Source organism: Haemophilus parainfluenzae, assembly GCF_036288925.1.
Lineage (GTDB): Bacteria > Pseudomonadota > Gammaproteobacteria > Enterobacterales > Pasteurellaceae > Haemophilus_D.
Genome location: NZ_CP127167.1, coordinates 57,672 through 173,014 on the forward strand (window position 1 = coordinate 57,672; position 115,343 = coordinate 173,014).

Annotated in this window: 108 protein-coding genes, 1 other RNA gene, 4 pseudogenes and 1 riboswitch (2 of these 114 cut by a window edge); of the genes and pseudogenes, 57 read left to right on the plus strand and 56 right to left on the minus strand. The window is 39.5% G+C overall.

Annotated features, from left to right (window positions below; all coding sequences use genetic code 11):
- On the minus strand, positions 1-1,313 hold the 5' portion of the coding sequence (locus QQS40_RS00290; protein WP_128786976.1) for an ABC transporter ATP-binding protein/permease. The gene continues 478 nt to the left of window position 1, outside the view; only the first 1,313 of its 1,791 coding nucleotides appear in the window; its start codon is at positions 1,311-1,313; its stop codon lies off the left edge, out of view.
- Between the two features lie 165 nt (positions 1,314-1,478).
- On the opposite strand from QQS40_RS00290, the gene QQS40_RS00295 reads away from it, so the two are divergent.
- The 10 genes from QQS40_RS00295 to lipA all read left to right on the plus strand — a co-directional run bounded on the left by QQS40_RS00295 (position 1,479) and on the right by lipA (position 11,338).
- Positions 1,479-3,131, plus strand: coding sequence for a putative transporter (locus tag QQS40_RS00295; RefSeq protein ID WP_329505463.1), 1,653 nt, complete (start codon positions 1,479-1,481; stop codon positions 3,129-3,131).
- A 150-nt stretch (positions 3,132-3,281) separates the two neighbouring features.
- Entirely contained in the window at positions 3,282-3,590 is a 309-nt protein-coding gene (rsfS, locus tag QQS40_RS00300) for a ribosome silencing factor (RefSeq protein ID WP_329505465.1), read from the plus strand.
- A gap of 39 nt (positions 3,591-3,629) precedes the next feature.
- Positions 3,630-4,097 (plus strand): 23S rRNA (pseudouridine(1915)-N(3))-methyltransferase RlmH, encoded by a 468-nt coding sequence (rlmH, locus tag QQS40_RS00305; protein WP_329505467.1) that lies wholly within the window; start codon positions 3,630-3,632, stop codon positions 4,095-4,097.
- A 15-nt stretch (positions 4,098-4,112) separates the two neighbouring features.
- Positions 4,113-6,071 carry a penicillin-binding protein 2 gene (gene mrdA, locus QQS40_RS00310; RefSeq protein ID WP_329505469.1) on the plus strand — a complete coding sequence of 653 codons (1,959 nt, stop codon included), beginning with the start codon at positions 4,113-4,115 and terminating at the stop codon, positions 6,069-6,071.
- A gap of 17 nt (positions 6,072-6,088) precedes the next feature.
- Positions 6,089-7,204 carry a rod shape-determining protein RodA gene (rodA, locus tag QQS40_RS00315; RefSeq protein ID WP_329505471.1) on the plus strand — a complete coding sequence of 372 codons (1,116 nt, stop codon included), beginning with the start codon at positions 6,089-6,091 and terminating at the stop codon, positions 7,202-7,204.
- A 53-nt stretch (positions 7,205-7,257) separates the two neighbouring features.
- On the plus strand, positions 7,258-7,971 hold the full coding sequence (locus QQS40_RS00320; RefSeq protein ID WP_526036874.1) for a septal ring lytic transglycosylase RlpA family protein: 714 nt from the start codon (positions 7,258-7,260) through the stop codon (positions 7,969-7,971).
- 130 nt (positions 7,972-8,101) lie between these two features.
- Positions 8,102-9,289, plus strand: coding sequence for a serine hydrolase (locus tag QQS40_RS00325; RefSeq protein ID WP_329505473.1), 1,188 nt, complete (start codon positions 8,102-8,104; stop codon positions 9,287-9,289).
- Positions 9,290-9,391: 102 nt separating this feature from the next.
- Complete coding sequence (ybeD, locus tag QQS40_RS00330; RefSeq protein WP_329505475.1) at positions 9,392-9,670, plus strand: DUF493 family protein YbeD; 279 nt, start codon at positions 9,392-9,394, stop codon at positions 9,668-9,670.
- 1 nt (position 9,671) lies between these two features.
- Positions 9,672-10,313 (plus strand): lipoyl(octanoyl) transferase LipB, encoded by a 642-nt coding sequence (gene lipB, locus QQS40_RS00335; protein WP_128786969.1) that lies wholly within the window; start codon positions 9,672-9,674, stop codon positions 10,311-10,313.
- Between the two features lie 62 nt (positions 10,314-10,375).
- Positions 10,376-11,338, plus strand: coding sequence for a lipoyl synthase (gene lipA / locus QQS40_RS00340; RefSeq protein WP_128786968.1), 963 nt, complete (start codon positions 10,376-10,378; stop codon positions 11,336-11,338).
- 74 nt (positions 11,339-11,412) lie between these two features.
- Here lipA and QQS40_RS00345 read toward each other — a convergent pair whose 3' ends face one another.
- The 4 genes from QQS40_RS00345 to galE all read right to left on the minus strand — a co-directional run bounded on the left by QQS40_RS00345 (position 11,413) and on the right by galE (position 16,635).
- Positions 11,413-13,437: a hypothetical protein gene (locus QQS40_RS00345; protein WP_329505478.1), complete on the minus strand. Its 2,025-nt coding sequence runs from the start codon at positions 13,435-13,437 to the stop codon at positions 11,413-11,415.
- An 84-nt stretch (positions 13,438-13,521) separates the two neighbouring features.
- Positions 13,522-14,166, minus strand: a complete 645-nt coding sequence (adk, locus tag QQS40_RS00350; RefSeq protein ID WP_115180442.1) for an adenylate kinase — start codon at positions 14,164-14,166, stop codon at positions 13,522-13,524.
- Between the two features lie 98 nt (positions 14,167-14,264).
- Positions 14,265-15,539: an MFS transporter gene (locus QQS40_RS00355; protein ID WP_329505482.1), complete on the minus strand. Its 1,275-nt coding sequence runs from the start codon at positions 15,537-15,539 to the stop codon at positions 14,265-14,267.
- Between the two features lie 79 nt (positions 15,540-15,618).
- On the minus strand, positions 15,619-16,635 hold the full coding sequence (gene galE, locus QQS40_RS00360) for a UDP-glucose 4-epimerase GalE (protein ID WP_005700019.1): 1,017 nt from the start codon (positions 16,633-16,635) through the stop codon (positions 15,619-15,621).
- A gap of 204 nt (positions 16,636-16,839) precedes the next feature.
- Between galE and QQS40_RS00365 the strand changes: the two genes are divergently transcribed.
- Positions 16,840-20,073, plus strand: a complete 3,234-nt coding sequence (locus QQS40_RS00365; protein ID WP_128786965.1) for a S8 family serine peptidase — start codon at positions 16,840-16,842, stop codon at positions 20,071-20,073.
- A gap of 50 nt (positions 20,074-20,123) precedes the next feature.
- Here the strand turns inward: QQS40_RS00365 and fghA are convergent, their stop codons facing one another.
- The gene (gene fghA / locus QQS40_RS00370; RefSeq protein WP_289901450.1) at positions 20,124-20,951 is read right to left on the minus strand and encodes an S-formylglutathione hydrolase; all 828 of its coding nucleotides are present in this window, start codon (positions 20,949-20,951) and stop codon (positions 20,124-20,126) included.
- Between the two features lie 8 nt (positions 20,952-20,959).
- Positions 20,960-22,096, minus strand: a complete 1,137-nt coding sequence (locus tag QQS40_RS00375) for an S-(hydroxymethyl)glutathione dehydrogenase/class III alcohol dehydrogenase (RefSeq protein WP_458472617.1) — start codon at positions 22,094-22,096, stop codon at positions 20,960-20,962.
- Between the two features lie 121 nt (positions 22,097-22,217).
- On the opposite strand from QQS40_RS00375, the gene QQS40_RS00380 reads away from it, so the two are divergent.
- A complete protein-coding gene (locus tag QQS40_RS00380; RefSeq protein WP_007526955.1) occupies positions 22,218-22,625 on the plus strand; it encodes a MerR family transcriptional regulator in 408 nt (135 codons plus the stop codon).
- 112 nt (positions 22,626-22,737) lie between these two features.
- On the opposite strand, the gene QQS40_RS00385 is transcribed toward QQS40_RS00380, so the two are convergent.
- Positions 22,738-23,268, minus strand: coding sequence for an inorganic diphosphatase (locus tag QQS40_RS00385; RefSeq protein ID WP_289901451.1), 531 nt, complete (start codon positions 23,266-23,268; stop codon positions 22,738-22,740).
- Between the two features lie 207 nt (positions 23,269-23,475).
- On the opposite strand from QQS40_RS00385, the pseudogene QQS40_RS00390 reads away from it, so the two are divergent.
- The 9 genes and pseudogenes from QQS40_RS00390 to secF all read left to right on the plus strand — a co-directional run bounded on the left by QQS40_RS00390 (position 23,476) and on the right by secF (position 32,957).
- A pseudogene (locus QQS40_RS00390) lies at positions 23,476-24,792 on the plus strand (NCS2 family permease).
- A gap of 179 nt (positions 24,793-24,971) precedes the next feature.
- The gene (trhP, locus tag QQS40_RS00395) at positions 24,972-26,351 is read left to right on the plus strand and encodes a prephenate-dependent tRNA uridine(34) hydroxylase TrhP (RefSeq protein WP_128786962.1); all 1,380 of its coding nucleotides are present in this window, start codon (positions 24,972-24,974) and stop codon (positions 26,349-26,351) included.
- A 193-nt stretch (positions 26,352-26,544) separates the two neighbouring features.
- Positions 26,545-27,636, plus strand: coding sequence for a tRNA preQ1(34) S-adenosylmethionine ribosyltransferase-isomerase QueA (gene queA, locus QQS40_RS00400; RefSeq protein WP_289901453.1), 1,092 nt, complete (start codon positions 26,545-26,547; stop codon positions 27,634-27,636).
- Positions 27,637-27,748: 112 nt separating this feature from the next.
- Complete coding sequence (tgt, locus tag QQS40_RS00405; protein WP_297567350.1) at positions 27,749-28,897, plus strand: tRNA guanosine(34) transglycosylase Tgt; 1,149 nt, start codon at positions 27,749-27,751, stop codon at positions 28,895-28,897.
- 64 nt (positions 28,898-28,961) lie between these two features.
- Positions 28,962-29,474: a hemerythrin domain-containing protein gene (locus QQS40_RS00410; RefSeq protein ID WP_289901455.1), complete on the plus strand. Its 513-nt coding sequence runs from the start codon at positions 28,962-28,964 to the stop codon at positions 29,472-29,474.
- 3 nt (positions 29,475-29,477) lie between these two features.
- Positions 29,478-29,705: a sulfurtransferase TusA family protein gene (locus QQS40_RS00415; RefSeq protein ID WP_289901456.1), complete on the plus strand. Its 228-nt coding sequence runs from the start codon at positions 29,478-29,480 to the stop codon at positions 29,703-29,705.
- 102 nt (positions 29,706-29,807) lie between these two features.
- Complete coding sequence (gene yajC, locus QQS40_RS00420; RefSeq protein ID WP_049357671.1) at positions 29,808-30,098, plus strand: preprotein translocase subunit YajC; 291 nt, start codon at positions 29,808-29,810, stop codon at positions 30,096-30,098.
- Between the two features lie 23 nt (positions 30,099-30,121).
- Complete coding sequence (secD, locus tag QQS40_RS00425; protein ID WP_289901457.1) at positions 30,122-31,972, plus strand: protein translocase subunit SecD; 1,851 nt, start codon at positions 30,122-30,124, stop codon at positions 31,970-31,972.
- Positions 31,973-31,982: 10 nt separating this feature from the next.
- Positions 31,983-32,957: a protein translocase subunit SecF gene (secF, locus tag QQS40_RS00430; protein WP_289901458.1), complete on the plus strand. Its 975-nt coding sequence runs from the start codon at positions 31,983-31,985 to the stop codon at positions 32,955-32,957.
- Positions 32,958-33,038: 81 nt separating this feature from the next.
- Here the strand turns inward: secF and QQS40_RS00435 are convergent, their stop codons facing one another.
- The 7 genes from QQS40_RS00435 to bamD all read right to left on the minus strand — a co-directional run bounded on the left by QQS40_RS00435 (position 33,039) and on the right by bamD (position 39,508).
- A complete protein-coding gene (locus QQS40_RS00435; RefSeq protein WP_289901459.1) occupies positions 33,039-34,079 on the minus strand; it encodes an AI-2E family transporter in 1,041 nt (346 codons plus the stop codon).
- Positions 34,079-34,417, minus strand: a complete 339-nt coding sequence (gene glnB, locus QQS40_RS00440; RefSeq protein WP_289901460.1) for a nitrogen regulatory protein P-II — start codon at positions 34,415-34,417, stop codon at positions 34,079-34,081. Before glnB ends, QQS40_RS00435 begins: the two co-directional genes overlap by 1 nt.
- A gap of 1 nt (position 34,418) precedes the next feature.
- On the minus strand, positions 34,419-35,012 hold the full coding sequence (gene mog, locus QQS40_RS00445) for a molybdopterin adenylyltransferase (RefSeq protein WP_049362318.1): 594 nt from the start codon (positions 35,010-35,012) through the stop codon (positions 34,419-34,421).
- A gap of 112 nt (positions 35,013-35,124) precedes the next feature.
- Positions 35,125-37,695, minus strand: coding sequence for an ATP-dependent chaperone ClpB (gene clpB, locus QQS40_RS00450; RefSeq protein ID WP_289901461.1), 2,571 nt, complete (start codon positions 37,693-37,695; stop codon positions 35,125-35,127).
- Between the two features lie 135 nt (positions 37,696-37,830).
- Positions 37,831-38,403, minus strand: coding sequence for a 5-formyltetrahydrofolate cyclo-ligase (locus QQS40_RS00455; RefSeq protein ID WP_128786951.1), 573 nt, complete (start codon positions 38,401-38,403; stop codon positions 37,831-37,833).
- A gap of 26 nt (positions 38,404-38,429) precedes the next feature.
- A non-coding RNA gene (ssrS, locus tag QQS40_RS00460) (6S RNA) lies at positions 38,430-38,627 on the minus strand.
- 92 nt (positions 38,628-38,719) lie between these two features.
- Positions 38,720-39,508, minus strand: a complete 789-nt coding sequence (gene bamD / locus QQS40_RS00465; RefSeq protein ID WP_297567330.1) for an outer membrane protein assembly factor BamD — start codon at positions 39,506-39,508, stop codon at positions 38,720-38,722.
- Positions 39,509-39,616: 108 nt separating this feature from the next.
- Here bamD and rluD point away from each other — a divergent pair, with 108 nt between their 5' ends.
- Both rluD and pgeF read left to right on the plus strand, forming a co-directional pair.
- Positions 39,617-40,591, plus strand: coding sequence for a 23S rRNA pseudouridine(1911/1915/1917) synthase RluD (rluD, locus tag QQS40_RS00470; protein ID WP_289901463.1), 975 nt, complete (start codon positions 39,617-39,619; stop codon positions 40,589-40,591).
- A 1-nt stretch (position 40,592) separates the two neighbouring features.
- The gene (gene pgeF / locus QQS40_RS00475) at positions 40,593-41,330 is read left to right on the plus strand and encodes a peptidoglycan editing factor PgeF (protein WP_289901464.1); all 738 of its coding nucleotides are present in this window, start codon (positions 40,593-40,595) and stop codon (positions 41,328-41,330) included.
- 48 nt (positions 41,331-41,378) lie between these two features.
- Here pgeF and ruvX read toward each other — a convergent pair whose 3' ends face one another.
- The 6 genes from ruvX to fadR all read right to left on the minus strand — a co-directional run bounded on the left by ruvX (position 41,379) and on the right by fadR (position 45,126).
- Positions 41,379-41,798 (minus strand): Holliday junction resolvase RuvX, encoded by a 420-nt coding sequence (gene ruvX, locus QQS40_RS00480; RefSeq protein ID WP_014064097.1) that lies wholly within the window; start codon positions 41,796-41,798, stop codon positions 41,379-41,381.
- Complete coding sequence (locus QQS40_RS00485) at positions 41,798-42,358, minus strand: YqgE/AlgH family protein (RefSeq protein ID WP_049357655.1); 561 nt, start codon at positions 42,356-42,358, stop codon at positions 41,798-41,800. Before QQS40_RS00485 ends, ruvX begins: the two co-directional genes overlap by 1 nt.
- Positions 42,358-43,092: a 16S rRNA (uracil(1498)-N(3))-methyltransferase gene (rsmE, locus tag QQS40_RS00490; protein WP_049357654.1), complete on the minus strand. Its 735-nt coding sequence runs from the start codon at positions 43,090-43,092 to the stop codon at positions 42,358-42,360. The genes QQS40_RS00485 and rsmE overlap by 1 nt, the downstream gene beginning before the upstream one ends.
- 67 nt (positions 43,093-43,159) lie before the next feature.
- Positions 43,160-43,981, minus strand: coding sequence for an IS3 family transposase (locus tag QQS40_RS00495; protein WP_128787665.1), 822 nt, complete (start codon positions 43,979-43,981; stop codon positions 43,160-43,162).
- A complete protein-coding gene (locus tag QQS40_RS00500) occupies positions 43,966-44,319 on the minus strand; it encodes a helix-turn-helix domain-containing protein (protein WP_128787400.1) in 354 nt (117 codons plus the stop codon). The genes QQS40_RS00495 and QQS40_RS00500 overlap by 16 nt, the downstream gene beginning before the upstream one ends.
- 78 nt (positions 44,320-44,397) lie before the next feature.
- Positions 44,398-45,126: a fatty acid metabolism transcriptional regulator FadR gene (gene fadR, locus QQS40_RS00505; RefSeq protein WP_289901465.1), complete on the minus strand. Its 729-nt coding sequence runs from the start codon at positions 45,124-45,126 to the stop codon at positions 44,398-44,400.
- 123 nt (positions 45,127-45,249) lie between these two features.
- Here fadR and nhaB point away from each other — a divergent pair, with 123 nt between their 5' ends.
- The gene (gene nhaB, locus QQS40_RS00510; RefSeq protein ID WP_289901466.1) at positions 45,250-46,788 is read left to right on the plus strand and encodes a Na(+)/H(+) antiporter NhaB; all 1,539 of its coding nucleotides are present in this window, start codon (positions 45,250-45,252) and stop codon (positions 46,786-46,788) included.
- 19 nt (positions 46,789-46,807) lie between these two features.
- Complete coding sequence (dsbB, locus tag QQS40_RS00515; RefSeq protein WP_329505495.1) at positions 46,808-47,341, plus strand: disulfide bond formation protein DsbB; 534 nt, start codon at positions 46,808-46,810, stop codon at positions 47,339-47,341.
- Between the two features lie 76 nt (positions 47,342-47,417).
- On the opposite strand, the gene QQS40_RS00520 is transcribed toward dsbB, so the two are convergent.
- The 6 genes from QQS40_RS00520 to QQS40_RS00545 form a co-directional block, all read right to left on the minus strand.
- Positions 47,418-47,693, minus strand: coding sequence for a DUF1294 domain-containing protein (locus QQS40_RS00520; protein ID WP_049357648.1), 276 nt, complete (start codon positions 47,691-47,693; stop codon positions 47,418-47,420).
- Positions 47,693-48,955 carry a serine hydroxymethyltransferase gene (gene glyA, locus QQS40_RS00525; RefSeq protein WP_329505497.1) on the minus strand — a complete coding sequence of 421 codons (1,263 nt, stop codon included), beginning with the start codon at positions 48,953-48,955 and terminating at the stop codon, positions 47,693-47,695. Before glyA ends, QQS40_RS00520 begins: the two co-directional genes overlap by 1 nt.
- Before the next feature lie 125 nt (positions 48,956-49,080).
- The gene (purD, locus tag QQS40_RS00530; RefSeq protein ID WP_329505499.1) at positions 49,081-50,370 is read right to left on the minus strand and encodes a phosphoribosylamine--glycine ligase; all 1,290 of its coding nucleotides are present in this window, start codon (positions 50,368-50,370) and stop codon (positions 49,081-49,083) included.
- 184 nt (positions 50,371-50,554) lie between these two features.
- The gene (gene purH, locus QQS40_RS00535) at positions 50,555-52,153 is read right to left on the minus strand and encodes a bifunctional phosphoribosylaminoimidazolecarboxamide formyltransferase/IMP cyclohydrolase (protein ID WP_329505501.1); all 1,599 of its coding nucleotides are present in this window, start codon (positions 52,151-52,153) and stop codon (positions 50,555-50,557) included.
- Positions 52,154-52,331: 178 nt separating this feature from the next.
- On the minus strand, positions 52,332-52,730 hold the full coding sequence (locus QQS40_RS00540) for a DoxX family protein (RefSeq protein WP_329505503.1): 399 nt from the start codon (positions 52,728-52,730) through the stop codon (positions 52,332-52,334).
- 117 nt (positions 52,731-52,847) lie between these two features.
- Positions 52,848-54,614, minus strand: coding sequence for a protein-disulfide reductase DsbD (locus QQS40_RS00545; protein ID WP_289901512.1), 1,767 nt, complete (start codon positions 54,612-54,614; stop codon positions 52,848-52,850).
- Between the two features lie 180 nt (positions 54,615-54,794).
- Here QQS40_RS00545 and arcA point away from each other — a divergent pair, with 180 nt between their 5' ends.
- The 4 genes from arcA (at position 54,795) to ykgO (ending at position 56,677) form a co-directional block, all read left to right on the plus strand.
- Positions 54,795-55,508 (plus strand): two-component system response regulator ArcA, encoded by a 714-nt coding sequence (gene arcA / locus QQS40_RS00550; RefSeq protein ID WP_049357638.1) that lies wholly within the window; start codon positions 54,795-54,797, stop codon positions 55,506-55,508.
- Between the two features lie 112 nt (positions 55,509-55,620).
- Positions 55,621-56,103: an SsrA-binding protein SmpB gene (gene smpB / locus QQS40_RS00555; protein WP_289901470.1), complete on the plus strand. Its 483-nt coding sequence runs from the start codon at positions 55,621-55,623 to the stop codon at positions 56,101-56,103.
- Positions 56,104-56,263: 160 nt separating this feature from the next.
- Positions 56,264-56,530: a type B 50S ribosomal protein L31 gene (locus QQS40_RS00560; protein ID WP_014064115.1), complete on the plus strand. Its 267-nt coding sequence runs from the start codon at positions 56,264-56,266 to the stop codon at positions 56,528-56,530.
- Positions 56,531-56,539: 9 nt separating this feature from the next.
- Positions 56,540-56,677, plus strand: a complete 138-nt coding sequence (ykgO, locus tag QQS40_RS00565; RefSeq protein WP_005695435.1) for a type B 50S ribosomal protein L36 — start codon at positions 56,540-56,542, stop codon at positions 56,675-56,677.
- 51 nt (positions 56,678-56,728) lie between these two features.
- Here the strand turns inward: ykgO and QQS40_RS00570 are convergent, their stop codons facing one another.
- The 6 genes from QQS40_RS00570 to rplU all read right to left on the minus strand — a co-directional run bounded on the left by QQS40_RS00570 (position 56,729) and on the right by rplU (position 60,867).
- The gene (locus tag QQS40_RS00570; protein WP_329506692.1) at positions 56,729-57,550 is read right to left on the minus strand and encodes an IS3 family transposase; all 822 of its coding nucleotides are present in this window, start codon (positions 57,548-57,550) and stop codon (positions 56,729-56,731) included.
- Positions 57,535-57,888: a helix-turn-helix domain-containing protein gene (locus QQS40_RS00575; protein WP_128787400.1), complete on the minus strand. Its 354-nt coding sequence runs from the start codon at positions 57,886-57,888 to the stop codon at positions 57,535-57,537. The genes QQS40_RS00570 and QQS40_RS00575 overlap by 16 nt, the downstream gene beginning before the upstream one ends.
- An 85-nt stretch (positions 57,889-57,973) precedes the next feature.
- On the minus strand, positions 57,974-59,146 hold the full coding sequence (cgtA, locus tag QQS40_RS00580) for an Obg family GTPase CgtA (RefSeq protein ID WP_289901471.1): 1,173 nt from the start codon (positions 59,144-59,146) through the stop codon (positions 57,974-57,976).
- Positions 59,147-59,173: 27 nt separating this feature from the next.
- Positions 59,174-60,091: a DMT family transporter gene (locus QQS40_RS00585; protein WP_289901472.1), complete on the minus strand. Its 918-nt coding sequence runs from the start codon at positions 60,089-60,091 to the stop codon at positions 59,174-59,176.
- A gap of 186 nt (positions 60,092-60,277) precedes the next feature.
- A complete protein-coding gene (rpmA, locus tag QQS40_RS00590; protein ID WP_005539872.1) occupies positions 60,278-60,535 on the minus strand; it encodes a 50S ribosomal protein L27 in 258 nt (85 codons plus the stop codon).
- 20 nt (positions 60,536-60,555) lie between these two features.
- Entirely contained in the window at positions 60,556-60,867 is a 312-nt protein-coding gene (gene rplU, locus QQS40_RS00595) for a 50S ribosomal protein L21 (protein WP_005695431.1), read from the minus strand.
- 230 nt (positions 60,868-61,097) lie between these two features.
- Between rplU and ispB the strand changes: the two genes are divergently transcribed.
- A complete protein-coding gene (ispB, locus tag QQS40_RS00600) occupies positions 61,098-62,087 on the plus strand; it encodes an octaprenyl diphosphate synthase (protein WP_128787987.1) in 990 nt (329 codons plus the stop codon).
- A gap of 1 nt (position 62,088) precedes the next feature.
- Entirely contained in the window at positions 62,089-62,829 is a 741-nt protein-coding gene (locus tag QQS40_RS00605) for an epoxyqueuosine reductase QueH (RefSeq protein ID WP_329505508.1), read from the plus strand.
- Between the two features lie 47 nt (positions 62,830-62,876).
- On the opposite strand, the gene QQS40_RS00610 is transcribed toward QQS40_RS00605, so the two are convergent.
- A complete protein-coding gene (locus tag QQS40_RS00610; RefSeq protein WP_289901476.1) occupies positions 62,877-63,182 on the minus strand; it encodes a cell division protein ZapA in 306 nt (101 codons plus the stop codon).
- A gap of 160 nt (positions 63,183-63,342) precedes the next feature.
- On the opposite strand from QQS40_RS00610, the gene polA reads away from it, so the two are divergent.
- From polA to QQS40_RS00625, 3 genes are read left to right on the plus strand one after another with little or no spacing between them, the layout of a single operon-like run.
- Positions 63,343-66,141, plus strand: a complete 2,799-nt coding sequence (polA, locus tag QQS40_RS00615) for a DNA polymerase I (protein ID WP_329505510.1) — start codon at positions 63,343-63,345, stop codon at positions 66,139-66,141.
- An 11-nt stretch (positions 66,142-66,152) separates the two neighbouring features.
- The gene (locus QQS40_RS00620; protein ID WP_329505512.1) at positions 66,153-66,467 is read left to right on the plus strand and encodes a cupin domain-containing protein; all 315 of its coding nucleotides are present in this window, start codon (positions 66,153-66,155) and stop codon (positions 66,465-66,467) included.
- Positions 66,468-66,484: 17 nt separating this feature from the next.
- A complete protein-coding gene (locus QQS40_RS00625; protein WP_329505514.1) occupies positions 66,485-67,789 on the plus strand; it encodes an L-cysteine desulfidase family protein in 1,305 nt (434 codons plus the stop codon).
- 150 nt (positions 67,790-67,939) lie between these two features.
- Here QQS40_RS00625 and QQS40_RS00630 read toward each other — a convergent pair whose 3' ends face one another.
- Genes QQS40_RS00630 through QQS40_RS00645 form a run of 4 tightly spaced genes read right to left on the minus strand, consistent with a single transcriptional unit; the run spans position 67,940 to position 76,903 of the window.
- Complete coding sequence (locus QQS40_RS00630; RefSeq protein WP_329505516.1) at positions 67,940-71,089, minus strand: type III restriction-modification system endonuclease; 3,150 nt, start codon at positions 71,087-71,089, stop codon at positions 67,940-67,942.
- Between the two features lie 11 nt (positions 71,090-71,100).
- Positions 71,101-72,993, minus strand: a complete 1,893-nt coding sequence (locus QQS40_RS00635) for a site-specific DNA-methyltransferase (RefSeq protein ID WP_329505518.1) — start codon at positions 72,991-72,993, stop codon at positions 71,101-71,103.
- Positions 72,981-73,655, minus strand: a complete 675-nt coding sequence (locus tag QQS40_RS00640; RefSeq protein ID WP_329505520.1) for a DUF4391 domain-containing protein — start codon at positions 73,653-73,655, stop codon at positions 72,981-72,983. Before QQS40_RS00640 ends, QQS40_RS00635 begins: the two co-directional genes overlap by 13 nt.
- Positions 73,652-76,903, minus strand: coding sequence for a helicase-related protein (locus QQS40_RS00645; RefSeq protein WP_329505522.1), 3,252 nt, complete (start codon positions 76,901-76,903; stop codon positions 73,652-73,654). Before QQS40_RS00645 ends, QQS40_RS00640 begins: the two co-directional genes overlap by 4 nt.
- A 305-nt stretch (positions 76,904-77,208) precedes the next feature.
- On the opposite strand from QQS40_RS00645, the gene QQS40_RS00650 reads away from it, so the two are divergent.
- From QQS40_RS00650 to QQS40_RS11260, 10 genes and pseudogenes are all read left to right on the plus strand, one after another.
- Positions 77,209-78,252 (plus strand): YeeE/YedE thiosulfate transporter family protein, encoded by a 1,044-nt coding sequence (locus QQS40_RS00650; RefSeq protein ID WP_329505524.1) that lies wholly within the window; start codon positions 77,209-77,211, stop codon positions 78,250-78,252.
- Positions 78,253-78,261: 9 nt separating this feature from the next.
- Positions 78,262-78,483, plus strand: coding sequence for a sulfurtransferase TusA family protein (locus QQS40_RS00655; protein ID WP_005631077.1), 222 nt, complete (start codon positions 78,262-78,264; stop codon positions 78,481-78,483).
- 238 nt (positions 78,484-78,721) lie between these two features.
- Entirely contained in the window at positions 78,722-79,198 is a 477-nt protein-coding gene (locus tag QQS40_RS00660; RefSeq protein ID WP_049355847.1) for a hypothetical protein, read from the plus strand.
- Between the two features lie 405 nt (positions 79,199-79,603).
- Positions 79,604-80,866, plus strand: a complete 1,263-nt coding sequence (locus tag QQS40_RS00665) for a TolC family protein (protein ID WP_049355849.1) — start codon at positions 79,604-79,606, stop codon at positions 80,864-80,866.
- A gap of 28 nt (positions 80,867-80,894) precedes the next feature.
- Positions 80,895-83,105: a type I secretion system permease/ATPase gene (locus QQS40_RS00670; RefSeq protein ID WP_128786935.1), complete on the plus strand. Its 2,211-nt coding sequence runs from the start codon at positions 80,895-80,897 to the stop codon at positions 83,103-83,105.
- 1 nt (position 83,106) lies between these two features.
- Complete coding sequence (locus tag QQS40_RS00675; protein WP_128786934.1) at positions 83,107-84,339, plus strand: HlyD family type I secretion periplasmic adaptor subunit; 1,233 nt, start codon at positions 83,107-83,109, stop codon at positions 84,337-84,339.
- Between the two features lie 260 nt (positions 84,340-84,599).
- On the plus strand, positions 84,600-84,761 hold the full coding sequence (locus tag QQS40_RS00680; RefSeq protein ID WP_216364015.1) for a hypothetical protein: 162 nt from the start codon (positions 84,600-84,602) through the stop codon (positions 84,759-84,761).
- Between the two features lie 44 nt (positions 84,762-84,805).
- Positions 84,806-85,051, plus strand: coding sequence for an IS3 family transposase (locus QQS40_RS00685; protein WP_329505531.1), 246 nt, complete (start codon positions 84,806-84,808; stop codon positions 85,049-85,051).
- A 41-nt stretch (positions 85,052-85,092) separates the two neighbouring features.
- Positions 85,093-85,173 (plus strand): annotated as a pseudogene (locus QQS40_RS11255) (hypothetical protein); the annotation flags it as partial.
- A gap of 75 nt (positions 85,174-85,248) precedes the next feature.
- Positions 85,249-85,425 (plus strand): annotated as a pseudogene (locus QQS40_RS11260) (IS3 family transposase); the annotation flags it as partial.
- A gap of 74 nt (positions 85,426-85,499) precedes the next feature.
- Here QQS40_RS11260 and nanQ read toward each other — a convergent pair.
- Entirely contained in the window at positions 85,500-85,967 is a 468-nt protein-coding gene (nanQ, locus tag QQS40_RS00695) for an N-acetylneuraminate anomerase (RefSeq protein WP_128786930.1), read from the minus strand.
- Positions 85,968-86,209: 242 nt separating this feature from the next.
- Here nanQ and pnp point away from each other — a divergent pair, with 242 nt between their 5' ends.
- The 5 genes from pnp to QQS40_RS00720 all read left to right on the plus strand — a co-directional run bounded on the left by pnp (position 86,210) and on the right by QQS40_RS00720 (position 92,969).
- On the plus strand, positions 86,210-88,348 hold the full coding sequence (gene pnp / locus QQS40_RS00700; RefSeq protein WP_128786929.1) for a polyribonucleotide nucleotidyltransferase: 2,139 nt from the start codon (positions 86,210-86,212) through the stop codon (positions 88,346-88,348).
- A gap of 64 nt (positions 88,349-88,412) precedes the next feature.
- Positions 88,413-89,354: a protease adaptor lipoprotein NlpI gene (gene nlpI / locus QQS40_RS00705; RefSeq protein WP_128786928.1), complete on the plus strand. Its 942-nt coding sequence runs from the start codon at positions 88,413-88,415 to the stop codon at positions 89,352-89,354.
- A 74-nt stretch (positions 89,355-89,428) separates the two neighbouring features.
- Positions 89,429-91,279 (plus strand): DEAD/DEAH box helicase, encoded by a 1,851-nt coding sequence (locus tag QQS40_RS00710; protein WP_329506694.1) that lies wholly within the window; start codon positions 89,429-89,431, stop codon positions 91,277-91,279.
- A gap of 95 nt (positions 91,280-91,374) precedes the next feature.
- Positions 91,375-92,769, plus strand: coding sequence for a membrane-bound lytic murein transglycosylase MltF (gene mltF / locus QQS40_RS00715; RefSeq protein WP_329505535.1), 1,395 nt, complete (start codon positions 91,375-91,377; stop codon positions 92,767-92,769).
- A gap of 56 nt (positions 92,770-92,825) precedes the next feature.
- Positions 92,826-92,969 (plus strand): hypothetical protein, encoded by a 144-nt coding sequence (locus tag QQS40_RS00720; RefSeq protein ID WP_289901496.1) that lies wholly within the window; start codon positions 92,826-92,828, stop codon positions 92,967-92,969.
- A gap of 58 nt (positions 92,970-93,027) precedes the next feature.
- On the opposite strand, the gene QQS40_RS00725 is transcribed toward QQS40_RS00720, so the two are convergent.
- Together QQS40_RS00725 and QQS40_RS00730 are read right to left on the minus strand one after the other, a co-directional pair.
- Positions 93,028-93,693 carry a transferrin-binding protein-like solute binding protein gene (locus QQS40_RS00725; protein WP_289901497.1) on the minus strand — a complete coding sequence of 222 codons (666 nt, stop codon included), beginning with the start codon at positions 93,691-93,693 and terminating at the stop codon, positions 93,028-93,030.
- 67 nt (positions 93,694-93,760) lie between these two features.
- Positions 93,761-94,921: a TonB-dependent receptor plug domain-containing protein gene (locus QQS40_RS00730; protein ID WP_420485555.1), complete on the minus strand. Its 1,161-nt coding sequence runs from the start codon at positions 94,919-94,921 to the stop codon at positions 93,761-93,763.
- A 156-nt stretch (positions 94,922-95,077) separates the two neighbouring features.
- Here QQS40_RS00730 and QQS40_RS00735 point away from each other — a divergent pair, with 156 nt between their 5' ends.
- Together QQS40_RS00735 and QQS40_RS00740 are read left to right on the plus strand one after the other, a co-directional pair.
- Complete coding sequence (locus QQS40_RS00735) at positions 95,078-95,455, plus strand: hypothetical protein (RefSeq protein ID WP_289901498.1); 378 nt, start codon at positions 95,078-95,080, stop codon at positions 95,453-95,455.
- An 8-nt stretch (positions 95,456-95,463) separates the two neighbouring features.
- Positions 95,464-96,636, plus strand: a complete 1,173-nt coding sequence (locus tag QQS40_RS00740) for a TonB-dependent receptor domain-containing protein (RefSeq protein WP_289901514.1) — start codon at positions 95,464-95,466, stop codon at positions 96,634-96,636.
- 64 nt (positions 96,637-96,700) lie between these two features.
- Here QQS40_RS00740 and hpf read toward each other — a convergent pair whose 3' ends face one another.
- From hpf to QQS40_RS00760, 4 genes are all read right to left on the minus strand, one after another.
- Positions 96,701-97,024: a ribosome hibernation-promoting factor, HPF/YfiA family gene (gene hpf / locus QQS40_RS00745; protein WP_289901499.1), complete on the minus strand. Its 324-nt coding sequence runs from the start codon at positions 97,022-97,024 to the stop codon at positions 96,701-96,703.
- A gap of 241 nt (positions 97,025-97,265) precedes the next feature.
- Complete coding sequence (locus QQS40_RS00750) at positions 97,266-98,636, minus strand: alanine/glycine:cation symporter family protein (protein ID WP_289901500.1); 1,371 nt, start codon at positions 98,634-98,636, stop codon at positions 97,266-97,268.
- 88 nt (positions 98,637-98,724) lie between these two features.
- Positions 98,725-98,846, minus strand: a riboswitch (glycine riboswitch).
- Between the two features lie 303 nt (positions 98,847-99,149).
- Positions 99,150-101,147 carry a transketolase gene (gene tkt / locus QQS40_RS00755; protein ID WP_289901501.1) on the minus strand — a complete coding sequence of 666 codons (1,998 nt, stop codon included), beginning with the start codon at positions 101,145-101,147 and terminating at the stop codon, positions 99,150-99,152.
- An 85-nt stretch (positions 101,148-101,232) separates the two neighbouring features.
- Positions 101,233-101,910 carry a YtjB family periplasmic protein gene (locus QQS40_RS00760; protein WP_075875828.1) on the minus strand — a complete coding sequence of 226 codons (678 nt, stop codon included), beginning with the start codon at positions 101,908-101,910 and terminating at the stop codon, positions 101,233-101,235.
- A 68-nt stretch (positions 101,911-101,978) separates the two neighbouring features.
- Here QQS40_RS00760 and serB point away from each other — a divergent pair, with 68 nt between their 5' ends.
- The 3 genes from serB to QQS40_RS00775 are packed head-to-tail and all read left to right on the plus strand — an operon-like array spanning position 101,979 to position 103,916.
- Entirely contained in the window at positions 101,979-102,923 is a 945-nt protein-coding gene (serB, locus tag QQS40_RS00765; RefSeq protein ID WP_289901502.1) for a phosphoserine phosphatase, read from the plus strand.
- A gap of 20 nt (positions 102,924-102,943) precedes the next feature.
- Positions 102,944-103,435 (plus strand): YajQ family cyclic di-GMP-binding protein, encoded by a 492-nt coding sequence (locus QQS40_RS00770; RefSeq protein ID WP_005695407.1) that lies wholly within the window; start codon positions 102,944-102,946, stop codon positions 103,433-103,435.
- A 4-nt stretch (positions 103,436-103,439) separates the two neighbouring features.
- A complete protein-coding gene (locus QQS40_RS00775) occupies positions 103,440-103,916 on the plus strand; it encodes a hypothetical protein (protein ID WP_297569698.1) in 477 nt (158 codons plus the stop codon).
- A gap of 38 nt (positions 103,917-103,954) precedes the next feature.
- Here the strand turns inward: QQS40_RS00775 and QQS40_RS00780 are convergent, their stop codons facing one another.
- Positions 103,955-105,235 (minus strand): type II toxin-antitoxin system HipA family toxin, encoded by a 1,281-nt coding sequence (locus tag QQS40_RS00780; protein WP_289901504.1) that lies wholly within the window; start codon positions 105,233-105,235, stop codon positions 103,955-103,957.
- On the minus strand, positions 105,235-105,513 hold the full coding sequence (gene relB, locus QQS40_RS00785; RefSeq protein WP_049355840.1) for a type II toxin-antitoxin system RelB family anti-toxin: 279 nt from the start codon (positions 105,511-105,513) through the stop codon (positions 105,235-105,237). The genes QQS40_RS00780 and relB overlap by 1 nt, the downstream gene beginning before the upstream one ends.
- Positions 105,514-105,762: 249 nt before the next feature.
- On the opposite strand from relB, the pseudogene QQS40_RS00790 reads away from it, so the two are divergent.
- Positions 105,763-105,876, plus strand: a pseudogene (locus tag QQS40_RS00790) (transposase); the annotation flags it as partial.
- A gap of 125 nt (positions 105,877-106,001) precedes the next feature.
- Positions 106,002-106,511: an IS3 family transposase gene (locus QQS40_RS00795; RefSeq protein ID WP_420485556.1), complete on the plus strand. Its 510-nt coding sequence runs from the start codon at positions 106,002-106,004 to the stop codon at positions 106,509-106,511.
- 48 nt (positions 106,512-106,559) lie between these two features.
- Here the strand turns inward: QQS40_RS00795 and argH are convergent, their stop codons facing one another.
- Positions 106,560-107,933 carry an argininosuccinate lyase gene (gene argH, locus QQS40_RS00800; protein ID WP_049355842.1) on the minus strand — a complete coding sequence of 458 codons (1,374 nt, stop codon included), beginning with the start codon at positions 107,931-107,933 and terminating at the stop codon, positions 106,560-106,562.
- Positions 107,934-108,163: 230 nt separating this feature from the next.
- Between argH and rho the strand changes: the two genes are divergently transcribed.
- A complete protein-coding gene (gene rho / locus QQS40_RS00805; protein ID WP_005695393.1) occupies positions 108,164-109,426 on the plus strand; it encodes a transcription termination factor Rho in 1,263 nt (420 codons plus the stop codon).
- Positions 109,427-109,486: 60 nt separating this feature from the next.
- Here the strand turns inward: rho and rplS are convergent, their stop codons facing one another.
- From rplS to tatB, 8 genes are all read right to left on the minus strand, one after another.
- Positions 109,487-109,837 (minus strand): 50S ribosomal protein L19, encoded by a 351-nt coding sequence (gene rplS / locus QQS40_RS00810; protein WP_049358025.1) that lies wholly within the window; start codon positions 109,835-109,837, stop codon positions 109,487-109,489.
- A gap of 36 nt (positions 109,838-109,873) precedes the next feature.
- Positions 109,874-110,614 (minus strand): tRNA (guanosine(37)-N1)-methyltransferase TrmD, encoded by a 741-nt coding sequence (gene trmD, locus QQS40_RS00815; protein ID WP_126469572.1) that lies wholly within the window; start codon positions 110,612-110,614, stop codon positions 109,874-109,876.
- Between the two features lie 37 nt (positions 110,615-110,651).
- A complete protein-coding gene (rimM, locus tag QQS40_RS00820) occupies positions 110,652-111,179 on the minus strand; it encodes a ribosome maturation factor RimM (RefSeq protein ID WP_126469574.1) in 528 nt (175 codons plus the stop codon).
- Between the two features lie 43 nt (positions 111,180-111,222).
- Complete coding sequence (gene rpsP / locus QQS40_RS00825; RefSeq protein WP_049374354.1) at positions 111,223-111,468, minus strand: 30S ribosomal protein S16; 246 nt, start codon at positions 111,466-111,468, stop codon at positions 111,223-111,225.
- Between the two features lie 226 nt (positions 111,469-111,694).
- Positions 111,695-113,044 carry an NADP-specific glutamate dehydrogenase gene (gene gdhA, locus QQS40_RS00830; RefSeq protein WP_289902522.1) on the minus strand — a complete coding sequence of 450 codons (1,350 nt, stop codon included), beginning with the start codon at positions 113,042-113,044 and terminating at the stop codon, positions 111,695-111,697.
- Between the two features lie 227 nt (positions 113,045-113,271).
- Positions 113,272-114,294, minus strand: coding sequence for a porphobilinogen synthase (gene hemB / locus QQS40_RS00835; protein WP_289902521.1), 1,023 nt, complete (start codon positions 114,292-114,294; stop codon positions 113,272-113,274).
- A gap of 56 nt (positions 114,295-114,350) precedes the next feature.
- Positions 114,351-115,145 carry a twin-arginine translocase subunit TatC gene (gene tatC, locus QQS40_RS00840; protein WP_297570100.1) on the minus strand — a complete coding sequence of 265 codons (795 nt, stop codon included), beginning with the start codon at positions 115,143-115,145 and terminating at the stop codon, positions 114,351-114,353.
- A 9-nt stretch (positions 115,146-115,154) separates the two neighbouring features.
- A protein-coding gene (gene tatB / locus QQS40_RS00845) for a Sec-independent protein translocase protein TatB (protein WP_289902519.1) crosses the window boundary here: on the minus strand, positions 115,155-115,343 show its 3' end. It continues 363 nt past the right edge of the window; only the last 189 of its 552 coding nucleotides appear in the window; its start codon lies off the right edge, out of view; the stop codon is at positions 115,155-115,157.

Sequence of the window (115,343 nt, forward strand, 5' to 3'; positions counted from 1 at the left end):
GCCACCGTTCTCAACAACGTGGTTTTACCCACGCCCGAATTACCTTGAATTAATACCGTTGAACCTTGTGGCAGTGTCAAATTTAAATTTTCAATTAAGGTTTTTCCAAATGGATTACTAATGGTTAAATTCTTAAAGATCACATCAGTTTCATGTTGGTGTAAATTCGACGTAGATTGACGATTCGCCATATCAATCGCATAATTAAAGCCCGTTAAACGATCTAATGTGGCTTTGTATCCGGCAAAACCATCATAAGAATTACGGAAGAACGAAAGATTTGAATGCAACTTGCCAAATACTTGTAGCGTTTGCATAAGATCGCCAAGTTTAATTTGCTTCCCGAAATAACGTCCCACTTGGATGAGCAAAGGGAACACAACCGAAACTTGGCTAACCACTAGGTTAAAACCAGAGAATTTTAAGGTTCGATAAACAATATCCCACATGTTATTGATCACCGAACCGAATTGTTTATAAAGTTGGCTACTCTCGACTTTCTCACCCGCATAAAATGCCACACTTTCTGCATATTCTTTGATACGAATTAAAGAATAACGATAGTTAGCGTTTAAGCGTTCATTGATGAAATTCAACATAATTAACGGTCGACCTAAACGGAATGCAATCGCAGTAGTGATAATCACATAAGCAAACACCAAAAACACCATCATGCGTGGAATTTCAGTACCAAATACCATCATTGGTCCCGCTAATCCCCACAATAAGATCGTGTAAGAAATCATCGAGGTAACAGCATCAATCACACCAGTGCTTAAGGAAAGCGAGGTTCTCACATAAGATTGCACATCTTGTTGAATACGTTGATCAGGGTTATCTAAGTTAGCGGAAACATACTGGGTTTTATAGTACGCTCGCTTATCCATCCATTTATCCACCAACTGACTATTCAACCATTCAATCCAATTAATAGAAAAACGTTGTTCTAAATAATAACTAAGCAATGCCGTCATGACAGAGCTTGTCGCAATCACACAGAACAGCACCATTTGATCCCAAAATACCGATTCATTAAATTCCTGTAAGGAGGTGTACATATTGTTATACCACTCGGAATGGACCAAGCTAATACGCACACTGACCAATGTCATCGCCACAATTAACAAGAAAAATAGCAAAGGTTTAATACTTCGACGAGGTGAAAGATACCCACCCGCAAATTGCCAAAATTGTTTACCCCAGTGGGTAAAACGGACTAATAAGAAAATACCAAAGCTAAACACAACAGCCGTCATCGCTAGTGTTTTTACTATCCATAAAAGCGAATTAATGGCCTCTTGAGCGTAATCCATAATCAACCTATAAAATCAAAAAAGTGCGGTCATTTTAGGCGGTGTTTATTTTTACGCAAGAAAAAATGTGATGGAAATAACATTTTTTGACTTTGTTACAAGCGGGTAGGAAATCAAATTGTTATAATCCAAAATAGTTAAATCTTAATAAATTTAGAGGTAAATATGAGTGAAACGGCAATAACCATCGGTTTACTCGCCCTCGTAGCCATAATAGGTCTATGGATTGGGCACTTCAAAGTTAAGGGGGTCGGCCTAGGTATTGGCGGCGTATTATTTGGCGGTATTTTAGTGGCGCATTTTACAACACAATATGATATTAAGTTAGATAGCCACACATTACATTTTGTACAAGAATTCGGCTTAATTCTATTTGTTTATACGATTGGCATTCAAGTAGGCCCTGGCTTTTTTGCTTCTTTAAGGAAATCAGGATTAGCCTTAAATGGTCTAGGGATCTTAATCGTTGTACTCGGCGCATTAGTCACCATTCTAATTTATAAACTTGCCGATATTCCACTTGACGTGGTACTGGGTATTTACTCTGGTGCAGTCACCAATACGCCATCTCTCGGTGCAGGTCAACAAATCCTTTCTGAATTAGGTATGACGCAAACCACATCTACCATGGGGATGGCCTATGCAATGGCCTATCCTTTTGGAATTTGTGGTATTTTGCTTTCTATGTGGCTGATTCGTCTTTTCTTTAAAATTAAAGTGGATGAAGAAGCAGCAAATTTTGAAAAAGAAAGTGGTCACGATAAAGAAGCGCTTAAAAGCATGTCTCTGAAAGTCACCAATACTAATCTCAATGGTATCCATTTGATTGAGATCCCTAGTTTTGACGATGAAGATGTCGTTTGTTCTCGCTTAAAACGAGGTGAATTAGTCATTGTGCCAAAAGCGGATACCGATGTTCAACTTGGTGACATTTTGCATTTAGTTGGCAATCCTGAAGGCTTAAAAAAAATGCATCTTATTATTGGGGAGGAAGTCGATATCCCGGTAGCCAGCTTGAGTGGAGAGATTCGTTCTGAACGCGTTGTGGTTACCAATGAAAAAGTATTAGGTAAACAAATTCGCCATCTCGGCATCCATCAAAAATATGGTGTGGTGATTTCACGTTTAAATCGTGCGGGTGTAGAGTTGGTTCCGACTGCCCATACAGCCCTTCAATTCGGCGACGTATTACACATGGTGGGTAAAACCGACATTCTCAACCAAGCCATTTCAGTGATTGGGAACGCGAAACAGAAACTGTTACAAGTACAAATGTTACCCGTATTTATTGGGATTGGTTTAGGAGTGTTACTCGGCTCTATTCCTTTCTATATTCCAGGCTTTCCTGTGGCATTAAAATTAGGGCTAGCGGGAGGACCATTAGTTGTCGCATTAATTCTTGCTCGAATTGGCTCTATCGGTAAACTCTATTGGTTTATGCCACCAAGTGCAAACTTGGCATTGCGCGAAATTGGTATAGTGCTCTTTCTCGCTGTAGTCGGCTTAAAATCTGGCGGTAGTTTTGTGGATACACTCACCAATGGTTCAGGCCTTGAATGGATGGGATATGGTATTTTCATCACACTTATTCCATTAATGATTGTAGGTGTTATTGCTCGTTTATATGCCAAATTAAATTACCTTTCACTTTGTGGTTTATTGGCGGGTTCGATGACAGATCCTCCAGCGCTCGCTTTCGCCAACGAACTTAAAGAGGGAAATGGTGCAGCAGCACTCTCCTATGCGACAGTTTATCCTCTCACTATGTTCTTAAGGATCGTTTCACCACAATTGTTAGCGATTCTTTTATGGGTTTGATATTCTTCTGACTTGGGGCAGAATAACTGCTCCAATATTTATACTAAGTGCTATTTCAAACATAAAACAATTCAAATAAATCGCCCCTAAGTCTACCCCTTTCTCTCATTCAATGATAGAATTCCTCGCTTTACTTCAATAGGAAAAGAAATGTCATTAGTTGAATTTGTAATTGATAAACTCGATGATTTGAAAGGCATGGAAATCGTGCATTTTGATGTAAAAGGCAAATCATCGATTACTGAAAATATGATTATTTGTACCGGCACATCTAGCCGTCAAGTCTCTGCTATGGCCGATAACCTTATTGCGGAATGTAAAAAAGCCGGTTACGAAACCTTTGGTGAAGAAGGGCGCAATACGGCTGATTGGATCGTGGTCGATCTCGGTCAAACTATCGTACATATTATGCAACGTGATGCGCGTGAGATGTATCAGTTAGAAAAACTTTGGGCATAAAGTGCGGTCAATTTTGATTGTGTTTTGAAAGGGAAAAGGATGAAAATCACATTAATCGCTGTGGGCACAAAAATGCCAGCTTGGGTGATAACTGGATTCGAAGAATACCAACGTCGTTTTCCTAAAGATATGCCTTTTGAACTCATTGAAATTCCAGCAGGCAAGCGTGGAAAAAATGCGGATATTAAACGCATCTTAGAACAAGAAGGTAAAGCGATGCTTGCCGCTTGCGGAAAAGGCAAAGTGGTGACATTAGATATTCCAGGCAAACCTTGGACAACGCCACAACTTGCTGAACAATTAGAGAGTTGGAAAAACGATGGTCGTGATGTGTGCTTGCTTATTGGCGGACCTGAAGGCTTATCTTCTGAATGCAAAGCTGCGGCAGAACAAAGCTGGTCACTTTCTCCGCTCACCATGCCACATCCACTAGTGCGTGTTGTGGTGGCTGAAAGCTTATACCGCGCTTGGTCGCTAACCACAAATCATCCTTATCACAGAGAATAACGTGTTACATTACCGATGAATTTAAAGAAATTCTTTGCTGCCCCAAGCCATGATACCATCCGTGATAAAAAAGCCGAACGGAATTTATTTGCACGTCGCACATTGGTTGCATTCGTTGGTATTTTAGCGCTAAGCAGTGTGTTATTTGCCAACATTTACCATCTTCAGGTGATAAGTTACGAAACATATCAAACTCGCTCTAACGGCAATCGCATTAAATTACTTCCATTGCCGCCTACTCGCGGATTAATTTATGATCGTTATGGTGAACTACTAGCGGAAAATCTCACCTTTTTCGGCTTATATATCGTGCCAGAAAAAACGGAGAATTTAGACCGCACTTTTGAAGAGTTGCGCTATGTTGTAGGGCTCACAGACGAAGACATTGATCATTTCAAAAAAGAGCGCCGCCGCGGTACTCGCTATACACCTATTTTACTCAAACAAAACTTAACAGAAGAACAAATTGCTCGTTTTGCTGTGAATCAATATAAATATCCAAGCCTTGATATTCGTCCTTATTTCAAACGAAATTACCTGTACGGCGAAGCGATGACTCATATTTTAGGCTATGTTGGACGCATCAATGACCGAGATGTTGAACGCCTGAAAAAAGAAGAAAAATTCGCCAATTACTCAGGCTCGACAGATATGGGAAAACTGGGTATTGAACGTTATTACGAAGAGCAACTCCATGGCTCGACGGGTTTTGAAGAGGTTGAAATTAATAACCGTGGCAAAGTTATTCGTAAATTGCGAGAACAACCAGCTACTGCGGGTAAAAGTATTCATCTGACTATCGATTTAGCTCTACAACGCTATATTATGACATTACTGTCAGGGCAAAAAGGCGCGGTTGTCGTACTGGATCCTAAAGATAACAGTGTACTCGCGATGGTTTCTACACCAAGTTACGACAATAATTTATTTGTAGATGGCATATCCTCTAACGATTACAAGCGTTTATTAGATGACCCAGCTCGCCCACTTTACAGTCGTGCAACGCAAGGCGTTTACCCCCCAGCCTCCACAGTAAAACCATTTGTTGCTGTTGCTGCACTCACAGAAGGCGTAATCACAACCAATACCACTATCTTTGATCCAGGTTATTGGACATTACCCAATTCAACAAAACGTTTTCGAGATTGGAAAAAATCAGGACACGGTTATACCGACTTAAATAAAGCGATTACTGAATCATCAGATACTTTCTTCTATCAAACCGCCTTTAACTTAGGTATTGATCGTTTTTCTATGTGGATGAAACGTTTTGGTTTTGGTATGCCGACAGGTATTGAAATCCAAGAAGAAGCCTCAGCCAACATGCCGAGTAAAGAATGGAAACAAAAACGCTATAAAAAACCTTGGGTGCAGGGCGATACAATCTCAGTGGGGATTGGGCAAGGTTACTGGACGGCTACGCCATTACAAGTGGCAAAAGCAACCTCTATTGTGGTCAATAACGGCAAAATTCATACACCACATTTAATGAAATCCGTTGAAGGCGCCACCATTGAGCCCTATCAAGATCCACTTTTATATGAAGATATTACCGATCCGAAACAAGCTTATTGGGATGCGGCTAAGCGTGGTATGTTCAATATGGTGAATTCAGGTGCAGGGACGGGGCGAAAAGCCTTTATCGGCACCAACTACCATGTAGCCGGAAAATCTGGTACGGCACAGGTTTTCAGTTTAAAAGAAAACCAAAAATATAATGCTGCAGGGTTAAAAAAGGAATTGCATGACCATGCTTGGTTCACCGCTTATGCACCCTACGAAGATCCAAAATTGGTTGTTACGATTATTTTAGAAAATGCCGGTGGCGGCTCAAGTAATGCAGCGCCAATTGTGCGTCAAATTATGGATTTCTACTTGAATAAACGCTTGCCACAAATTGAACGTCAAGAAAATGCTGAAAAAGAGAAAAAGACGACCCAAACTAATTTAGATGCGCTAGCACTAGACCCCTAACCAAGTGAGAATGAATAATGGAAGAAAAAGTACCTTTATGCTTGCGATTATGGCAACGTTTACATATTGATTTCTTATTATTTATTGGGCTCGTTGCTATTACGGCTTACGGTATGCTTGTGCTTTATAGTGCATCAGGTGCCAGCGAAGTGATGTTTCAAAATCGCATTATTCAAGTCATATTAGGCTTTACTGTCATGATCATTATGGCACAGCTGCCCCCAGAATTTTATCAACGTCTGGCACCTTATTTATATTTGATGGGTTTTATTATGCTAATTTTGGTTGATGCTATCGGGACCACAAGTAAAGGCGCTCAACGTTGGTTAGATCTCGGATTTATTCGCTTTCAGCCTTCTGAAATTGTAAAGCTCGCAGTACCATTAATGGTTGCCGTCTATTTAGGTAACCGTCCATTACCCCCTAAAATGAGCGAGACTTTCATCGCTATCGCAATAATTATCATACCTACCTTACTTGTAGCCATTCAACCGGACCTAGGTACATCAATTCTCATTAGTGCATCAGGCTTATTCGTGGTGTTTTTAGCCGGGATGAGTTGGTGGCTTATTATTTCTGCTATACTTGGTTTAGCAGCCTTTATTCCTATCATGTGGATGTATTTAATGCATGACTACCAACGTATGCGTGTATTGACTTTACTTGATCCAGAAAAAGATCCGCTTGGAGCAGGTTACCACATTTTGCAATCTAAAATTGCCATCGGTTCAGGCGGTATATCTGGAAAGGGATGGATGCAAGGAACACAATCCCAATTAGAATTTTTGCCTGAACCGCACACTGATTTTATTTTTGCCGTAATGAGTGAAGAGCATGGAATGATTGGTTTCCTTATTTTGATGGCAATTTATTTATTTATTATTATCCGTGGATTAATGATTGCAGTTAATGCAGAAACTTCTTTCGGGCGTATTCTTGCTGGAGCAACCACACTGATTTTCTTTGTTTATATCTTTGTAAATATTGGCATGGTAAGCGGCATTTTACCTGTTGTAGGAGTGCCTTTACCACTCTTTAGCTACGGCGGAACTTCATATGTCGCTATCATGGCAAGCTTCGGTTTGGTGATGTCTATCCATACGCACAAACCTCGTTTTATGAAAGGGAACTAATTTCTCTTTTAGCTTTCTTATAAAGAATACAGATAATATTGAAAGTAATAAGTATGACATTTAAAAACTTCTTAAAAACGACCGCTCTTTTCACTATGATCATTAGCTCAAGCCTCTCAGCTTTTGCCGATACTAAAAAAATGTATGGTATCCAAGGCGATTCATTATCAATTGCCACAACCATTCAAACACCCCAAAGCTACCAAGTGAATGGTAAAACCTACACCACACAAGGTGATGAAGCAAAATCTTACTCCAAAGAAGGAATGGCAAGTTACTATCATCATAAATTTAATGGACAGAAAACAGCGAATGGTGAACACTATGATTCGACACGTTATACTGCTGCCCATAAAACCTTACCATTAAATTCATATGCAGTTGTCACAAACTTGCATAACAATCGTAAAGTGATTGTACGAATTAATGATCGTGGTCCGTTTAGTGAGAAACGTATCATTGACTTATCTCATTCGGCTGCGAAAGAATTAGGTCTTATTGCTCGTGGTACAGGGCAAGTAAGAATTGAAGCATTACATGTGAATCATAAAGGTCAAATTTCAGGTGTTGGGGCAAAAACACTTGCTAAACATGCGAAAACAAAAGAAGCAATTCGTCGCTTGGTATCAAATAAACATAAAAAGGAAAAAAAATCACAACTCAAACATCACAAAGAATGTAAAAATTGTCTTAAAACTAAAACGACTTATTCTATCGCACAAAAAACAAGCAAAAAACACGAACATAAAGCTCGTATTAAACGATAAGGTTTATTTTATTATATTCACTGAGCAAGCTATAACGCTTAGCAATTAAGCACAAAATGATAAAAACACCTAATAAATTATCATTCATCATTTATACTTAGAAACCGAATAGACTATTAAAGGAAAAACTATGTTAAAACAATCTACTAAATTGAAAAAACTCTCCCTACTTACTGCATTCATGGCAACTTCAACATTTGCAACAGCTGAAGATATTCAATACGGTATTGCTATACCCGAAATAAATGCCCAAACCTATATTTTAATGGATTATAATTCTGGAGCCATATTATCATCACTGAATCCAGATCAACGTCAATATCCAGCCTCATTAACCAAAATGATGACTAGCTATGTGATTGGCGAAGCTTTAAAGCAAGGTAAAATTCATAATGAAGATATGGTCACTATTGGCGAAAGTGCTTGGGGTAGAAACTTCCCTGATTCTTCAAAAATGTTCTTAAATTTAAATCAACAAGTATCCGTCGGTGATTTAAACAAAGGAATTATCATTGTTTCAGGTAATGATGCTTGTGTAGCGGTGGCAGAACATATTTCTGGTACCGTTGCGAACTTCGTTGATACCATGAATAAATATGTGCAACAATTTGGCTTAAAAAATACCCATTTCACTACACCACACGGTTTAGATGATCCAAACCAATATTCAACTGCTCGTGATATGGCGATTATTGGTGCACATATTATCCGCGATTTACCTGAAGAATATAAAATCTATTCAGAAAAAGAATTTACTTTCAATAAAATTAAACAGCCTAACCGTAATGGTTTATTATGGGATAAAAGTCTTAATGTAGATGGCATGAAAACGGGCCACACAAGCCAAGCTGGTTATAATCTCGTTGCCTCTGCAACAAACGCAAGCAATATGCGTTTGATTTCTGTTGTCATGGGCGTGCCAACCTATAAAGGTCGTGAAGTGGAAAGTAAAAAACTCTTACAATGGGGTTTTGCTAACTTTGAAACCTTAAAAACCTACAAGGCCAATGAAGAAATTTCAACACAATCGGTTTACTACGGTGATAAAGGTGAGGTAAAAGTTGGTGTATTACAAGATGGATTTATTACCGTACCCAAAGGCAAACAAGCTGACTTAAAAGCACGTTACGAATTAGATAATAAATACTTACAAGCTCCTTTAGCAAAAGGCCAAGTGGTGGGTAAAATCGTTTATCAATTAGATGGTAAAGATGTCGCAACCGTCAGTCTTCAAGCATTAGAAGATGTGCAAGAAGGCAGCTTCTTAGGAAAAGGTTGGGACTGGTTGGTACTAACGGTTAAAGGATTATTCGACTAAACACCTTGAAAATTAACCGTACTTCCCCATTTATATTTCATCAACAAATTCATAAGGTGTGTAACCGATTATCACACCTTATCTTTAAATTAAGGAAGCAAAATGGCAAACGAAAATGATTATGAAAAACTGAAAGAATTAATGGAATTCCCCGCAGCCATGACATTTAAAGTGGCTGGCGTTAACCGTGAAAATTTGGCGCAAGACTTAATCGCCGTGGTACAAAAATACTTACCGGGTGATTATATTCCAAAAGAAAAACGCAGCAGTAAGGGCACTTATAATTCTGTTTCAATTGATATTGTGGCACAAAACTTTGAGCAAGTAGAAACGCTTTACAAAGAGCTTGCTAAAGTTGAAGGTGTAAAAATGGTTATCTAAGATGAACAAAACAGATTTAATTGTCCGTCAATTAGGATTGCAAGATTATCAAGAAATCTGGCATAAAATGCAGGAATTCACCGATAATCGAAATACAGAAACGACTGATGAAATTTGGTTAGTTGAGCATCATTCTGTTTTCACTCAAGGCCAAGCTGGCAAACCCGAACACTTATTACAACGTAGTAATATTCCTGTTGTTCAATCTGATCGCGGCGGTCAAATTACTTATCATGGTCCAGGCCAGCAGGTGATGTATGTGCTCATTGATATTAAACGTCATGAACATTTAAATGTCCGTCAATTAGTGACCGCACTTGAACAGTCTGTCGTGAAAACCCTTGCAGACTATGGTATTAATGGTTATCCCAAACCTGATGCACCAGGCGTATATATTGACGGCAAAAAAATCTGTTCATTAGGTTTACGTATCCGTAAAGGCTGCTCTTTCCACGGACTAGCATTTAATATCAATATGGATCTTAGTCCCTTTCATTACATTAATCCTTGTGGTTATGCAGGACTTGAAATGTGTCAGCTTGCTGACTTTATTGATAAAGAAGAAGCTACTCTTGGGAACGTCTCCCCAAAATTAATTAAACACTTTGCCGAACTTTTAGGCTATAATATTACAAATTTATAACATTCACTTTTATAACTCATCTAAAAATGCCTGAATCAGGCATTTTTCTTTAGGAAAGAACAATGTCAACGCCTTTTAAAATGGAACGTGGTGTGAAATACCGCGATGCTGCCAAAACATCAATTATCCCTGTTAAAAATATCGATCCTAACCAAGAATTATTGAAAAAGCCGGAATGGATGAAAATCAAATTACCGTCTAGCTCATTAAAGATCGAAACGATTAAAAACGGGATGCGTCGTCATGGTCTACATTCTGTATGTGAAGAAGCGTCTTGTCCAAATTTACACGAGTGCTTTAACCATGGCACAGCAACCTTTATGATTCTAGGCGCAATTTGTACTCGCCGCTGCCCTTTCTGTGATGTCGCTCATGGTAAACCTTTACCACCCGATCCTGATGAACCACGTAAATTAGCTGAAACCATCCAAGATATGCAGTTGAAATACGTGGTGATTACCTCTGTTGACCGCGATGATTTACCTGATCGTGGTGCAGGTCATTTTGCTGAATGTGTAAAAGAAGTGCGCGCATTAAACCCTGGCATTAAAATTGAGATTTTGGTGCCTGATTTCCGTGGGCGTATTACTCAAGCTTTAGAAAAATTAAAAGACAATCCACCGGATGTATTCAACCACAACTTAGAAAATGTGCCACGTTTATATAAAGAAATTCGTCCAGGTGCTGATTATCAATGGTCTTTAAAATTACTTCATGATTTCAAAGAAATGTTCCCAAACATTCCAACTAAATCCGGCTTAATGGTTGGATTGGGTGAAACCAATGAAGAAATTCTTGAAGTGATGGAAGACTTACGTGCCAATGGCGTCACCATGCTTACACTGGGTCAATACCTTCAACCAAGTCGCCATCACTTACCGGTTGCTCGCTATGTGCCACCAGCAGAGTTTGATGAGTTCCGTGATAAAGCCAACGCAATGGGCTTTGAACACGCAGCTTGTGGCCCATTTGTTCGTTCTTCCTACCATGCTGATTTACAAGCAAGTGGTGGATTAGTGAAGTAATCAAAAACAGCTAAAAAAATGACCGCACTTTGAATCTCAAGTGCGGTCATTTTTTTATGTTATCCTTTCAACTACTAGTCAGTTGCTACCGGCTTCTCTTCTTCGCTCTCATCAGTCTCCATCATGCTTTCTTGACGAAGATCTTCAAGCGTACGACCATTAATTAAGTAGCCATTTTCTGTTTTTTCCACTCTAGAAACGTAATTATCACCTTCTTCCACAAATTCTCGGTGAAGTTTTCCATCATATTTCACAAAGCTACTTAAATATTGCCAAAAATATGAATTTTCCTTAATGGCTAAGGCTTTTTCATTTTGATCATCAAACAACATTTTACTTAATGTCAGATTAAATGTACCTTCAATATTATCTGGAATCATCTCTGATGAATCATCTTCGGGCACTTGAGGTACAATACCACTCACCTCCAATTTAACTGGATAAGCATTGGTTTCTGGATAAGTATTTAGATTTAAATTCAATGTTGCATTATCAACGATTAAATCAAGCTCTTTCCAGGAGTTTTTGATATATTTATCAAATGTGGCTGACGTTAAATGTGTACTACATAAAGCTCCATAAACAGGCTCTGAGCAAAACCTTGCTGATAAATGCGCTTTACTATGATTAATTTTAAATGGTGCATCAACCGCGAGTTTTTCAAATTGGAAACCAGCACTTGGATAACCGACTTTATTCGCTGAGAATGTAATATGCTCATTATATTGATCATTGTCTAATGTTTCTGTCTTATCATTGGCTGATACATTATCAAGTACTAAATCGGCCATATTAAATGATTTTAATGCGGCCTCAATATTGGTTTTACCACTAAATTCTTTCACCCATTTATCTTTGGCATTTAAGAAATCTTTATTGTCTTTTGCTGGTGTTTCTTTCTCAGCAATGGTATCTAATAAAAACGGGACAAATGCCAATTCGTTTGCCACATTGTAATCATCTAACTGAATATTAACTTTACCGCCTTTGGCTTCCCATTTACGGTCTTCATCGGCAGGCGTTTGCTTCACACTTTCAACATTCAGTTTAAAATCTACATTGGCTTTAGTTAAATCCGTATTCGCTAACTTAAGTTCAAGACCAGTATTTTGTAGGTTAAAGTAAGGTTGATTATTTTTAGGGACATTGACAGAAAGTACCGATAACGAACCATCAAAACGATCGTTTTGTGTAAAAATTTTCGTTAACAAACTGACGCCATCTTTAATGCTTAATGAACCCTCACTTAATTTTTTAAATTCATGATGAAAATTGATCGAATTTGGCACACCATTTTGCTTAACGAATAAATTTAAACCACCTGCTGTTGCTTGACTTTCTTCCGTCGTGCGGCTTTTATTGGCTACGCGCAAAATATCACTGCTGAATTTTGTGCTCAGATCACGTTTGTCTGCCTCACCTGGTTTTACATCAAAATGGTAAGTCGCATTTTTAAGATAAATATGTGTATTTTCACCATTTAACAATGCTACTTCGGCATTTTTCGCGGTTAAGTCAATACTTGATAGGTCGTATTGATTTGCACCGACAGGTACAAGGCGAGCTTCACCTTCAATTTGTTCCAGTTTAGTGTCTTTATCGTAATTAAAACCACTAAGGGTTGTTTTTAGCTCAACTTCTTTATTTTTTAAGAAATTAAGACTGATAGAAAGGTTTTGGGACTTATTTGCAAAATCACGGAATTCCGTCAATATATCAGACTGTAAATAATCCCCTACTGGCGAAAATTTGCTATTAATTGTGTTTTTATCAATCGTGATATTTAATGTTTTATTTAATTGACGAACTAACTGATCGGATAACTGAGACTCCGCTGTAATAAAGAAAGGCAGAGCGGTGAGCTTAGTTGAAATGACATTTGTGTTTTTCTCATCACTATTTTTTACACTAAAGATTAACTCACGGATGAAAAAGTTTTTCGCAGTTTGTGTCACATTTAATGTTGCTTGATTATCCAAAGAGTAAGGGAAATTTTTTAATACCTGATCGATTTTGTGATTAGTATAAAATTGTGCGCTGATCCCAAGTGCCACTGCGATAGCCGAAATCGTCAATGTTATTGTTTTTTTCTTGCTCATAACGTCTCCAAATGCGATCTCAAAACCCTTTTGAAAAATTAACCGCACTTTTCTCTTCAAAGTGCGGTCAGTTTCCTGTCTATTTTAGCCTAAGATTTTATCTAATTCCTGGCTTACAGCTTCCACTTTTTGAGTACCATCTAAACGGAAATATTGCGTATTACCTGCTTTCGCTTCAGCTTGGTAATAATCAATTAATGGGCTGGTTTGTTTGTGGTAAATCGCTAAACGATCTAACACGGTTTCTGGTTTATCATCTGCACGGATAATTAAATCTTCACCCGTTACATCATCTTTACCTTCCACTTTTGGTGGGTTGTAAACGATGTGGTAAGAACGGCCAGATGCTTGGTGTACACGACGACCACTCATACGTTCAACGATCACTTCATCCGGCACATCAAACTCTAAAACGTAATCAATTTTCACGCCTGACTCTTTTAACGCATCCGCTTGTGGAATCGTGCGTGGGAAACCATCTAATAAGAAACCATTTGCACAATCTGGTTGAGAAATACGATCTTTTACTAACGCAACAGTTAATTCATCCGGTACTAATTTCCCTTCATCCATTAATGCTTTTGCTTGTTTGCCTAATTCTGTCCCAGCTTTAATCGCGGCACGGAACATATCCCCTGTTGAAATTTGTGGGATACCAAACTTGTTCATAATAAATTGTGCTTGTGTGCCTTTTCCTGCACCAGGTGCACCTAAAAGAATAATTTTCATACAAATCTCCAATAAATAATAGACTCGTTTAAAATACCGTTAAAGCCTTGTTTGGTCAAATGATTTTGCTGTAAATTTTGACCGCACTTTATTTTATTTTAAGCTTTTTTATTTCCTTTTTCATTCCATGGCGCCACCCAGAATAAACAAATCATTCCTGGGATAGCGAGAAATAAACAAATCCAGAAAAAATGATAGTAACCCACGGCCTTGACCAAGTAACCAGATAACATACCAAGTCCTTTACTTGGTAAAGCGGAAAGGCTGGTAAATAAGGCTAATTGAGTGGCTGTATAAAGCGGATTCGTTTCGCGAGCCATAAAGGCGACAAAGGCAGCAGTACCGAGACCGACACCGATATATTCACCCGCAATCACGAAACCTAATTTCCAAAGTTCTGCAGCGCCGATATGGTCAAAATGTCCAAATGCAGCTAACCAAATAAATCCACCAATAGTGATTAATTGAATAAAACCAAATACCCATAATGCACGATTAATGCCTAAGCGCAACATGATCACGCCACCCACGAGACCGGCAGAGATACTTGCCCAAAGAGAGGTACTTTTTACCACCAACGCAATATGTTCTTTTTCAAAGCCCATGTCATAGACGAATTTCGTTTGTAACGTAGTAGCAAATGAATCACCAAATTTATACAAGAACAAAAAGAGTAAAAAACCGATCGCTTGGGCAACACCTTTACGTTGGAAAAACTCTTTCAGCGGTATCCAAAACACCCTATAGAAAGGTTGATCACGATCGACCTGTGCAACCTGAGGTTCTTTTGCCAAAAAGAGCGTCATAAATATGCCCGCTAGCATACAAAGTGCGGTCAATAAAAAGACGGTTTCCCATGGATAAATTGTCGCTAAATAAAGCGAGAGCCCACCTGGAATTAAGCCTGCAACACGATAAGCATTAATATGGATGGTATTCCCCAATCCTAATTCATTGTCTGTTAAAATTTCACGACGGTAAGCATCGAGTACAATATCTTGTGTCGCAGAGAAAAAGGCAATAAATGTGGCAATTTTAGCCACCATACTTAACTCTGCCACGGGATCAAACTGACTAATCGCATAAAGCGAAATCAGCAAAATCACTTGAGAAATCAATAACCAACTACGACGACGCCCTAAAAAATGCGGGAAATAGCGGTCTAATAACGGCGCCCATAAAAATTTCAAACCGTATGGCACCATCACCCCTGTCAAGGCACCGATTAATTCAACGGAAAGTCCTTTATCTGTCAGCCACACTGGCAACATTTGCAATAACACGAAAAGTGGTAAGCCCGAACTAAATCCAGTGAAGACACAGATCAGCATTTTGCGGGTAAATATTTGACTAGAAAGGGATTGTTCTGACATAAAGTGCGGTTATTTTTGAGCGTGTTTTATCTGATTAAAATAGTAAGGGCGGAATGTACTCCACCCAACAAGAGTGAGATTAATCTCTGTATCCTTTCGGATTATTTTTTTGCCAATTCCAAGTGTCTTTCATCATTTGCTCAAGACCACGTTCAGCTGTCCAATTTAACTCTTTTGCTGCAAGACTTGGATCAGAATAACATGTTGCAATATCACCAGGACGACGTGCGACAAGACGATACGGGATTTCAATATTGTTCGCTTGTTCAAACGCTTTCACCATATCAAGCACAGAATAACCCGTACCTGTACCTAAGTTATAAATGTGTAAACCTGCGTCATTTTCATGGCGATTTAATGCTTTTAAGTGACCGATGGCTAAATCCACCACATGGATATAATCACGTACACCTGTGCCGTCATGAGTATCATAATCGCTACCAAACACCGAAAGTTGCGGTAATTTACCAATGGCAACTTGGCTAATGTAAGGTAATAGATTATTTGGAATGCCGTTTGGATCTTCACCAATCAAGCCACTTGCGTGAGCACCCACTGGGTTGAAATAACGTAAGATCGTCATACTAAATTGCGGTTCAGCTTTCGCAACATCGGTCAAAATTTGTTCCACCATGTATTTAGATGTACCGTAAGGGTTGGTTGTACCGCCTACTTTGCAGTCTTCTGTAATTGGAATAATTTCTGGATCACCATAAACCGTTGCAGATGAACTAAATACAAAGTTCCACACGCCTGCTTTTTTCATTTCTTGAATCAAAACAATCGTGCCTGATACGTTATTCATATAGTATTCAGCTGGTTTTTGAACACTTTCACCCACAGCTTTTAAACCCGCAAAATGGATGACCGATTGAATACTGTTTTCAGCAAAGATTTTTTGTAATAAAGCACGATCTAAAATATCGCCTTCATAAAATTTCACGTCTTTACCGGTAATTTCTTTAACTCGTTCTAAAGATTTTGGGGAGGAATTGCATAAATTATCCAATACCACCACTTCTTTATTTGCATTTAATAATTCCACTACGGTATGTGAGCCGATATAACCCGCTCCACCCGTTACTAAAATCGCCATGGGTTGCTCCTTAATCATTTTGTTCGTGAATTATAACATTGATTTCTACGATACATAAATTTATCCCCTTTTTTGACCGCACTTTGGTGTGATCGTTGTCACAGAATAAACATTTTTCTATAAGAATTTGATTTGGGTCATTGAAGCACCTCTCGATGAGACGAATAATAGCCTGCGAAAATCGAAAAGATAAAGGAAGACAACATGAAACCTCAAACACTTCAAAAAACCGCACTCGCACTACTTGTTGGTTGGTATGCCGCCAATGCAGCCGCTTATTCTGAACAGGGGCAAGCTGGTAATACCAAAAGCTGGGAAAGCACCGAATACCTTAAAGACTGGGGCTTGACCTCAATGAATGCTTCCACGGCTTACGCCCTTGGCTTTAATGGTTCAGGCATAAAAATCGGCGTGATGGATTCAGGCGTGCTATTAAACCACCCAGAATTTCAAGATGGTCGAATCCACGTTGTAAAAACGGAAGGGACTTATAGTAAAGATGGCATGCGTTATCCCGATGCATCGGTGGGAAATGGTCCAATTAATAAAAATGAACCAGTAAAAAACGGCAAACGCAATTTCGATAAAACAGATAATAGCATCTTCACTAAAGGTGAAGCCTTCAATATTGACGGGGCATGGCATAAATATACCAATGATGCGCACGGTACGCACGTTGGCGGGACAATGGCGGCAAGCCGCGACGGCAATGAAATGCATGGTGTAGCATTCGGTGCTAACCTCTATTCTGCTAATACTGGTGGTAACGACAACATGACCTATGGCCCAAACCAAGACTATAGTTTCTTCTTACAGGGCTACTCTGCCCTAGCAGATGCCGGTGCCAAAGTAATTAATAACAGTTGGGGTTCAAACCGTCGTGTTAATTCATCCTTTGCTGGTGCACAAGGCTACAAACCAAAATATGATTGGCGTGATGTGCCTGAATATGGCGTGCAATATTATGATGTACCAAAAGCACCTGAGCCAATTTCCAGTCCTGCGGCACATATTTATTTAAGTAACTTAGTCGAGGCTGAAAAAGCTTATTATCAATTTGTCACGAGTGGTGAGAAAAACTTTGTTGATGCGGCTTATGAAGTGGCAAAAAATAAACAAGTAATTCAAGTCTTTACCGCGGGTAACCGCAGTATGATGGCGGAGTCCTTTACGCGTGCGATGTTGCCTTATTTCAGACCTGATGCAGAAAAATACTGGGTAAACGTCACCGGTCAAGTCGGTGGTGAAGGCTATCCAAATGACTCAAATGACGATGTAAGTGATGAAAAAGCAGGCGCAGATATTCAAGAATTTAACCTCGCCGGCCATTCAAAATGGTGGACGATTGCGGCGCCATCTGCCAACATCTATTCCTCCTACATTCAATTACAAGACAACAATACTTATGGTAAGCCTATCTACAAATCGGCTGGTGGTACTTCAATGGCTGCACCTCATGTAAGTGGCGCGTTAGGTGTCATTCTTTCTCGCTATCCATACATGACAACCGATCAAGCGCGTGATGTCATGCTAACCACAGCAAGACAAACCACGCTTCGTAAAGGGTTTGAAGGTAAACCGTTAGAACGTTGGGAAACTGAACAAGGTGTACCGAGTAACGTTTGGGGTTGGGGGATTTTAGATCTTGGCAAAGCCATGTTTGGCCCAGGTCAATTCTTAGGAAACGTGAAAATTAACCTCAATCAAAATGATGTTTGGTCAAATGATATTAGCGATAAAGCCATCAAAGCACGTCAAGTCGAAGATCAAGCTGAAGTGGCAACTTGGACAACGCGCAAAGCTGAATTACAAGCATTAATGCAAAATCGTGCAGGCGCGACAGCTGAAGAAAAAGCAGAATATCAAGTAGGCTTAGCGCGTGAAGCCGCTCGTAATGAACGTGCCGCACAAGGTTATATCGGTGCTTTAACTAAAAATGGTTCTGGCACCTTAACCCTCACGGGTGATAACAGTTTCACAGGTGCAATTACTGTAAATGAAGGTCAGCTTTCAGGGTTAAATCAATCCCTTGGTTCGGCACAACAAGTTATCGTAAAACAAGGTGCAACATTGGAAGTATTACCGAAAGCAGAAATCACTAAACCAAGTGAGAATGGATTTGCCACCGAAACCTTAACCAGCACGGCGAGAACGGTCACTGCAACGGTAGAAAAAGGTGGTCGTCTCTTACTGAATAATGGTATTGCTAACGTCAATGCCACCTTTGCAGACGGTTCTGTTTTAGTGCCAAATAAATTTGATGAAGAAATTCTGCCTCAATTACAACAAGACCCACAAAAAGCGGTATCAGTTCAAGGTACCGGGTCATTTGTGGGAGCTGAAAATACGATAGTTGAAACACCTCACACTTATGATTTCTTTGCGGTTAAAAATGAAAGTAATGCATATACGCTGAAAGTGACCGTTCAGAAAAAAGCCCTTTCATCGGCAGCAACCACTGAAAATGAAGTGGCTATCGCCAATGCCTTAGATGCAGCAACAAACAGTGCAGCGTATCAAAGTCTCATTTGGGGAACAAAAGAGAACGCTCGCCAAGCCTTTGCTCGTTTAAGCTATGATGAAGATCTCGCTGCCGAACAACACAATGTGTTAAATGGCTTATTGCTTCGTCAGCAACTTGCCCAACTGGGCGCAGTAAGAGCTCAACTTAATTCAGGTACACAAATTTGGACAAGTGGCACCTTCACCCACTTTAGCACGGATAGTTTAAGCAGCCATGCGTACAATCAACTTGTGGGTATTGATGCAACCATTGATACAGACAAACATTTAGGTGTATTTGTCGGCTCAACACAAAATAGCCACAAAATTGACCGCACTTCGAAAGATCGTGCCGTACATTTAGGCTTAACAGCTGAACATCGTTTCAACGTATTAACACCGAAAATTGGCTTTATTCAAAGTTGGGGTAAACACGAACAACGTGCAGAATTTGCGCAAGGTGTGAAAACTCATAGCCAAACACAAAATGTCTTTGCTGAGCTTGCCTACACTGGCTTAAAAGGCAAACATTTTGCGATTGAACCTTATGCTAGCGTAAGTTATATGCACATCAAAAATAAAGGTGTGACAAAAGGCGAAGTGCAGTTAAAAGACAACAATCGTGATTTAATCGTCACCTCTGTAGGTTTACGTCCATCCATTCCATTTGCAGTTGGTAGCGTTCAATTAAATCTATTAGGTGATGTGACTTATCATCGTTTCCATAAAGATAAAGCCGCTGAAGGCAGCTTGGTGATCAATAATCAAGGTGTCGCAAATCTTTATGGTAAAGAATTGAAAAATATCGTCACGACAGGTGTCGCATTGCAAGCGCAATTCACGCCGGCATTTAGCGTAAAAGTTGGTTATCAAGGTGCTTACCACCACGATACCAAAGTGAATAATGTGAATGCGGAATTACGTTTCTCGTTTTAACGATATTCAATAAGACAAAAGTGCGGTCAATTTTGACCGCATTTTTTTGGTTACTTCAAAAATGCCGCATGATAGGCAATATGCTCACCAATAAAACTGGCGATGAAGTAATAGCTATGATCGTAGCCTTTGTGGAAACGCACATCGAGCGGTTGATTTGCCGCACGACAGGTTTCGATAAAATCTTCGGTGCGTAATTGTGTTGGCAAAAATTCATCTTCTAAGCCCTGATCAATACGCATACCTTGCACTTTATAGCCTTGTTGAATGAGCGAGCTGGCATCATATTGCTGCCATTTCTCACGATCTTCCCCTAAATAAGCAGTAAAGGCTTTTTCTCCCCAAGGCACTAGGCTTGGCGATAAAATAGGCGAAAAAGCAGAAACACTTTGATAACGTTCTTGGTTTCGTAGTGCCAATACCAATGCACCGTGCCCGCCCATTGAATGTCCCATAATGGAACGTTTGCCGTTGGTAGGGAAATTTGCTTCAATTAAAGTAGGCAATTCATTCAAGATATAATCATACATCTGATAATTCGTCGCCCAAGGCTGCTCGGTCGCATTAAGATAAAAGCCCGCACCTTGCCCTAAATCGTAAGCCGCATCGTTCGGCACTTGCTCTCCACGAGGACTAGTATCAGGGGCAACCACAATCACTTGATGTTCTGCTGCATAACGCTGAAAGCCTGATTTGGTAATGAAATTTTGTTCAGTACAAGTTAAGCCAGAAAGCCAATAAATCACACCAAGCGGTCGATTTTCCGGATTATTTGGCAAATAGACAGCAAATTTCATTTCGCATTGAAGCGTTTGGGCATCATGTGCCCAAACTTGTTGCAAACCGCCAAAAATTTGATGTTGTTCAATCAGTTTCATTGCGTACCTTAGTAATGAATAACCGTGCGGATCGATTTACCTTCGTGCATTAACTCAAAGGCTTCATTGATTTGATCGAGTGTCATTGTGTGAGTCACAAACGGTTCTAACTGGATGTCACCTTTCATTGAATCTTCCACCATTTTCGGCAGTTCAGAGCGACCTTTCACGCCACCAAATGCTGAACCTTTCCAAACACGGCCTGTGACCAACTGGAACGGGCGCGTTGAAATTTCTTGGCCTGCACCTGCTACGCCGATGATAATGGATTGTCCCCAACCACGGTGTGCACTTTCTAATGCTTGACGCATTACGTTTACGTTGCCGATACATTCAAAGGTATGGTCAATGCCCCATTTGTTGATGTCTAACAACACATCTTTGATAGGTTTATCGTAATCATTCGGATTTAAACAATCCGTTGCACCAAACTGTTTTGCCAACTCGAATTTTGCAGGATTGGTATCAATAGCAATAATACGACCCGCTTTAGCTTGACGTGCACCTTGTACCACCGCTAAACCAATCGCTCCCAAGCCAAACACCGCAACAGAGTCGCCTTCTTGCACTTTTGCTGTGTTATGCACCGCACCAATACCTGTGGTAACGCCGCAACCAAGTAAACATACTTGTTCATGATTTGCTTCTGGGTTAATTTTCGCCAGTGACACTTCTGCAACAACAGAATATTCACTAAAGGTCGAACAGCCCATATAGTGATAGATCGGCTGACCTTGATAAGAAAAACGCGTTGTTCCATCTGGCATTAAGCCTTTACCTTGCGTATCACGCACTGAGACGCATAAGTTGGTTTTACCAGAACGACAAAACTCACATTCACCACATTCTGCGGTATAAAGCGGAATGACGTGATCACCTGGTTTTACGCTTAATACACCTTCGCCCACTGCAACGACCACACCTGCACCTTCATGTCCAAGCACTACAGGGAATACGCCTTCAGGATCGCTCCCTGATAACGTAAATGCATCAGTATGGCAAACGCCTGTGTGAGTATTACGGATTAACACTTCGCCTTTGCGTGGCATTTCTACGTCGATTTCTACAATTTGTAAGGGTTGATTTGGGGCGAATGCTACCGCCGCACGAGATTTGATCGTTGAGTTGATTTGTTTAATTTCCATTGTTTTTCCTCTTAATTCATTGACAAAGTTGCCTTGCCTAAGCAAGATAGCAACAGTTTACACTTTAGAGTTCACTCTAAGGCAAGCGTTTTTTGCAACTTTTTATTTGGAAGGAAGGGAAATGACTTACACCACCGCTAAAGCTGCCGAAAAAATCGGTATCTCCGCCCACACTTTACGTTTTTATGACAAAGAAGGCTTATTGCCTAACGTTGGGCGCGATGAACACGGCAATCGCCGTTTTACTGATAACGATTTGCAATGGTTGAGTTTATTACAATGCTTGAAAAATACAGGAATGAGCTTAAAAGACATCAAACGCTTCGCTGAATGTACCACCATTGGCGACGATACCATTGACGAACGCCTTGCATTATTTGAAAGCCAAACGGAAAATGTGAAATGCCAAATTGCTGAATTAAAACGCTATTTAAACCTACTGGAATATAAGTTAGCATTTTATCAAAAAGCCAAAGCGTTAGGCTCAGTGGAAGCCGTGAATTTGCCACAGATTCCTGAAACGACCTAAGTTAAGAGCTTGGTCCAACTTTTTGGGTTAAGTCAAAATTGACCGCACTTTTGCCCATAGATAAATAAAAAGGCATCAATCTGATGCCTTTTCAATTCATTAACATGAAAAATTAACGCTCATTCCAACGTTTGATTGATTCACGAATCACTTCTTTCGCTTCTTCTACATCGCCCCAGTGAGTCACTTTTGTTAAACCTGTTTTTTTCAATGCTTTGTAGTTATTGAAGTGGAATTCAATTTGTTTGATTAATTGCGCTGGCACATCTGCAAGGCTGTTGTATGCATTGCCGGTATCGCGATCATCTGCTGGCACACAAACGATTTTATCGTCCACTTCGCCATCATCAACGAATTTCATCACACCGATAACTTTTGCTTCAAGGAATACACCTGTTGCAAGTGGTTGGCGCGTTAATAATAAAACGTCTAACTCATCGCCATCTTCGTCTAAAGTTTGTGGAATGAAACCATAGTTAGTTGGTTTTGCGAAGATCGCTGGCTCAACACGGTCTAATTGGAACGCTGCAACTTTACGGTTCCATTCGATTTTGTGGCAGCTACCTTCTGGAATTTCATTTACCACATTGATAATGCCGGCATCTACATCGCCTGGCGTTAAAATTTGATTAAAATCAGCCATTGTTTTTCCTTTTTTGATTACGTTAAAAACTCTCAGAGTATAGCAGTTTTTAGCCGATAAAAAAATATGTGAAAAACATCCTCAAAACTGACCGCACTTTCCCGCCAGCCTAGCAAAAAAACGATTGCGCAAACGTTTACTTTTGAGTGATTTACTATAAAATAGCACGTCCTTTTTTTTGATTATTAACCTAGGGTAGGGGACTTTATGTCAAGTTTAGAAAAAACCTTTGAACTCAACAAACGCGGTTCAACGGTTCGTCAAGAAATCATTGCGGGTTTAACCACCTTCTTAGCCATGGTGTATTCCGTAATTGTTGTGCCTAAAATGCTTGGTGATGCAGGCTTTCCCGCTGAATCCGTGTTTATCGCAACCTGTTTAGTGGCGGGTCTTGGTTCGATTTTAATTGGCTTTTGGGCAAATGCGCCAATGGCGATCGGCTGTGCTATTTCATTAACCGCTTTCACCGCATTTAGCTTAGTGATTGGTCAACATGTTTCTATTCCTGTGGCATTAGGTGCCGTATTCCTCATGGGTTTGGTGTTCACCTTAATTTCGGCAACAGGTATTCGTTCATGGATTTTACGTAACCTGCCATCAAGTATCGCGCACGGTGCAGGGATCGGGATCGGCTTATTCTTACTTTTAATCGCCGCAAACGGCGTAGGCTTAGTGGTCAGCAACTAAGCGGGTTTACCGGTTAAATTAGGTGATTTCACCTCGTTCCCTGTGATGATGTCCTTAATCGGCCTTGCATTCATTATCGGCTTAGAAAAAATGAAAGTGAAAGGCGGGATTTTATGGGTCATCATTGCCATTACTATCGTAGGTTTAATCTTCGATTCAAACGTAACATTCAATGGACAGATCTTCAAAATGCCAACCTTTGGTGAAAACTCACTTTTCTTACAATTAGATTTGCAAGGTGCATTACAACCAGCCATTTTACCAATTGTTTTTGCTTTAGTGATGACTGCCGTATTTGATGCAACTGGTACTATTCGTGCCGTTGCAGGTCAAGCTGACTTATTAGATAAAGACGGACAAATCATCAACGGTGGCAAAGCCTTAACCTCTGACTCTGTAAGTAGCTTATTCTCAGGTTTATTCGGTACTGCGCCAGCAGCCGTTTATATCGAATCAGCAGCAGGGACAGCCGCAGGCGGTAAAACGGGTATCACCGCTATCGTCGTCGGTGTATTGTTCTTATTAATGTTATTCTTCCAACCACTTGCATTCTTAGTGCCTGGTTATGCAACTGCACCGGCGTTAATGTATGTGGGCTTATTAATGCTAAGCAATGTGAGCAAATTAGACTTTGATGATTTCGTCGGCGCAATGAGCGGCTTAGTTTGTGCGGTATTCATCGTACTCACCGCAAACATCGTAACCGGTATCATGCTTGGCTTTGCGGCATTAGTGATTGGTCGTATCGTGAGTGGTGATGTGAAAAAACTCAACATCGGCACGATTATCATCGCCATTGTACTTGTCGCATTCTATGCTGGCGGCTGGGCGATTTAATTAAATGTATCTTGATAAGGCGAACGAATGGTTCGCCTTTTTTATTTCTAGCCTTAAAAAACAATCGAAAAACCAACCGCACTTTTACTTTACAAATCCCTAAATCCGCCTAAAATACAGGCCTTTAATACGGCTTGCCAAAAGCAAGCTACTGACCTGAAATCAGACAAGAGAACATTATGACAACCCCATTTAAACCTGAATTACTCTCCCCTGCGGGATCCCTCAAAAATATGCGCTACGCCTTTGCTTATGGCGCAGATGCCGTTTATGCAGGCCAACCACGTTACAGTTTACGTGTACGCAACAATGAATTTAATCACGCCAATTTAAAAATCGGGATCGATGAAGCCCATGCGCTTGGCAAAAAATTCTATGTGGTCGTAAACATTGCACCGCATAACTCCAAACTTAAAACCTTTATCAAAGATTTACAACCTGTCATCGACATGGGCCCTGATGCCTTAATTATGTCTGACCCAGGCTTAATTATGTTGGTGCGTGAAAACTTCCCGGATATTGATATTCACCTTTCTGTACAAGCGAATGCGGTAAACTGGGCAACGGTAAAATTCTGGAAACAAATGGGGTTAACTCGTGTGATTTTATCGCGCGAATTATCCATTGAAGAGATCGCAGAAATTCGCCAACACGTGCCAGATATCGAACTCGAAATTTTCGTACACGGTGCATTATGCATGGCGTATTCTGGCCGTTGCTTGCTTTCTGGCTATATCAACAAACGCGACCCAAACCAAGGTACTTGCACCAATGCTTGCCGTTGGGAATACAAAATGGAAGAAGGCACTACGGATGAAGTGGGCAACATTGTGCCAAAAATCGACCCTGCTCAACAAATCGAAGTGAAAAATGTGGCGCCAACCTTGGGCGAAGGTGCAGTAACGGATAAAGTCTTCCTTTACACCGAATCACAAAAGCCTGATGAGCAAATGACGGCGTTTGAAGATGAGCACGGCACTTACTTTATGAACTCAAAAGACCTGCGTGCAGTACAACATGTAGAAAAATTGACCGCTCTTGGTGTGCATTCTTTAAAAATCGAAGGCCGTACTAAATCATTCTATTACTGCGCAAGAACCGCACAAGTTTATCGCAAAGCCATTGATGACGCGGCTGCGGGCAAACCATTTGATGAAAGCTTAATGGATACGTTGGAATCCCTTGCTCATCGTGGTTATACCGAAGGTTTCTTACGTCGCCATACGCACGATGAATACCAAAATTACGAATATGGCTACTCTATTTCTGAACGCCAACAATTTGTCGGTGAATTTACCGGTAAACGCAATGAGCAAGGCATGGCTGAAGTGGCGGTGAAAAATAAATTCTTGCTTGGTGATGAAGTGGAAATGATGACCCCACAAGGCAACATCGTTTTTAAAATTGAAAAAATGCTCAATCGCAAAAACGAACATGTGGAAGCCGCACTTGGCGATGGCCATTTTGTCTTTTTAGATGTGCCACAAGACGTCCAACTTGATTATGCATTGTTGATGCGTAACTTGGTCAACACCAACACGCGTAATCCACATAATTAATTTGTTAAAAAATTGTTGCACTTGTTAAAGAATGTACTATAATACATCCCATACCTGATTTGTTAATTCAACAACTCATAGTATGACTCCAAATATTTTGCCCTTTCACCTTTTTGAAAGGGCTTTTTTTCTTGTTCTTTCCTCCGAATAGCTCTAGACTATGCCCCATTTTTAGCTTTCATTATTTACAATTATGCGTGTTTCTGACTTTCATTTTGACTTACCTGATGAGCTGATTGCTCGTTACCCTAAAGAAGATCGCTCTTCTTGCCGTTTGCTACAACTCAATGGCGAAAACGGGGAAATTTCTCACCGCACTTTTACCGATGTATTAGATTTAATCGATGAAGGTGATCTGTTGATTTTTAACAATACGCGTGTAATCCCAGCTCGTATGTTTGGTCGTAAAGCCAGTGGCGGAAAAATTGAAGTGTTGGTGGAACGTGTTTTAAGTGTACATCATTTCTTAGCGCATATTCGCTCATCAAAAGCCCCGAAAGAAGGTGCAGAATTATTTTTAGGCGAAGATAAGCTCGGTGAAAATAATGGCGTAAAAGCGATTATGGTCGGTCGTCAAGATGCCCTTTTTGAAGTGGAATTAGCGGATAAAAGTCGCAATGTACTTGATGTGTTGCAAGAAATCGGTCATATGCCGTTACCGCCTTATATTGATCGCCCAGATGAAGAAGCGGATCAAGAATGCTATCAAACCGTATATAACAAAGTGCCTGGTGCAGTGGCGGCACCAACAGCAGGCTTGCATTTTGATGATGAGCTTTTACAAAAATTACATGAAAAAGGCGTCAATTTTGAATTTGTGACTTTGCACGTGGGCGCAGGTACATTCCAACCCGTACGTGTTGAAAATATTGAAGATCACATCATGCACGCAGAATATGTGGAACTTTCTCAAGAAGTCTGCAATGCCATTATTGAAACGAAAAAAGCGGGTAAACGTGTCATTGCAGTGGGTACAACATCAGTGCGTTCTGTTGAAACCGCTGCCCTATCGGCAGAAGAAAATGGCAATCCAGATTTAATTGAACCTTATTTTTCTGATACGTCTATTTTTATTTACCCGGGCAAATCATTCCGTGTGGTGGATGCGTTGATTACCAACTTTCACTTACCGGAAAGCACATTGATTATGTTGGTATCGGCCTTTGCAGGCTTTAGCCACACCATGAATGCCTATAAAAGTGCGGTCGAAAATCGCTATCATTTTTTCAGTTATGGCGATGCGATGTTCATCACTAAAAACCCCAATGTGAAAGGCTTAGAATAAGTGGTTTGACTTATTTTCAGCCAACTCATAAAATACTCGTCCAGAAGCCTGTACTAACAGGCTTTTTTATTGAATAACAACCTTCGAACTGTTTATTCGTTGAGGAAAGAAAATGAAATATGAATTAGATAAAACCAGCGGCAGTGCACGTCGTGGTCGCTTGGTGTTTGAACGTCCACAAGGTACGTTCAGCGTAGAAACCCCTGCATTTATGCCAGTGGGCACCTATGGCACGGTAAAAGGCATGACACCGGAAGAAGTGCGTGCGACGGGTGCAGAAATTTTGCTTGGTAATACCTTCCATTTATGGCTTCGTCCTGGACAGGAAGTGATGCGTAAACACGGTGATTTGCACGATTTTATGCAATGGCATCGCCCGATTTTGACGGATAGTGGCGGCTTCCAAGTATTTAGTTTAGGTAAATTACGTAAAATCACCGAAGAAGGAGTGAAATTCCAAAACCCAATTAACGGTGAGCGCATTTTCCTTTCACCTGAAAAATCCATGGAAATTCAATATGATTTAGGTTCTGACATCGTGATGATTTTCGATGAATGTACGCCTTATCCAGCGACTTTCGATTATGCGAAAAAATCCATGGAAATGTCTCTTCGTTGGGCAAAACGTAGCCGTGATCGCTTTGATGAATTAGGCAATAAGAATGCCCTATTCGGTATTATTCAAGGTGGCGTGTTTGAAGAATTACGCAAAGTCTCATTAGAAGGCTTAGTGAATATTGGCTTTGACGGTTATGCAGTGGGCGGTTTAGCGGTAGGCGAACCAAAAGAAGACATGCACCGTATTTTAGAATACATCTGCCCACAAATCCCGGCTGATAAACCGCGTTATTTAATGGGTGTGGGTAAACCGGAAGATTTAGTGGAAGGCGTACGTCGTGGTATTGATATGTTTGACTGCGTAATGCCAACCCGTAACGCTCGTAACGGCCATTTATTCGTGACAGACGGCATTGTCAAAATCCGTAATGCAAAATATCGTGATGATACCAGCCCATTGGATCCTGAATGTGATTGCTACACCTGTAAAAACTACACCAAAGCCTATTTATACCATTTAGATAAATGCGGTGAAATTTTAGGTGCTCGCTTAAATACCATTCATAATTTACGCTATTATCAACGCTTAATGGCGGAAATTCGTCAGGCTATTGAAGACGAGCGTTTTGATGATTTTGTGGTGGAATTCTATGCTCGCATGGGCAAACCAGTTCCCCCATTACAATTAGCGGATAACTCATAATTGCTGAAAGTGAGGTAGAAAAATGAAGCGTTTTTTGACCGCACTTTTTAACAAAGGAAACCTTATGCAAATCCTTGAACCTCAACAATTTGCCACTTGGAATGAGCCGATTGATATGCTTTATGCTTGTCATAGCAAAGTGAAACGCTTTTGTAAACAGCTCACCATTCTTCCTGGCTACTTAGAAAAAAATGGCGTGAATCAAGCCGTATTAAATGATGTGAAAACCATTTTGCAGTATTTTAATCACGCGGCACCTCTTCATCATGATGATGAAGAAAAAGACTTTTTCCCCGCTTTAATTGAAAAAGCACCTCAAGCGAAAGAGTCGGTGGATGAATTAGAACGCCAGCATGTTACTTTGCATGAAAATTGGGCAAAGCTTTCGGAGCAGCTAGAAGAATTGATTGCAGAGAAACGTACCGATGTAGATGAAAGACTGATTACGCAGTTTGTGGCGAGCTATGATAGACACATATCCCTTGAAGAGCCGCTATTTGAGCTTGGTAAGCAATATTTATCCGCAGAACAACTCACGGCTATGGGCAAAATTATGTTTGCTCGTCGCCAAGCTTAAACCATGAAATATCAATTAAATTTGACCGCACTTTCCTGCCCGATTCCGCTTTTAACTGCAAAGAAGGCTTTGGCAAATTTAGCGTCAAATGATGAATTAGTTTTGCAATTAAATCGTCAAAGTGCGGTCGAAAATTTTGTTGTTTTTTGTGAAGAAAATCAATGTGAATTAGTGGATCAACATTGGCTTTCCGAGCAAATCTTCGAAGTTTGCTTGAAAAAAATCAATTAATTCCAAAATTCTCGTTGTTATTGCCTTCATCGGCTTTTACTGAATGCCGTTTTATGGTATTTTACGACCACTTTTAACTTTTCATTTTATAAGGAAAACACAATGGAAGCACAAAGCCCAATGTCCACGCTATTTATTTTCGTGATCTTCGGTTTAATTTTTTATTTTATGATTTACCGCCCACAAGCAAAACGTAATAAAGAACACAAAAAATTAATGTCTGAATTGGCGAAAGGCACTGAAGTATTAACCGCTGGTGGCGTCATTGGTAAAATTACCAAAGTAACCGAAGGTGCTGAAATTGTTATCGCATTAAACGATACCACTGAAATCACGATTAACCGTAACTACATTGTTTCAGTATTACCGAAAGGTTCTGTAAAATCTCTCTAATTTAAATTCCTAAAGGGAAAACTATGTTAAATCGTTACCCATTATGGAAGAATCTAATGGTGATCCTTGTGGTCGCCATTGGTGCTTTATACTCTCTTCCAAATATCTATGGTGAAGATCCTGCGGTGCAAATTTCCGGTACTCGCGGACAACAAGCAGACACCACCGCATTAACTGAAGTACAAAATGTACTGAAAGAAAATAACCTTCCAACCAAATCTATCGTTCTTGAAAATGGCTCTATTCTTGCCCGTTTCACCAACACAGATGATCAACTTCTTGCCAAAGATAAAATTGCAGAAAAACTAGGCAACAGCTATACCACGGCATTAAACCTTGCACCGGCAACACCGACTTGGTTAAGCAGCATTGGGGCCAACCCGATGAAATGGGGTTTGGACTTACGTGGTGGTGTACGCTTCTTAATGGAAGTGGACATGAATTCTGCTTTGGCTAAACGTCAAGAACAGTTACAAGACACATTACGTGGCGAGTTACGTAAAGAAAAAATTCAGTTTACCGCGATTAAAAATGGTGACAAATTTGGTACAACGGTCACGTTAGAAAACGCTGACCAGATATCAAAAGCAGCACGTATTATTCGTCAGCTACACCCAACATTAGATGTGTCTGATATTGGTGACAACACCTTAAACCTTGCCCTTTCTGAAACGGCATTAACAGAATCACGTAACTTAGCGATCGAGCAAAACTTAACGATTTTACGTAAACGTGTCGCTGAATTAGGCGTAGCTGAAGCGGTTATCCAACGTCAAGGTGCAGAACGTATCGTAATCGAATTACCGGGTGTTCAAGATACTGCCCGTGCAAAAGAGATCTTAGGTGCAACTGCGACACTTGAATTCCGCATTGTGAATTCGTTGGTGAACCCTGAATCAGCAGCGCGAGGTATGTTACCTTCTGACACAGAAATCAAATATGACCGTCAAGGTAGACCTGTTGCACTTTACAAACGTGCAGTATTGGGTGGTGAACACATCATCAACTCAAGCTCAGGTTTAGACCAAAACACCAGTACGCCACAAGTCAGTGTCACCTTGGATAGTGAAGGCGGCGAAATCATGTCGCAAACCACCAAGAAATACTACAAAAAACCAATGGCAACCTTGTATGTAGAATACAAAGACAACGGTAAAAAAGACGAAAATGGCAAAACTATTTTAGAGAAAAATGAAGAAGTGATTAACGTTGCTACTATTCAAGGTCGCTTTAGTTCTAACTTCCAAATTACGGGTGTAAGTAGCTCTGCAGAAGCACAAAACCTTTCTATGTTATTAAAATCAGGTGCATTAATTGCACCAGTGCAAATCGTTGAAGAACGTACAATTGGTCCTTCACTGGGTGCACAAAACGTAGAACAAGGTATCAATGCAAGTTTCTGGGGATTAATTATAGTCATCTTCTTCATGTTGATTTACTACAAAATCTTCGGCATTATCGCAAGCTTTGCATTAGTGATTAACATCGTTTTATTAGTCGGTTTAATGTCTATCCTACCTGGAGCAACACTTTCCATGCCGGGGATTGCGGGTATCGTATTAACCTTGGGGATGTCGGTGGATGCCAACGTACTTATTTTTGAGCGTATCAAAGAAGAAATTCGTAATGGTCGTCCAATCCAGCAAGCTATTAACGAAGGTTATAACGGTGCATTCTCCTCTATCTTCGATGCGAACTTAACCACAATTTTAACGGCAATTATCCTTTATGCAGTCGGTACCGGTCCAATTCAAGGCTTTGCGGTAACCCTTGCATTAGGTGTGGCAATTTCAATGTTTACAGCGATTACCGGAACACGTGCTATCGTGAACTTCCTATACGGCGGTAAACGTCTTGAAAAATTATCAATTTAGGTAGGATAAGATGAGATTATTTGCAAAAGATAAAAACGGACATTTTATCCGTGAAGTGAATGGGATTAAATTGCCATTCTCTCTCACTGAGTTTATGAAAGTGAGATTTGTAGGGTATGCATTTTCCGCTATTTTGATGACGATTTCCCTCTTCTTCATTATTACAAAAGGCTTCAACTGGGGCTTAGATTTTACGGGCGGTGTGGTATTTGATACTCACTTCTCACAACCCGCTGATTTAGAGAAAATCCGTGGCACATTAAACCAAAACGGGATTTCAAGCCCAATTGTACAAACAACGGGTTCTGTACAAGATGTCATGATCCGTTTACCAGCCGACAATAACGATTCTGGTATCGGTGAACACGTTAAAGGCATGCTCCAAACAATCGACCCGAATATTCATATTAACAGTATTGAATTTGTGGGGCCTAACGTTGGTGAAGAGTTAGCTCAAGGTGCAGTTTATGCGACGCTTGCTACTCTTGCGATGATGTTGATTTATATCGGCTCACGCTTTGAATGGCGTTTAGCTGTGGGCGGTATTGCCTCACTTGCTCACGACGTAGTCATTACCCTCGGTTTGTTCTCTGCATTACAAGTTGAAATGGATTTAACCTTTGTGGCGGCAATTCTTTCCGTTGTGGGTTACTCTATCAACGATAGTATCGTGGTATTCGACCGTGTACGTGAAAACTTCCGTAAAATTCGTCGTGTAGATACTATCGATATTATTGATATTTCCTTAACGCAAACCTTGTCGAGAACCATCATGACCTCTCTCACAACACTTCTTGTTGTGATTGCCTTGTTCTTCTTTGGTGGGCCATCCATTCATAACTTCTCGTTAGCGTTATTAATCGGTATCGGTTTTGGTACCTACTCATCAATCTTTATCGCGATTGCGATTGCTTATGATGTTGGTCTACGTCGCGAACACATGATTCCACCAAAAGTGGATAAAGAAATCGATGATTTACCTTAATCTATCGAACATGAGATAAAAAGAAAGCCGCCATAATGGTGGCTTTTTTATTGCTAAAATTAAGTGCTTTTTGACCGCACTTTATTCGTTTACATCACCTAATAAAGCTGCATATTTCTTCGTTGATTCGGAACTTTCCAGGGTAATTTTAAACGCCATTGTCAGCGGCACAGAAAGCAACATGCCTACCGTACCAAGTAACCATCCCCAGAAAAGTAATGAAAAGAATACGACCAAGGTAGAAAGCCCTAAGGTTTTTCCCATCATTTTCGGTTCAATAATATTACCGATCACAATATTTGATGCAATAATACCAACAGTTACGCCCATTCCTACACCAAATCCATTCAGTAATAAAGCTTGAACCACAATCGGCACTGCGGCAATAATTGAACCGATATTCGGAATATAATTTAATAGGAAGCTTAAGGTTGCCCATAAAATCGCATATTGCACCCCCGTTACATCCAACAAAATCCAAGTCGCAACACCTGTCAACAAACTTGTCACCGTTTTCACACCAAGATAACTAATCACACCGTCTAAAATACGATCAATGTGATGCTCTTCCGCAACAACATCATGTTCATTGGCACTTAAAACTAACGCAAGTTTATGCTTCATGGTTGGTGCTTCAAGCAGCATAAAAATCACGGCTAAAATCAACACAAAAACATTCGTCACAACGCCAGAAAAGTTTAATAACAAACGGCTCACAAAGTTCATGATCACGCTCGGATCAAAATGCTCCATAATGGCTTCGCGAGAAATCACAATCGGCAATTTCAGTTTTTGAGCTAATGCTATAACGTCATTTATACGCTCTGAAAGTAGCACTTTATATTGCGGAATAGAACGTGTAAATTCCTGCACACTGCTGTTAATTAATCCCGCCAGGAAAAAGAATACAATTAAAATCAAAACAAATAACAAGGCAATCGCAATACCATGTGGTACTTTGCGTTGTGTCATTGCTTTAATCACGGGTGAACAAATAATGGCGATAAATAATGCCAATAAAAAAGGCACAACAATCTCTGCCGCCAGTTTAATTCCCGCAAACACAATCACTAAAGCCGCCATAGCAACGACAGTGCGGTTAAAATTTAAGTTTTTTTCCACTAAATGGCTTCCTCATTTTCTTCGCCTGTACGAATACGAATCACACGTTCTATATCATAAACAAAGATCTTTCCATCACCGATTTTGCCTGTTTGGCAGGTTTCAACAATGGTTTCAAGGCATTGTTCAAGCAAATCATCTGGCACTACTATTTCAATTTTCACTTTAGGCAGAAAATCCACCATATATTCTGCACCACGATAAAGCTCTGTATGTCCTTTTTGACGACCAAAACCACGGACTTCAGTCACGGTCATTCCGCTGATGCCAATATCAGATAAATTTTCACGCACATCATCTAATTTAAATGGCTTAATAATGGCTTCGATTTTTTTCATCTTATTTCTCCAAATTTTCGCGTCGTGCGGCTTTCGGTCGAAAGCTTGTAATCACTTCAGGCTTGGTATCAATATAAATACCATCAATTAATTGCAAGCAATAAGGCACTGCACTAAAAATCCCTTTCACTAAAACTTTACCTTGCTCATCTTTCACGCCTTCTAAAGTTTCTTTGATGGCTTTTGGCTGACCAGGTAAATTCAAAATCAAACTATTTTTACGAATCACACCAACTTGACGAGATAAAATCGCTGTCGGCACAAAATGCAAACTCACTTGACGCATTTGCTCGCCAAATCCAGGCATTTCACGATCGGCTACCGCTAACGTGGCATCAGGTGTCACATCACGTTTTGCCGGCCCTGTCCCGCCCGTGGTGAGCACTAAATGACAATGGTGCTCATCCACTAATTCTTTCAACGTTTGTTCAATTAATGGCTGCTCATCTGGAATTAATCGAGTTTCTACTTCAAAAGGATCTACCAATGCTTGTTCTAACCATTGTTGTAATTCGGGAATCCCTTGATCTTGATACACACCACTTGATGCACGATCTGATACTGAAACCAAACCTATTTTTAAAAGTGCGGTCATTTTTTTCCTCATTTTTATACGCAATAAACAGCGTCATTCTACCCTATTTTATCTTTTACCAAAGCATAAAAAAGCCATTTAGCTTTCACTAAATGGCTTTTCATTTTAAAGCTTATTGTCTCGCCTGAACTTTACCGTCAGTATAATCAACAGTCACTACTTTACCTGGTAATAATTGACCAGATAAGATTTGTTGTGCCAAGCTATTTTCGATCTCTTGTTGAATTGCACGTTTTAATGGACGCGCGCCATAAATTGGGTCGTAACCCACTTCAGCAATGAAATCTAATAAAGCGTCGGTAAACACCAATTCGTAGCCACGAGTTTCCATACGTTTTGCTAAGCGTTCTAATTGGATACTTGCAATCGCACGGATATTTTCTTTACCAAGCGGATGGAATACCACGGTCTCGTCAATACGGTTGATAAATTCTGGACGGAAATGTTGGCTAACAACCGACATCACTAAGGCCTTCATTTCGCTATAGCTTTCGTCTTTGTTACCTTGGATTAAATCAGAACCTAAGTTAGAGGTCATTATCACCACCGTATTACGGAAGTCCACGGTACGACCTTGCCCGTCAGTTAAACGACCATCATCCAATACTTGTAACAAGATATTGAATACATCCGCATGAGCTTTTTCCACTTCATCGAGCAAAATCACCGAATATGGACGACGACGAACAGCTTCAGTTAAATAACCACCTTCTTCATAGCCGACATAGCCTGGAGGCGCCCCCACTAAACGAGAGACACTGTGTTTTTCCATAAACTCTGACATATCAATGCGTACCATCGCATCTTCACTATCAAACAAGAATTTAGCCAAAGTTTTGCAAAGCTCAGTTTTACCTACACCTGTTGGCCCTAGGAACAAGAAAGAACCAATTGGGCGATTAGGATCGGAAAGACCTGCACGGCTACGACGAATTGCATTTGCTACCGCATCTACTGCTTCTTCTTGACCGATCACACGTTTATGCAATTCTTCTTCCATGCGTAAGAGTTTTTCTTTCTCGCCTTCCATCATTTTAGAAACAGGAATACCTGTTGCTTTAGAAAGCACTTCGGCAATTTCTTCATCAGTTACACGATAACGCAATAAGGTCATTTCTTTGCCTTCGCTGGTTTCAGCGGCAGCAAGTTGTTTTTCCAATTCAGGAATACGACCGTATTGAAGCTCAGACATTTTGCTTAAATCACCAGCTCGACGCGCTTGTTCCATTTCAGTTTTCGCCGCATCTAACGCTTGTTTGATGTGTTGTGAACCTGAAAGGGTCGCTTTTTCTGATTTCCAAACTTCTTCAAGTTCAGCGTATTCACGTTCTTTATCAGCAAGCTCTTTTTCTAACATGTCTAAACGCTTACGGCTTGCTTCGTCTTCTTCTTTTTGTAATGCCTGTTGTTCCAATTTTAATTGGATAATACGGCGTTCAAGACGATCAAGCGGTTCAGGTTTAGAATCTATTTCCATACGGATGCTCGAAGCGGCTTCATCGATTAAGTCGATGGCTTTATCCGGCAATTGACGATCGGAAATATAACGGTGTGAAAGTGTTGCTGCTGCTACGATTGCTGGGTCAGTAATATCTACATGGTGATGGATCTCATAACGCTCTTTCAAACCACGTAAGATCGCAATGGTATCTTCGACACTTGGCTCATCCACAAAAACTTTTTGGAAACGACGCTCAAGTGCGGCATCTTTCTCGATATATTGACGATATTCGTCTAATGTAGTTGCCCCCACACAGTGTAATTCACCACGTGCTAAACTTGGTTTTAATAAGTTACCTGCATCCATCGCACCGTCAGTTTTACCTGCACCAACCATGGTATGGATTTCATCAATAAAGAGGATCACGCAACCTTCTTCTTTTGATAACTCATTTAAAACAGCTTTTAAGCGCTCTTCAAATTCACCGCGGTATTTCGCACCAGCAATCAGTGCGCCCATATCTAAAGAAAGTACACGTTTGTTTTTTAAGCCTTCAGGCACTTCACCATTAACAATACGTTGTGCTAAACCTTCCACGATAGCGGTTTTACCTACACCAGGCTCACCGATTAATACAGGGTTATTTTTGGTACGACGTTGCAATACTTGAATCGCTCGACGAATTTCTTCATCACGACCAATAACTGGGTCAAGTTTGCCACTTTCAGCACGAGCTGTTAAATCAATGGTATATTTTTCAAGAGCTTGTCTGCTTTCTTCTGCATTTTGATCGTTCACGCTTTGTCCTCCGCGAATATGTTGAATCGCTTGTAAAATTTGTTCTTTTTTCGCACCACATTTTTTCAAAATGTCATTTAATGCGCCACGCTCTTCAAGCGCTGCTAATAAGAACAATTCACTGGAAATAAATTTATCTTGTTTTTGTTGAGCTAATTTGTCACATAAATTCAATAAGTTAAGTAATTGACGTGAAATTTGCACATCACCGCCATTACCCGACACTTGTGGCAACTTATTCAATTCGGCGTTTAATTCATTACGTAATAACGCCACATTCACGCCACTTGCTGTCAAAATCGGTGCAATTGAACCGTCTTGTTGATTTAAAAGTGCGGTCAATAAATGCACTGGTTCGATAAACTGATTATCTTTACCTAGCGCTAATGACTGTGCTTCACTGAGTGCTTGTTGAAATTTTGTGGTAAATTTTTCAATATTCATACCTTATCTTCTCCTGCATTAAATACTCGGGGTCATCCCCTTTATGAGTAACTAGATAAGACCCTTTTTTGGTATTTCAAGAGAAAAAATCAACAATTTTTAATTTTTTCTATCGAATTTTATTTCTTGATAGGTTTAAGCAACTAAAATTCGGTGAAGAGGCACGTCCCACGCTTCAGTTGGAAGCTGTTCGACTTGCTGACATTGATGGGCTAATCCCACAGGAATAAAAGAAGCATTTTGCCAATTTTGTAAGGTGCGGTCATAAAAACCACCGCCCATACCAAGGCGATTCCTTTGTTTATCAAACGCGACAAGTGGTGTAAAAAGAATATCTAATTCATTCAAAGGCAATACGTTTTGCACATTGAGTTTTGGCTCCCAAATGCCAAATTTATTTTTCAACATTGGTGTATCTGGCAAATAACGTAAGAACAAAAGATGATTAGGATTGAAAGGGTGTAATACTGGTAAATAAACGCACTTATCTTGTGCCCAAAGGGTTTTGATAAGTTTATCCGTGGAGATTTCACCATCAAAGGAAACATACAAGGCAATATGCTGCGCATTTCGTGCTTCAATTAATGCAAGCGCTTGCTGAGTGATGGAATCTTCTGCCTGTTGCTGCTGAAGTGCGGTCAAATTTGCTCGTGTTTTACGAATTTGTTGACGGAGTTGATGGCGAAGCGTTTGCTGTGTTGATTTCATTTAATCAGAAAGAATGGATTTTAAAGGAAGGTCCCAGAGTGCCGCTACGAGTAGTAGTCCTTGAACCCGATGGTTCAAGGAAACCGGTAAGGTCATTTTTAGGTTTCTTTAGCCCAATGACAAAGTCAAAGGTCAAGCCTACACACCAATGACGGGAAACCGATTTATAAGATTTTAAGTATCGGCTCAGGGACATAACCCATCCACGAACACCCCAGGAAATCTTTTAAATTTATACTAGCTCAATTTGATCAATTTGACTAGCCTTTATTTTAAATAATTTGCTTTTACCTCTAGATTATAAACAACATATAAATTATTTTTTAATTGGTTGAATTAAATCTGAATCGTCAAGTTTCTTTATTTCAGTAAATTTTTTATCTTTGTTCGCTTCAATTACCTTCTGCGTTTGATCCGCTAATTGCTGTAAACCCATTCGATCATATGCTTCTTTCATTAAGAATAAACCTTCATAGGTCGCTTGTGCATCAGGATATTGTTGCAACATACCCACTACGCGATTTGATACTGCGACCCATGCATCACGTTTTGCATAGAATTTCGCAATCTCTAACTCATGACGCGCTAATGAGTCTTTGATATACGCCATACGTGCTACCGCATCTTGTGAATATGGACTATTCGGGAACGCACTAACTAAACTTTGAAAGTTAGAAAATGCCGTTTTCATAGATGTTGTTTCACGCGTTGCACGATCGATGCCAAAGAAATCTTGGACCATATTATCAGCAGTTGCTAAATTTGTTAACCCTGCCATATACACGGCATAGTCACGGTTTGGACTTTGTGGAAATTGGTGTAGATAATTATCTACTGTCACTAATGTTGCCGTATAATCTTGTGCTTTATAGTTTGCATAAATTAAATCAAGCATAGCTTGTTCTTGATAAGTACTGCCTGGAAAACGTTCTGTTGTTGCATTTAAATAACGAATTGATTCTTTATAGCTACCTTCTTGCAAAGCAGATGAGCCTTTTGCATAAAGCTCATCAACTGAAGATTGTTCCACTTCTTTCTTACCACTACAAGCCATAATAGCCAATGAAGTCATAGCAATAAGTGCGAAAGATTTTATTTTATGCATTCTTTTTCCTTAATTTTTACGAAAATCAATAAATAAGTTACAATTAGCGAATATTGTATAGAACATTACACAATAAGCCAACTTTTTAAATTTTTAGATGGATTGTTTATGCCACAAATTACCTTAACGGCTGAAATTCAGCCCGAACAAATGGGACAACGTTTAGACCAAACCCTCGCAGAGTTGTTCCCTGAATATTCTCGTTCACGTTTAAAAACCTGGATTGAAGCAAAACAGGTAAAAATGAACGATGAAATTGCCGATATTCCTCGTACTAAAGTTTATGGCGGAGAGCAAATTGAAATTTCAGTAGAAGTAGAAGATGAAAACCGTTTTGAACCACAAAATATTCCGCTCAATATTGTTTATGAAGATGACGATATTATCGTGATTAATAAACCTAAAGATCTTGTGGTTCACCCAGGTGCTGGAAATCCAAATGGCACGGTACTTAACGCGCTACTCTATCACTATCCACCTATTGCCGAAGTACCGCGTGCAGGGATTGTGCATCGTTTAGATAAAGACACAACGGGTCTCATGGTTGTTGCCAAAACCATTCCTGCACAAACCAAACTCGTACGTGACTTACAAAAACGTAAGATCACTCGTGAATACGAGGCTGTTGCAAGTGGCATTATGACCAAAGGTGGAACCGTAGACCAACCCATGGCTCGCCACGCGACAAAACGTACACTGATGGCTGTTCACCCAATGGGTAAACCGGCTGTGACGCACTATCGCATTATGGATAATTTCCGTAATTACACCCGCTTACGCTTACGTTTAGAAACGGGTCGTACTCACCAAATTCGTGTGCACATGGCGCATATCGCACATCCATTATTAGGTGATCAAACTTACGGAGGCCGTCCTCGCCCACCTAAAAATGCAAGCGAAGTCTTCACTGAGGTGCTACGCAATTTTAAACGCCAAGCCCTACATGCGGTTATGTTGCGTTTAGCTCATCCTATCACAGGTGAAATGATGGAATGGTATGCCCCATTGCCAGATGACTTTGTCGAATTACTGCATGCCTTAAAAGCGGATTACCTCGAACACAAAGACGAATTGGATTATTAAGATGAAAACCATTGTTCCAAACTGGAATGTTCCACCACATATCCAAGCTTTTACAACCACAAGAGAAGGAGGCGTAAGCCTGCCGCCTTTCGATAGTTTCAATTTAGGCGATCATGTCGAAGATGATAAAAGTGCGGTCAAAACTAACCGCACTTTACTGGTCGAAAAATTTAATCTGCCACATTTCCCGTTGTTTTTAACTCAAACGCACAGCACTCGTGTAATCACGGTGCCTTATGAGGGTAATAATTTAGAGGCTGATGCGATTTATACCAATCAACCTAACCAAGTATGTTTGGTCATGACGGCTGATTGCTTGCCAGTTTTATTCACTAATAAGCAAGGGACTGAAGTAGCTGCGGCACATGCGGGTTGGCGTGGACTCTGTGATGGTGTATTAGAAGAAACCGTGAAATGTTTTCAATCTGCCCCTGAAGAGATTATTGCGTGGTTTGGCCCTGCTATCGGCCCTAATGCATTTCAAGTTGGCAAAGAAGTGATTGAACAATTTATGGCGTTTGACCCGATTGCAGAAACGGCTTTTCGACCCGATCCGAATGAAGTAGGAAAATACCTCGGCAATCTTTATCAAATCGCCACACAACGCCTCAATAAATTAGGTATTTCCCAAATTTACGGTGGGGAGCATTGCACATTCAATGAAAAAGAGAGCTTCTTTTCCTATCGTCGAGATGACAAAACAGGAAGAATGGCGAGTCTAATTTGGATAAAAAAATAAACCTATCAATACAACAAACCGCACATTAAAGCGCGGTTTATTTTTGGCTTATTCTGAATAGTTTTCGAACCAACTTTCTAAAATCAGGCAAGCAGAAATCCCATCTACTTTGCCTTTATTGAGAGCTCGATAACCGCCACGCTGGAAAATTTCATCACGAGCAGAAACCGTCGTTAAGCGCTCATCTTGTAGTTCGACTTTGATACCGAAACGACCATTTAAGCGATTGGCAAATTTTTTCGCACGAAGTGTTAAATCTTGCTCGGTGCCATCCATATTTAAAGGCAATCCCACCACAATAACATCAGGTTTCCAGTCTTTTAAACATTTTTCAATGGCATCCCAATTGGGAATCCCATCTTGCGCTTTAAATGCAGGTAAGGCTTGCGCCGTCCCCGTGATACTTTGCCCGACGGCACAACCAATACTTTTTGTGCCAAAATCAAATGCGATTGCCGTGATGCCCATTAACTATGCCCTACTTGTGAAAAGACAAAATTATGAGGATGAATCCCCAATAATTGATTCGCGGCGGGATAACGATCTTCATAAATGGTTTCAAATAAAATAGTGTCTGACGCTGGCGCGACTAGCCATGCATTATCTGCAATCTCTTGTTCTAGCTGTCCCGCTGTCCAACTGGCACAACCGAGTGCAACAAGATATTTTTCGGGCGCATCCTCTGAACCAAAGGTTTCCACAATATCTGCCGAAGTGGTCAGAAACATCTCATCAGTAATTTTATAACTATGCTCAAATTCTTTCGCAGTTTTCTTATGCAGAATAAAACCACGCTCAGAATGCACTGGACCACCCGCAAGCACAAGTTCACTGCTAAAAGTGCGGTCATTTTTCATCATAAAATTCATTTTTGAATACAACTCAGCAATGCTTAAATCGGTGGGTTGATTAATCACTAAGCCCATCGAACCTTGCTCATTATGCTCACACATATACACCACAGTATTTTGGAAATAATCCTCCAACTGTGGCATCGCGATTAAAAATTGCCCTTGTAAATCCATCATTATCCCAAATCTCCAAAACAAATTTGCAACGCACTAATCGCCGCTAAAGAGGCTGTTTCTGTACGTAACACACGCTTTCCTAATAAAATCTCAGTAAATCCTTGTTGTTCAGTTTGAGCGATTTCTTGAGGTGATAAACCTCCTTCTGAACCAATAAGCAAACGAACCCCTTCTTTTGGAATAGAAGGCAAGGTTTTAATAGAATATTGGGCTCTTGGATGTAAATTCAATTTCAACGCGCCATCATTTTCTGCACACCAATCTTGTAATTTCATTAACGGACGAATTTCTGGCACAACGTTACGGCCACATTGTTCACAAGCTGCAATGGCAATTTTTTGCCATTGTTGGATTTTCTTATCCATACGCTCACCATCTAACTTCACACCACAGCGTTCTGACCATAATGGTGTAATCACATTCACGCCCAACTCTACGGATTTTTGAATGGTAAATTCCATTCGATCGCCGCGTGAAATAACCTGCCCTAAATGAATCGATAAATTCGACTCTTTATCACTTAATTCACAACCAAGAATGTCCACTTTAACGGCTTTTTTGCTCGCTTCAATAATTTTTGCTGGATAAATATGATTACTTCCATCAAATAATTCAATTTGCTCACCTTCAGTCATGCGAAGTACACGTCCTACGTGATTAGCCGCATCATCTGAAAGTTGGCAAGTAGATTGATTTTTAAGGGATTCGGGATGATAAATTCTTGGAATACGCATAATATTGAGTCTTTGATATAAGGAAAAAGTGCGGTCATTTTTGATCTGACCCCAAAAAGTTAGACTGTTATTTAAAGGATTGTTTTCGATATTGTATCGGACTCAGTCCTTTTAATTTTAGTTGAATCCGTCGATGATTATAGTAATCCAAATAATCTCTGACAGCATCAACTATCTCTTCTTTTGTTTTAAATTCCCGACCATAAAAACATTCCGTTTTTAATCGCCCAAAGAAACTTTCCATTGCGGCATTGTCCAAGCAATTCCCTTTTCTCGACATACTTTGAATGATGCCATGTTCAGCTAAAATTCGACGATAAGCTACCATTTGATATTGCCATCCCTGGTCTGAATGTAAAATGACACCACAAGCTTTATTTAATCCTTTGACGGCTTGCATTAACATGTCCTCTACTTGCGCCCAATTTGGGGAATAGCTGAGATTATAGGAGACTATCTCATTGTTAAATAAGTCTAAAATTGGAGATAAATAGACTTTACTCCCATCTTTCGCCTTAAACTCGGTGATATCTGTCACCCATTTTTGTTTCGGGGCCGTTGCACTAAAATCGCGTTCAAGATGATTCGGTGCAATTACCCCTATCGTGCCTCGATAGGTGGTAAATTTCTTGCTTTTTCTTGACCGCACTTGAAGCCCAAGTGTCTGCATTAAACGTTGAACTTTTTTATGATTCACGCCTGGCAAGCTGGCATGAACACGTCGGTAGCCATAATCAGGATGATTGGCTTTGATGCGTTTAATGGCCTTTTTCAGCTCCTCATCCTTATCCGGTTTAATCTGAAGTTTCGCAAAAAACGTACTACGCGCTAACTGTGCAAAGCCTAAAAGCCATTTTAACGGATAGCGTGTTCTTAACCTTTGGATAATTTCCGTTGCTCGGCTTCGTCCTGAAGTCTGAGCCTTCTCAACTCCTTTAGGTAGGCTACCTCCGCTTCAAGCTGTAAAATTCTCAGGCGTAAACGGTCTTCTTCAGTTTTGGGTGGCGGTGGCATTCTGGCATATTTAGGTTTCATAGGCGGTCGTCCTGATGGTTTACGGGGAATAAGTCCCTTTATGCCACTTTTTTCAAACCGTTTCAACCATGTCCCGACTAGGGCGTTGGAAGGAATATTGTAAAAACGAGCTGCTTCTCTAATACTCATTTTTCCATTCAAAATAGGTTGAAGAATTTGTAATTTAAATTCGATTGTGTAGTGTTTACCCATAAAAAATCTGCACCTCAATTGTTGGTTTGTTGAGTCCAACTTTTGGGGTGCAGATCATTTTCAACCGCACTTTTAATATTATTCTGTTGCTAAATCTTTTGGTAAACTTTCTAAAATGGATCGCCAGTAGGCGGAAGTCACTTGCTTGTGTTTACGAATACATTCCACCACTAAATCGGGTTGACCTTTTTCACAAATATCACGCAACTCGACATAAAAATCATGTGTCACTTGGCGATGTTTTTCGTCACTAAAGAATAGCAAACCAATTTTATGATAAACCCCACGTAAGCTATTGAAAATCAAACGATAGAAAGGTTTATTCGCCATTACTGTAAACTGACGAAATAAGGCATAGTCAAATTCCATGTAGCTTTCAGCCGTATTTTCTAAAACATCCATTCCTTTGAACAAAGCTGCTGAGGCTTTAGGCGAATTTTTTACTGCCTCATAAATATAAAATTCCGACATGCGACTACGCAATGACAGCATATTTTCAATGATTAACGGTGCGCTTTGGCGATCTAAGGTAATTAAGGTTTCAATGATGCTTGGACCCGCTGTATCCCAAATATCATTGACTTTCGTGGGCTTGCCGTGTTGAATGGTAAGCCAGCCATCACGAGCCAAACGCTGCAATACTTCGCGTAATGTCGTGCGTGTTACACCAATTTTATCAGCTAAATCACGCTCAGAAGGAAGATTGGTGCCTGCAGGAAATACATCATCCCAAATACTTTTTACTATGTATTCTTCAGCTAAAGCAGCAGGACTTTGAGCACGTAAAAGAGAGCTATCTGTTTGCATAAATATTAAAAAGTTTAAAAAGATCAAAAAAAATGTGATTTATTCAATAAATCTTTCACTGAACTATTATCCTTTAAAGCCGTATATATTACAATGTAAAGACTATAAAAAATGGAGTTAGCTATGACTTATACACAAGCATTTATGAAAAATTTTCTGGGTTCTAGTCCAGATTGGTATAAATTAACGATTATTTCTTTCCTAATCATTAACCCTATTTTGTTCTTTTGGATCAGTCCGTTTATCGCTGGTTGGGTTCTAGTTGCTGAATTTATTTTTACACTTGCAATGGCATTAAAATGCTACCCTCTTCAACCTGGTGGTTTGTTAGCTATTGAAGCAATTGCTATCGGTATGACAAATGTAGAACACGTTAAAGCAGAAATTATGGCTAACTTTGAAGTGATCTTACTTTTAATCTTTATGGTGGCCGGTATTTATTTTATGAAGCAGCTTTTACTTTATGTGTTCACCAAATTATTAGTTCGTATCCGTTCTAAAATTGTACTTTCTGTCGCCTTCTGCTTTAGTGCGGCATTTCTTTCAGCTTTCTTAGATGCCCTAACTGTTGTCGCTGTAATCATCAGCGTCGCCATGGGTTTCTATGGGGTTTATCACAAAGTTGCATCAGGCAAAACACTGCAAGATGCAGTTGATATTTCCGATGATAATAAAATCAAAAATCATGAAACCTTAGAAAAATTTCGTGCTTTCTTACGTAGTTTAATGATGCATGCGGGCGTGGGAACTGCACTCGGTGGTGTCATGACCATGGTAGGTGAACCTCAAAACCTAATCATTGCAGAACAAGCAAAATGGAATTTTATTGAGTTCTTCTTCCGTATGGCGCCAGTGACTATCCCTGTATTTATCTGTGGACTACTCACATGTATTTTGATTGAAAAATTTAAAGTATTCGGCTATGGCGAAAAATTACCAGAAGAAGTATGGAAAATCTTGGCCGATTTAGATCGTGAAAATACACAAAAAATGTCTAAACAAGATAAAATTCGCCTTTCTGTTCAAGCTCTTATTGCGATTTGGTTAATTTTAGGCTTAGCCTTCCACTTAGCGGCTGTAGGTTTAATCGGTTTAAGTGTAATTATTCTTGCAACGACTTTTACTGGTGTAACCGATGAACATGCTATTGGTAAATCATTCCAAGAAAGTTTACCTTTCACTGCATTATTAGTCGTATTCTTCTCTATTGTTGCCGTGATTATCGATCAAAAACTCTTCGCTCCAATTATTCACTTTGTATTAAGTGCAGAAGAGAAGACACAGTTAGCCTTGTTTTATGGTTTCAATGGATTACTTTCTGCGATTTCTGATAACGTATTTGTTGCAACAGTTTATATTAATGAAGCGAAAAATGCGCTTGCTGCAGGGGCAATTGCACCACATCAATTTGAATTACTTGCGGTCGCAATCAATACCGGTACAAACTTACCTTCTGTTGCAACACCAAATGGTCAAGCGGCATTCTTGTTCTTACTGACATCATCTCTTGCGCCATTAATTAAACTTTCTTATGGCAGAATGGTCTATATGGCATTACCTTATACTATCATATTAACAATCGTGGGGTTCCTTGCTATCGAATTTATCTTACCAGACATGACAATTTGGCTTGCGAACCTTGGCTTAATTCTTCCTATTTAGTGAAGCATAAGGAGAAAGAATGCTCGACTTTTTTAAGCAATTATCCCTTAAACGTTCAGCGTGGATCTTTTTGGCATTTACCGCATTTGCCTTAGAATCGACCGCACTTTATTTTCAATACGGCATGGGGTTACAACCTTGCGTACTTTGTGTTTATGAACGTTTAGCTGTTGTAGGTTTATTCGTCGCTGGTCTTATCGGCGCCTTAGCCCCAAGCTCGCTTATTATCCGCATTCTTGCTCTTATTGTGGGTTTATTTAGTGTAATTAAAGGATTAATGATATCTATCCGTCACCTTGATTTACAAATGAACCCTGCACCGTGGAAACAATGTGAATTTATACCTAACTTTCCGGAAACATTACCATTCCATAAATGGCTACCTGCGGTGTTCAATCCAACTGGTAGCTGTAATGAAAGCCAATGGTCACTCTTCGGTATTACTATGGTGCAATGGCTCGTGTTTATTTTTGCTGTTTATATCCTTGTGTTGGGGTTAATCACTATTTCACAAGTGAAGAAAAGCAGAAAAAGACGCCTCATTTTTAAATAAATTATGTACTAAAAAGCCTAGAGAATATCTCTAGGCTTTTTTATTTTCATTGATAAAAGTTATTCTAAATTTAAAACTACTCAAGAAAGAAATACCAATAAGGTATTAAGATGAACCAAATAAAGCCACTAAGAATAACAACAAATTTAAAACTGAAGTGTTTGGTTTTATGGCGAAAGCGTTTCATCCCGCAATAAACACCAATAAAACCACCGAGAAGACTTAATAGGAAGAAGGTATTTTCAGAAATTCGCCAGCCGTGACGAACCGCGCGGACTTTATCTTTCCACATTAAAAAATAAGCGGCGATATTTACCGCCGCTAACATAACAAATAAAAGCTGAATCAGCATCATGCGTAAACAGGAAGACGTTTGCAGATTGCCAATACTTTTTCTTTGGTTGTTGCAATCACTTGTTCTTCGTTTTCTTTGCCTAATGCATCTAATACATCGCACATCCAACCGGCTAATTCACGCACATCATTTTCATTGAAACCACGGCGAGTCACAGATGGTGTACCTACACGGATACCTGAAGTAACAAATGGTTTTTGAGGATCGTTTGGTACAGCATTTTTGTTCACAGTAATATTTGCTTTACCTAGCGCTGCATCTGCTGCTTTACCTGTTAAGCCTTGTTTGATGAAACTGACTAAGAATAAATGGTTTTCTGTGCCATTTGAAACCACATCATAACCACGTTGTTTAAACACTTCTACCATTGCTTTCGCATTTTTAATCACGTTTACTTGGTATTCTTTATACGCTGGCTCTAATGCTTCTTTGAAACATACAGCTTTCGCCGCAATAATGTGAACTAATGGACCACCTTGGTTTGCAGGGAAAACAGAAGATTGTAAGCGTTTATAAATCTCTTCATCACCACAAGAAGAAAGGATTAAACCACCACGTGGACCACCTAAAGTTTTATGAGTGGTGGTTGTTACAACGTGTGCGTATGGTAATGGATTTGGATATAAACCTGCTGCGATTAAGCCCGCAACGTGAGCCATATCAACGAATAAATACGCGCCCACTTCATCAGCGATTTCACGCATTTTTTTCCAATCTACCACTTGAGAATAAGCAGAGAAACCTGCCACGATCATTTTTGGTTTATGTTCTAATGCTTTTTGACGGACATCTTCATAATCGATTAAACCATCTGCAGTGATACCATAAAGTACAGAATTATAGATTTTACCGGAGAAGCTCACTTTCGCCCCATGAGTTAAGTGACCGCCGTGTGCTAAATCCATCCCTAAAATAGTATCGCCTGCATTGATTAATGCACCATATACTGCCGCATTCGCTTGTGAACCTGAGTGTGGTTGTACGTTCACATAATCCGCACCAAATAACTCTTTCGCGCGATCAATCGCCAACTGCTCCACAATGTCTGCGTACTCACAACCGCCGTAGTAACGTTTACCTGGATAGCCTTCTGCATATTTGTTAGTAAACTGAGAACCTTGCGCTTCCATTACGCGTGGGCTTGCATAGTTTTCAGATGCAATAAGCTCAATATGCTCTTCTTGACGACGATTTTCGTCCTGAATGGCTTGCCATAGAACCGGATCGTAATCAGCGATGTTCATACTTTTTTTAAACATTGTGTTTTCCTCGTTGTTTGCATTATTTATGTATAGTTTACCTGTTTATGGATAAAAACTTAATTAAAATTTCATTCCTAAATTTTCATCACTTAAATGAAATTAATTCATCATAATAATATGAATTATTTTTGGAACTCTCGTTCCACAGCTCTGTAACCAATGTCTCGACGATAAAAACGTCCAGACCATTGAATTTGCTCAGCGAGTTTTAAGGCTTTTTGTTGTGCTTCAAATACGCTTTCGCCTAACGCAGTAACACAAAGCACGCGACCGCCGTTCGTGACTAATTTGCCTTCTTGTTCTGCAACGCCCGCTAAGAAAACTTTCTCATTTTCGACCGCTCTTTGTGGCAAACCGGTGATTTCATCGCCCTTGCGATAATCGCCTGGATAGCCTTCAGCCGCTAAAACAATCCCTAAGGAAGATTTTGGATTCCATTGGGATTTCACTTCATCCAACTTGCCATCACAAGCCTTAATACAAAGCTCCACCAAATCCGACTCCAAACGCAACATGATCGGTTGAGTTTCCGGATCACCGAAACGGCAATTAAATTCGATCACTTTCGGTTGGCCATTCGGCATAATCATTAATCCAGCATACAAGAAACCGGTGTAAACATTGCCTTCTGCCGCCATGCCATTGACTGTTGGATAAATCACTTCACGCATAATGCGATCATGAATTTCTGGTGTCACCACTGGGGCTGGTGAATATGCCCCCATACCGCCGGTATTCAGACCTGTATCATTTTCGCCCACACGTTTGTGATCTTGACTAGTTGCCATAGATTCAACATTTTTACCATCTACCATGACGATAAAACTGGCTTCTTCGCCATCTAGAAACTCTTCAATCACCACTCGGCTACCCGCTTTGCCAAAGGCATTGCCAGAAAGCATATCACGCACAGCCTCTTCCGCTTCCTGCAACGTCATTGCCACGATGACGCCTTTGCCCGCCGCCAAACCATCTGCTTTTACGACAATTGGTGCACCTTTTTCTCGCAAGTATGCCAATGCCGGCTCTACTTCGGTGAAGTTTTGGTATTCCGCTGTTGGGATTTTATGACGGGCTAAGAAATCTTTGGTAAAGGCTTTGGAACCTTCTAATTGCGCAGCTGCTTGCGTTGGTCCGAAAATTTTTAAACCAGCTACACGAAACGCATCCACCACGCCAATCACAAGTGGCGCTTCTGGCCCTACAATCGTTAATCCAATGTGGTTATCTTGGGCAAATTTAACCAACGCAGGAATATCCGTTGCAGCGATATTCACGTTTTCTACTTTGTGTTCCAATACGGTACCCGCATTGCCTGGTGCGACAAAAACTTTATCTGCTAGTGGAGATTGTGCTGCTTTCCAAGCCAAGGCGTGTTCACGACCGCCATTTCCGATAATGAGGATGTTCATGTTGTAGTCCTTGTGTATGCCTAATTTAAAAAAGTGCGGCTATTTTTTACCTGCGATTCCCCCTCTTTTGTAAAGAGGGGGCTAGGGGGAGATTTAAACGATATTGAATTTAGTATGAGCTTGAAATCACTTCTGCCAAATCTCCCCTTCCCCTCATTGCTAAAGAGGGGGATAGTTAGATAAATTAATGTCTAAAATGACGCATTCCAGTTAATACCATCACCATATTATGTTCATCCGCTGCATCAATGACTTCTTGATCGCGCATTGAGCCACCTGGATGAATCACACATTGAATCCCTACTTTCGCCGCTGCATCAATGCCGTCACGGAATGGGAAGAAAGCATCAGATGCCATTACACAACCGGCCACAGTCAAGCCTTCATCCTGCGCCTTAATACCCGCAATCTTAGCAGAATACACGCGGCTCATTTGGCCTGCACCAATGCCGATGGTTTGGTTATCTTTAGCGTAAACAATGGCATTGGATTTCACGAATTTCGCGACTTTCCAGCAGAACAATAAATCTTTTAATTCCTGTTCGGTTGGTTGACGTTTGCTTACTACTTTCAAATCATCCACGCCAACCATGCCTAAATCTGCATCTTGTACTAACAAACCGCCGTTTACACGTTTGAAATCTAAACGTTCAGAACGAGAAGTCCATTCACCACATTCAAGCAAACGAACATTTTTCTTACGTTTCACGACTTCTTGCGCTTCAGCAGAAACTTTCGGTGCAATAATCACTTCAACGAATTGGCGTTCCACAATTTCATTCGCGGTTTTTTCGTCTAACTCACGGTTGAACGCAATAATGCCACCAAATGCAGAAGTTGGATCGGTTTGGTAAGCACGATTATAGGCGTCTAAAATATCTTTTCCTAAAGCCACGCCACATGGATTAGCATGTTTAACGATCACACAAGCCGGCTCATCAAATTCTTTCACGCATTCAAGTGCTGCATCAGTATCAGCAATATTATTGTAAGACAAGGCTTTACCTTGTAGTTGGTGAGCTGTAGCTACACTCGCCTCTTTCACATTTAAATCAACATAAAAGGCTGCATTTTGATGAGAATTTTCACCGTAACGCATGGTTTGTTTACGAACGAAGTTAAGATTTAAAGTCCGTGGGAATTGACCGCACTTCGCATTCGCATCTTCTTCCTCTGCCACATGATATGGTTTCACCATTTGTCCAAAGTAGTTGGCAATCATGGAATCATATTGCGCGGTATGTTCAAAGGCTTTAATCGCAAGATCAAAACGGGTTTCAAGCGTTAGGCTGTTTTGATGTTTATCCATCTCTGCAAGAATTGCATTGAAATCATGATTATTCACCACGATCGCCACATCTTTATGGTTTTTCGCGGCAGAACGAACCATGGTTGGTCCACCGATATCAATATTTTCCACGGCATCTTCTAACTTGCAGTTTGGCTTAGCCACGGTTGCGGCGAAAGGATATAAATTCACGACAACCATATCAATGCCTTCAATGCCATGTTGCTGCATGATAGCATCATCTGTACCACGACGACCAAGAATCCCGCCATGTACTTTGGGATGCAAAGTTTTCACACGACCGTCCATCATTTCAGGGAATCCCGTATAATCAGACACTTCAGTCACCGGCAAACCATGTTGCTCCAATAATTTTGCGGTACCGCCTGTGGAAAGTAGTTTTACACCACGCTGTACTAAGCCTTGAGCAAATTCTACAATACCGGTTTTATCAGAAACACTCAGTAAAGCCTGACGAATTGGACGATCTGTCATTACATTTTCCTTTCATTAAATGGTTAAAAATAAGCGGGGTGAATTATAACGCAAACGTTTGCGTTTATATAGAGAAAATTTTCCTGGTAAGCGCACTTAAAGTGCGGTGGTTTATTTAAGCGATTTTAAAAACAAAAAAGCCCGCAAAATGCGGGCAATAAATGAATAAGATGATTAATTAACGTTTGCGGTTATCTAAAGAAAATGCACCTGCACCGGCAAACACAAAATAGAAGAACACGAGAGAGTAAAGTAAAGCGAGTTCACCACCGTTCGCGATTGGGAAGAATAAATTCCCTTGACCTGCAACGTGCATAAAGAAATACGCATAAGCCATTTGACCTGAAAGAATAAATGCCGCTGGGCGAACAAATAAACCTAAAATTAATAGGATTGAACCGACAATCTCGATTACTCCACCGACGATCATCATTGGATCGCCCACTGCGCCGTTACCGCCCGTCATTGAAATTGGGAATTCCCAGAATTTCGCTGTGCCGTGTAAGATAAACATATACGCAGCGATGATACGTAATAAAGCTAAAACATACGGAGAGTATTTTTCTAAATTTTTCATAAAGTTTTCCTAATAAAAAATAAAAAGTGATTTCAGAACAGGGCGTATATTAATGATTAACTTAAAGCTAAACAATACCTCTAATCGAAAAAGACTTTTTACTATTAGGAAATAATTTTACGCTTTGCGGATTTTCTCAATCCATTGTAAAAATTCAACAGGCGGCATGAATCCGTTAACACGACTGCCTTCAATTTCTTTTCCTTCTCGATTAAAGAATAAAATCGTCGGTAAACCTAGCACTTTATACTTTGTCATTAAAGCGCGGTTTTCTTCGGAGTTTTTCGTCATATCAACTTGAAGAAGCAGCATGTCACCAAAGGCTTTTTGTACACTTGGATCACTAAATGTTTCTTTTTCAAACTCTTTACACGCCACACACCAATCCGCATAAAGATCGAGCATCACAAGTGGTTTGTTATTTTCAGCAAGTGCTTGTTGTAATTCAGCTTCGCTTTTCACTTTCTTAAATTCAACATGAGAAACCGCCTTATTTTCGACCGCACTTGGTGCTTGGCTTTCACCCCACACCCAAGATTGAAGTGGTTTAACACTAATCATTGCCGCGACTAAAAAGAGAATTCGGAATACCCAGCCTGTACCATTTTTCGGCATTTGGAATGCAAACCAAATGAAAAATGCTGTACCGAGCATCGCCCATAATCTTGGTGTCCATTCATCTGGTAAAATACGAGAAATTAAGAATACCGGTAATGCGAGCATCACAAAGCCAAAGAGTTTTTTGACGGTTTCCATCCACATACCTGATTTAGGCAGGATTTTATTCCCAAATAAAGTGATTAAAATCAGCGGTACGCCCATACCCAACGCGAGCAAATAAAGCGTGATCGCACCTGTAAACAAATCCCCACTCTGCGCCACATAAAGCAACGCGCCAGAAAGTGGTGCTGATGTGCAAGGTGAAGCTACAAGTCCCGCAATCATGCCCATTAAGAACACGCCACCCAAAGCGCCAGCTTTTTGCTGTTGGCTAAGTAAAGACAGTTTTGTTTGTAAGGAGCTTGGAAGCTGTAAGGTAAATACACCGAACATCGACAAGGCTAACAAGACAAAGATGATTGATAAACCAATCATTACATAAGGATGTTGTAAAGCCACTTGGAACGGTAAACCAATTGCGGCGACAATCAAGCCTAGCAAGGTATAAGTCAGCGCCATCCCCTGCACATACACAAAGCTTAATGCAAAAGCACGCCACATATTAGGTCGCTGATTTTGGCCAATCACAATCGCTGAAAGCAGTGGTAGCATTGGCAATACACAAGGGGTAAAGGCCAACCCTAAGCCTAATAAGAAAAAACCAAATATGGCATATTTGCTATTAAATAAGCTTTCCGCTAAACGGTCTTGTTCTGCTTTGGGTTGTGCTGAAAGTGCGGTCGAATTTTCCGATATTTTTTCAGTATTAGCGACCTGTGCAATAGGCAAATCTGCCACTTTAATTTCTTTCACTTCAGGCGGATAACAAAAGCCCTCAGTACAGCCTTGGTAAGCAATCTCAACCACATCTTCTGCTTTTAATGGCGACTGACTCGCTTTAAAAATAGCTTGCACGGGTTTTTTGAAAATTTTCATCAAGCCAAAATAAGGATCGTTATAATCCTCGGGGGAAATAGAAAATATCGGTGCATCAAATGATGCATTTTCTTCTTGATTGAGCTTGACGGAAATTTTCTCTTGATAGAGATAATACCCTTCTGCAATCGACCAATTGACGATCACATTTTCTTGATTCTCACTTTTCGCAGCTGAAAATTGAAAAGCTTCATCAATAGGTAAAAAAGCCGTTTTCTTATCAAAAAGACTAGCTTGAGTGGAAAGTGTGGTAAAAATAAAAAATAAAAAAAGAAGAATTCGCTTCATCATAAAGTTCCATTTGTTGTTCCTATTAAAATTCTAGCATAGATAAAAAGAATGTTAATAATTTATGACTCAGATCATAAAATTAAATGTAATTTAAAAAAATCGTCACACTTTTCTGTTGTTGCAGCAATGTTACAATTATAAAATACACCCAGAACAAAGTATAACAAGGAGAGACGAATGGCTACCCCAAAAATTCTCATCGTGGAAGATGAAGCGGTAACCCGTAATACGTTAAAAGGAATTTTTGAAGCTGAAGGCTATGAAGTATTACAAGCACAAGATGGCGCGGAAATGTATCACCAGTTAAACTCAGAAATAGTCAATCTCATCGTATTAGATATTAATTTACCCGGTAAAAATGGTTTATTACTGGGTCGCGAATTACGTGAGAAAGCTGCAATTCCGTTGATTTTTCTCACAGGGCGAGATAATGAAGTCGATAAAATTTTAGGCCTAGAAATTGGAGCGGATGATTATCTCACTAAACCATTTAACCCAAGAGAGCTCACTATTCGTGCACGAAATTTATTGCATCGCTCCATGGTATTAAATGGTAAAGAACCCCATTTACAACGTGAAAATTATCGCTTTAATGGGTGGATTCTGGATTTAAATAGCCATAATTTAATTACACCTGAAGGCGTAGAGTTTAAGCTCCCCCGTAGTGAATTTCGTGCTATGTTACATTTCTGCGAAAACCCAGGTAAATTACAAACTCGTGAAGAATTATTATTAAAAATGACGGGACGAGAATTAAAACCACAAGATCGCACAGTGGATGTAACAATTCGTCGTATTCGAAAACACTTTCAAGATCACCCTAATACGCCTGAAATTATTGCAACGGTACATGGTGAAGGCTATCGTTTCTGTGGTGAATTAGAGGAATGATCTAGCCTTAAGTAATAAAAGGCTGGATCAAATCAGCCTTTTGTTTTTTGCTATCCACAGCGAGATTCGGTAAAATCAATGCCAATTTACGATTAATGAACAACGGATAACAATGACCAAGAAAAAAGCCAAAGTTGGCTCTAATACAATTGCATTAAATAAACGAGCCAGACACGAATACTTTATAGAAAACGAAATTGAAGCTGGCCTTGAATTACAAGGTTGGGAAGTAAAATCAATGCGTGCAGGTAAAGCCAATATCAGCGACAGCTATATCATTTTTAAAAATGGTGAAGCTTATTTATTTGGTGCGACCATTCAACCATTGAGCTTAGCCTCTACCCACGTGGTTTGCGATCCGACGCGTACACGTAAGCTTTTATTGAATAAACGTGAATTGGATAATCTTTTCGGCAAATCAAGCCGTGATGGTTTTACCATTGTTGCCCTTTCTCTTTATTGGAAAGGCCCTTGGGCAAAGATCAAAATCGGCGTTGCGAAAGGTAAAAAGCAACATGATAAACGTGATGATATTAAAGAACGCGAATGGAAAGTGACAAAAGAGCGTATTATGAAAAACGCGCATCGTGGGTAACAATTCCTACAAATAGACAAAATGCCTTTCAACCAAAAGGCATTTTTCTTTTTCTTAATATGAAAAAAATTCTCATCGTCATGAATAAAAGTACATTGATAATCATTTGCTTTTGAATTAGTATCTTCGCCCAATTATTTCCGTCATATAAGGAGTTCTAATGAAAAAAGGCATTCACCCTGAAAATTATCGTACCGTTTTATTTTACGATTCCAATGCGAAACAAGGCTTTCTCATCCGTTCTTGCGCTAAAACCAACAACACCATGAAATGGGAAGATGGTAACGAATACCCTGTATTTATGTGTGATACTTCATCTGCCTCTCACCCATTTTATACCGGTAAAACTCGTCAAATTGGTAACGAAGGTCGTGCAAGTGAATTTGCAAGCCGCTACGGTAAATTTGGCGCATTTAAATCAAAATAGGAATATTCAATGAAAGTATTATCTTCACTCAAAAGCGCAAAGAACCGTCCTGGCTGCAAAATTGTTCGTCGCCACGGTGTCGTCTATGTCATTTCGAAAACTAACCCTCGCTTTAAAGCGCGTCAAGGTGGGAAAAAGAAAGGTTAAAGGCAATAAAAAAGAGCGGTCAAATTGATCTGACCCCAAAAAGTTAGACTGTTATTCAAAGGATTGTTTTCGATATTGTATCGGACTCAGTCCTTTTAATTTTAGTTGAATCCGTCGATGATTATAGTAATCCAAATAATCCCTGACGGCATCAACTATCTCTTCTTTTGTTTTAAATTCCCGACCATAAAAACATTCTGTTTTTAATCGTCCAAAGAAACTTTCCATTGCGGCATTATCTAAGCAATTCCCTTTTCTCGACATACTTTGAATGATGCCATGTTCAGCTAAAATTCGACGATAAGCTACCATTTGATATTGCCATCCCTGGTCTGAATGTAAAATGACACCACAAGCTTTATTTAATCCTTTGACGGCTTGCATTAACATGTCCTCTACTTGCGCCCAATTTGGGGAATAGCTGAGATTATAGGAGACTATCTCATTGTTAAATAAGTCTAAAATTGGAGATAAATAGACTTTACTCCCATCTTTCGCCTTAAACTCGGTGATATCTGTCACCCATTTTTGTTTCGGGGCCGTTGCACTAAAATCGCGTTCAAGATGATTCGGTGCAATTACCCCTATCGTGCCTCGATAGGTGGTAAATTTCTTGCTTTTTCTTGACCGCACTTGAAGCCCAAGTGTCTGCATTAAACGTTGAACTTTTTTATGATTCACGCCTGGCAAGCTGGCATGAACACGTCGGTAGCCATAATCAGGATGATTGGCTTTGATGCGTTTAATGGCCTTTTTCAGCTCCTCATCCTTATCCGGTTTAATCTGAAGTTTCGCAAAAAACGTACTACGCGCTAACTGTGCAAAGCCTAAAAGCCATTTTAACGGATAGCGTGTTCTTAACCTTTGGATAATTTCCGTTGCTCGGCTTCGTCCTGAAGTCTGAGCCTTCTCAACTCCTTTAGGTAGGCTACCTCCGCTTCAAGCTGTAAAATTCTCAGGCGTAAACGGTCTTCTTCAGTTTTGGGTGGCGGTGGCATTCTGGCATATTTAGGTTTCATAGGCGGTCGTCCTGATGGTTTACGGGGAATAAGTCCCTTTATGCCACTTTTTTCAAACCGTTTCAACCATGTCCCGACTAGGGCGTTGGAAGGAATATTGTAAAAACGAGCTGCTTCTCTAATACTCATTTTTCCATTCAAAATAGGTTGAAGAATTTGTAATTTAAATTCGATTGTGTAGTGTTTACCCATAAAAAATCTGCACCTCAATTGTTGGTTTGTTGAGTCCAACTTTTGGGGTGCAGATCAAATTTTCCGCTCTTTTTCCATTTAGGCATTAAGGTTTATAAATAAATTCAACGCCTTCTTCATCTTCTTCGTCCCAATCATCCCAGTCGTCATCTTCATCATCAAATTGATGTTCAGCGAGCTGTTCTTGATGGTAATCTTCCCATTTGAATTTCACTTCTTCAGGTTTATTTTCTTCTACTTCTGCATCACGTGGATTCGCTTCAATGAAATCCATAATATCACGACAAAGTGGCGGCACATTTTTACCAGTTGCAGCAGAAATGAGGTGATAGCCTTCTTCCCAACCAAGACGTTCGGTAATCTCTTGAGCTCGTTTATGCGCCTCTTCTTCAGTCATCGTATCAATTTTATTGAAGACTAACCAACGCGGTTTATCTGCCAATTTTTCGCTATATTGGAATAATTCTGACTCAATGATCGCAATATTATCAGCAGGATCGGATTCATCAATTGGATTAATATCCACTAAATGAATTAACACACGACAACGTTCTAAGTGTTTTAAGAAACGAATCCCTAAACCCGCCCCATCCGATGCACCTTCAATCAATCCAGGAATATCGGCCACCACAAAGCTATGGCTCTCATCCACTTTCACTACGCCTAAACTTGGCACTAAAGTGGTAAATGGATAATCAGCGACTTTTGGTTTTGCGGCTGAAACGGCACGAATAAAGGTCGATTTACCTGCATTTGGTAAACCAAGCATCCCGACATCCGCAAGAAGCATTAGTTCTAATAATAAATCGCGTTTTTCCCCTGGTGTACCCATGGTTTTTTGGCGAGGTGCACGGTTCACTGAAGATTTGAAACGTGTGTTCCCTAAGCCATGATAACCCCCTTTCGCCACTAACATTTTGGCGCCATGCTTTGTTAAATCGCCAAGCACTTCTTTGGTATCATTATCAATTGCACGCGTTCCCACTGGCACACGTAACGTAATATCTTTACCGCGGCGACCGGTACAATCTGAACTATGGCCATTCTCACCGCGCTCAGCTGCAAAACGTTTCGTAAAACGATAATCGATCAAGGTATTTAAGTTTTCGTCTGCAACCAAATAAACATCACCGCCATCACCGCCATCGCCACCATCTGGGCCGCCTTTAGGGATAAATTTTTCACGGCGGAAACTTACACAACCGTTTCCACCATCCCCTGCTTCCACACGAATCAGGGCTTCATCAATAAATTTCATAAAAACTCTCCAATATTTAACCGCACTTTACTTTGATTGCGGTAATAACTTATGTCCGATTGCCGACAAAATTGCTCCGCATACTACAACAAACGCCCCGATATAGCTAATCATATTTAATTCTGGCGCGGCAAAATTATCAGGGCTCGCATAATGCGCAAGATGAGCAAATAAAATGGTAAATAGTGGTACTAAGGTAATCACAACACTGACTTTAGAAACCTCCCAGCGATTAAGGGCTTCGGCATACGCGCCATAACCAAATAAGGTATTTAAGCAACAATAAGCCAAACAACCAAATGCTAACGGACTGAGCTCTCTCACTTGGGAAAATTCAGCAACAGGCGTAAATACCAAAAGACAACCGAAATAAATCATTAATAAAATCTGTGGCGAACTAAAACGGCGAAGCATTAATTTTTGTGCCATACCATAAGCGACCCAAATTAACGAGCCCGCTAGACTTAATAATACCCCCGTTAAATAGCGGCTTTCCCCTTGAAACCCACCTAGCTTATCATTGAAGAAAAGTACTAATCCTACAAGTAATAAGGCTAAACCGATTTTTTGGTGTAATCCGAGCTTTTCTTTAAAGACAAAAAGACCGCAAATCAACATGCCAAAAGAGGAAAAGTGAATAAAAATTTGAGCTGAAGAAGGATCGATAAACTTAAGTGAGCTATTAAATAAGAAGAAGTTGCCAGACAACCCTATGACACCAATTACTACCAACCAAATAAATTGACCGCCTTTCAAAAATTGTGGCAATTTTTTCTTATAAGCAAGCAAAATAAAGAGTGCTAGAAATGCCACAATAAAGCGATACCACACGATCGTTTGTGGCGTCATCACTGATAGAACCTGTTTTAACGCAATAGGTAAAGATCCCCATGCCATCGCTGTAATTAAAGCAAATAGAAATCCTAAAAGAGGTTGTTGTTTCATGATGTCTTCCTTTATTTGGCTAAAGCACAGTTAGGAATTCAGGTAAATTTCATTCTAAAAAATATTGAAGAGAATGAATGACAGTGCCAAGATAACAGATTTGATTAATGATTGTAAATCACAGGTAAGAAAACAAAGAAAACGCCCCACAGATAATGCTGGGCGTTTATCAAATCAGATGTAAAATTATTCAGTTACAATACTTACGTATTTACGGCTTTTCTCGCCTTTCACTTCAAATTTTACTTTACCGTCAGCGGTAGCAAATAAGGTGTGGTCACGACCCATACCTACGTTGTTACCTGCGTGGAACTTAGTACCACGTTGACGTACAATGATGCTACCTGCTAATACAGATTCGCCACCGAAACGTTTAACACCAAGGCGTTTAGCTTCAGAATCACGACCGTTACGAGTTGAACCACCAGCTTTTTTAGTTGCCATCTACTTGATCTCCTCTGAAATTATGCTTGAATCCCAGTGATTTTCACTTCCGTGAACCACTGACGATGACCTTGTTGTTTACGGCTGTGTTTACGACGACGGAACTTAACGATTTTAACTTTATCGCCACGACCTTGTGCCACAACTTCAGCCACTACTTTCGCACCAGCTACTACTGGTGCACCAATTTTAACATCTTCACCATTAACGACCATCAACACTGAGTCGAACTCAACTGTTGCGCCAGTTGCAAGTTCAAGTTTTTCTAAACGAACCACTTGACCTTCGCTCACACGGTGTTGTTTACCGCCACTTTGGAAAACTGCGTACATAAATACTCCGCTATAATTATGCTTCTCCGTTACTATTTTTCGGTCCGCACTTCAAAATTCATATAAATAGGTCGCAAATTCTACGGAAAAAACAGCTCGATCGCAAGCACTTATTTGCAATAAAATAAAAAAAAGTGCTTTCCCTCGAGTTTAATTTCAGAAACCCTGAAAAATCAGGTAAAATCCACCAAACTTTCCTTTTTCATATACAACCATCGAACCAAATGAAGATGAACAAACAAGATTTAATGGATATGCATGCCATTCAAGCATTAACTGATGCGGATATGCAGAAAGTAGACCGAGCTATTCTAGCACAAATTAACTCCGATGTGCCGATGGTTAATCAGCTTGGTTTTTATATTGTACAAGGTGGCGGAAAACGCATCCGACCACTTATTGCGGTTTTAGCCGCTCGTGCATTAGGCTACGAAAGCGATAAAGTGGCCACTTGCGCCACCTTTGTGGAATTTATTCACACTGCTTCTTTATTACACGATGATGTGGTGGATGAGTCTGATATGCGTCGCGGCCGCGCAACAGCAAATGCGGCCTTTGGTAATGCGGCTAGCGTATTAGTAGGCGACTTCATTTATACTCGTGCATTCCAGTTAGTGGCACAGCTACAATCGCTAGATATTCTTCGAATTATGGCTGACGCTACCAACGTGTTGGCAGAAGGTGAAGTTCAACAATTGATGAATGTGAATGATCCCGATACCACGGAAGAAAGCTATATGCGTGTGATTTATAGTAAAACAGCACGTTTATTTGAAGTGGCGGCACAATCTGTGGCGATTGTTGCGGGAGCTGAAAAATCAATTGAAAGCGCATTTCAAGAATATGGTCGCTATCTTGGCACCGCATTCCAATTAGTAGATGATGTGTTAGATTACAGCGCAAACGCTGCCGCATTAGGCAAAAATGTGGGTGACGACCTCGCCGAAGGTAAACCGACGCTTCCTTTATTACACGCAATGCGTCATGGTAATCCACAACAAGCCGCACTTATTCGTGAAGCCATTGAACAAGGCGGAAAACGTGATGCTATCGATGACGTGCTTGCAATTATGGCTGAACATAAATCCCTTGATTATGCGATGGTTCGTGCAAAACAAGAAGCCCAAAAAGCAGTTAATGCCATTGCCTTATTACCTGAAAGCGAATACAAAAAAGCCTTAATTTCACTGGCTTATTTATCGGTAGACCGAACTTATTAATATGACTGAAGAACAAATTCAACCGCAAAGTGCGGCCGATTCTCAACCTAAATTTCAAAAACCGCGTAAACAAAAAGTGCGCAAGGATCCCAATGCGCCTTTTATTCGTGAAAAACTCGAATTACCTGAAGGACATAATAAGTTACTTCTCCACTCTTGCTGCGCGCCTTGCTCAGGTGAAGTGATGGAAGCCATTTTGGCCTCGGGTATTGAATTTACGATTTATTTTTACAACCCGAATATTCATCCATTAAAAGAATATTTAATTCGTAAAGAAGAAAACATCCGTTTTGCCCAAAAATTCGGCATTCCATTTATTGATGCTGACTACGATCGCCAACAATGGTTTGATCGCGCAAAAGGCATGGAATGGGAACCTGAACGTGGCATCCGTTGCACCATGTGTTTTGATATGCGTTTTGAAAAAGCCGCTGAATATGCTCATGAACATGGTTTCCCTGTGTTTACTAGTTGCCTTGGTATTTCTCGCTGGAAAGACATGGATCAAATCAATGGTTGCGGTCACCGAGCAGCTGAAAAATATGATGATGTGATTTATTGGGATTACAACTGGCGTAAAGCTGGCGGATCGCAACGTATGATCGAAATCAGTAAGCGTGAACGTTTTTATCAGCAAGAATATTGTGGCTGCGTTTATTCTTTACGAGACAGCAATAAATGGCGTGAAGAAACAGGGCGACAAAAAATTGAAATTGGTAAACTCTATTACACGCCCGATTAAAAATACATAAAAAAGAACCGCACTTTCAACATGCGGTTCTTTTTTATTTAATCGACTATAAGGCGCCCACCTAATGCATTCTCTAAAGAATGATCTAACTGCTGAATTCGCGTACATAACACGTTTTCAATCTGGGCATTTTTATTCTTTTCTTGGGTTAATTCAAAACTTAAATTCAAGGCAACAATAGAAAGCACACGATCTAATTGCAATAAACCTGTACGCTCTTTCATTTCAGATACTTGGAGATCTAAACTACGTGCAGCCTGACGCAAAATCTCCTCTTGTTCTGCAGGGACATTCAAGCGCAACACTTGCCCTAATACAACAACTTCAACCAGTTTTAATGACATGCTATTCCCTTATGTTGAATATTTAAGTATACCTATTATGCCATAGCCAAATGCCTTCGTCATACTTTTTACATTTAATTAACCGTACTTTATATGTTCGCCCCATTTCCCAATTTAGGCTATAATGCGACACTTTTCATTATTTTTGAACGGAATATTTATGCCAACTATTGCTCCTAATCCATTAGTCCTAGTGGACGGTTCATCTTATTTATATCGTGCTTTTCATGCTTTTCCGCCACTCACCAATTCTGCTGGCGAGCCGACTGGTGCCATGTACGGTGTATTAAATATGCTCAAAAGCCTGATTTCGCAAGTGCAACCGAGCCATATTGCGGTAGTCTTTGATGCAAAAGGCAAAACTTTCCGTGATGAAATGTTTGAACAATATAAATCCCATCGTCCACCGATGCCAGACGATCTGCGTAAACAAATTCAGCCGTTACACGATATTATCCGCGCCCTTGGCATTCCTCTTTTAGTCATTGAAGGCGTGGAGGCTGACGATGTCATTGGTACCTTAGCGGTAGCGGCTTCCAAAGACAATCAAAAAGTCTTAATCAGCACCGGCGATAAAGACATGGCACAGCTAGTGGATGACAACATTATGTTGATCAACACCATGAATAATACCTTATTGGATCGCGATGCCGTGATTGAAAAATACGGTATTCCACCAGAACTCATCATCGATTACTTAGCGCTAATGGGCGATAGCGCCGATAATATTCCAGGCGTAGCGGGTGTGGGTGAAAAAACCGCACTTGGCCTCTTGCAGGGTATCGGCAGCATGGCAGAAATTTATGCCAACTTAGACAAAGTGGCTGAATTACCAATTCGTGGGGCAAAAAAATTAGGTGATAAATTATTGGCTGAAAAAGAAATGGCCGATTTATCCTATCGCCTTGCCACGATCAAAACCGATGTCGCCCTCGATATTACGCCAGAGCAACTCACTCTTGGTGCAAGCAATAACGATCAACTTACCGAATATTTCGGCCGTTATGAATTTAAACGTTGGCTCAATGAAGTGATGAATGGCGCTGATTCCATCACCAATAACAACGAACAACCGACCAAGATTAATCACTATCAAGCTACGCCTGCGCTCACTCAAGACAATAGCGATGAAGCATTGCCGGCAATTCAAATTGATCGTAGCCGTTATGAAACCTTGCTCACCGAAGCCGATTTAAATCGTTGGGTGGAAAAACTCAATCAAGCCAAACTTTTTGCGCTAGATACTGAAACCGATAATTTAGATTATATGGACGCCAACTTGGTCGGTATTTCCTTTGCATTAGAAAACGGTGAAGCCGCTTATTTAGCGCTACAATTAGATTATTTAGGTGCACCAAAAACTCTCGAAAAAACAACCGCACTTACGTTGTTAAAACCGGTTTTAGAAAATCCTGCTATTCAAAAAGTTGGGCAAAACTTCAAATACGATCTCACCATCTTTGCCCGTAATGGCATTAATGTGCAAGGTGTGGCTTTCGATACCATGTTGGAGTCCTATGTGCTCAACAGTACCGGTCGTCATAATATGGACGATCTGGCAAAACGTTATTTAGGACATCAAACCATCAGTTTTGAAGAGATTGCAGGCAAAGGTAAAAATCAGCTGACCTTTAACCAAATTCCGTTGGAACAAGCCGCTGAGTACGCGGCGGAAGATGCTGATGTGACAATGAAACTGCAACAAGTGCTATGGAAAAAACTCTCTAAAGAACCCACTCTGGAAAAACTCTTTAAAGAAATGGAATTGCCATTGTTAGGCGTACTATCCCGTATGGAACGTCGAGGTGTTTTAATTGATAGCGATGCACTATTCCTACAATCTAATGAAATCGCTAACCGTTTAAGTGAGTTAGAAGAACAGGCCTATGTCTTGGCTGGGCAGCCATTTAATTTGGCCTCAACCAAACAATTACAGGAAATTTTGTTTGATAAATTAGGTTTGCCGGTTATTCAAAAAACACCAAAAGGTGCACCATCCACCAACGAGGAAGTGTTGGAGGAACTGGCATTTAGTCATGAATTACCGAAAGTATTGGTAGAACATCGAGGGCTAAGCAAACTAAAATCCACCTACACTGACAAATTACCGCAAATGGTGAATCCACAAACGGGTCGAGTGCATACTTCCTACCATCAAGCGGTGACAGCCACAGGTCGTCTTTCATCAAGCGATCCGAATCTGCAAAACATTCCGATTCGTAATGAAGAAGGCCGTCGTATTCGTCAAGCTTTTATCGCCCGCGAAGGCTTTACTATTGTGGCAGCCGACTATTCACAAATCGAGCTGCGCATTATGGCGCACCTATCACAGGATCAAGGCTTAATTAACGCCTTTACCCAAGGCAAAGATATTCACCGCTCTACCGCAGCAGAAATCTTTGGTGTCGCACTGGATGAAGTAACGTCCGAACAACGCCGCAATGCTAAGGCAATTAACTTCGGTTTAATTTATGGTATGTCTGCCTTTGGCTTATCGCGCCAACTCAGCATTGGCCGTGCCGATGCTCAGAGCTATATGGATTTATATTTCAAACGCTATCCTGGCGTACAAACTTTTATGCACGATATTCGCGAAAAAGCCAAAGCCCAAGGCTATGTAGAAACCCTATTCGGCCGTCGTTTATATCTGCCAGATATTAACTCTTCTAATGGTATGCGCCGTAAAGCCGCCGAACGTGTCGCGATCAATGCACCAATGCAAGGCACAGCCGCAGACATTATCAAACGTGCCATGATTCAATTGGATCAAAAACTACAAAACGATCCCGATATTGAGATGATTATGCAAGTGCACGATGAATTGGTGTTTGAAGTGCGGTCAGAAAAAGTCGCGTTTTATAGCGAGCTCATCAAAACACAAATGGAAAGCGCGGCTGATTTAGTGGTGCCATTGATTGTAGATGTGGGTCAAGGTACAAACTGGGATGAGGCTCACTAACAAATTTAGTCATGAATAAAGTTATTAGAAGTCACCTATTTACGGCTGAACGCGCTTGGGGAGCCCTTGATATTACCAATATGAATGGCATTTCCGTGCGTCTTCACTGGACAGACAAACCTTACAAATGGCATATCAATGACGGTGAAGAAGTCTTTGCTGTTATGGATGGTACGGTGGAAATGCACTACAAAGAAGAGGGCCTAGAGAAAGCCGTATTGCTCCATGCGGGTGATATTTTTTATGCGGGTATTGGTACCGAACATGTTGCTCACCCACAAGGCGAAACGCGCATATTAGTCATAGAGAAAGAAGACAGTATTTAATAAATTAAAAGAATTTTATGAATCAAGAAAGACTCAACGAAATCGAAAAACCATTACTTCACCTTGTGGAACGTGATGTGGTTCCGGCACTTGGCTGTACTGAACCTATCTCTTTAGCGCTTGCTGCAGCAACTGCGGCTAAATATTTAAGCAAAACACCTGAACGTATTGAAGCTAAGGTATCGCCAAACTTAATGAAAAATGGTTTAGGTGTTGCGGTACCGGGAACGGGCATGGTGGGCTTGCCTATTGCCGCGGCGATTGGTGCTTTAGGCGGCGACCCAGAGGGTGAGTTAGAAGTATTAAAACACATCACACCAGAGCAAGTTTCCCAAGCCAAGGCAATGCTTGATAAAAAACTCGTTAATGTGGATATTCATCAAACCGAGCATATTTTATATTCTGAAGCGGTGTTGTTTGCGGATAATGACCGAGTGAAAGTAGCGATTCAAGATCAACACACCAATATCATTTTAATTGAAAAAAATGGCGAAGTTGTTTTTGAGAAAGAACACGATGAACGTGCGGATTGCGATCCCTATGATATTTTCAAACAGGTGAGTGCACGTGAAATTTTTGAATTTTCTTGTGAAGTTGAGCTCGATAAAATCCGTTTTATCGGACAAGCTGCCGCGCTCAACCGCGCGCTGTCTAACGAAGGATTGCGCGAAAATTACGGTTTACACATTGGCAGAACATTACGCAAACAAGTCGGTAGCGGTTTAATGTCAGACGATTTGCTCAGCAAAATTATGATCGAAACCACTGCAGCCTCCGATGCCCGTATGGGTGGGGCTACATTGCCAGCAATGACCAATTCTGGTTCAGGCAATCAAGGTATTGCCGCCACTATGCCCGTGGTTGTGGTCGCAGATTATTTAAACGTGAGTGAAGAAAAATGCCTCCGTGCGCTCTTCTTGTCACACTTAATGGCCATTTATATCCACAGTAAATTACCCAAACTATCTGCCCTTTGTGCGGTAACAACTGCCTCTATGGGGAGCTGTGCAGGCATTGCCTATTTGCTTACGGGCAAATTTGAAACCGTGAGCATGGGAATTTGCAGCATGATTGGTGACATCAGCGGAATCATCTGCGATGGCGCATCCAATAGCTGTGCAATGAAAGTATCCACCAGCGTGGCTTCTGGTTATAAATCAGTACTTATGGCAATGGATGAAACCCATGTTACGGGCAATGAAGGTATCGTTGAACATGATCTCGATCGCACTATCGACAATCTATGCTCGATTGCCTCTAAGAGTATGCAGCACATCGATCGCCAAGTGATTGAAATAATGGTCAGCAAACCCTGCCCTTAACATTGAATTTAACTCAATAAGTTTTTTTATTATGGCTTTTTACTTATTGAGCATGAAATAAATACTCTAAAATGTAATTCTAACTTAAGAGCATCTTCTTCCCTTATTTGAAGCTCAATAATAAAGCCATCATACAGATGGCCTTATCTTCTATTGCTTACCTAGAACTACCCTCATTAATTCATCAATATTTGAAACAACCTTATATTGCACTTTATCATTCCCTAACGACTGAGCATTTAAAGTTTCAAAAAATCTCTTAGCACTTTCGATTTTATTGCGTTCTTTAAGTTTTAAATCTTCACTTAAAATAGAACCTTTAGTTTCAGCAACAAAATAGATTTCTTTTACTAAAGCTGTATCAAAAGCAATTGCCCAATCGGGATTATAACTACCAAATGGTGTTGGGATTTTAAAGTTATCTGGCAACTTAGCGTAGACTAGTACTTCTTTAGCTGCATCAAGTTCTTTCGCGAAAGTTTCTTCTACTTTTGAATCTGTGGTGACGTAATCCCAAATATGATTTTTCGTTTTATAGGCATCATTAGCAACTAAATTAGTTGTAAATATCTCACTATCAGGATAACCAGAACCCAAAAGTTGATAATTTAAATGTTGTAATGCCATACTTGCTTGTTGAGAATTAATTATTTGACTCACTTCACGAATAAAAGCTTCAGGGTTATTTTTGAACTGATTGAAAATAACAGAACTAATCCCTTTTAAAATTTCCACCACTGTTTTACGAGTTAATTGTGTATTTTCAGCAATATCACCAACAAGATCATATCTCACTTGAGAATACGCAGAAATACTCGCTTGTTCTGTTTTCGTCTCATATGTACCGAATGTTTCTCGAACTTCTAGATCATGATGTCGCATTTCATCTTTTTGCGAACCTGTAGCCAATTTATAACTTAATGTTTCGACAAATTTATCATTACGCTCTTTAGATGCTTGTTGAATTTGTGCAATGCTATCTTGAATTAACTTCTTACTGTCTAATTGAATTTGATAGCTTGCTTTCTGATTGATTTTCTTCCATAAAGCCTTAAATTCTGCACGATTAAAGTTATCATTTAACGAATTGGTTACGCGTTTACTACCATCATCTACCATATCGTTTAATAATGAACGATCAAGCACACTATCAATTAGTTTAAAGACTTGAGGTGCTATATCTTCTAATGCTGAATCTAATGGAGCTAATACATCATTCGCTTTATCTTGATGATATTTTTCAACAATATGATCATTATCATCGATATAATCATTTCTCAATAAATACTTATAAATTTTTCTCGCTTCCTGATCAGTGATCTCTCGCTTATCGCCATTAATTAAAACAATCTGTTTCCCCTTAAAGAACGCTTCGGTAGCTTGTGTTGGACGACTAGAAAGTGACTCCAACATTTCTTTCTGTAAACTCGTTATAAAATCTTTATAACTTTCATCCGTAACAACGGTTAAATTATTAATTTGATGAATTACCTGACTATTTTCACCAAAACGTATTGCATCCATACGTTCACCATCTTTATTTACCGCTAAACGTAAACCTCGTCCCACTTCTTGACGACGAGAAATCGTATTATCCGAGTGTTTTAACGTACAAATGGTAAATACATTCGGATTATCCCAACCCTCACGTAGCGCAGAGTGCGAGAAAATAAAACGAGTTGGCTCATCAAAAGATAACAAACGCTCTTTGTCTTTTAAAATCAAATCATAAGCATCACTATCGTTTGAAATTGGTGCTGATTCTGAATTTTTATCTTTCATATCAGGATCAACTAAACGCTTTGATTTCTTATCAATCGAGAAATAGCCATTATGGGTTTTATTTACATCAATATTTTTCAAATGTTGAATATAAGGTGAATCCTCTAAATACTTTTCAATGAATTCATCAACTACTTGCTCATATTGTTGTTTAAAAATCTCAACATATTCACCGTCAATCACATTATTATTTTCATCATATTGACGATATTTAGCAACCTCATCAATAAAGAATAAACTTAATACTTTAATCCCTTTAGCAAACAATTCCTGCTCTTTTTGTAAATGAGAACGAATAGTTTCCCGAATTTGAATCGTTCGTTTTAATTTCTCATCGACACTTCCATATGCTTCCAACACACCTAACGTTAAACCATTAGCAAACTCCACCGTGTTGTTAAGGCCATTAATATCAGTGATCACATAACGATCTGAATATTGAGTGCTATTATTTGATAACACATATAAATCATCGCCTTTTTTGACTTTCCTGATTTTGCGAGAAAAGCCATTTTTCGTTTTCACCTCCAGTTCTAAATAAGCAACGGGAGCTTGTTTGGAAAGTTCAATACTCTGCAAATACAGGTAACCATTTGTTCCTGTTAAACCTTGTACTTCAATGCCTTTTACCGTGATTTTTTTAACTAATTTTTGATTATAAGCATCCAAAGCATCTAAACGATAAACCAAATTGTAATCACGTTTATGAGTTGCTGAATAACGCAAAATAAAGAGCGGTTTAAAATTTGCTAAAGACTCCAACGTTTTATCCGCTTGCATTTTCTGCGGTTCATCTAAAATCAGAATGGGTCTATTTTTACTGATCACATCAATTGGACGACGAGACTGAAATTCGTCCAATTTTTCATAAATACGGCGTGCATCTTTACCTGTAGCATTAAAGGCTTGCACATTAATCACCATGACATTAATGCCACCATCAGCACTAAAACTTTCTAAATGGTGTAAGGCCTTTGAATCATAAATAAAGAAGCGCGCTTTTTTCTGATAAATTTGATGAAAATGATCTGCCATCATTTCCAAGCTTTTATAAACCCCTTCACGAATCGCAATACTCGGCACTACAATAATAAACTTAGACCACCCATATTGCTTATTCAACTCAAACATCGTGCGAATGTAGCAATAAGTCTTTCCTGTTCCAGTTTCCATTTCGATATTTAAGTTTAACTGGCTAGAGGTCAGGTTTTTACCTTTTCCATTATCATCAACAACTAAAGTTTCAGAGCGAGTCAAGCCGGCTGCTAGCTGCTGTTCTTGTACATTGCTTAATACCCGATCCATATCTTGAATCGGCGCATTACCAAAGGCTATATCAGTATAGGTTTCGCCTTGTTGATCATTTATAAAATCAATCTGCAGAGAATTATTCGCCTTACGTCTCCCTTTATCCAACATATAACGATTGCCATCTGATTTCGACTGACCTACAAAGCAATTTACCACTGCTTGTGTGGCAGCTAACTGATAATTAAGCGTTCTAAATTTAATATCCATTTTGCTATCTCTTATAAGAATTTCACTTCAGTATCAGGCGATAATTGTTTAAAGCGTTCTTTGATATTAGTTTTATCTTGATCATGCATGATGGCTAATTCGGTTGAAACCACGCGTAGCGGTTTAACCTTTGCAATTTCATCCACAACATTCATAGTGAATTTATCAAAGCATGCGACTAATGTATTACCTGCTACGAAATAAACTTCGCTACCATCAATGGTTTTACGCTCAATTGGCAATGAAAGCTCAATGCCCCAATCTAACATCACTTGGAACAATAAATCCTCTGCAGAACGGTCTTCTTTAATATGCGAAACCATTTGGTCAAGCATGGTTTTATTATATTGTTCAGGCTGATAATAGATGTCTTTCATATTGCTTGAATCAATTTTTAGCACTCGGAATCCAATATCAATTTGCTTATCTGAATTTTCAGCTTGAATTTTTGCCCCTGCCCGGCGGATACGTTCTTTTGAAATATCAGCGATATTAGCAAAACCCGATTTAAGAGCTTCCGATTTTTCATCTGTTTTTTCAGGCAATTGCACCATAATAAAACGACGATTACCATGCTCTTCAGCATTAAGTTGCAGTACTGCGTGAGCTGTTGTGGCAGATCCTGCGAAAAAGTCTAGAATAATATCACGTTCATCAGTAATTAATCTGAGCAAAATATTTAATAAATTAATTGGTTTTGAAAAATCAAAAAAAACCTCTAAACCTAATTCTTCTAAAGAAGATGTTCCTTTTTGATTAACAAATAATGAATTCATTAGGTCATTAGTTGTTAAAATCAGATTTGGATCTTTGTTGATTAATAAATTTGTGCCTACTTGAAATTCTTTATCAATATAATTTCTAACTCTTAATGTTGTTTTAGTTTCAATCACTATCCCTAATTCTATAGCTTTTTTCATTCTTTCTTCTGTCCATAGCCAACGCCGTCTATTTCCTTTTTTATCAATAGGTTGGTATATTTTCCCATTAAACTCTACATCATAATCACCTCCTGCAGAATACCCCTGTGTAGAAGAAGCTAAAATTGGACTAGTATCGCCTTCAATAAAGGTGCCATTTTTATCAGTTTGAATATTAGACAAATCTCTTCGTATAACGTTTTTAAAGTCATAATTCTTGTTACGGCTATATATCAACACATAGTCATGTGTTATTGAAATATATTTTTCTTGAGAAGGTCTTTGGGCGGAGGTTTGTCTAGGTAATGAAGCTATAAAATTTTTTTCACCAAAAATTTCATCACATATACGTTTTAAATTAGCCTGTTCGTTATCATCAATAGAAATAAAAATAACACCATCATCGGTTAATAAATTACGGGCTAATCTTAAACGGCTATACATCATAGACAACCAATCAGAATGAAATCGTCCATTACTTTCCGTATTAGCAATTAGCCGATTCCCATCCTCATCTATTTGATTAGAACGAATTAAAAACTCCTCTGCATTTTCGGCAAAATCATCGTTATAGATAAAATCCTTCCCCGTGTTGTACGGTGGATCGATATAAACCATCTTCACTTTGCCAAGATAATTTTCCTGCAATAGTTTTAAGGCATCTAAATTATCCCCTTCAATAAAGAGATTTTCTGTGGTATCAAAATTTACACTCTCTTCACGACAAGGTCGTAGCGTCTTCGCAATTGGGGCATTGGCCGCAAGAATCGATTCTTTCTTACCCACCCAGTTTAGCGTGTAACGTTCTTGCTCTCCTTCCACTAACACCTCAGAAAGCTCTTGTCGTAATAAATCAAAATCCACGCCTTTGATGATTTCTCCTTGCTCATTACGAGTTTCTGTAATGCAATTTGGGAAAAGAGCGGTCAATTTTTCGATATTTTTTGCCACTAAATTGGCGGTATGCATTTTTAAATCTGACATAGGTTATCCTTAGATGAGGAAGTTAATTGGGTGTATTCATCTCGCAATTTTAGTAAGTTGATATTGAGTTCGGCCTTACGATTAAATTGTTTTTCACGTTTGAGTTGCTGTTCGAGCTGTTTTATACGCGTTTCAAGCTGGGCTATTTCTTGATTTAACCTCATTTTATCTGCTAATGAGGAAGCATTGGTTTGATTCGGCAATAACTGACTAATTAAAAACTCATAAAGCTCACTTAAGCGGAGAAATAAAGGTAAATCTTGGCGTTCAATCGGCAACCATTCAGTTTGAAAATAATCACCAATCACAACCTTGCTTTTATCAGCTTGATTTAAACGTTTATAAGCAGCTATCACTTTAACCTTATCTTGAAAATACACTTCAAAGATAATTGGACTAGGAATCAGTTTATCAATGTAACGGAAAATTTCTATATCAAGCATTTCTACTCGTGCATTAACAGAAAAAATCTGCACTTCACGTAGATCTTCTTGCGATTCAATATTCATTGTGGCAGAAGAAAGTTTATTTGCCCAATAAATACTTTCTATTTGTTCAATGAACAAGCGTTCAACTCGAGTGTTTGCACCACCTTCAGAGTAAAACTTTGATTTTGGAATAAGCTTATCTACCAGTGTGCGAGCAGGATATTGATAAATCATACTGCATCCTCAATGACAATAAAGCTGATCAATTCAAAATCACTTAAGCTTTGAATATCGTCAATTAATGCCGTCGTGTTTAAACCATTAAATAGGCTATCAATGTTTTTTTCCGCTTTCACATTGCGAATATTTTCAATTACCGTATCTAATAGTTCAGAATAACGCTTCATCTCTCGACCATCTTTGGTTTTCCGATTAAATGGCTCATAAGCCGTTGGAATGGGTATAGATTTATCTCGACAAGCAAGGCGGGCTAAATCCAATAGATGTTTTGCTTTGGTATAATCGTACACAATAGTACCATCTTGTTGAATGTACACTAAATAATACGGATACAAGCGATTTTGATTCATCTGTTCAGCGCTAAAAGCGCGTGATTTTAAGGTAAAAATCACACCTGCATACAAACCAAGTTGTGGCATTGCCGGTACAACTGTATGCAAGCCATTTGGCAAACGAGCAAGTTCAGGATTGTGTTCCATATAATTCAACAAATCTATTCTAAAATCATTTAGCCCAAGATCGGTGATAGATACCCCTGCATTGGTCTCTTCTAAATCTAATACCTCAGTTTGCAATCGTTGTAATTGTTCTTTACGGTAAGCAATATCATTCGATTTAGCCGTGAGTACGTTATCATCGCCTGTACTAGTCATATCAACTATAATCATGCGATTTTCAACCCGTTCTCGCAAATTGATATATTCATCCAAACTAATATCAGGCCAATAGTTTACCAATTGAATCTCACTATTTTGCGAGCCAATACGGTCAATACGCCCAAATCGCTGAATAATACGAACTGGATTCCAGTGAATATCAAAGTTAATTAAATAGTCACAATCTTGTAAGTTTTGTCCTTCAGAAATACAGTCAGTTGCAATTAAAATATCAATTTCTCGACTCTCATTTGGGAATACATCCGCTTTTTGTTTTGAAATAGGTGAAAATAAGGTCAATAGCCCTTGCATATCATAAGTGTGCTTACTATTAGGTTGTGTTTTAATCGTTGAAAGATTATTTGAGCCTGTAATTTTTGCACTATGAATGCCAAAGCGAGTAAGTAAATCACCAGAAAGTTGTTGGTAGAGATAATCTGCCGTATCTGCAAATGCAGTAAAAATAATGATTTTCTTATTATCTTTATTTATTGGGTGGTGAATTTTCTGGATAATTTGCTCTTTTAAGTGCTGCAATTTATCATCATACTCAGGTGTTATTGGATTTACGACCGACAGCAATTCATTCACGATATCTAAATCTAAAACGAGTGATGTTCGCCAACTGATAACATCCATATCTTTTAGATTGATTTTCAAAGTCTTACCGATGTATTCATCATCGTCAAACTCATTTTCACTATAATCATCAAGAATAAAGTCATCATTTAGCTGTTTTTGTTCAAACGATGCAATCTGCTTAAGTGCATTTTCAATTTTATCTTTTAACACATTAAGCGTTAAACGAAATGAATGCACTGAACTTTCTAAACGTTTGAGTAAGTTTACCGTCATTAATGATTGTAAACTTTTTTCACGGTCAACTTGTTTAAAACGACTATTGTTGTTAACAACCGTATCAAATAAGTCCTCGTATTTCTCCATTGCACTTGGGAAGATATAACTCATTGGGGCATACACTGCCATATTTAATGAGGTGAGCTGTTTAAAAATATCTTCTAATGAAATTTGTGTCGCTTTCGAAATTGGTCGTCTATGGGAAATTGGCATTCGACGGGTTGGGAATTGCCCAATATCTTTTGTATCATAAAAGGTTTGAATATGTTTACGAGAACGAGCAATCGTCACACTATCTAATAACTTGAAAAAATCAAAATCCAGTAAGTTTAGAATTTCTTGTGTTGTACGTTGTTCTGCGGGAAGTTTAGCCCAGCGGTTAAAACTAGCTTGAGCCCTAGCAAAAATTGTATCAATGTCTCTTTCTGTATCTAGCTTTTCATTCAATAGTGAAGAATTTCCTTCATAAGCTAAAGCAAGCTGATTTTTTAAATCATTGAAACGATTATTTACTGGCGTTGCAGAGAGCATTAATACTTTAGTTTTAACGCCTTGGCGAATCACTTTATCCATTAACTTTTGATAACGGGTTTCTCGATCTTTGAACGTGTCTCTATTGCGGAAGTTGTGTGATTCATCAATCACTACAAGATCATAGTTTCCCCAGTTTACTTTGCCTAAATCAATGCCATTGGATGTTCCCGTCTCTCGAGATAAATCCGTATGGAATAGCACATCATAGTTAAATCGGTCTTTAGCTAAAATGTTGGTCACCACATTAGTATTATAGGTTGTCCAGTTATCATTTAATTTTTTAGGGCAAAGCACAAGAACACTTTTATTACGAAGTTCGTAATATTTGATGACGGCTAAAGCAGTAAAAGTTTTACCTAACCCCACACTGTCTGCTAATACGCAACCATTATATTTTTCTAATTTATTGATCAATCCCTTCACCGCGTCTTTTTGGAAATTGAATAATTTATTCCAAATAACTGTTTCTTGATATCCAGTCTTTTCATTCGGCATAACATCTTCATCAATATCCGTTAAGAAATCTTTGAAAATGTTATAGAGCATTAAAAAATAAATGTGTTCTGGCGAATTTTCTTGGTATACCGATTCAATATGCTGAATAATTTCACTAGTGATATCTTCAACTTTCTCTGAATCATGCCATATTTGATCAAAAAGTTGTAAATAAGAGAGAGAATGAGGCTCAGAAAAAGCATTGACCATATTTGAAACAGCTTTGCCTTTTTCATATCCTAATCCCGTCGTGGTAAACCCCTGAATTGGCATATAAGTAACAGTATTATCTACTTCATTTAGCGTTATAAATTCTTGCATCACGCCATTACTAATATTAGATTTGAAAGTTACTTTGCGTTTAATCCATTCTGCACATTCTCTCGCAATTGCTTTTTGAGTTAATCTGTTACGCAAGTGAATTTCATATTCTGTGCCATATAGACTATTCTCTCGGTCACTTTTAGGAATAATAAACTCTCGTTTCTCTTTCTTTAAACGCTCAGTAACTTTTTCTGGTACGAAGGTTGGGGAAGTGAAGATGAATTGTAGTTCTTCAATTTTCTCTAACTCAGCCTTTAAGGCTGAATAAGCATAAATTGAAAAATACGACGCCATTATTTTTAGCTTGGTGGTTCTCGTCAGGTTTGCTTTTAAATCATCACCAAACAGTGATGTTACGTTATCAATTAATTTCATAGATAAGATGCAAGTAAGAAAAGGAAAGAAGATTAATTATTACAACATATTAAAAGGTATATAAGTTTTATGCAATGTATTTAATCTAACTCTTTTACACATATTACAGACATGAAAAATGCTAATTAACATACTGGGATAAAAGGTACAAAAAGCAAAAATTGGTGAATAAAAAATACACAAATCTCTGACCGCACTTTTTTTATATCAAAAAAACATATTTTCTAGCTAAAAGTTATTGGCGCAACCTTCTTATTTTTTTAGAAAATACCGACCTACTTAGTTCTAAAAGAGAAGGAATATTTATGCTTTTAACCGGATTACTTTGCGGAATTTTACTCGGATTTGTCATGCAGCGTGGGCGCTTTTGTATTACCGGAGCATTTCGCGATATGTATGTCACCAAAAATAACAAAATGTTTGTAGCCCTTCTATTGGCGATTACCGTGCAATCTATCGGTTTCTTCCTCTTAAAAGAAATCGGTGTATTAAATGTCGATCCGGCTGAAAATTTTGCCTTTTTAGCGGTGATTATCGGTGCCTTTGTATTTGGTATCGGCATTGTTCTTGCTGGCGGTTGTGCAACAGGTACATGGTACCGCGCTGCAGAAGGCTTAGTCGGCAGTTGGGTTGCGTTATTCACTTATATGTTATTAAGTGCCATCATGCGTACTGGTCCATTAGGGGAATTCAATAAAACTTTACGTAGTATCAATATTGAGCAACGCAACATTTACGATACATTCGGCATTTCACCTTGGTGGTTAGTCGCATTATTAACTTTAGTGACGGCTTTCTATGTATACAAACACCTCAGCAAACCAAGCGTAAAAGTCGCGGCATTAAAACCAAAGAAAACGGGACTTGCCCACTTATTATTTGAAAAACGCTGGCACCCATTTTTCTCAGCCGTGTTAATCGGATTAATCGCGCTTGCCGCTTGGCCACTCAGTGTCGCTACGGGTCGTGAGTTTGGACTTGGGATCACTGGTCCATCAGCCAATATCATGCAATTCCTCGTTACTGGAGACGGTAAATTTATAAACTGGGGCGTATTCTTAGTTTTAGGGATTTTTATTGGATCATTCATCGGCGCGAAAGCAAGCAATGAATTCCGTGTCCGTGTACCAGATGCCACTACGATTCTACGCAGTGGACTCGGCGGTATTCTTATGGGTATTGGTGCAACGCTTGCGGGTGGCTGCTCTATCGGTAATGGCTTAGTCGAAACCGCCTTTTTCTCTTGGCAAGGTTGGGTATCATTACCATTGATGATTTTCGGCACTTGGATGGCCGCCTACTTCACCATTATCCGTCCACAACGTTTAAAATTAGCAAAAGCATCATAAGGAGTTTATATGATCGTTAAATTACCAACACTCGGCCTTGTTTGCCCATTTCCTCTCGTTGAAGCTAAGGAAGCCATGGCTAAGCTAAATAAAGGCGATGGCCTAGAAATTGAATTCGACTGTACACAAGCCACTGAAGCCATTCCCGCTTGGGCTGCTGAAGAAGGCTATGAAGTGACAAACTTCGAACAAATTGATGATGCCAAATGGTCAATTACAGTGATTAAATAATCAACAAATATTGATTTAAAAAAGAACTATCTCTTTACCTTTTGGCTTGATTACGTTCATAATCAAGCCTTATAAAACAATTAGTTAAGATTTTTTTGTAAATTAAATGTAAAAAACTATAAATAGCCTTCCTTTATTATAAATTTCAGGTAGAATCTTGCGCCGAGCACAAGCAATATCTGTGCAATTTTTAGTCACTACAGACTGTAATTATCATTATTTACATTGGGAGCTACCTATGAAACTTTCTAAATTATTAACTGCAGTCTTTACTGCCTCCATATTAGCTGCTTGTACATTAAGCAATGAAAAATGGTCAAATTTTGATAATCAATCAGCGAATGTTAACCCACAAGAAAATCATGCTGGTTTAGTATTTTTCCGTACTGATGCGGGTTCAAACTCTATTGCTGTGAATATTAAAGTAAATGGAGAATACCTTTCTTCTCTTCAAGTCGGTGGTTTTACCAAGACAGAAATTTGTGCAAAACCAACCACAATTGAAGCATACTATGTTGAAATGAAGCCAGGAACAAACTTAAACGTAAATCTAGCAAAACAATCTATACGTTATTTCGCAATAGATACTTCAAATACATCTAATCCTCAAATCATAGAGGTTGATACAACATCTGCACAAAAAATATTAAAACAACTTAAACATCAAGCTCATACTATTTCTCGCATAAACAATGCAACTTGCCTTGGGAATTAAAGAATATAAAACTTATCTAAAACATATTAGCTTAAAATAAATAAACACTAAAAATAATTGAAACCAAAAAGAATCAGTAATTTTTTAGCTACGAGCCATATAAAAATCACCAGCAAGCAAGAAGATGGATGTCACCCTAAGTCACTTTAAATACTCATCATGTTTAAAGGCCTTAACTTATCCGATTGTACTATAGGTGAAAATTGTGGCTTGCCTCTCTCCTATTCATTATTGATATAAATACTAGTAAGAAATCAGCTATTTTCCTGCCACTAAAAATAAATATATTGATTGCTAAATAGTCAGAAAATTTACATATAATTTACATTTAAAGTATCCACACTGAACTAATTTGAGCTATAATCCTCAGACTGTCTTTTATACTTACCGCGAAGAGTCCATTCTATGAAACTAACACGTAATAAAATCTTCTCATTACTAATGTTTGGCGCACTGCAATCACAACTTGTATTTGCCGAAGACTTAGCTTCGATCCTACAACTCTCGCTTCAACAGGATCCTGTGTTAACTGAAGCTAATGCAAATACTGAGGGTGCTTACAATGATATGAAAGCATCAGAAGCAGGTCATTACCCAACCCTATCCTTAACGGGACAAAACGTATTAGCCCAACAACATACATCAAATAATTCTAAAATGCGTGATGATGTCGGCGTAAGATCCCGTTTAAATCTATATGCTTGGGGTGGAATTCAAGCAGCAGTTGAACGAGATAAATCGAAAATGGAATATTTTCAATATAAATATTATGAAACACGGGAAGAACTCGCAAATACAATAAGTACGCTTTATTTAACCGCACTTCGCGCAAAAGAGTCGATATCAATCGCCAAAAAAAATATCCGTCGACATGAAAAATTCATCGCAGATTTGAAAGTAATCAATCAATACGATGAAGGTCGTCGTTCTGAAATTGCACAAGCTCAATCTCGCTATTTACAAGCGCAATCCACAGAAGCAAATTTAGAAAAAATCTTATCCATCAACTTAAGTAAATTGAGTAAATATACCTCTAAGAAACTCACAGAAAAAGATATTGTTGATCCATTTAATAAACAAAACTCAACTCAATTAATCGCTTTATTCGATAATGTGGAAGCTAATAATCACCCTAGTTTTAAAGCTCAAGAAGCTGAATATAATAGTGCCTTAGCAGATTCAGAAGCAACTAAAGCATCAAAATATCCTTCTATTAATTTGGAAGGTAGCGCCACTCGCCGAGATAGAAGTATTGCGTTAACGATGTCTTGGGATTTATATAATAAACCTGTAGACTATGCTACAGAAAAAAGCCGAGCAGTTGTACTATCAGCTAAAGCTCGCTCACATGAGATGCTAAGAGATATTAAAGAACGTGCCGAAACCGCCAAAGTTGATATGAAGCAAAGTGAACGTCGAGCTAAAATTGCGAAATCATTGATTGCAACCCAAACTCAAGTTGCCCAAGACTATGAGCAACAATTTTATATTTCCAATAGAACCTTATTAGAAGTATTAGACTCTTATGCAGAGTTAGCCTCAACTGAAACGAATTATGTAGAGGCCCAAAATGATTATCGTGATGCAGCAATCGCCTACTTACTTGCTAAAGCTAGTTTAGCAAAATGGGCAAAAGTGCCAGATTTCAATACAACTAATCATTTTTAAAGTTCAATCATTATTGTAAATAAATTTTATGAATTCAATTATCAAACATTTAGCCATAGCAACAAAACTACTTAATCAACCGGTTGCTGAAGAAGCGCTAGCCTCAAATGTTGCTAGAGATCGAAATTTAAATGCCAATATTCAATCTTTAAGTGAGGTTTTACGTAGTTACGGGTTCGAAAATCATATTTCTCGTCGAAAACTCTTAGAGATACCTTCGCTTGCAATGCCTGCTATCATTATTCTCAATAATGAGGAAGCTGCAGTTATTACAGACGTAAAAGGTCACGGAGAAGAACGCACTTACGTTATTCGCCAGGGTGATGCTCCAGCACATGAAATATCTCACAAAGATCTCGAGTCAAAGTATTTAGGCTTCTGTTGGTTTATAAAGCCTAAATTAACTGCAGATCATCGTTCAGAATTACCTGAATATCATTTACCCAAAGCCTGGTTTTGGAAGGTAATTGCTCGTTTTAAAAAATATTATTATCAAGTTATTCTCGCTTCCTTTTTAATTAATATTTTAGCGTTAATTAGCTCCTTATATGTAATGAATGTGTATGACCGCGTCATTCCTAATGAAGCCTATTCAACATTATGGGTATTGAGTATCGGTGTATTTCTCGCCATTCTCTTCGAGTTTATCGCTAAAATGATACGGTCCCATTTAACCGATATTGCAGGCAAAAAAGCAGATTTGATAATCAGTTCTGCACTATTCAGACGAGTAATGGCATTACGTCTGATTGAACGCCCGATTTCATCCGGTTCTTATGCTAATAATCTTAGAGATTTCGAAGCTGTACGTGAATTTATGACAAGTGCCAGCTTACTAGTATTGGTAGACGCGCCATTTTTATTATTATTCCTTTTTGTAATGTTTATTATTGGGGGAAAATTGGCAATCGTACCTGCGGTGATTTGTACTTTAGTATTAATTGTTTCTTTTGCTGTTCAGCCCGTTTTAGCAAAACGTATCAATGAGAGTATGAGAGAAAGTTCACAGCGGCAAGGTTTAGCTGTCGAAGCAGTGGAAGGCATTGAAACATTAAAAGTAAATAATGCAACGAACTGGGCCCAGCAACGTTGGGATCGATTAAATGCGTTAACCGCAACTAGTTCAATGAAAGTAAAGGAAATTAATGAGTTTGTGTCTAACCTTACAGTTGGATTACAGCAACTGAATACAGTGGGGTTAGTGCTCTTAGGGACCTACTTAATTCATGATGATGTCGTTGAAGCTCGAATTACAATGGGGGCCGTGATTGCCTCAGTTATTCTTTCTGGTCGAGCACTCTCATCATTGGGTCGAGTAGCTGGATTGGCTATTCGTTTCCAACAGGCAAAAAATGCGCTAAAAGGTGTCAATGCAATTGTTGAAAGACCTATTGAACGTAGCCCTGAACGTTCTTACGTTACACTGACCCAAGTACAAGGTCAGCTTACATTTAAAAATGTTGTATTTCAATACAATGAAGATACGCAACCGGCTATTGCCAATTTAAATTTAACGATTCGACCAGGCGAAAAAGTAGCTATTCTTGGACGAATTGGTAGCGGAAAAAGTACGTTATTAAAATTAGCTGGCGGCCTATATGAACCAACAGGCGGAAATATTTTGTTAGACGATGTTGATACTCGCCAAATTGATCCAAATTTCTTGCGAGATAAAGTGACATTACTCAATCAATCACCTCGTTTATTCCTTGGTACATTGCGTGAAAATTTAGATTTGGCTCGAATGGATGGATATTCTACTGATCAAGAATTACTTGCTGCATTACGAAATTTCCATCTCGATCAATTAGTCAGAAATCATCCAAAAGGATTAGATATGCCATTAGGAGAGGATGGGTTAGGTCTTTCTGGGGGACAAAAACAGATCGTTTCATTAGCTCGTTTAACTTTAAGACATCCTAGAGTGGTATTACTTGATGAGCCTACAACGGGATTAGATGAACAAACAGAACGCCAAGCCCTAAATGTTTTAGCTCAATGGGCAAGAGATAAAACCGTTGTTGTTGTGACACATCGACTACAAGTATTACCTATGGTAAACAGAGTAGTTGTTGTAGACAATGGTCGCGTAGTGATGGATGGACCACGTGATGCTGTGATTGCTAGATTACAAGAAAATGAGGCTCGTCATAATCAAGCCACACCAGCTCAGACTTCACCTAATGAAAATAATACGCCGAAAAATGCAGTTAAAAAACAAGAAGAGAAGAGTAAATAATATGTCAAATCAGCCACAAGAAAAAATTAATAAAGAAGATTTAAAGCTGATTAATGATTTAAGTGCAGCTTTACAATCCGAGAAACACACCGGTTATTTTGCAATTATTAGCCTGTTTTTGTCTTTCATGGTTGTTTTTATCATTTGGGCTTATTTCAGCCCGCTTGAAGAAGTGGCGCAAGGACAAGGACGCATAATCCCAAGTAGTCGTGAACAAATCGTACAAAGTCTAGATCCTGGTACTATTCAACAAATGTTAGTAAAAGAAGGTGATACTGTAGAGAAAGGACAAATTTTACTGAAACTAGATGATACTCGAAGTTCTGCAATTTTACGTGAAAGCAAAGCCAAAGTAGAACATTTAGAAGCAATGGTCGCACGTTTACAAGCTGAAGCATATAACACAAAACTGACCTTTCCTGAGCATATTTCTGATGAACTAAAAAAACGTGAAGAAGCCGCCTATGGCTCTCGTCGCCGAGCAATGGAAGAGCAAGTTTCAGGACTACAGAAAAGTAAAGCAGCATTAGACCAACAAATTGCAATTACAACGCCTATGGTAAAACGTGGAGTAATGTCACAAGTTGAATTATTAAGAATGCAACGAGATTCACATGATTTGTCCGTGCAAATTACCGAACGCCAAAATCGTTATACTACTGATGCAAGTAACGAATTAGTAAAAACGGAAGCCGAGCTAGCGCAAGCCAAAGAGAATATGGCCATGCGAGCAGATCCTGTCGAACGTTCACAAATTCGAGCTCCAATGAAAGGGATTGTAAAAAACATCCGCATTAATACTATTGGTGGTGTTGTAAGTGCTGGACAAGATATTCTTGAAATTGTCCCTATTGAGGATAATTTACTAGTTGAAGCTTATATTAGACCTAACGATGTGGCATTTATTCGACCTGGATTACCTGCAGTAGTCAAGTTAACGGCTTACGATTATGCTATTTACGGTGGATTAGAGGGTAAAGTCACATTGATTAGTCCAGATACACTAAGCGATGAAAAACGTAATGCAAGTGAATTAAAACTAAATATGAATAACGTATATTATCGAATTTTAGTACAAACTTCAGGTAGCAATCTCGTCGACAAAAATGGTAACGAAATGCCAATTATTCCTGGAATGGTTGCAACAGTGGATGTCAAAACTGGTGAGAAAACTGTGTTTCAATATCTAACTAAACCGATTACACGAATGAAACAGGCATTAAGAGAGCGATAAATTTAAAAGTGATCTGCACCCCAAAAGTTGGACTCAACAAACCAACAATTGAGGTGCAGATTTTTTATGGGTAAACACTACACAATCGAATTTAAATTACAGGTTCTTCAACCTATTCTGAATCGAAAAATGAGTATCAGAGAAGCTGCGCGTTTTTACAATATTTCTTCCAACGCCCTAGTCAGGACATGCTTGGAACGGTTTGAAAAAAGTGGCATAAAAAAGGACTTATTCCCCGTAAACCATCAGGACGACCACCGATGAAACCCAAATATGCAAAAATGCCACCGCCACCCAAAACTGAAGAAGACCGTTTACGTTTGAGAATTTTACAGCTTGAAGCGGAGGTAGCCTACCTAAAGGAGTTGAGAAGGCTCAGACTTCAGGATGAAGCCGAACAACGGAAATTATCCAAAGGTTAAGGACACGCTATCCGTTAAAATGGCTTTTAAGCTTTGCACAGTTAGTGCGTAGTACGTTTTTTGCGAAACTTCAGATTAAACTGGATAAGAATGAGTTGTTGAAAAAGACCATTCAACGCATCAAAGCCAATCATCCTGATTATGGCTACCGACGTGTTCATGCCTGCTTGCCAGGCGTGAATCATAAAAAAGTTCAACGTTTAATGCAGACACTTGGGCTTCAAGTGCGGTCAAGAAAAAGCAAGAAATTTACAACCTATCGAAGCACGATAGGGGTGATCGCAATATAATCTCAGCTATTCCCAACTGGGCGCAAGTAGAGGACATATTAATGCAAGCCGTCAAAGGATTAAATAAAGCTTGTGGTGTCATTTTACATTCAGACCAGGGATGGCAATATCAAATGGTAGCTTATCGTCGAATCTTGGCTGAACATGGCATCATTCAAAGTATATCGAGAAAAAGGAATTGCTTAGATAACGCCGCAATAGAAAGTTTCTTTGGGCGATTAAAAACAGAATGTTTTTATGGTCGAGAATTTAACAGTAGAGAAGAGATAGTTGATGCTGTCAGAGATTATTTAGATTACTATAATCATCGACGGATTCAACTAAAATTAAAAGGACTGAGTCCGATACAATATCGAAAACAATCCTTTAAATAACAGTCTAACTTTTTGGGGCCAGATCAAAAATCAGCAGTCTTTAACCGCACTTTTGCTTTAATGAATCGAAATAATTAAATCAATTCTACCGGTACTTTCACCACCAGTTTTTTCACAAAACTTGATTTGCCGTTTACAGTGCAACCTGGTTTATGGGGTTCATAAGGGAAAAAGACGGCGAACATTTTTGGTAAAAGTGTTACCGTGCTTTTATCTTCAATTTGCGGGGTAAGTTGGTAATCATCTGCATCACGATATTCATCGTATAAGCTGAGGTTTGGATAAGTCGCGCTTACTTCAACATTTTCTTCACCACGAATAAGTAATTGAATATCTAGATATTTGTAGTGAAGTTCAGCTTGTTTGCTATCCGCTTCAACCGTATCAAATTCCATGACATTCATATAGACTTGCTCGCTTAAATCATGACGGCCATTTTCTAATGCTTCAAGATCTAACGTGTTGAGATGATCGCAAATGTCCGCGATAACTTTTGGTAAACCCACTTTGAAATTTGGGTTATTTAATGCACTGATAATCATAGTGTCTCCTTACGTATGTATTTGTATGAGAATATGATAACAAGTTGCTTATATTAAATAAAGTTACCAATAAATTTAAAACTCTGTATAATAAGCGAGCTTTATTTTCTGCATTAGCGTGCGGCTATCAAAAGACATTTTTAAACGACCAAAGTGCGGTCATTTTTTCGAGAGATTTCTTTTGCTAGTCGCAATCTGGAAAATAAAGCTTTGTTTTAAATATTATTTTGAAGGAAAACATTGTGAATCCAATTGTTAAACAATTTAAATACGGTCAACATACCGTTACTCTAGAAACCGGCGCGATTGCACGTCAAGCAACGGCTGCGGTCATGGCAAGCATGGACGATACCACGGTATTCGTGACTGTTGTTGCTAAAAAAGATGTGAAAGAAGGTCAAGACTTCTTCCCATTAACCGTAAACTACCAAGAGCGTACTTATGCAGCGGGTAAAATCCCTGGTGGTTTCTTCAAACGTGAAGGTCGTCCATCTGAAGGCGAAACTTTAATTGCACGTTTAATCGACCGTCCAATTCGTCCATTATTCCCAGAAGGTTTCTTCAACGAAATTCAAGTTGTAGCAACCGTGGTTTCTGTAAACCCACAAATCAGCCCTGACTTAGTGGCAATGATCGGTACTTCTGCAGCATTAACCTTATCAGGCGTGCCTTTCAATGGCCCTATCGGTGCAGCACGTGTTGGTTTCATCGACAACCAATTCGTATTAAACCCAACGATGGCTGAACAAAAACAGAGCCGTTTGGACTTAGTGGTTGCAGGTACTGACAAAGCCGTATTAATGGTTGAATCTGAAGCTGATATCTTAACTGAAGAACAAATGTTAGCAGCGGTCGTATTCGGTCATCAACAACAACAAGTTGTGGTTGAAGCGATCAAAGAATTTGCAAAAGAAGCTGGCAAACCACGTTGGGATTGGGTTGCTCCAGAGCCAAACACAGATTTAATCAATAAAGTAAAAGCGATTGCAGAAGCGCGTTTAGGCGATGCATACCGTATTACTGAAAAACAAGCACGTTACGAACAAATCGATGCGATTAAAGCGGATGTGATTGCACAAATCACAGCAGAAAATGAAGAGATCAGCGAAGGTAAAATCGTGGATATTTTCACCGCACTTGAAAGCCAAATCGTTCGTGGCCGTATCATTGCAGGTGAACCACGTATTGATGGTCGTACCGTTGATACTGTTCGTGCATTAGATATTTGTACTGGTGTATTACCACGTACTCACGGTTCTGCAATTTTCACCCGTGGTGAAACACAAGCATTAGCCGTTGCAACGTTAGGTACTGAACGTGATGCACAAATCATTGATGAATTAACCGGTGAACGTCAAGATCACTTCTTATTCCACTACAACTTCCCTCCATATTCTGTAGGTGAAACCGGTATGATCGGCTCGCCAAAACGTCGTGAGATCGGTCACGGTCGTTTAGCAAAACGTGGTGTAGCGGCTGTTATGCCAAGTCTTGCGGAATTCCCGTATGTCGTGCGTGTTGTATCTGAAATCACTGAGTCTAACGGTTCTTCTTCTATGGCATCTGTATGTGGTGCATCTTTAGCATTAATGGATGCGGGTGTTCCAATCAAAGCAGCGGTTGCAGGTATCGCAATGGGCTTAGTAAAAGAAGAAGAGAAATTCGTGGTGCTTTCAGATATCTTAGGTGATGAAGACCACTTAGGTGATATGGACTTTAAAGTGGCGGGTACACGTGAAGGAGTCACTGCACTTCAAATGGATATCAAAATTGAAGGTATTACCCCTGAAATTATGCAAATTGCATTAAACCAAGCAAAAGGTGCTCGTATGCACATTCTTGGCGTAATGGAACAAGCAATCCCTGCACCACGTGCAGATATTTCTGACTATGCGCCGCGTATTCACACCATGAAAATTGATCCGAAGAAAATCAAAGATGTTATCGGTAAAGGTGGTGCAACTATCCGTGCATTAACTGAAGAAACTGGTACGTCTATCGATATCGATGATGATGGTACAGTGAAAATCGCTGCAGTAGATAGCAATGCAGCGAAAAATGTAATGGCACGTATCGAAGAAATCGTTGCTGAAGTTGAAGCGGGCGCAATTTACAAAGGTAAAGTGACTCGTCTTGCTGACTTCGGTGCATTCGTTGCTATCGTAGGAAATAAAGAAGGTTTAGTTCATATTTCTCAAATCGCAGAAGAACGCGTAGAGAAAGTGAGTGATTATCTTCAAGTTGGTCAAGAAGTAACCGTTAAAGTGGTTGAAATCGATCGCCAAGGTCGTATCCGCTTAACCATGAAAGATCTTGCACCAAAACAAGAAACAGAAGCAGAATCTGCACCAGCAGAAGAGACTTCTGTAGAACAAGAATAATCTCATAGGGTGTGTGAATTCAGTTTACACGCCCGTTTTGATTATCAAACTAACTTATAAAACAATGCAGTATTTTCGGTTATTCCGTTTTCTAGTTTCGTTGTCTAGCCTAAGTATGATTTTATTTATTTCCGGTTGTGTACAATCGGGAAGCGTGTTTGTTGCACCAAATAAAGTCATGCTAGCGGATCAGAATCCGAATACTCACTTCGAACAAGAAGTGATGATTACTCGAATTGGGCAGGTTTTATTAGTTGGAAAAATGAGTAATGAAGAACGGGCGACGCTTCACTTTGAGCGCGGCGTATTGTACGATTCTCTCGGCTTATGGGGGCTCGCACGTTATGACTTTACACAAGCCCTCGCCTTACAGCCTAAAATGGCTTCTGTTTATAATTATTTAGGGCTTTACTTACTGCTTGAAGAAGATTATGACAGTGCATTAGAAACCTTTAATGCGGTGTTTGAATTGGACCCAAGTTATAATTACGCCCACCTTAATCGTGGTTTAAATTTTTATTACGTTGAACGCTATAATCTTGCTGAAGACGATTTTATGAAGTTTTATGAAGCCGATACCAAAGATCCTTATCGCGTACTCTGGCTCTATTTGAACGAACAAAAATTAAAACCACAAGAAGCCTATGCCAACCTTGTTGAACGAGCTAAAGGGCTATCTAAGGACTTCTGGGGAACAAATATCGTTCAATACTATTTAGGTAATATTTCCGTAAATGATTTGCAGGAACAGGCAACTAAATTTGCAGAAGATCCACAACAATATGCAGAAATATTAACTGAAACCTATTTTTATCTAGCAAAACAAAAACTCAATATGGGGCTAGTAGATGAGGCCGCAGCCTTATTTAAACTAGCTATGGCAAATCAAGTTTATAACTTTGTTGAGTATCGTTTTGCCGCATTTGAACTAATGAAATTAAAACCTGTTCAAATAGAAGACGAAAAAGAAGAAAGAAGTGCGATCGCAAAAACGGTTGTTTTTTAAATCTTAAACTTTCTTTTTAACAAATGAACTTGAAAGCTAAATTGAGCTTTCCTTACTTACATTCGAGTATCTTAATGACTGACAAAATCACTTTTAATGATTTAGGCTTGCCTGAATTCATTCTAAAAGCCGTTTCTGACCTTGGTTTTGAAACACCTTCTCCCATCCAACAAGCTTGTATTCCTGCTCTTTTAGAAGGCAGAGACGTGCTAGGTATGGCACAAACCGGCAGTGGTAAAACTGCCGCATTCTCTTTACCTCTTTTGGCAAAAATTGATCCTGCTGCAAAACATCCACAATTATTGGTGATGGCGCCAACCCGTGAACTTGCCATTCAAGTTGCCGATGCTTGTGAACATTTCATGAAATATGCCAAAGGCATCAACATCGTGACCGTTTACGGTGGTCAACGTTACGACATCCAATTACGTGCATTAAAACAAGGTGCGCAAGTTGTTGTGGGTACACCAGGTCGTATTTTGGATCACATCCGTCGTAACACATTAAATCTATCTGAATTAAAAGCGATTGTACTTGATGAAGCGGATGAAATGCTTCGTATGGGCTTTATTGATGATGTAGAAACCGTTATGGCTGAATTACCGGAAGAGCACCAAACTGCGCTTTTCTCTGCAACCATGCCTGAGCCAATTCGTCGCATCACAAAACGCTTCATGAACAATCCGCAAGAAGTGAAAATCAAAGTAAATAACGATAACGCGCCAGATATTGAACAAAATTGTTGGTATGTTCAAGGTTTCCGTAAAAATGATGCATTATTACGCTTCTTAGAAGTGGAAGAGTTTGATGCAGCCATCATTTTTACCCGTACTAAAACAGGCACGCTTGATGTGACTGAATTATTAGAAAAACACGGTTTCCGTGCTGCAGCATTAAACGGTGATATGACCCAACAATTACGTGAACAAACCTTAGATCGCTTACGTAATGGTAGCCTTGATATTGTGGTTGCAACCGATGTTGCTGCGCGCGGTATCGATATTGAACGAATCAGTCTTGTAGTAAACTATGACATCCCACTTGATGCAGAGTCGTACGTTCACCGTATCGGCCGTACTGGTCGTGCTGGTCGTTCTGGTCGAGCATTGTTATTCGTTGAACCACGTGAACGCCGTTTACTTCGTAACATCGAACACTTGATGAAAAAACCAATCAATGAAGTTGAATTGCCAAATCATGAAGTGTTGCAAGCCTGTCGTCGTAAGAAATTCCAAGACAAGATTACCAAACAATTGGAACATCACGATCTCGAAATGTATCGTAGCCTATTGGAAGATTTATTCACTGCAGATCAGGATCAAGAAGATATTGCAGCAGCCATGTTGATGTTGCTTCAAGGTAAACAAAAACTGATTCTTCCACCTGACCCACCAATGGATAAGCGTCGTCGTGACCGTAATGATCGCGCTGATCGTCGTGAAAACCCACGTTCAGCTGAACGTCGTGGTGAGCGTAAAGGCTATGGCACCCCACAACCGATGGATTTATATCGTATCGAAGTAGGTCGTACAGATGGTGTAGAAGTGCGTCATATCGTAGGCGCTATCGCAAATGAAGGTGATATTAACAGTCGTTATATTGGTCATATCAAACTTTATGATGATTACTCTACTGTTGAATTACCACAAGGCCTGCCGAAAGAATTACTTCAACAATTCGGTAAAACTCGCGTTTTAAACAAACAAATGCAAATGAGCTTTATGGGTGCGACACAATCAGACAGTGGACGTGGTGGTAACGATTTTGGTGGGAAAGGCCGTCGTGATGGTCGACGTAATGAGCGCGGAGAGCGTGGCCAAGATCGCTTCCGTAGTGAGCGTAATGGTGAACGTCGTCAGCGTAAATTTAACGATAAAAACGACCGCACTTTTAATGAACGAAGTCGCCGAGATCGCCAACGTTAATCCTTATTTAGCAGCCCCTTGAAGTAAAAGGGGCTTTTTTATTAGCTTAATTCTGGTTACAATCGTCTCTTATCTCAATTTATAAGGTTTATCTATTGAAAGGTTTATTTCTACGTATTATTGCTGCTTTTGCATTATTACTTTGGGCCATTGATATGGTGTTCCCTTGGCAAAAAATTATGCAGTCAGAGCAAAACCCTTATGCTGCGATCAAAAACCGCGGTAGCCTTATTATCGGTACCATTAACAATCCCATCTACTATTTTATTGGGAATGAGGGGGAATCGGGCTTAGAATACGAATTAGCTAAAAATTTTGCAGATTATTTAGGGGTTCGTTTACAAATTAAAACCTTAGAAAATAACGATCAACTTTTTAACGAATTAGAAAACAACAATATTGATATTGCTGCTGCGAATCTTTTGTTCCAGCCTCAACGTGCAGAAAAATTTCAGTTAGGGCCCTCTTATACTTCTACCTCTTGGCAGCTTGTGTATAAAAAAGGGGAAAATCGCCCGAAAGATTTGGCTCAAGTCCAGCAAGAAATTATGATTTCTGCGGGAGAAGACTTAGAAAAATTACTATCTCAAGCACAGAAAAAACTCCCTGCACTTAAATGGCAGAATAACAAGCAGTTGACCCAAGAGGAATTGTTAATTCAAGTGGCGGAAGGGAAAATTCCTTACACCATCGCCAATAGTATTGATGTGGCTGCGACACAACAAATTCGCCCTAACTTAGCGATTGCATTTGACCTAACGGATGAAATGACCGTGCATTGGTATCTTTCCAATAAATCCTATAATGAGCTACAAGCAGGCTTGTTGGATTTTATGAATAATGCCCTTGAAACAGGAATAATTGATCGCATTGAGGAAAAATACTTCCGTCATATTACCGCCTTTGATTATGTGGATACTCAGGCTTATTTAGAGGCCGTAGAAAAAATTCTACCCCAATATCAACCGCTCTTTGAAAAATACAAAGGGAATTTAGACTGGCGATTATTAGCGGCTATAGCCTACCAAGAATCCCATTGGGATCCTTATGCGACCTCGCCTACAGGTGTACGAGGCATGATGATGCTAACCAAAGATACCGCTACACGTATGAATATTAATAACCGTACCGATGCCGAACAAAGTATAAAGGCGGGCTCGGAATATTTACATTGGCTACTCAATCAAATGCCTGATAGTATTTCAGAAGAAGATCGAATTTGGTATTCTTTAGCCGCATACAATATGGGCTTAGGACATATTCTAGATGCTCGACGCCTAACTAAAAAGTTAGGAGGAAACCCAGATAACTGGTTAGATGTAAAAAATAATCTTCAACTATTATCAGAAAAACGTCATTATTCTAACTTAAAATATGGCTATGCTCGCGGTTATGAAGCCTACCAATATGTCGAGAATATTCGCCGTTACATGAACAGTATTGTGAATTATCATCGTGTTCAAGAAAACCAAGCGACCGCAACAGAATAAGTGCGGTCAGAAAAAATAGCGTTTTTATTGAATAGAAAGAAAACAAGGAGAAAAAAATGTTAAAAAGAAAAACTTTCTTAAAGAAAAAAACATCAAGAGATATTTCAGCCTCACGCAACTTACGTTTAAGACGACTAAAACACCGCAAAGAGCAGCAATTTCAACGTCAGGCTTTACAATTTGTAATTCAAAACATTTAAAAAAAGGCGAACAATTATATTCGCCTTGTGCTAATTATTGGTTAAAAATCATATAACATCATTCTTTAATGCCACCGAATGCTCCACGAGATTGATCTGCTTCATTAATAAATAACCCTGTCATTTCCTTGGCATTTTCACCAAAGAAACCTCCTTGGGTTTTGATACCATTTACTTCACCTACAAAGCTATTACCTGTGATTTTACCACCAAAATTCATACCTGGTACGGCATTAGCTTTTTCCGTAATATTAATATCAATGACTTTATTAGCAAAATCAGCTGTAGCTTTCATTTCACTACGCTCACTATTACTTCCATCTTTTTGATAAGCTGCACCACCTTTATACTCCACCAATCCTGTTGTTGGGATTTGTGCTATAGCTGTCGGTAAGCCTTGTGCAAAGAAATATTGATTACCACTTAAGTTGTCAAAATATGTACCAAATGCACTAGCTTGAAAATTGCTATTACTTAAAATAGTTTGTCCTTCTTTACGAAGATTATATAAATCGTTATATTCTTCATAAGTCCATGGGTCAATATCCCCAGCTCTTCTCAAGATATCAATGTCAACTAATTTACCTGATTTATCAATTATTGTCAGATCTCGTATATCTCGAGTTAACGGACGATTTACATCGCTTCCTTCTGAGGCTAAAACGCCCCCAGAAATAGCATCCTTCATCTCACCATTAATGCCACCAAAGATCTTATCACTCAATGGAATTCTTGCCTTTTCATCAGCTTTTAGATTTTCTAGTTGCTTTAATCTTTCCTCTGCAGCTTTTTTAGCTTCCTCTGCAACTTTTTTGGCTTCCTCTGCTGATTTTTGGGCTTCCTCTGCAGCTTTTCTCTCGGCTTTCCCATGGCATGAAATCTGCTCGTAGAGAAGCTCGCATAAAACGGCTATTCATACTCGTGTCCTGGATTTCAATTAAATCTTTTCCTATGTATGCACTAAAATCAGAATTATAGCGATGTCCACCCTTATAATTTTTTGAGCCAATATTGGTTTTTTGAAAATCTAGTTCGGTCTTTAGGTAACTTAACCAGCGGCTATTTTCTGGAAAATATTCGTAAGCAACATTTGCATTATATCGTTTACTAATATCATCCGACTCCCGCCAAAGCCCTGCAAGTTGATAAGACTTTTCATCAACAAAATTATTTGCTTTTTGAGCGTTAAATGATGCACTTACACGTTGTGTCTGAGTAATAAAATAGCCAACTTTAGCTAAGTAGCTATGATTTTTATGATGGGATGGATCAGGAATACCTCGAGCATTACCTAAAATATCTTGTCCCTTGCCTCTACTTTTCATTTCATGCCCATTGCGATAGGAATAGAGCAAAGTTGCATCAAATTTGTCATCTTTATAAGCCATACCTAAAGTGTGTGTCCATTCGCTATTTTTACTCGCATAACCGTTTTTAAGCAATACACCCCATTTTTTATTTGGTAGAATAATATCATCAGCACCTAAAGTGCGGTAATTTACTGAACCGCCTAATGATCCACTTCCTGCATTGAAAGAATCTGAACCACGCATAATATCAATACCTTGTACTAATTCAGGGTCAATACTTAATCGTGAGCTATTAAAGTTACCATAACGTGCATAAAGTGAGTTTTCTTCTGATTCGGGCAAATTAACGCCATCAATACAGATTCCCACTCGATTCCCTTCAACACCACGCATTGCAAAACCTTTATTACGACGGCCATTATCGCTAATACCCACATCAGTGGCATAACGTACTAAGTCATAGTTATCAGAAATAAGTTCTTCTTGGATAGCTTTACGTGTCTTTTTTATTTGATTTGCTTTGACTTCAGAGGCATTAGCATTAACAGTAATTGTATCTAATGTTGTTTGTTCTTCTGCGTAAGCTTGTAAAGTGAAGGCTACACAGAATGCACCTAAAGAAAGGAGAAATTTATGAGTCATATTTTTACCTGAAATTTTATCTAATTTAGTAGAATCCGGAGCGAAGTTTACAAAAGTTAAAGAAACCTTTCAATGGTATTGAAAATTATTTTTATTTCATTTAAATTGTGTAAAGTCATCATTTAGTCTAAAAAACAAGATAATAAGGATCTTTTTATGAACAAAATTAAACTTTCCATCATTGCGCTTTCATGTGTTATGGCATTAGGCGCTTGTTCTTCTAGCTCAAAAGGTGGTACAGATAATTCAGAGCAGCTTCGACAAGCTGAGACTGAATTAAATCAAAGAATCACGGAAGCGAATAAGAAAGCTGAAGCAGCTACAAAAAAAGCTGAGGACTCTTTAAAAAAAGCAGAAGAGTCTGTGAAAAAAGCGGATGAGTCTGTGAAAAAAGCAGATGAGTCTATAAAAAAAGCAGAAGTAGCAATCAAGGTAGCTCAAAGCAATGGCAATCAAACTGAAGAAGAGAAAAAAGCAACTGAAGCTGCGATAAAAGCAGCTGAAGTCGATTCGGTAGTCATCAATTTACGCTAAGAACGGGTATTTCACAAAAAGATTTTGATAATCGCAATGATCATGAATATCCCAATGTAGGTGACAATGGTAGTAGTGCTAAAGATAGTGAATCTATTCAACATCCAGTCAGAACCCGTTCATTTTTCGCTCAATTACAAGATCATGTCATGTGGAATGATATTTTTTCTAGTCAATTAGGTATTCGTTATGACTGGGATGAATTAGTACCGCAAGATTTAAAAGCCTTTTGCCGAGCTTGTAGCCGTAAACCCGCATCAAATACCTTTCAAAGTTTAAGTGGCTCGTTTGGATTAGAGGCTCAGCTTAATGATATTTGGAAGATCGGCTATAACATTTCTACTGGCTTTCGCATTCCAACCGCTTCAGAAATGTACTTCTCTTTTGAACATCCCTCAGGTAACTGGAGACCAAACCCTGATTTAAAAGCTGAACAAGCATTAAATCAATCTATCTATATCCAAGCAGAGTATCAATTAGGTACATTTGGGCTGAATTTTTATCACACACATTATAAAAATTTCTTAACTGAGCAAGAGTCAACTTATAAAAAACGTAACCCGTATTACAATGCCTATAGTGCAAGTTATGGTCAACAAGCTTATTACACAACGATTGCCCAACAAGCTATAAACATTGATCAAGCGCGTATCTCTGGTATTGAATTCACGAGTAAAGTTAATTTAGATCAGATTATTTCTGTAATTCCACAAGGTTGGAAATTTACAGCAAATCTCGGTTATGCAAAAGGGAAACTAAGTGGTACTGAGGCTAGCCTACTTTCTATCCAACCAATCAAAGTAATTTTAGGAATTGGCTATGAAGATCCAAATGATCTCTGGGGAGTTAACGTCAAAGCGAGTTATCTTGGTGCTAAAAAAGCTAAAGATGCCCAAATAGTACAATATTCAACTAACTTTGTTAGAGAAGTAAAAACTTACCCTTATCTTAATAATTCGGCAGTATTATTTGATTTGTATGGTTTCTATAAAATCAATCAAAATATTACACTCCGAGCAGGACTTTATAACTTATTTAATCGCAAATATCACACTTGGGATACCCTACGTGGTATTAACAAAATAAGTACGACTGATTCAGTTGATAAAGAAGGGAAAGGTTTAGAGCGTTTTTATGCGCCAGGGCGTAATTTCGCAGCATCTGTTGAAATTCATTTTTAATTCATTATTTCCTTAATAAGAAAGGGCGAACATCATGTTCGCCCTTTTATTTACTTACTATTCTTTATTTTTCAAAAGAATCTTTCAAACGTTCTTCTGCTCGACGGGATTCACCTTTATGTTGAAGTTTATTCAATTGACGTTCCAATTTTTCTTCTACTTCATTGATCGCTTTATACATATCATCAGCGGTTGCAGTCGCAAGCAGATTACCTAATGGGGTTCCAATTGAAGCCTCTACAGAAAAGCCGTTTGGTACTTTACTTAAAACAAAGTGCGGGCTAATCAGTTGAGTGTGCCATTTCTCTAATTTTGCAAGTCTGCCCTCCACATGTTCACGAATTGCGGGGGTGATTTCCATTTGTTTACTTGTGATATTGAGTGTCATAGCATTTACCTCTTTTACTTAAATGAACCCTTAGGTTCCGTTCATCTTTAACTACAACATATCGACCTTACACTGCTTTTTCAAGTGCTTTTAGCCAAATAAAAAAACAAATGTTCAAAAATATGATCGGGATCTAATTTCTGTAAAAATATGATTTTCTTTCTGTTTAAACTTGTTATGATATAAAGCTGTAGATAACAAAGGGAAGCGTTCTGCTTCCCTTTTCTTTTTACAACATGAATTAGGCTAATTCATCTTGATCACGTTGTGCTGCTTTTAAACGTTCAAAGTAATCTTTGGTTTCTGAAATAATCTCTTTGCGTAAACCAATTAATGCGACTAAGTTTGGAAAAGCCATTAAACCATTCACGATATCCGCTAGAATCCAAATTAAATCTAAGGTGAGGAATGAACCCGCCCCGACTAAAACAATAAACACGAAACGATAAAATTTAATACCACGAATACCGACTAAGTAAAGAAAACAACGCTCACCATAGTAACACCAACCTAAAATTGTGGTGAAAGCAAAGAATAATAAACCAACGGTTACAATGGTTGCACCAATTGATGCGCCTAATCCCTGTGCAAAAGCATAGTTAGTCACACTGGCTCCAGAAAGTTCAGGGTTACTCCATGCCCCCGTAATAACAAGTACTAATCCCGTCATCGTACATACAATGATGGTATCTAAAAATGTCCCTGTCATCGAAATTAAACCTTGACGAACGGGCTCTTTTGTTTGCGCTGCCGCAGCAGCAATAGGCGCACTCCCTAAACCTGATTCATTTGAGAAAATACCGCGTGCAACCCCCGATTGAATCACCTTCATTACTGTAAAGCCAACTGCGCCACCTAAAGCTGCTTGAGGGTTAAATGCACTGTGAATAATTAATGTGATCGCAGCGGGCAGCTTATCGTAATTAACCACTAAGATAATAATTGAGGTCGCCACATAGCCGATTGCCATAAAAGGCACAATCACTGAAGAAGCTGTCGCAATACGTCTTACACCACCGAGAATAATCATCGCGACCAATACGGTCACCACTGTTGCAGTAATAATAACGGGTACATTGAATGTGTCTTGCATCGCATGCGTAATGGCATTTATTTGAGGGAAGGTACCAATACCGAAAAAGGCCACTAATACCCCAAAGAGCGCAAATAATTTGGCTAACCATTTAATACCAAGACCACGCTCGATGTAATACATTGGACCACCCGCCATAAAACCGTATTTATCTCGTACTCGATATTTCACCGCAAGCAAACATTCCGCATATTTGGTTGCCATTCCAAAGAAAGCAACCAGCCACATCCAAAAAATCGCACCTGGGCCTCCAGCTTGTACTGCAGTGGCTACACCCACGATATTCCCAGTTCCTATAGTCGCTGCTAATGCGGTACAAAGTGCCGCAAAAGAAGAAACATCTCCCTTGCCTTTATTCGCTCCACGAGCAAATAAATAGCCCAATGCACGAGGCAAATAACGAATTTGCAAGAAACCTAAACGAAGAGTGAGGTAAAGTCCAGTTCCGGACAATAGAATAAGTAGGGGCGGTCCCCATACAAAACTGCTAATAGCAGATAAGGTTGTCTGTAATGACATTGATGATTCCTCGTCGTTTAAAATACAAATAAATTCGACAAGGAGACAAGAAGAATCCCGATAGAAATATTTTTGATTATACCGATTGTCTTTTGCCCCTGTCCTTTTGCCTGAGCGTTTGGAAAACAATCGAAAAATCGACCGCTCTTTTGCGCCTTCGGCGTCCATTTACATCAATAAAATGCAATGGATCTCTCCAAGGGTTCGTCCAGTAACAGTCCCTGCAATCTTACGATTGCGCCTGAAAGATTTTACCTCGTCGGCGTAGGGTCAATTCCCTACTCTCCAGCTACCTTCTTCCGAACTCACTTTTTACGTTTTATTCTTATTGCAAAAAGTGCTGCAAATTTTAACAAACTTAAAAAACGAACTCAATGGATTGACGAAAAAAGGCTTAGATAACAAGGTGAAAGCTGATAAAAACAAAGTGCAGTCAAAAATTTTCTTATTTTTTGACCGCACTTTCTTAAAAAAGAAAGGCAGGTAATGACCTGCCTTTATCTATTTTCATAATTATAAAATTTCTTTTGCTTTTGCCACCACGTTATCCACGGTAAAACCAAAGAGTTTGAATAATTGATCTGCTGGTGCTGATTCGCCGAAGCTATTCATGCCCACTACGCGACCTTCAAAGCCAACGTATTTATACCAGAAATCTGCAATGCCCGCTTCAATCGCAACACGTTTGGTTACAGCTGCAGGTAATACGCTTTCACGGTAAGCTGCATCTTGTTTATCAAAACGGTTAGTGCTTGGCATAGAGACGACACGTACTTTTTTACCTTCTGCACTTAATGCTTCAGCTGCTTTCACCGCTAATTCCACTTCAGAACCTGTCGCAATGAAGATTAACTCAGGTGTACCATCACAGTCTTTTAGCACATAAGCACCACGTTTAACTGCATCTAATTGTGCAGAAGTGCGGTCCATTTGGGCTAAGTTTTGACGGGTAAAGATCAACGCACTTGGACCATCTTGACGTTCAACCGCTTGTTGCCATGCAATAGCTGATTCCACTTGATCACATGGACGCCATGTTTCAAGATTTGGAATTAAGCGTAATGAGGTGGTTTGCTCAACTGGTTGGTGAGTTGGACCATCTTCGCCTAAACCGATAGAGTCATGGGTGTAAACGAATAAAGCACGTTGTTTCATTAATGCTGCCATACGCACCGCATTGTGTGCATATTCGTAGAACATTAAGAAGGTTGCACCATAAGGAATGAAACCGCCATGTAAAGCAATACCATTCATAATCGCTGACATACCGAACTCACGCACACCATAGTTAAGGTAGTTACCGCCTACGTTTTCGTGTGCACGAATTGGTTTTGAACCACTCCATAACGTTAAGTTAGAGCTTGCTAAGTCTGCAGAGCCACCTAAGAATTCAGGTAACACGTGTGCATAAGCTTCAATAGCATTTTGTGATGCTTTACGGCTTGCAATGCTTGCAGGATTTGCTTGTAATTTTTCAATGAACGCTTTAGATTCAGCCGCCCAATTCGCTGGTAATTCACCGTTTACACGACGTGTGAATTCTGCAGCCAGTTCTGGATATGCTTTTTCATAAGCGGCAAATTTTTCTTCCCAAGATTTTTCTGCTACTGCGCCTTTTTCTTTCGCAGACCATTCTGCATAGTACTCAGCTGGAATTTCAAATGGACCATACTCCCAGCCAAGTGCTTTACGGGTTAATGCGATTTCTTCATCACCTAATGGTGCGCCGTGGGAATCATGAGAACCTGATTTATTTGGTGAACCAAAGCCGATGATGGTTTTACAAATAATTAACGTTGGTTTTTCTTTTTCTGCTTGAGCAAGAATGGTTGCGGCACGAATTTGTTCTGCATCGTGACCATCTACATTACGAATTACTTGCCAGCCATAAGCTTCAAAACGAGCTGCGGTATCATCGCTGAACCAGCCATCAACATGACCATCAATCGAAATGTTGTTGTCATCGTAGAATGCGATTAATTTACCTAAGCCTAATGTGCCTGCTAAAGAGCAAGCTTCATGGGAAATCCCTTCCATTAAACAGCCATCGCCTAAGAACACATAAGTGTGGTGATCGACAATTTCATGGCCTTCACGGTTAAATTGGCCTGCTAAGGTTTTCTCAGCAATCGCCATACCCACTGCATTAGTGATACCTTGGCCTAACGGACCCGTTGTAGTTTCCACACCTGGTGCATAACCATATTCTGGATGGCCTGGGGTTTTAGAATGTAATTGACGGAATTGTTTTAAATCTTCGATAGAAAGATCGTAGCCTGTTAAATGTAATAAGCTATAAATCAACATTGAACCGTGGCCGTTAGAAAGCACAAAACGGTCGCGATCAGCCCATTTAGGATTGTTTGGGTTATGTTTTAAGAAATCACGCCATAATACTTCAGCGATATCCGCCATTCCCATTGGTGCACCTGGGTGGCCTGATTTTGCTTTTTGTACTGCATCCATTGATAGCGCACGAATTGCGTTGGCGAGTTGTCTACGAGTTGCCATTTTTTTCTCCTATCTAAATAATTCCGAGTATTCTACCCTATTTACTGATTGACTTGAGCAATATCTGCAATTTTATTTACCTTGATCAAATTCTACGACGACGTTGATGAAAACGCTGGCTACTCGATTTACCTTGTAAATTAACTACCGTTTTAGTTTCCACTGGTTTTCGATATGTTCGACGATAATGACTTAAAAAATAATGAATGGAACTGGCGAATAAAGCGCCTAATAAAAAGACCACCACAATTTCACCATATAAACGATGGAAGACTTGATTAATTTTGCTCTGCGTCGTTTGAGCATATTGCGCGTCAAATGTCACCCGCAAAAAGCCACGAACGGCATTATTGGAAGCAGAGTAAATGGGCTCAACAATTTGTTGTGTTGAAAATTCACCTTCATTTTTATGTTCTAGACCAAGTTGCTCACGAAGATTGCCGGTATTGGTACTTTGTGCTAATTCCTTGCCGTTATAATCATAAATGGTCGCATCGAGCACAAAGTTTTCTTTGACTAAATTATCTAGATTTTCGACAAGTTGATCGGATTTCGCATTATTAGTTAATAGAACCGAAAATAAATTTGCCTGCTGACGAACCAAAATATGCGACAAATTTGCCACTTGATTCACACTTGAAAGCTGAGAACCAATCTTAAATTGTTTCACACCAAACAAAATCACGGCCATGGCACCGATACAAAGCAGCACGATGAGCCCAAACATCAGTGATTTTTGAAGTTTTTCTTTAATTAATTGCACGTTGTTTTTCCATTTTTTCGCCAAGATCGGCTAGAATAGATAAGTATTCACAATTTACAGGATTTTCTATGCAAATTCAAAACCTTGCAAGCATTACCCAAAAATATCCCCAATTCCCCACCGCACTTTCGTCTGATTTGCCTCATTCCGATGAAACACATGCCTTTATTTTATACGGCACAACGCTGAATTTAGCCAAATTACTCGAATTCCAACAAAAGTGCGGTCAATCTTTCCTGTGTTTTGATGCATGGAACGTTGAAAAAAATACCATTGTCCTTTTAAAAGGCGAATGGCTAACTGATTTTATTGTCCACGCTCATGACCTGCAATTAGACATCGCTAAACTGGATTTTGATGCAAAATTATCAGAAAAAGGTTTATTGGTGATGGATATGGATTCTACTGCCATTCAAATTGAATGTATCGATGAAATTGCCAAACTGGCTGGCACAGGTGAATTAGTTTCTGCCATTACTGAAAGTGCCATGCGTGGTGAGCTAGACTTTGAACAAAGTTTGCGTCGTCGTGTGGGTACGCTTAAAGGCGCGCCAGAAAGTATTTTGCAACAAGTACGTAAAAAATTACCATTAATGCCTGGCTTAATTGAAACCATTAAGACATTACAACAACATGGTTGGAAAACCGCTATCGCTTCTGGTGGCTTTACCTATTTCGCCGATCACTTAAAAAGTTTATTAAACCTTGACTTTGCGGCGTCTAATCAATTTGAAATTATTGATGGCGCGCTGACTGGCAATGTAAAAGGTAGCGTGGTCGATGCACAATACAAAGCGAATACCTTGCAAAAACTCGCTGAAGAATACAGTATTCCACGCAAAAACACCCTTGCTATTGGTGATGGTGCCAATGATTTGGCGATGATGAATGTTGCCGGATTAGGCGTGGCATTCCATGCCAAACCGAAGGTGCAACAACAAGCACAAATTGTGGTAAACTTTGCTGACTTAACCGCACTTTTATGTCTTTTAAGTGCAAATGATCGAATTTAATTCATTTTGGGAGAAAATTTATGCCATCTTTTGACATCGTATCTGAAATTACTATGCACGAAGTGCGTAATGCGGTTGAAAATGCAAACCGCGTATTAAGTACACGTTATGATTTCCGTGGCGTGGAAGCTGTGATTGAATTAAATGAAAAAAGCGAAACCGTGAAAGTGACGACCGAATCTGATTTCCAATTAGAGCAATTAATTGAAATCTTAATTGGTGCGTTTGTAAAACGTGGCATTGAGCATAGCTCATTGGATATTCCAACAGAAAGTGAACACCACGGTAAACTTTACACCAAAGAAATTAAATTAAAACAAGGGATTGAAACGGAGATGGCGAAAAAAATCACTAAATTAGTGAAAGATTCAAAAATCAAAGTTCAAACTCAAATTCAAGGTGAACAAGTACGCGTAACTGGTAAATCTCGTGACGATTTACAAGCTGTTATTCAATTAGTGAAAGGCGCTGAATTAGGCCAACCATTCCAATTTAATAACTTCCGAGATTAATTTAATGAAAAAATATCTGTGGGTATTTTGGGCTGTAGTTCCAGCATATTCGCTCGCAAATGAGAATGCCATGAATCTCGGTGAGAGCGTCATTGATGTTGTAAAATGTGAAGGCACCAAAGGGGAAAAACTTTGGGTCGCGCTGAATAATCTTAAAACATTCACTTACATGAAAAATGATGTGAATGTGGCTCATCAAACGATAGATAATGCTTACTTACAAGCTTATGCCACAGAAAAGACTCTTTTTCTTCCACCAACAAAAAATAATCAGTTGTGGACGATAATAAAAGAGAGCGCAGCAGATAAGACGGGCATCAATCAAGTTACTATCGATTTGCGTAATGCGAAAGGTAAGCTAATTTCTCATGCTGCTTGCAAACGAAATGACGAGACTTTTTCATTATTAATGGAATCAAGTTTCGATATAAAAGAGCCTACCGATAAAATCCTTGAATTAATGGATCCACTTCCACAATAAAATCAAAGAGCGGTGCAAAATGATCTGCACCGCTCTTTCTAACTTATCTTTTTCATCTTGGATTCCAATCCCATTGAAATTGGCTCAACAATTTCTTCAGGTAATCCATGGGTATTTATTTCACTTACTTTTGGATATCGAACACTGATCTCATGCAAAATTTCCTCTACCACTTCCTTTGCCAAGCCTGCGAGTTTAGCGGTGTTGAAAATATGTCGGAGTTGTATTTTATCCCATAAATAATGTTTATTTTCGCCCTGCCACGCCATTGCCATTTTGATTTTTTGCTTTTGTAGTCCGTTGTGTTTGATTAGCGGATAGGCAGAGATCACATCATAAAAAGGCGTTAGACGATAGCGATTCTCTTGTTCTAAAAATAGACTGAAATTTTTGCCATGTCCGTCAATAGCGCAAAGCAGCCAGAAAATAATTTGTGCTTTAAAAAATTGCTTGCGATCTGCTTGAGCATTAGATGAGCCATTGAGGAGCGACATAATTTGAAGAATGCTTGGCCCACCGTCATTTTCATATTTTCGCGCAGGGGCAATGTTGAGTGCTTGGCACATATCTTCCTGTGGTAAACGAATTAGCCAACTCCTATTTTCAGACCAACGGCGATCAAAGCGCTCCACAATCAACACTTTCATTTCACCGAAATACTGAATTTGACTTCGAGGAACAGGCAAACCGAAGGCTTTCATAATATTCAAGCAAAGCCATTCATTTTCACAGCTGCCGGAAAGATCAAGTTGCCCTTGTGCAACCATACCAATCGGGAGCTTAAAAATATGACTGGTCGCGGTGGAATGTAAAGGGCGCTGCCATTGATTCTGATAATAAAGAAGCGCTGTTTTTTCCTGAGCGCCGGCTAAAGAAATTCGGAAATCCTCGCTTTCTTCCATGCCGAGAGGAAAAGTGCGGTAGTTTTTCAGCACGTTTTCCACCTCTTTGTCATTGAGTGGTTCTGCATAAATTTGACGTACCGAGCGGTTCTCGCCCTGATAAAGTTGAATTGCGCCGATACAATCCTGTCCAATCGCCGAAAGTAAATCAAATGGGGATTTCGTTGAGGTTTGGAAACGTTGTTGAATGCGTGAACGGATCTGCTCGTTGTCAGGGAGAAGATTATCGAAGAAATTATAAACAGAATCGCCTCGATAAGTTTTGTAAGATAAGGGCAATGACAATGAAATAGGGCGTGAACGCACAGATTCAAGCCATTTTTTAGCATACTGAAATTCAGTTGCACCGCTAGTGAGTTTTCGCCATTCGCCTACCAATAAGCCATTCATGGCAACATTTAGAATAGTATTGCTCATCACCACGCCTCATCATCATCGTATGTTGTAGTTGGTTCTTTGATTGAACGGATGATATCAGATGACTTTTTGCGTGGTTGCACAACAAGTTCTAGTTCTAATCCTGCCAGAATTTTAAATAACGTTTCTAATTTTGTACGCTCTGGTTCATTTTCAAACGCTGAAATTCTAGCTTGGGTAGTCCCAGCAAGTTTTGCTACATCAGTTTGTGACAGGTCTCTTTGATAACGAAATTCCCGAATTACATGAGAAAGCATTTTTGCGGTGGTAATAACCATTACTACTCCTTATACCCTACGGTATACAATTTCAATTTATACGCCATAGAGTATAAATATCATTTTATATCTTGTAAAGTATAATTTTTAATTTATATTCTATAAGATATAAAATGCAAAAAAACGAAATATTAATCTGGATTAGATAAAATCCAGAGCAGTAATTAAAGTAATTGAAGTATTGTTGTTTTAAAACAAATAAAGTGAACTGCACCCCAAAGTCTGGACACCTATTTTGAGGTGCAGATTATGTCCTACTCTTATCAATTTCGTTTGAAAATTATCAAACTCGTCACCGAACAGGATTATGGTATCCGTGAGGTGGCTAAACTTCATAACATTCCCCATTCTGCCGTCATCTATTAGCTAATGGGTTTTCATTTGAATCATAAAACGGTGTTAAAGCTGATGAACGAGTTAGGTATTCATTCCATTTTACGCAAAAAAAGACATGGAAAACGTGGAAAAACATCGCATATTGCCAGAATTTGCTGAATCGTGATTTTACCGCAACGGCACTCAATCAAAAATGGGTAACGGATGTAACGGAATTTCATGTTGGTCAAGAAACGCTTTATTTTTCACCGTTGATGGACTTGGCTAACCGAGAAATTATTGCCTATAACTTTGCGACACGCCCGAAGTTTTCATTGGTAAAAAAGAGGTTAGAACAAGGGCTTAGTCGGCTTAAACCGACAGAATGCCCGATTATTCATAGCGACCAAGGTGTATTGTATGGCACGGCGGAATGGGAGAATATGTTGGAAGGTAAAGCGGTGCAAAGTATGAGTCGCCGAGGAAATTGTCACGATAATGCGGTGATTGAAAGTTTTTTTGTGATACTAAAATCAGCGTGTTTTTACTCTCGGATTTATCATTCAATCGCTGAATTACAGGCTGAAATTGAAGAATATTTAGTGTATTACAACCAAAAACGAATTAAACTTGGTTTCAAAGGATTGAGCCCAGTGCAATACCGAGCTCAATATTTAAGTTAACTAACCTGTCCAACTTTTGGGGGGCATATCACTTTTTATTTACGCTAATTAAGCTAATCTCGCTTTTGCTTCTGCAATGGCCTCCGCTACTCGAAGTGGTGAAACCCCACCTTTCGCACAACGTTTATCTAAACAAGATTGTAGCGAAAGAATGCCATAGACATCATTCCCTACCACATCACTGAATTGACGGAATTCAGGAATGGTTAAGTCTTCCAAGGCTTTTCCTTTTTCAATGGCATAAACCACGGTTTCACCGACAATATGATGAGAATCACGGAATGGCACACCTTTTGCCACAAGGTAATCCGCTAGCTCTGTTGCATTTGAGTAACCTTTTAAGGCAGCTTCGCGTGTACGGTCGGTATTCACTTTCAATTCATCTAATACAAAAGTCGCCATATCTACGCAATCTTGCCAGGTATCTAACGCATCAAAGATCCCTTCTTTGTCTTCTTGCATATCTTTGTTATACGCTAACGGTAAACCTTTTAAGGTCATCAACATACCGGTTAATGCACCCATTACACGGCCCGCTTTACCACGAATCAATTCACAAGCATCAGGATTTTTCTTTTGCGGCATTAAAGATGAGCCTGAAGTCACACGATCTGACAACTCCACAAAATTCGCTTCACCACTGTTGAAAATGATCATATCTTCTGCGAAACGAGAAAGGTGCGCCATACTTAAAGAAGCCGTTGAAAGCAATTCCACAATATGATCACGATCAGAGACGCTATCCAAACTATTACGCGTCGCAAAAGCAAAACCAAGATCGGTGGCTAATTGTTCACGATCGACTGCATAGGCTGTTCCTGCAAGTGCACCACTGCCTAATGGACAGCTATTCATTCGTTTATAAGCATCGGCGAGACGTGAATAATCACGCTCGAACATTTCCACATAAGCCATACACCAATGGGCAAAAGTGATTGGTTGTGCACGTTGTAAATGGGTATAACCCGGCATCACCGCATCTTGCGTATTTTCTGCCGTTTGTACCAAGTGACGTTGAAGATGACGAACAGACTCTTGCAACTCGACTACACGCTGTTTACACCACAGTTTAATATCAAGTGCAACTTGGTCATTACGGCTACGACCTGTGTGTAATTTTTTGCCTAAATTACCCACTTTATCGATGAGCTTACTTTCTACCCAGCTATGAATATCTTCTGCATCATCTTGTAAAATTGCTTGTGGGTTTGACCGCACTTCGATTAATAATTCATTTAAAGCAACCTCTAGCTGTTGTTGCTCTTCAGCACTTAATACACCAACATTCACTAAAGCTTTAGACCAACCAATTGAGCCTTCAATATCTTGCTCTGCCAAGCGATAATCAAAACGCAGGCTATCATTAAAATCTTTAAAACGTTTATCTGCCGCTTGTGTAAAACGACCACCCCAGAGAGCCATAAGTTATCCTTATCTCGATTATAAAAATGATTAATTATTCAATTATTACGCATAATTAATCAATATGCAATAATAATCTCTATATCGTCCGCTATTTTACCCTGTTTTTTCTAACAAAAACTAGACAGTACTGCATTTTAGTGGTAATTTACGCAGCATTCTTAAGGGCATTGCCCACCATTCAAATAATTCAGTATTATCAACTCTTATTAATTCCAACATTATTAATTATGCATCTTACAGAACTTAAAAACACGCCTGTTTCTGATCTTGTGAAACTTGGCGAAGAACAAATGGGTTTGGAAAATCTTGCCCGTTTACGTAAACAAGATATTGTTTTTGCTATTTTGAAACAGCACGCCAAGAGCGGTGAAGACATTTTTGGCGGCGGCGTATTGGAGATTTTACCCGATGGTTTCGGTTTCTTACGCTCCGCAGACAGTTCCTACCTTGCTGGTCCTGATGACATCTACGTTTCTCCAAGTCAAATTCGTCGCTTCAATCTTCAAACTGGTGATAAAATCGAAGGCAAAATCCGTCCACCAAAAGAGGGAGAACGCTATTTTGCACTTTTAAAAGTCGACCAAGTCAACGATGACAAACCTGAAGTCTCTCGTAGCAAAATTCTTTTCGAAAACTTAACCCCATTACACGCAAATTCTCGTTTAAGAATGGAACGTGGTAATGGCTCAACCGAAGATTTAACCGCACGTATTTTAGATTTAGCCTCTCCGATTGGTAAAGGTCAACGTGGTCTTATCGTGGCTCCGCCAAAAGCGGGGAAAACCATGTTGCTACAAAATATTGCACAAAGTATCACGCACAACTACCCAGAATGTGAACTTATTGTGCTTTTAATCGATGAGCGCCCAGAAGAAGTAACTGAAATGCAACGCTCGGTAAAAGGTGAAGTCATTGCCTCAACCTTTGATGAACCAGCGGCTCGTCACGTTCAAGTGGCAGAAATGGTTATCGAGAAAGCAAAACGTTCTGTTGAGCACAAAAAAGATGTGGTGATTCTACTCGACTCTATCACGCGTTTAGCGCGTGCTTACAACACTGTTACGCCAGCATCCGGTAAAATTCTTTCCGGTGGTGTGGACGCAAATGCTTTGCATCGTCCAAAACGTTTCTTTGGTGCGGCGCGTAACGTCGAAGAAGGCGGTAGTTTAACCATTATTGCAACTGCACTTGTGGATACCGGTTCAAAAATGGATGAGGTTATCTTTGAAGAATTTAAAGGTACTGGTAACATGGAATTACATCTTTCTCGCAAAATTGCAGAAAAACGTGTATTCCCTGCGATTGACTTCAACCGTTCTGGTACGCGTAAAGAAGATTTACTTACCACACCAGATGAATTACAAAAAATGTGGATTCTGCGCAAAATCCTTAACCCAATGGGTGAAGTGGAAGCGATGGAATTCCTTATCGACAAACTTATGGTGGCGAAAACCAACGATGAGTTTTTTGAAATCATGAAGCGGTCTTAATTCTGACCGCTCTTGAAAACAAAAAAGGCTTGGAAAACCAAGCCTTTTTTATTTTGCGAATTATTCGCCCAAACGCTCTTTAATACGAGCAGATTTACCTGAACGTTCACGTAAGTAGTAAAGTTTAGCTTTACGTACCGCACCTTTACGTTTAACAGTGATTGAATCTACAACTGGTGAGTGAGTTTGGAATACACGCTCAACACCTACGCCGTTAGACACTTTACGTAAAGTAAATGCTGAGTGCAAGCCACGGTTACGAATTGCAATAACCACGCCTTCGAATGCTTGCAAACGACGTTTGCTACCTTCAACTACCCATACTTTAACTTCTAAAGTATCACCTGGGCGGAAGCTAGGTACGTTTTGTTTTAATTGTTCTTGTTCAAGTTGTTTGATAATGTTAGACATTGTTTGATCCTTTATTGATCCTAGATGTAACTGAAACTAACTGTTATGCTCGGCTTGCGCCTCTTTTAACAGTTTACGTTGTTCGTCAGTCAGAGCTAGGCCTTCTAAGAGCTCAGGGCGTCGGAGCCACGTTCTTTGTAGCGATTGTTTTAATCGCCATTTCCGAATTTCTTCGTGATGTCCCGACATCAGCACGGATGGCACAGTTAATCCTTCTAACACTTCCGGTCTGGTGTAATGCGGGCAATCTAATAAACCGTCTGCAAAAGAATCTTCTTCTGCGGAGGCTTGTTTGCCTAATACACCGGGAATAAAACGTGCAACAGCATCAATTAATGTCATTGCCGGCAATTCCCCACCGGTCAGAACGTAATCCCCGATTGACCATTCTTCATCAATTTCAGTTTGAATCAATCGCTCATCAATACCTTCGTAACGTCCACATACTAAAATCAATTTCTGATTTTGAGCAAGCTCGGTTACGCCGCCTTGATCGAGTTTACGTCCTTGTGGCGAAAGGTAAATCACCTTTGCGCCTTCTCCTGCCGCTGCTTTCGCAGCATGAATCGCATCCCGTAAAGGTTGCACCATCATCAGCATTCCCGGGCCACCACCATAAGGACGGTCATCCACGGTTTTATGCTTGTCGAATGTAAAATCTCTTGGATTCCAACATTCTACTTGCAGAAGATTATGTTTTACGGCTCTTCCTGTAACCCCAAATTCCGTAATCGCTTTAAACATTTCGGGGAATAATGAAATTACCCCTATCCACATAAAAAGCCTACTACATTACGTTTGTGCATACTTGAGATTAGAAACCAGCGTCCCAATCCACTTCAATTGTTTTCGTGGTGAGATCGACTCTTTTAACTACTTGTTCATACAAGAACGGAATTAACCGCTCTTGTTTTCCAAAAGCATCTTTGGTATTGGCTTTCACCACTAACACATCATTAGAACCGGTTTCCATCATCTCTGTTACCGTTCCCATTGTATAACCTTCTAAGTTTACGACTGAACAACCAATTAAATCGTGCCAGTAATAATCGCCTTCTTCTAGTTCTGGGAATATAGATAAATCCACACCAATTTCAACATTTGCTAAAATTTGTGCGGCTTCACGGTCATCAACGCCTTTTAATTTAACGATGATTTCGTGATTATGATGACGCCAATTTTCTAATTCTGCAGGCTGCCATTCACCTTTGATTTTTAAAAACCAAGGTTGATAATCAAAAATACTTTCAGCTTGTTCTGTTGATGAATAAATACGTAACCACCCACGAATACCGTAGGTTGAGCCTAATTTGCCCACAACTTCAATACGTTGTTGTTCCATATTTTCACCTATCTTAGTTTAAGAACTAAATCAAAAAGCGAGATTATGCTTTTTGAGCTTCTTTTACCAAAGTTGCAACACGGTCTGAAAGTGAAGCACCTTGAGCAACCCAGTGGTTTACACGCTCAAGATCAACACGAAGACGCTCTGCGTTACCTTGTGCGATTGGATTGAAGAAACCTACACGCTCAATGAAACGACCGTCACGTGGTGAACGACTGTCAGTTACTACGATTTGATAAAATGGGCGTTTTTTAGCTCCGCCACGAGATAAACGAATGGTTACCATAACCTTCCTCTAAATGTTTAATGACTAAAAGAATATTCTCAAACTCGAAAGTGATTTAAGAATATAGCTTACTTTTTTCTCTGTATATATAGACAAAAAGCCTGAAGATTTTACACTTTTTGAGCAAAAAAGCAAGCCACAAGCCCATTTCAACTTGAGAAATTCACCATAAAAAATGACCGCACTTCATCACAAAGTGCGGCCAAATTTTCATTCATTTATTGAATTAATAAACCCCTTGCGCCAACATTGCATCAGCCACTTTCACAAAGCCTGCAACATTTGCCCCGACAACATAGTTGATGTTTGCTTGACCAGCGACAGTGCCATATTTTTTACAGTTTGCATGAATATCTAACATGATACGATGAAGCTGTTTATCCACCTCTTCAGCCGTCCAATACAAACGTTGTGAGCTCTGTGCCATTTCTAAACCAGAGGTTGCTACACCACCGGCATTTGCTGCTTTACCTGGGCCAAATAACACGCCCGCCTCTAAAAATGCCTCTGTTGCTTCAATTGTGGTTGGCATATTAGCGCCTTCAGCAACTAATTTCACGCCATTTGCAATTAAGGTTTTAGCGTCTGCAATCTCTAATTCATTTTGGGTTGCACAAGGAAGCGCAATATCCGCTTTCACTTCCCAAGGGCGTTTACCTGCAAAATATTGTAAATCAAACTGTTCCGCAAATTCTTGAACGCGACCACGTTTTACATTTTTGAGCTCCAATAACGCAGCTAATTTTTCACGGTCAAAACCTTCTGGCAAATACACATAACCTGCTGAGTCAGAACAAGTTACCACTTTCGCACCGAGCTCCATCGCTTTTTCAATGGCATATTGCGCCACGTTACCCGAGCCAGAAACTAAAACGGTTTTACCTTGGAAGCAATCCCCTTTTTCAGCGAGCATTGCTTGTGCGAAATACACCAAACCATAACCCGTCGCTTCAGGGCGAATTAAACTTCCACCGAATGAAAGACCACGCCCCGTAAACACACAAGCAGCTTGGTTTGATAATTTTTTCATATAGCCTGCAAGATAGCCGACTTCACGGCCACCTACACCGATATCGCCTGCCGGCACATCGGTATCCGGCCCTACATGACGATAAAGTTCTGCCATTAACGCTTGGCAAAAACGCATGACTTCTGCATCTGATTTACCTTTAGGATCAAAATCTGAACCACCTTTCGCACCGCCCATTGGCAATGTGGTTAAGGCATTTTTAAATATCTGTTCAAAGCCTAAGAATTTTAAAATCGATAAGTTAACGGATGGATGGAAACGCATTCCGCCTTTATATGGACCAATTGCGCTGTTGAATTGAATACGGAAAGCTCGGTTTACTTGAACTTGACCTTTATCATCAGTCCACGCCACACGGAACTGAAATGCGCGCTCAGGTTCAACTAAACGCTCTAATAAAGCTTCTGAACGGTATTTAGGATTTGCTTCCAAGAAAGGCCAGATTGAAGTAAACACTTCACGAACGGCTTGTAAAAACTCAGGTTGGTGGCCATCACGTTGAGCCACTTTTTCGAGAAATTCGTCTAAGGATGCTACTGCTGACATAGGATTTTCCTTCTAGTAGTGAGTATGATGTGTGTAAAATTATTTTATTTCACCGTCTTCTTACGGTGTGCCTCCAATATAGCAATGGAAAAATCAATTTAGCAACAGTTTTTTTATAGAAAAAATGAAGAAAAAATAAAAAACGAGAAAATATTCAATATTTTCTCGTTTCTATTAGATAAGATCTAAAATCAGCATCTAAGCTAACACTTCAACTTAAAAAGTCCTTATTTATTTTTACCTTCTAAGTAAAGCCACTCTGCAACCTGCTTCGCAAAGTACGTTAAGATACCATCTGCACCCGCACGTTTAAAACAAAGCAATGATTCCATAATGCATTCTTTTTCTTTTAACCAACCATTTTGAATAGCTGCCATATGCATCGCGTATTCGCCAGAAACTTGGTAAGCAAAAGTCGGCACGCCGAAATACTCTTTCACGCGATAGACCATATCCAAATATGGCATACCTGGTTTTACCATCACCATATCCGCACCTTCTTGTAAATCAAGTGCGACTTCTTGCAAGCCCTCATTGCCATTTGCCGGATCAAGTTGGTAAGTTTTCTTATCGCCACCTTTCAGATTACCCGCAGAACCGACTGCATCACGGAATGGACCATAGTAATTAGACGCATATTTCGCTGAGTATGCCATAATTTGCGTGTTGATATGACCATTCTCTTCCAACGCCTGACGAATACGACTAATACGTCCATCCATCATATCACTCGGCGCCACAATATCAGCACCTGCTTCAGCGTGTGAAACAGCCTGTTTAATCAGGATATCTGTTGTGATATCGTTTAAGACATAGCCTTCTTCATCAATGATCCCATCTTGTCCGTGTAATGTATAAGGATCGAGTGCGACATCTGTTAACACACCTAATTCTGGATAAGCGCCTTTTAATGCTCTCACTGCTCGCTGTACCAAACCATTTGGGTTAAACGCTTCATCTGCCATTAAAGATTTTTTATCTTGCTCAACCACAGGGAATAATGCGATCACTGGCACACCGTATTTCACCAAAAGGCCTGCTTCAATTAATAATTGATCGATCGTTAAACGTTCAACTTTAGGCATTGAAGGCACTGGTTCACGATGATTTTCGCCTTCAATAATAAATACTGGATAAATTAAATCATTAGCTGTTAAGGTATTTTCTGCCACTAAACGACGGCTAAAATCATGTTTACGTAAACGACGAAGACGACGGGTTGGGAAACCGCCTAAAATTTGTTGAGTCATAATAATATTCCTGTTTTTTATGATGTTAAAAGGGCGTATCACCTACGCCCATTTTCTTAATCTTTGTGATTTAAATCAGCCTGATTTTCTACCGCACTTTCTTCATCCGTTGTCTCTTCTTCATTCTCTTTCGGTTGATAGAAACGAGCAACTAACAAGCCTAATTCAAATAAAAGGCACATCGGTACAGCGAGTAAAGTTTGAGAGAAAACGTCTGGTGGCGTTAAGATCATGCCAACAAAGAATGCTCCCACAATAATATAAGGACGTTTTGCCGCCAATGCTTTCGTGGTTGTGACACCTGTCCAGCAAAGCAAAATAATAGCAACGGGTACTTCAAAACACACACCAAATGCCAAGAATAACGCTAGCGCAAAATCAAGGTAACTACTGATATCTGTGGCGATAGCCACCCCTTCCGGTGCAGTTTGGGTAAAGAAACTAAACACAAAAGGGAAAACAATATAATAAGCAAATGCTACACCCCAATAGAATAAAACTGTACTGGAAAATAATAACGGATAAATTAAACGTTTTTCATGTTGATACAGCGCCGGTGCAACAAACGCCCAAATTTGATAAAGCAAATAAGGCACCGAAATAAACACCGATACAATCGCAGTTAATTTAATTGGTGTAAAGAAAGGCGTTTGGATATTGGTGGCAATCATGGTTGCGCCTTTTGGCATCACAGCCGTTAAAGGTGCAGCAACAAAATGATAAATATCATTAGAAAAATAAACCAACGCCACAAAAACCACTAAAATACAAATTACACAACGTAATAAGCGGTTTCTGAGTTCAACAAGATGGGTAATTAGCGGTTGGGAATCGTCCGTCGTATTGCTCATAATTATTCTCTAGGACTTAGCTTCAGATTTAGGTGCTGGTTGCAGTTCCACATCATCCGGCGAATAGTAATCAGATAAACGCTCGGTTAATTCAGCTTGTTCATGGGCTTCAAGTGCGGTCAAATCTACTTCTGTTTTTTCAAGTTCTGAAACTTCAGCAAGTTCATTCTCTACATGCTCTGTCGATGTTGTTTCAGC

What these genes read in the sequence shown, in the direction of transcription:
- cgtA (WP_289901471.1), bottom strand. Translation starts at nt 59,146, where the DNA reads ATGAAATTTATTGATGAAGCCCTGATTCGTGTGGAAGCAGGGGATGGT.
- ykgO (WP_005695435.1), top strand. Translation starts at nt 56,540, where the DNA reads ATGAAAGTATTATCTTCACTCAAAAGCGCAAAGAACCGTCCTGGCTGC.
- tgt (WP_297567350.1), top strand. Translation starts at nt 27,749, where the DNA reads ATGAAATATGAATTAGATAAAACCAGCGGCAGTGCACGTCGTGGTCGC.
- QQS40_RS00675 (WP_128786934.1), top strand. Translation starts at nt 83,107, where the DNA reads ATGTCAAATCAGCCACAAGAAAAAATTAATAAAGAAGATTTAAAGCTG.
- QQS40_RS00630 (WP_329505516.1), bottom strand. Translation starts at nt 71,089, where the DNA reads ATGGATATTAAATTTAGAACGCTTAATTATCAGTTAGCTGCCACACAA.
- fghA (WP_289901450.1), bottom strand. Translation starts at nt 20,951, where the DNA reads ATGAAACTGATTGAACAACATCAAATTTTTGGCGGTTTGCAACAAGTT.
- lipA (WP_128786968.1), top strand. Translation starts at nt 10,376, where the DNA reads ATGTCAACGCCTTTTAAAATGGAACGTGGTGTGAAATACCGCGATGCT.
- polA (WP_329505510.1), top strand. Translation starts at nt 63,343, where the DNA reads ATGCCAACTATTGCTCCTAATCCATTAGTCCTAGTGGACGGTTCATCT.
- secD (WP_289901457.1), top strand. Translation starts at nt 30,122, where the DNA reads ATGTTAAATCGTTACCCATTATGGAAGAATCTAATGGTGATCCTTGTG.
- QQS40_RS00780 (WP_289901504.1), bottom strand. Translation starts at nt 105,235, where the DNA reads ATGAGCAATACTATTCTAAATGTTGCCATGAATGGCTTATTGGTAGGC.
- QQS40_RS00645 (WP_329505522.1), bottom strand. Translation starts at nt 76,903, where the DNA reads ATGAAATTAATTGATAACGTAACATCACTGTTTGGTGATGATTTAAAA.
- bamD (WP_297567330.1), bottom strand. Translation starts at nt 39,508, where the DNA reads ATGCATAAAATAAAATCTTTCGCACTTATTGCTATGACTTCATTGGCT.
- hpf (WP_289901499.1), bottom strand. Translation starts at nt 97,024, where the DNA reads ATGACACTCAATATCACAAGTAAACAAATGGAAATCACCCCCGCAATT.
- rho (WP_005695393.1), top strand. Translation starts at nt 108,164, where the DNA reads ATGCATCTTACAGAACTTAAAAACACGCCTGTTTCTGATCTTGTGAAA.
- QQS40_RS00680 (WP_216364015.1), top strand. Translation starts at nt 84,600, where the DNA reads ATGAAACCCAAATATGCAAAAATGCCACCGCCACCCAAAACTGAAGAA.
- smpB (WP_289901470.1), top strand. Translation starts at nt 55,621, where the DNA reads ATGACCAAGAAAAAAGCCAAAGTTGGCTCTAATACAATTGCATTAAAT.
- tkt (WP_289901501.1), bottom strand. Translation starts at nt 101,147, where the DNA reads ATGGCAACTCGTAGACAACTCGCCAACGCAATTCGTGCGCTATCAATG.
- QQS40_RS00770 (WP_005695407.1), top strand. Translation starts at nt 102,944, where the DNA reads ATGCCATCTTTTGACATCGTATCTGAAATTACTATGCACGAAGTGCGT.
- QQS40_RS00655 (WP_005631077.1), top strand. Translation starts at nt 78,262, where the DNA reads ATGATCGTTAAATTACCAACACTCGGCCTTGTTTGCCCATTTCCTCTC.
- QQS40_RS00650 (WP_329505524.1), top strand. Translation starts at nt 77,209, where the DNA reads ATGCTTTTAACCGGATTACTTTGCGGAATTTTACTCGGATTTGTCATG.
- QQS40_RS00610 (WP_289901476.1), bottom strand. Translation starts at nt 63,182, where the DNA reads ATGTCATTAAAACTGGTTGAAGTTGTTGTATTAGGGCAAGTGTTGCGC.
- rplU (WP_005695431.1), bottom strand. Translation starts at nt 60,867, where the DNA reads ATGTACGCAGTTTTCCAAAGTGGCGGTAAACAACACCGTGTGAGCGAA.
- gdhA (WP_289902522.1), bottom strand. Translation starts at nt 113,044, where the DNA reads ATGTCAGCAGTAGCATCCTTAGACGAATTTCTCGAAAAAGTGGCTCAA.
- purD (WP_329505499.1), bottom strand. Translation starts at nt 50,370, where the DNA reads ATGAACATCCTCATTATCGGAAATGGCGGTCGTGAACACGCCTTGGCT.
- yajC (WP_049357671.1), top strand. Translation starts at nt 29,808, where the DNA reads ATGGAAGCACAAAGCCCAATGTCCACGCTATTTATTTTCGTGATCTTC.
- QQS40_RS00500 (WP_128787400.1), bottom strand. Translation starts at nt 44,319, where the DNA reads ATGGGTAAACACTACACAATCGAATTTAAATTACAAATTCTTCAACCT.
- trhP (WP_128786962.1), top strand. Translation starts at nt 24,972, where the DNA reads ATGACAACCCCATTTAAACCTGAATTACTCTCCCCTGCGGGATCCCTC.
- QQS40_RS00635 (WP_329505518.1), bottom strand. Translation starts at nt 72,993, where the DNA reads ATGTCAGATTTAAAAATGCATACCGCCAATTTAGTGGCAAAAAATATC.
- relB (WP_049355840.1), bottom strand. Translation starts at nt 105,513, where the DNA reads ATGGTTATTACCACCGCAAAAATGCTTTCTCATGTAATTCGGGAATTT.
- nanQ (WP_128786930.1), bottom strand. Translation starts at nt 85,967, where the DNA reads ATGATTATCAGTGCATTAAATAACCCAAATTTCAAAGTGGGTTTACCA.
- nhaB (WP_289901466.1), top strand. Translation starts at nt 45,250, where the DNA reads ATGACTTATACACAAGCATTTATGAAAAATTTTCTGGGTTCTAGTCCA.
- argH (WP_049355842.1), bottom strand. Translation starts at nt 107,933, where the DNA reads ATGGCTCTCTGGGGTGGTCGTTTTACACAAGCGGCAGATAAACGTTTT.
- QQS40_RS00345 (WP_329505478.1), bottom strand. Translation starts at nt 13,437, where the DNA reads ATGAGCAAGAAAAAAACAATAACATTGACGATTTCGGCTATCGCAGTG.
- QQS40_RS00545 (WP_289901512.1), bottom strand. Translation starts at nt 54,614, where the DNA reads ATGAAGCGAATTCTTCTTTTTTTATTTTTTATTTTTACCACACTTTCC.
- glnB (WP_289901460.1), bottom strand. Translation starts at nt 34,417, where the DNA reads ATGAAAAAAATCGAAGCCATTATTAAGCCATTTAAATTAGATGATGTG.
- QQS40_RS00375 (WP_458472617.1), bottom strand. Translation starts at nt 22,096, where the DNA reads ATGGAAATTAAACAAATCAACTCAACGATCAAATCTCGTGCGGCGGTA.
- QQS40_RS00380 (WP_007526955.1), top strand. Translation starts at nt 22,218, where the DNA reads ATGACTTACACCACCGCTAAAGCTGCCGAAAAAATCGGTATCTCCGCC.
- QQS40_RS00560 (WP_014064115.1), top strand. Translation starts at nt 56,264, where the DNA reads ATGAAAAAAGGCATTCACCCTGAAAATTATCGTACCGTTTTATTTTAC.
- QQS40_RS00720 (WP_289901496.1), top strand. Translation starts at nt 92,826, where the DNA reads ATGTTAAAAAGAAAAACTTTCTTAAAGAAAAAAACATCAAGAGATATT.
- queA (WP_289901453.1), top strand. Translation starts at nt 26,545, where the DNA reads ATGCGTGTTTCTGACTTTCATTTTGACTTACCTGATGAGCTGATTGCT.
- ybeD (WP_329505475.1), top strand. Translation starts at nt 9,392, where the DNA reads ATGGCAAACGAAAATGATTATGAAAAACTGAAAGAATTAATGGAATTC.
- QQS40_RS00485 (WP_049357655.1), bottom strand. Translation starts at nt 42,358, where the DNA reads ATGATGGATTTACAAGGGCAATTTTTAATCGCGATGCCACAGTTGGAG.
- pgeF (WP_289901464.1), top strand. Translation starts at nt 40,593, where the DNA reads ATGAAAACCATTGTTCCAAACTGGAATGTTCCACCACATATCCAAGCT.
- lipB (WP_128786969.1), top strand. Translation starts at nt 9,672, where the DNA reads ATGAACAAAACAGATTTAATTGTCCGTCAATTAGGATTGCAAGATTAT.
- rlmH (WP_329505467.1), top strand. Translation starts at nt 3,630, where the DNA reads ATGAAAATCACATTAATCGCTGTGGGCACAAAAATGCCAGCTTGGGTG.
- QQS40_RS00320 (WP_526036874.1), top strand. Translation starts at nt 7,258, where the DNA reads ATGACATTTAAAAACTTCTTAAAAACGACCGCTCTTTTCACTATGATC.
- QQS40_RS00775 (WP_297569698.1), top strand. Translation starts at nt 103,440, where the DNA reads ATGAAAAAATATCTGTGGGTATTTTGGGCTGTAGTTCCAGCATATTCG.
- QQS40_RS00730 (WP_420485555.1), bottom strand. Translation starts at nt 94,921, where the DNA reads ATGACTCATAAATTTCTCCTTTCTTTAGGTGCATTCTGTGTAGCCTTC.
- QQS40_RS00625 (WP_329505514.1), top strand. Translation starts at nt 66,485, where the DNA reads ATGAATCAAGAAAGACTCAACGAAATCGAAAAACCATTACTTCACCTT.
- QQS40_RS00520 (WP_049357648.1), bottom strand. Translation starts at nt 47,693, where the DNA reads ATGCTGATTCAGCTTTTATTTGTTATGTTAGCGGCGGTAAATATCGCC.
- clpB (WP_289901461.1), bottom strand. Translation starts at nt 37,695, where the DNA reads ATGAATATTGAAAAATTTACCACAAAATTTCAACAAGCACTCAGTGAA.
- ispB (WP_128787987.1), top strand. Translation starts at nt 61,098, where the DNA reads ATGAACAAACAAGATTTAATGGATATGCATGCCATTCAAGCATTAACT.
- rpsP (WP_049374354.1), bottom strand. Translation starts at nt 111,468, where the DNA reads ATGGTAACCATTCGTTTATCTCGTGGCGGAGCTAAAAAACGCCCATTT.
- mog (WP_049362318.1), bottom strand. Translation starts at nt 35,012, where the DNA reads ATGACCGCACTTTTAAAAATAGGTTTGGTTTCAGTATCAGATCGTGCA.
- QQS40_RS00605 (WP_329505508.1), top strand. Translation starts at nt 62,089, where the DNA reads ATGACTGAAGAACAAATTCAACCGCAAAGTGCGGCCGATTCTCAACCT.
- QQS40_RS00710 (WP_329506694.1), top strand. Translation starts at nt 89,429, where the DNA reads ATGACTGACAAAATCACTTTTAATGATTTAGGCTTGCCTGAATTCATT.
- rsmE (WP_049357654.1), bottom strand. Translation starts at nt 43,092, where the DNA reads ATGCGTATTCCAAGAATTTATCATCCCGAATCCCTTAAAAATCAATCT.
- secF (WP_289901458.1), top strand. Translation starts at nt 31,983, where the DNA reads ATGAGATTATTTGCAAAAGATAAAAACGGACATTTTATCCGTGAAGTG.
- glyA (WP_329505497.1), bottom strand. Translation starts at nt 48,955, where the DNA reads ATGTTTAAAAAAAGTATGAACATCGCTGATTACGATCCGGTTCTATGG.
- tatC (WP_297570100.1), bottom strand. Translation starts at nt 115,145, where the DNA reads ATGAGCAATACGACGGACGATTCCCAACCGCTAATTACCCATCTTGTT.
- QQS40_RS00355 (WP_329505482.1), bottom strand. Translation starts at nt 15,539, where the DNA reads ATGTCAGAACAATCCCTTTCTAGTCAAATATTTACCCGCAAAATGCTG.
- QQS40_RS00410 (WP_289901455.1), top strand. Translation starts at nt 28,962, where the DNA reads ATGCAAATCCTTGAACCTCAACAATTTGCCACTTGGAATGAGCCGATT.
- QQS40_RS00575 (WP_128787400.1), bottom strand. Translation starts at nt 57,888, where the DNA reads ATGGGTAAACACTACACAATCGAATTTAAATTACAAATTCTTCAACCT.
- QQS40_RS00415 (WP_289901456.1), top strand. Translation starts at nt 29,478, where the DNA reads ATGAAATATCAATTAAATTTGACCGCACTTTCCTGCCCGATTCCGCTT.
- QQS40_RS00670 (WP_128786935.1), top strand. Translation starts at nt 80,895, where the DNA reads ATGAATTCAATTATCAAACATTTAGCCATAGCAACAAAACTACTTAAT.
- ruvX (WP_014064097.1), bottom strand. Translation starts at nt 41,798, where the DNA reads ATGGGCATCACGGCAATCGCATTTGATTTTGGCACAAAAAGTATTGGT.
- QQS40_RS00385 (WP_289901451.1), bottom strand. Translation starts at nt 23,268, where the DNA reads ATGGCTGATTTTAATCAAATTTTAACGCCAGGCGATGTAGATGCCGGC.
- QQS40_RS00660 (WP_049355847.1), top strand. Translation starts at nt 78,722, where the DNA reads ATGAAACTTTCTAAATTATTAACTGCAGTCTTTACTGCCTCCATATTA.
- rimM (WP_126469574.1), bottom strand. Translation starts at nt 111,179, where the DNA reads ATGGAACAACAACGTATTGAAGTTGTGGGCAAATTAGGCTCAACCTAC.
- serB (WP_289901502.1), top strand. Translation starts at nt 101,979, where the DNA reads ATGCAAATTCAAAACCTTGCAAGCATTACCCAAAAATATCCCCAATTC.
- QQS40_RS00295 (WP_329505463.1), top strand. Translation starts at nt 1,479, where the DNA reads ATGAGTGAAACGGCAATAACCATCGGTTTACTCGCCCTCGTAGCCATA.
- mrdA (WP_329505469.1), top strand. Translation starts at nt 4,113, where the DNA reads ATGAATTTAAAGAAATTCTTTGCTGCCCCAAGCCATGATACCATCCGT.
- QQS40_RS00665 (WP_049355849.1), top strand. Translation starts at nt 79,604, where the DNA reads ATGAAACTAACACGTAATAAAATCTTCTCATTACTAATGTTTGGCGCA.
- dsbB (WP_329505495.1), top strand. Translation starts at nt 46,808, where the DNA reads ATGCTCGACTTTTTTAAGCAATTATCCCTTAAACGTTCAGCGTGGATC.
- rluD (WP_289901463.1), top strand. Translation starts at nt 39,617, where the DNA reads ATGCCACAAATTACCTTAACGGCTGAAATTCAGCCCGAACAAATGGGA.
- QQS40_RS00365 (WP_128786965.1), top strand. Translation starts at nt 16,840, where the DNA reads ATGAAACCTCAAACACTTCAAAAAACCGCACTCGCACTACTTGTTGGT.
- QQS40_RS00620 (WP_329505512.1), top strand. Translation starts at nt 66,153, where the DNA reads ATGAATAAAGTTATTAGAAGTCACCTATTTACGGCTGAACGCGCTTGG.
- QQS40_RS00540 (WP_329505503.1), bottom strand. Translation starts at nt 52,730, where the DNA reads ATGAAAAATTTAGAAAAATACTCTCCGTATGTTTTAGCTTTATTACGT.
- rplS (WP_049358025.1), bottom strand. Translation starts at nt 109,837, where the DNA reads ATGTCTAACATTATCAAACAACTTGAACAAGAACAATTAAAACAAAAC.
- QQS40_RS00750 (WP_289901500.1), bottom strand. Translation starts at nt 98,636, where the DNA reads ATGTCATTACAGACAACCTTATCTGCTATTAGCAGTTTTGTATGGGGA.
- hemB (WP_289902521.1), bottom strand. Translation starts at nt 114,294, where the DNA reads ATGACTCAACAAATTTTAGGCGGTTTCCCAACCCGTCGTCTTCGTCGT.
- adk (WP_115180442.1), bottom strand. Translation starts at nt 14,166, where the DNA reads ATGAAAATTATTCTTTTAGGTGCACCTGGTGCAGGAAAAGGCACACAA.
- QQS40_RS00325 (WP_329505473.1), top strand. Translation starts at nt 8,102, where the DNA reads ATGTTAAAACAATCTACTAAATTGAAAAAACTCTCCCTACTTACTGCA.
- QQS40_RS00585 (WP_289901472.1), bottom strand. Translation starts at nt 60,091, where the DNA reads ATGAAACAACAACCTCTTTTAGGATTTCTATTTGCTTTAATTACAGCG.
- rodA (WP_329505471.1), top strand. Translation starts at nt 6,089, where the DNA reads ATGGAAGAAAAAGTACCTTTATGCTTGCGATTATGGCAACGTTTACAT.
- nlpI (WP_128786928.1), top strand. Translation starts at nt 88,413, where the DNA reads ATGCAGTATTTTCGGTTATTCCGTTTTCTAGTTTCGTTGTCTAGCCTA.
- trmD (WP_126469572.1), bottom strand. Translation starts at nt 110,614, where the DNA reads ATGTGGATAGGGGTAATTTCATTATTCCCCGAAATGTTTAAAGCGATT.
- purH (WP_329505501.1), bottom strand. Translation starts at nt 52,153, where the DNA reads ATGACAGATCGTCCAATTCGTCAGGCTTTACTGAGTGTTTCTGATAAA.
- rsfS (WP_329505465.1), top strand. Translation starts at nt 3,282, where the DNA reads ATGTCATTAGTTGAATTTGTAATTGATAAACTCGATGATTTGAAAGGC.
- arcA (WP_049357638.1), top strand. Translation starts at nt 54,795, where the DNA reads ATGGCTACCCCAAAAATTCTCATCGTGGAAGATGAAGCGGTAACCCGT.
- galE (WP_005700019.1), bottom strand. Translation starts at nt 16,635, where the DNA reads ATGGCGATTTTAGTAACGGGTGGAGCGGGTTATATCGGCTCACATACC.
- QQS40_RS00735 (WP_289901498.1), top strand. Translation starts at nt 95,078, where the DNA reads ATGAACAAAATTAAACTTTCCATCATTGCGCTTTCATGTGTTATGGCA.
- QQS40_RS00455 (WP_128786951.1), bottom strand. Translation starts at nt 38,403, where the DNA reads ATGAAATCAACACAGCAAACGCTTCGCCATCAACTCCGTCAACAAATT.
- fadR (WP_289901465.1), bottom strand. Translation starts at nt 45,126, where the DNA reads ATGCAAACAGATAGCTCTCTTTTACGTGCTCAAAGTCCTGCTGCTTTA.
- rpmA (WP_005539872.1), bottom strand. Translation starts at nt 60,535, where the DNA reads ATGGCAACTAAAAAAGCTGGTGGTTCAACTCGTAACGGTCGTGATTCT.
- QQS40_RS00640 (WP_329505520.1), bottom strand. Translation starts at nt 73,655, where the DNA reads ATGATTTATCAATATCCTGCTCGCACACTGGTAGATAAGCTTATTCCA.